The organism is Paraburkholderia sp. SECH4 (assembly GCF_030511745.1).
Classification (GTDB): domain Bacteria; phylum Pseudomonadota; class Gammaproteobacteria; order Burkholderiales; family Burkholderiaceae; genus Paraburkholderia; species Paraburkholderia madseniana.
Genome location: NZ_JALOCP010000028.1, coordinates 1 through 115,343, shown reverse-complemented (window position 1 = coordinate 115,343; position 115,343 = coordinate 1). Strand labels below are relative to the sequence as shown.

The following is a 115,343-nucleotide window of genomic DNA, read 5'->3' as shown; positions in this document are numbered from 1 at the left end:
ATCGAGGTAATGCAAACGGATCTAATTGCCGCAAACGGTGGGCGGTATTTCCAAAAATCAAATTTGGCTTTGCAACAATCTGCCGACGGCGCACCTCCGATTGCGATAAAGAAAACTACTGACGATAGTATTAATATACAGGTGCAAGATCAAGTGATCCGGGAGATTGAGCGACATCTTTCGGAGCGATTGTCGCTCGTCTTCGATTACGATGTCCGTTTCCGCTGGCATGGGACTAACATTGATGCACCCGAAGAAAAAATTGGTTTTACGCCCACCCTTACCGTAAGCAGATAACCGGTCGGGTCGCATTTCGCTAGTTTAAGAAATGCAGTTTCAAACTGACTCATAGGGTGCGCACTTTGCCTGCAAGCGCTGTCCAGCATCTCGCGGCGTCGCTTAAATTCTGCGTACAGTGACGACGGCCAATCAGCGAAGTATTTACCCGCTGCCGCGCAATGCTTTTGCATCTCGCCGGCATTATCGTAAGGAAACTCTGACTGGGGTCTCAAAGCCCGTCGTTTAATGGTATGCGCTCCGAGGAGCATTACCAGACGACAGATCACACGGTTTTCGAGAGGTCCGTCAGCAAACAGAGTTTCCGCAGTCTGCCCCTGAAACGTCTGCCAGACTGCCACTGAAACGATATGTTCTTCAGTGGTTGACTCTACGCTTGGCCAATCTTCTATGGCCTCACCACATTCGCATTCGCTGAACTTGGGGCGCCCCCAGCGTAGCGGACTTCCGCAGCGCGGGCATACACTCAACAGGCGCACTTCGTGAAAAGGACAAACCGTGAGTACCGTCAACTCCCATTCACGCCTCCACGTATTGCTCAATCCCCAACAAAGCGAGCAGAAACGCGGGTGATAGTAATTCCACACGCGAGTGCGCTGGCGGGGGCGCATTACGTCTTTGGCGTTGGTCAAAGATCTTCGCCAGGATGCTGCTGCGATACCGTCGATTCCATTGAGTTCACATGCCCTGAAGAAGTAGCCGTCGTCACTCTCATTTTCTGTTCGGCGACATCGGATCGGCAATTGAACAAGGAGTTTTTTATCTATGTCCATACGACCTCCAATGCAAGCGACGCATCAATTTCGCTTCTTCCCTGTCCCGCCATGTCTTTACGTCAATTTAAAGTTGCGCACGAGAACGGTTCGCCATTGCCGTCAAGACGCCTGAATTTAAATTTCCTGTCGAACGGATTTTTGTCTCCCACGCCCCCCGCCCAGATCTCTTCACGGAAAGCAGCCGCCAAGTGGGAAAGCCCAATCGTGCCAATATCTTCGCTGCTGGCTTGTCGGAGCGCGCCAATCAGCAACTCTTTGAGGTAGCCACCGTCTGCCAGATCTCATCGGCACCAGCATCCAGTGGTTGGCCGCTAAAAGACTGAGCTAGCAGCACGTCGTCGCGAACATCCCCCTCTCCAGCGCCTTGGCGCATCGTAACGGTCAGTTCCGCGAAGCATCCGGCAACGCGGGTTCGCAGGCTCTCGATATTGGCCGGCTTCAAGAAATTGACGATATCGACGTAGGGCCGGCCTGCGCCAATCGGCGGTAGCTGCTTGGGGTCACCCACCAGAACCAGCCTGTCTATACTTTCCACCGCATCCAAAAGTGCCGCGAGCTGCTCCTCAGTGAGCATGGAGCATTCATCGATGATGATTGTGGCATGCACGGCCGAGCGGTCGGCGTCCTCATTTACGAAGTACCGCCCGGTCTTACCGTTGTACCGGTTCAATCCATTCAAGAACTGGGCGACTGTCTTTCCCTGGCCGGCCATGCCGCTCGCTTGCTCCAGTCTCACGCGCGCTTTGCCGGTGGGCGCAAGCAATAGGATTCCCTTGTTCTTCACGCTCTCAATACTGCATAACGCCTTCAGCAAGGTGCTCTTTCCCGTGCCAGCGGCTCCCATGAGCACTGACACTCCAGACTTGTAGAGCACTTCCAAGGCTGCCGACTTTTCCTTGCGCGCGGCCAAGTCGCGCTTGCTCGGCTTCGACTTAGCGGCGCCTTTGTCCATCGTTGAATCGATTGCTGCATCCACGAGTGCAGCCCAGTTGTGTTCTCCGGCGTTGGCCTTGCGGGATCTGCGCTTGCTGATCTTGACCCTGATCAAGGTTGAGGTCTCGACATAGCGATCCAACTGAAACGCCTGATGGCCGTCCTTGACCTGGATGCTCTCAATCTTAGGCGCCAGACCGTCTTCCATAATCGAGAGCGTGTCCATGTCCAACGGACAGTCAGGCTGCAGCGCACGGTCGCGAATCCGCTGAACCATCCATGTGGCCATCAGATAGGTATGCCCCTCGGTTCGAGCTGCCTCTTCCAGCGTCAGAAGCATTGCCGCGCGTACCATCAAAGACAAACTCCATCGATCAATCTGGAAAAATCTCTTCGGTCAATTTCACCGGCTGGCCGTTGACGGAAAACTTATACTGAATGACGTTCTTATTCTGCACCGATTGAGTGGAAAAAGAGACTGCTCCATCGTTAGTGGAAAATTTCTTGTCGACTTCTTCGCCGGCGATTTTTCCCGAGGCGATAGCTGCGGAATACGGCGACAGAGCAGGAGGCATGCTCAAATCTTTTACCAGCTTGCGCATCCTCGGATTCTGCGCAGACTGATCGATGAGGTTCGCTTCGTAGATATATTTCCAACCGGTGATCTTCTTCAGGTGATCTGCGACGTCGTCATCCCATTGATATTTTTTCAGCAACTCAGCGAGCGTGATGGACGAGTTCTTGCTGACTTTCACGCAACAGAGAACGCCGTTCTTTGTTCCAGCATCCACAAGTCCGCTGAACACCGTATCGTCAGCAATTTTTTGATCGACGAAAACAATATTGTGGCGCGCCGCATTGGCTCCACCATTAGCATCGGCAACAGGAAGTTGCTCCCACACGCCAACGATCGGGGCTTGTTGGGCATTCGCAAAATTGCAAATCAAAGCGACAAAAACTGCTACTGCGATCCTTCGCATAATTTTCCCTATTAATGACCCGTGTCAGACCAATGCATGTTTTGGTGGGGATAATAAGTCACCCCATAGCCATCGCCAACTTGCTTCAGGTCGGCAAAAGACCTGACTTCGACGTCATGGCCCGCGGCATCCTTGACCCGCTTGCCCAGGTTCCGAGTGATATTCAGATGGACTGCCGCGCCATAGTTATGGGGAGGCGCTGCATTGGCGGACGGATACGGAGTTGTACTCGATTCACTATTCGCCGCGCGACCGGTGCTGGCCGTCGCCGCAACTTGCGGCGTTGACGCTGGAAGGTTATTTCCGGCAGCGCTGTTCACCGCCGTAGCCATGGCGTGCATGGCTGAGCCAGCAACGGATTTAGCGCCGGTGACCGGTACGCGTCGCTTCGCTGACGATATACGCCACGACTTCAAGCGTTGCCATCTCCGTAACGCCTTTGGTTTGCAAGCTCAAGGTGCACAGACCACTCACCGATAAATGGTCGGTAAAAACCGCGCCTCCGTTACCTTCGATTCCATTCCAGGCACCGAACGAGCGCACCCCCGGGTAGTCCTGCTTCTCGGCCTTGGCCATCGCAATTACGGCCGTGGTCGGCCCTGACGCATTGAAAGCACGATTACGGAGTGAAGCCTTTACGCTTGTCGCAGGCGGATACCAACCGTCGATCGGCAAATTCGCGCGTTGCAACACGCTTGCGAACTCCCACAGCCAGGCGCATTCGGTTTCGATGGCGGGCAACACCGGCTCCGACAGACGAAATGCCAATTCAAGGTTCAGACTGAATTTCACGGTATCGGCCAATTTCATCCGAGCTAAAGTTCGGTGAATAAGGGCAGCAAGTCTTGGTCGACCAATCGCTCTTCAATTGCGTTGGCGATCTTCACATGTTCCGGATTTGAAGCGGAGAAAGGCTCATCGACAACACTGACGATGAGGGTGCCTATCCGCTGCTTACCATCCATGACCGGAATCAGGTCGCGAGCCTCAGGCACTTGCTGCGTGGTGAAAACTCTCGGCAAATAAAGCATCCAACCGGCGCCGGGTCGTTTTTCGAAGACCTGCTGCTGCGAAAAATACTTGAATGGCCCGACCTGAACGCTCGACGCGGACCAGATGCGCGCCGCTTCCGAAACAACGTCCGCGACCAGTGTTGTCTGCTGAAATCCGACAATTCCTTTCATCTGGAAGGTCACCGAGCACACACTATCAATGCCCTGCGAGTCGGAAAAAGCAGCTCCACCGTCTCCCTCTAAGCCATTCCATACCCCGAGCGACCTGACTCTAGTGCCATTGGATAAAGCGGAATTCTTGGCCATGGCAATCGCCGCGCTGGTCGGTCCATTGGCATCGAAGGCAGCGTTTAGCAGCGACGCTTTTTCCGTATCCGCCGCTGGATACCATTTGTCCACGGGTAAGCCGGCTCGCGTCAGGACGTTCGCAAACTGCCAAAGTCGGTCGTACTCCGACTCGATGGTCGGCAATTGCGGGGCAGCTACGCGATAGGTGACATCAATGTTCAAATGAAAGGCCATGTTCGTCAACGTTCAGTGCTCGTACTCATTAAAGTGGCTTCAATTCTGTGTTGACCAGCGGCGCGGTGGTGCGAAAACTGCGCGTGAAGTACCGATAGCTCAGCGGCTGCATAAAATACCAATGCAACAGCGCCGGTGTATTGGCCGCCGCAACGAGGTTTTGTTCTCTCGCCTGGTTGCGCATTTTTTCAACACCAGAAATCAGGAAGAATCGCTTTGGATTGCCCGTCTCCGGATCAAAAAACTGATCATAATTCGCCTTTGCCTCTTCCAGCTGACAAAGCGACGCACGAAACCCATCGAAGTCGAGCCCGCTGAAACTCCATTCCGTATTCGGCGCGAAGCCTGTCACCTGCGCCTGATACGTGCGCGAGGTGTCTGACATATTCCAGTTACGCGTTACGAGGTTACCCGCATCCGGTGGACACTTCTTGCACGCTTCGTCTGTCTTCGGCATGGTTCGCGCGACCGGTTGGGTCTTGCTTTTGTCTTGCGCCTGATCGCCGGATAGCGACAGGATTCCCGCCGCAGCGGTCCCGCCTAGCAAAGCGGGGAATGCTTCGGCAAGCAATGCGCCCGCTCCTTCGACGAGCGGAATTGCCAATACAGCCATCACCGCTTCTCCCTTTCCCGATCAATCAACTTCCGCCGCGTCACCGCCAGCAGATCCTCGAACCGCTCCTCGACCGGTCGTCCCGGCTTCGCGAGCCAGGCCGCGATCCCCGGCTTGCGATAAAACTCTGGCACATCCGCTTCGATATAAAGAAACTCCACCAGCTCCTTGTCCTGCTGAAACCCCATGCGCTTAGCGTCCCCATACGCCCGCACCAGGCGGTCGAGTAAGGTCGGATCGTTGGCGTAACGCGGGGCGTCGCGCACGATATCGTCACGAATCGTCGCGACAAAATTGCGTTCGTCGCTCGCGCACAAAGCGGCCCATTGTTCTGCGGTCAGTTCAAGCATGGTGAGAGACGTGAAAGCGTTTGCCATCCGCGAGGCCGTGCCACTCGTCCACATCGCCGAAATAAGCGCGACGTCTTTCGGTGTCGAGCGCATTGAAGAGCGGCACGAAAACACGCGGATCCCAGAACCGGAGCAACGCAATCTTGCCATTCGGCAGTTTGCTGTTGAGTTTGCGTTGCAGTGTCCGCACGAGCGACTCGATATCCTGCGTGCTGAACAACCACATCACACCAGGCCGCGCTCTTTCCAGTTCATTGAGTGAAGCCACCACGTCGGCATCGGGTTGCGCGATGTCGACAAGCCATGGTCCAGCGGATGCCAATGGCTCATCTTCTGTCCCGGCGAAAAGCGTGTGCACAGTGCCCCAGCGGCGCCGCAAGCTGCGGCCGAAATGCTGTTCGTACTGCAGGCCATCGACCAGCGCATACGCACGCAGCCCCGGCGCATCCGCACGCAAACGCTCCAGCCGTTCAGCGAGAGTCGTTGGGATCATGAGCGCACGACAGTGGAAGCGCCCGTTTCTGCGGCATGAGCGAGGCACTCGCGACACAAGGTCGGCGCGACTGTGGACTCCGCCGCCGCGGCTGTCGTGCCCTCCATCGACGCAGGTACATTGCCGGTGGTCTCGGATTGCGCGGCGATCAACACCGCACCGCACGAGGTCTTGTCGCCATGAAAAGCGAGCGGCACACCTTCCACGGTCATCGCCGGATTCTGCGATGTCACAATCGGAAACGTGCCGTCGCATTTCGGACAATGGACGAGGTCACCGAGCCGGGCGGCGCGCCGTCCGCTGTCGCCGACGCCGATGGTCGCCGAAGCGGAAACGATCTTGCCGCCGTGCGACGTGCTATCGCCTTCACATGCGATCGAAGTCATAAGTCACCTGCCATCAATCTCGAATGTCGAATCACGTTCAAAGCTAGGTCCGTTTGCTGTGGCGCCCACCGCTGAAGTCGACGGTGCTGACAAAGAACATACCAACGGCGAAGAACGGCAAGCCGATGACAGAGAGGATGGCAGGCAGTCCCCAGTGCTCCCAGAAGCTGTCGATCATCGCGCGATCGGGCGTATTCGCATCGTAGAGAACACTGACCTCATCACCGCTGCCGAGATCGTTATGCGATGACGACGACCCCTGCGCAAAGGTGACTTCTTTCCCCGTCGTGGTTTTGAACGCGACAATCGCCGAGTACATGTGCGAGCGCGGCTGATAAGGCCGCTCGGCTTCCTGGATTTCGACGACTTTGCCAGTCGTGCGCGTATAGCTTCCAATGATCTGCCGTTCGCGCATCGCCGAAACGGCAGCGCCCAGCAGAAATCCCGCGCCGATGACAATCGGAATCAGGCAGATCAGTAGATTCTGCCGGCCGCGTTTGCGCCTCGCCTGCGAGTACGGCGAAGGCGCGACATGTTTAACCTTGCCGCGCTCGATTACGAACATCACCGCGCCAATCGCAGAAAACACCACGCTGAGCAACATCACTACGCCGACAGGAAACCAGCGCTGCCCAAAGTCGTCGATGATCGCCGAGCGTGCGGGGTTCGCAGGGTCGTAGAACACGCGCAACGTTTGGCCGATATCGTAGGCCGGCTGCGTCGACGACGTCTGGCCCGTGATCTGTTCGCGCTCGCCGCGTGCGGTCGTGAAGACGATCACGGGTTGATACGAACGCCAACTCCGGCCGCCCTGGTCGTAACTCACCACGGTTCCTTCGGCGACCGTCATGCGATGCGTGGCGATCAGCGAAGACACGAGCCAGCACAGCGAAAAAAGCAGCGCGCCGAGACTGAGCGTCAGGATGACGACCGTGCTTCGGCTGTGCGGAGACGGGGCGGCGGCTGAATTCATCGTGAGTGGACGGTTGGAGCGTGCGTGCGCATCTCACTGACCTGTTGGCGAAGACTGGTTGAGCACGCATCGAAACCCGAGATCGGCCTTCGCGGTATCGGGCGCGAAACCCGTGCGGTCGATGACGAGTCGCGTGCGGCTATCGGTTGCATACCGGACGCTGCGCAGGCTGCCTCGCTCCGGACCTCGCGGATCGTGCGGCGCCGTCTGGCTATAGTAGTTCTTGTCGAACCAGTCATAAGTCCATTCCTTGCCGCGACCGAACACGTCCGACATGCCCAGCCGATTGTCGCCATACGTGCCTACCGGCCGGCTAACCAGCGGCTCCGGGCTGGTGCCGTTCTCTTCCATTTTGTCGATGATGTTGTCGAGCTGTTCGAGGTTGTATTTGCCGTCGACAACCGGCACCGCGGCGCTGGGAATCACCCACAACTCGCCGCGCGAACGTGCTGCAAATTCCCACTGCGCCTCAGTCGGCAAATCGACCGGCAGACTCACGAGCTTACCGACCCATGCGCAGAAATCGCGCGACTGTTGCCACGTGATATGCGCCACGGGGTAGTCGGGAAAACGGAACTCCAGGTCTTCGTGTTTGCTGATCGCGATCGGCGGCAAGCCATTGGCGCGTGTATAAAGGTCATAGTCGGCGTAAGTCACGCGATGCTTGAAAATCGAGTAACTGTCGAGCGTCACGTTGTGTGCGGGCGCGGCGCCGTCGTTGGCGGAGTAGGGCAGTCTGTCCTGCGACTTTTCCGGACCGAAATCGCCCATCAGGAACTGGCCGCCTTTGACGAAGACCAGTTCGCGATGCACCTTGTCCTTGAATCTGGCGAGTTCGTCATTAGAAGGCGGCGGCAACGACTTGAAGTAATCCTGCAAGATGCGGATGGTGTCGTCGTACGGCTTACCGGTTCCCCAGTTCAGCACAGTGCTGAGATGTTCCCACGTGTCCTTCTTCGGTGACGGTGTCGTAATCTCGCGGATCAATCGATCTTTGTCAGCGGGTGCGTTCACGTCGACTTTCTGTGCAAAAACGCTGCCCGACAACAGCAACGATATTCCAGCAACCAATAGCGCCCGTGATTTCTCTTGAGCCAGACGAGACCGATAACCCATGCAGCACCACTCCTATATTTTCTATTGAACCGATGTCGCCGCTCAAGCCATCTGGGAGCCGTCGCCCGCAGTCGTTTTTGGATCCATCCAGGCGAGCGCGGTTCCTTGCTGCATCTGGTACGCGGCCGAATCGTTGAAGACAAAGCCGAAACCCGGCGCCGGGTCGACACGCATACGGCTTTCCACCATCGCCAGCTGGCTCGTGCCGACGAACTGTCCGATCTCATTGCGCGCAACTTGCGCATTGCCCTTAACCGCAATTTCCGACGAGGTGAACTGGTAGACGTTCTCCAGTTCGTTCCTTATCTGGGCGGCTGCAAGAATACGGCTGATCGCATCGGTCGCTTCCAGCCGCCATTCGTCGAATCGGTCGGCGATGGACTTTAACGCATAAACGATATAGCCCTTCACCTCCGCAAGACTGTTCAGCAGTGAGTCATGCGCGTTCCTGATTGCATTGAGAAATGCCCGAGGCTGGGTACGGATAAAGTCGGTCAGCTCGGTTCTCATTTCGTCGAATTGTTTGCCGACGTAGGCGCCGATCTCCTTACCCTTGGCAATCGCCAACGTGTACATCGCCACGAACGTCCTGAAGGCATCCTTGGCGAAGTACTGAAGGTTTTTGTCGCCAGCATAGGCAATCTGGGTTTTGGCCCACCAGGCGAACTCGGCCATGTTGACGACGTCGACCGCGGCTTCCACTTCGCCCTTCAAGCCAACACCGACGCATAAGCCCGCCCTCATCAGAATGCGAAACTTGTCGTCATAGGTAATGTGGAACGCGGCCTGCGCGCCGGCGCCGGCCTGGCCGCTCACACCCGGCTTGACGGACGCGAACGAGGTCCATTTGACCTTTTCCTGCGGGCGCCGCCATTCGAATGCTCCCTCCACGGAGGCCTCCGCCTCGACGCCGGCAAAGGCCTTCAGATCACCGCCCGCGTCAGCCTTGACTTCGACCTTTGTGACATCGAGTTTGGGCTGCTGCATTTGCGCCGCGTTGCGAGTAGCACGCGTACCTTTGACCTTCTGCGTCTTACCGTCGCGGCCGAGTTTGAATTCGACCCCGCCTTCCGCGAGGAGGCTCGCACCGCAAGAAGCTTCCGCCTTTGCCGCGAGCGAGATCCTGAAGAAGCCCAGCGTGGTGTCGGGCGTGCTCTTCCACGAGATCGCGCCGCTCTGGCTCTCGGTCGGTGCCGGAATCCATAGTTCAAGCCCGGATTTCCACGGCAGATAAAGCGTGGCTTTGATGTTTCCGTCAGCCAGCACTCCGCCGACTTCACCCTTCGCTTTCGCCGATGCAGCGACTTCGCCGCGCAGGTGCAACAGGTCGTCGAACGACTTGATGGTGCTTTCCGCTTTGGCGCTCGCGCCAGCGCCGGCGAACAGCCGCAGGATCTGAGTGCCACCGGAGAACTCGCACATTGCGTTGGGATCGTCCGGTGATTTGAATTTGGCGGCCTTGTTGAACGCCTCTGCAAACTCAGGTGCCCACTCGCGACCCCAAGGCGGTGTCTTCCATTCGTGGAGCTTCGCTTTCTTGAACGCTTCGTCGAGCTTCTCCTGGATCTTCTCGTGATCCAGCTTATAGTTGCCCGTCGTCGAGTCCTTGACGAGAAAGGATTTGAGTTGGGGCTTGTCGGAGTCCAGCTTGTAGCGTCGAAAATGGTTCTTCACTTTCGACGACCGCACGTATGTAAAGCGCTGACCGCTGTACTTATCTTTGCCGGCCGCCGTCTTGCGCAAGGGCAAAAGCTCCCACACACCATCCTTGTTGAAGGCGGGCGTCTCCTCGAGTTGCTCGTGAACTTCCGCGGTGGCGGCTTCTTCTTTCTTGATCGCTTCTTTCAGGTTCGCTTCGAGTTGCGGACGCAACGCCACATTTGCCTGTTGCTCCAGCCAAGCAGCGTGCGCGACGCCCAGTGCTTGCCGCGCCTCGATCAGGTTCTCGGATAGCCGACTCATCAGCGCAATCTCTTTCGCCACGGCATCGACGGATTCGACCGGGCATTCGAAAAGCTCGGCTGTATCCGGATAAAAAAAGAGGAGCGGCCGCTGCGTACCCTTGGCGTCGGCGGTGCTGCCTTCCTGCGCGTTCGATTGGCTTGTCCCAACTGCGTTCTGACTATTCATGATTTGATCTCGACTCACCCGTCATGTTGTTGTCGATCCTAGGCCTGATCGTCCTCATGGAACATCTTCAACTCCTGTTCCTGAGTACCGGTGAAGACCCGCACGGTTTTGCCCTCGGCGTCGGTAATGCCGCGAGCCAGCACCTGACCATCGCCGCTTTCGATGCGGTAAGGCGCGAGCGGCATCACGTTGCCGGTGGTCTCGTCCTTCAGGATGAATTGCTGGTCGTTGACCACACTCTTGGGCAATGCTGCGGGTTGCCCGTCGTAGCGCGTCGGGCCGGTGAACGAATGTTCGGAGCCTTTGATATCCACCTGGCTCGGCGCGTGAACCTGAATGTTTCCGCCGCTGATGCGGATATAGGCGCCGCCCGACGTGAGCAGAATTTCTTTTTCCGCGCTCAACTGGATGGCATCGGTGGAGGATGAAATCTTGATGCCTTTGCTCGCAAGCACGTCGATGCCGTCTGTCTGCGCCTGAATCTCGAGCTTGCCGCGCGCGGCGATCAGTTTCATGCCGAGCTTATATGCGAACAGGCTGATCTTACCGACCGCATTTGCGACGAGGCTCTTGCCGATCGCAACGTTGATATCGGTGTTCGCGGATATCGTCGCGTTCTCGCCCGCGTGAATATGGACGCTTTCCGGCGTGGTGATCCCTACGCCTTTGGGGGAAGCGAGCAACAGCACGGGATCGCTGAAGCCGTTGGCTTGGCCAGTGCCGCCCGACGTCTCCTGTCCCTGCGCGGAGGAAGCCGACAAGGCAGGCGAAGCGCTTCCGCCGTAGCTGGATTGGGTGGAATTTGTGAACGTCTTCAGCGAGTCGATCGCTTGCATATCGGCTGCACCGTGTTGTTGCGCAGTGTCCGCAGTTGCGCTCAACAACTGCTGACCTGCGGTCAACTGACCGCGCGCCTCGGTGGCGTCGAGTTGCTCACCGCTCGCAGCCGGACGGCCAAACGTGCTGATGTAGAGCCCTTTCTGGGAGCGGATCGCGCCGTAGGCGTCGGTGGCAAGTTCGAACCCCGTGCCGCGGAATGCGCCACGCGTGTTGTCGGTTTGCGAGACCAGATAGCCGAGATTCAACTGTGCTGCGGTTTGCGTGCTGTAAAGCTGCGCGCGATTCTGACCGGTGGAATCGTCGAGCACTAGCTGGTTATACCCCGAGCCTTTATGTTCCTTTGACTTATAGCCGGACAGCTGGCCCTGCGTGTGCCACTGCGGCGAGCTTGCAGAGTTATAGACGCGGCCTGTAATCAGCGGCCGGTCAGGATCACCGTCAATGTACGTGATGATGACTTCCTGACCGATGCGCGGCACGAAGACGCCGCCCCAGTTGCTGCCCGCATTCGGGTATGACACGCGCACCCAGCAGGATGCCTTTTCGTCGCCGCTATTGATCCGGTCCCAGTGCATGCGGACCTTCACGCGATTCAACGAGTCCGTAAAGACTTCTTCACCCGAGGGACCGACGACCGTTGCGGTCTGCGTCGGCATGACGGGTTTGTGATGGTCCAACGGACTGCGAAACGGAATGCTGCGCCGCTGAGCCTCAATGGTCGCCATGAAAAAGCCGGTGCTGCCGTCGCCGCTCGGAATCAGCGCGGACGGCTGCACTGGGCCGAAATTGGTGCGTGTCGTGTTGACCCTAGTCTGGAGGCTATGCGGAAAATCGGCACCGCTACGTGATACCGGCAGATTGTTCTCGATCACCCAATCCACTGCTAGCACGGCGAATTGCCGCTCTTGCTCGTTGCCGCCTGAATGATCCGGATGATCGACAAGTTCAAACCACTGCCCTGCATCGATCTGCCGCACTGCGCCTACGCCATAGAAACGCTTTGCGCGCGACTCCCACTCCTCCATGCGGATCTTCGAAAGAGCGTCGCCACGGTCCTGCTCGCGATACGTGTACGCACCGGAATATTCGTAGACTTCCGCTTGCGAAGGCAACGACCCCTGATTGCCGACCGTCGGGATATTGGTGCCTTTCGCATATTGCGGCGATTTATAGTCGAATGTACTCGTGACAAGCGACGTGCTTTGCAGCGTCCGGCTACCGGACCATTGAACGAGCGCGTCGGTTTCGCTGTTAGTGCCCGCCCGATAGAACGCCACGCTTTGCGGTGACGCGGATTTGAACGAATCCAGATTGTCCGTCACCACCAACTTGTGCGATTGTCCGTCGTCGGCCTGTTCAAAATAGCTGTACCAGCCTTCAGCTTCCATCAAACGATTGACGAAATTCCAGTCGTCTTCGTACTGAACGCAGAATGACCGCGGCTGAAGCGGCTTATTCAGCGCAAAGCGAAATGCGCCCTGGGCTTGAGGATGCTGATTGAATACGTCAGTAATGATTTCATCAACCGTGACGTCCTGCCAGATGCGCGCATCACGTCTGAAGCGCAGAAAATGCAACCAGCATGCAAATGCGACTTGATAGCTGGTCAGTCCGCCATCCGAGCCGAGTCGGCGAGCGGTGTGAACGAAGCCGTGCACTGGCCGATACGATTTGTCGGTTTGCTGCATCCATAGCGTAACGGGCTGTGCGATAAGCCGTTTAAGTTCGATGTTTTCGTCTGTAGACGCGACGTCGACGGTGAATGCGTAATCGCGGCCTATGCGGCTGTTTCCCACCACTCGCTGAACGAGCAATGCATTCGCACCGATTGGTGTATCCAGTTTGAGCAAACGCTCATTCTGGAATATTCCCGAACGAATTTGTTCGATTAGGTCAGCTGCGCCCATTTTTTGCACCCCGTCTTGTCACGTATTGGTTCTCGCCCGCAGATTCTAAGTCTGATGATAGCGGATGGTAAACATTCCCTTTGAATGTAGCTATCCGTTCCTGTTAAAGACGGCGGCGACCGGAAATACATTCCGATCAAATTGTTAAATTCTGGAAATCGGAAATATTTTCTTGAGTACGTGCGCGTTACTGTAAACGTCTCCCAATTAGCAAGATGAGATTCGTGACAATGAGTTTGCCCTCGTAAAACGAATCCCTTGCTGAAAAAGTAAACTCAAGCAAGGAGCAGGCGATGACCGGCAAGGCAAAGCGGACACAGTACACACTCGAATTCAAGCTAAAAGCGGTACGGCGGGTCAAAGAAAAGCATGGCGGCAGAGTGGTGAGGCATTTGTTGAAATAACTTCGGCAGGACTTATCGTCCATTTTGGAAGCGACCACGAATGACCGAAAGTGGCCGAACTCAGTCGCCCTCGGCTCGTGGCTCCACTGGTTCCCGTTCTTTTAGCGAAAGAAGGACAGATAGTTCGGCCGAGGAAAGACGCTACACTTTCTTTTCGAGTTTTCAACATCCGCATGGCGCTTGTGCCCATTAAGCCGATCCGGCGCTTAAGCATCTCGCCACCCGCCGATCGATCGAGCTAACCTGATGAGGCAAGATATTTAATCGCCGCAAAAGCATAAGCGATCGGCGGGAGGCGTCGCAGCAGCGCTCGTTACCATCCCGGATTCAGAAGCGGGAGTTTAAAACGGCCTTTTCAGTCAGACGCGAATGCAAAATATCCAGACACTTTTCTTGTTCGTGTCGACGCATTTCATAGAATGACAGTGCGGCTCGACGCGGACTGGTACGCGCTTCATTCGGGCGGTTATACCGGATCACCAGCAGAAAGCGCCCCCGGTTTACAAAAGCGATGTTCTCGTAAGAAATCGTGGTGCGACCCACCTTGCATCGATCGATATAGAAAACCGCGCGTGTCGTGAAATTCATGCTTACCAGAGCAGCCAGAGGTGCGAGGAAGACCATAAAAACATCGCCAAAACTCATGAATGGGTTCGATTGCGCAAAGATGATGTAAGACCCGGCAATAATGAGAAAAATGATACCGACAGCCGGCATTGCAAAGCGGCTGCCACGCACGATCAGTTCTGGCTCGATAGTCTGGGGTAGGCTGTTCATATAAGGAATAAGAAAGTTGAACTCGTGGAAGACACCAGGCCCGGCACTTCCCTGCACTTCCACGACCTGGATAATGCAGCGATATTTTTATTCGGACAAACACGAATAGGCTGGAAGAGTATTCTGCACGACAGTTCGGGCTTTGTCCGCAATAAAACTTGATATTGATTCATCGCGCATAAATTCAACAAACTCGACCCACTGCTGTCATTCGATGATTAGCTACGAACGTCTCTAATTCAGCCTAGAGTCGCCATTCGCGGGAGCGTGACTGAACCTTATCCTCAACGGCCGATGTAGAGCGTCGCTTGCCACCACTCTACCCACGCGCTCAGCCGAATGGGTTGGCTCAGTGTAGGCGACCACCGTACTTTTTCATGCAGGTTCGTCGACTACCACGTCCGGCGCGTCAATGCCTGCGGCCCGCGCGCCGCAGGCATCCGCTTGTCTGCGCGGATGGCTGTGTCAGTAATCGCAGGATGGCCGGATGGTGCGGATCGCTCCTGCCAGAATCAATCGTGTGCGAGTACGATGCAAAGCTTTCAATAGAGCGAACGTTCGTCGGAACTCCACTGTTATTTGTCCGACTGTTGCTTTAAAAATGACCTTAACTCAAAAACGAATAGTCACGACAGAAGAGGTAGTAACTTACGCCGGTTAAAACCTGAGAAGGCGTGGTATCGGCTTATGCCATCCCAAAAAGACAAGGAATAATATGAAAACGTTCCGCCTGGTACATTTTCTGGGGTGTTTTTCGTTATTGGTTAGCGTATCTGTTTTTGGTGAACCGATAGAGCTGAGAGCCAATCTTCTACCAGAATGCCCTTCTGTGGTACCTCCGCCAGAGCACCGGGATCTGGTTCCGATCATAGCGGCGGCGCTTATTGGACAGTTGGTTTCGATAGGTGTTTCTTACGTAAAAACGGTCGTGAATCCAAATGTTTCTTCTGATCAAGTTACCGTCAATTTGGACGGATGGTACGAATACAAGAAGCAGATGCCAAACGGGAAGCCGGGGCTACAAGTTTCTGATAAGAAAGGGTGCCTGGTGGTGATTAGAGGTGATTTTTCGAAGAATCCTGCTACTCCGGATATCCCAACGGGCGTGTTTCGAGGCAACTACTCGGAAGCTCAACTCAAGAGGGCTCAGGACGCTTTGGTCGCTGCAGATCTCAATTTCGACGGCGCTCCGTCGCTCTATTTTGAAGCGCGCCGCGTAATCTCATCAGACAAAACGGCTGTCACATGGAAGCCATTCGCATTCTATGTTGGTAGTTTTTTTAATAATAGTTTTTTTGCCGGCTCAAGCCGCGGGTTAGAAATTGACGTTAGTTTCTCAACTGCCGGCGCTTCTCAAGTTTTTGGAAAGCTTGAATATCCCTACGCATCAGTGAAAAAACCTTTTATTAGCTTGCCGCCTATCGACAAGACAACGCGTATTTCGACGCCCGATGGACAATGGATTGCGAGCCCAGCAACAGACAAAATCGTCCTCACCCCCCCTCTAGATGACAATACGCCAATATTGCCGGTAAACATGACGGTGCAAGTGACAGAAACACCGAAACCGTATAAATTGGCAACTGCATTTGCGGCAGCAATAAATGCCGCGTCCGGATCGATAACGACTGCCGCAACGCAGGACCTAGTACCGTCTGCACGCCAGGCTGCCAATCAGACGAATGAGGCTGCTACCGCGACAGCTTTATCTAGCTACGCAACGGCCTACGACGCCAAAACCAAGGATTGTGCCGCAAACGCGAGTTCCGTTGATTGCAGCATCGACAAGGACAAGCTGACCGTCGCCACAAATGCCGCTCGCTCCGCCTGCGCCATCGCCTTTTTGAGTACTTGCGACACGTTGAAATAGCTTCGACGATGGCCATCGGAATATCGACTGTCTCACTCAGTGCTAAAAATGGAAGTAGTTTGCCGACGAATCGTTGGTTGTCGTCGCTTCACTATAAATGTCGACCCGCCGCTCATTAAAAGACGTTCGCCAAACGACCGGGAAGAGCCGTTTATGGCCGAACACCGACCAAGCTTCTACAAGATCAGAAAGCGACCGCTACCCGAAGCGGTGCGACATGCGCGCCGGATGAGTGTGGGTTGTGTGTTTTAAGGGGTATTGGACCCGCCGCTGGCCGCTCTGATGTTTGCTGCGTGCGGTCAGGGCACTATGCCATCTGAATAGGACAGGACGCTTACCATGAAAGCTGGAATCCCCCGTTGCCTGGCAGGAGTTCTCGCGGCAACCGCTTTAGGCGGCTGCATGTGCGACCACGGACCACGACCGTGGTCACCCGAGGGTGAGCCAGCAGGAGCGTCAATCATTTACGACGGCCCTACACCAGCAAGCTATCGCGTCTGCTACTACTCCGCAGAGGACACGCCCCTGGTCCTGACGAACGAGAGCGCTACCCAATTCACCGTCAGGTCGGGAGCGAATTCCGAAGGTGGATGCATTGATCTTCGAGCGAGCAAGCTCGCAATCGCGAGCAGCGGGCACGGACGAATCACCTATCGGTTGCTCGACGGCGTTCATCAATGATAGGGGGCAAGAATGGCAGATCAGACAAGCACTCCTGGTGCGCCGCCGGCCGACAATCCGCGCCTCGATGCATCGCGGAAAATGTATTCTGCCAACAGGGAGAGGCTCAAGACGCTGATTCCGGCCGCCCAGAAAGTAGCGGCACCGCCCGTAGCGCCACCACCGCATGCCCGAGGCGAGTTTCGTATCCAGCTCGTGGAGCCGCTATTCAGGCAGGCGGTGGCCTACATCGGTTCGGTTCTCGATCTCGAGCCTCTCTACCGTCAGCTTCGGGCCACACAGACGAACATAGCGCTCGACATTGAGGAGCTTAAAAAACTGCAGGACATCAACGATGCCGAGGTCGACGCGGGGTTGTTCAATCTGTCAGCCTGGTCGGCGCAAGCTTCACTGGTGTCCGATCAGACAGCGCAGACCCAGCAGAACAACTTCTCACAATGGGTCCAAAGCCAAGCGCCGCAGCAGATCATGAATGCCGTACGGTCCGCAGAGAATAACCTGAAGCCTTTCTCTAAATGGACTGTTGCCAATGTGGCTGATCACACGCCCGCGTTCTATCCGGACGCCAAGTGGCAACTTAGCAGCGATGAGAGCAAGATCGCCGGAAAATCTGCGGAGACGTGGGCGTCCACGGTCGGCGGCGTACTGGGCTACCGCGCTGCTGGATATGGCTTTCAATATGCCAAGTGGCAGATGGATACCCAGATTGCTCCCATCGCTGCGCGTCTCGCCTATGTAACAAAGTTTGCTGGGTACATGTCCAACGATCCAAGTTTCAGAGAGCAACGGCGTAACGTCGCGCACAATAAATTGACCGAGCGTTTGGCCGCCATCGCTACGAAGGACGGTCCGCTTAACTATGGCGACCAGCTATCTGCGATCCTCGGGCGAGCGCAGAGTGCCCTAAACGAGGCGAACGCGCGACTTGCCGCCGTTGTTAAGGGGATGAGGTGGGTATATGGATACGACGCTGGCGCTATCCCGGCGCTGCCGGCCGGAATTACCGAAGCCTTGCCGTCGCGTTACCTTAGCCAACTGGCTGTTTGGACACAGAACCTCGGCGTGACGCTGCAGAAGCTAACCCAGGACGACCAGAGTCTCGTCGTACGAGTGTCGCTGAAAGCGCAACTTGGAGAAGACACATTTATCCGGCAGGCGAAGGCCGGGGAGTGGGACATCACGTTCGAAGCCAAAATGCTTTCGGGATTGAAGTTTGTGCGTCTGCGTGGCCTGGGAGCATGGCTCAAGTTTGAAGGGGATATCCCTCCTCAAATGATCGTCACGGCGCCTAGTGCCGTGACATTGCTATATGGACGGGGGGCGACGAACCAAGGCAACCAGTCGGTCAACGGATGTTGGCTGGGGCGCCCCGAAGTTTGGCCAGGGACCACTGGGCGACAACCAGAGATCGTCGGAACGTCTGTGTTATATAACGCCAGTCCCTTCGGGAGATGGTCCGTGAAGCAGGTGCCTCTGGGAGCCGGCGATGTGACCGACGTCATCGTTGAGTTTTACCTCGTAGTGCAGCAGGACCGATAGCGATGCGTCGGCGAACCCTTCTAAAAAGCATCGCAGGGTCATTTGTAATGTGGGTAGCGTTGCGGAGACCCGCATTTGCCGACGATTGCGACGAAGACCCTGAAGACTGCGGTTGGCCTACTCCACAGCCATCGCAACCCGCGCCGGCTCAGCCTTTGCCGCCCGAGCCTCCGGTGGAACCCCCAGATGAACCGGAACCCTCCCCCCCCGCTGTCATTGGCGGAGGCGACTATGACCCGGGCATCGGAGGAGATCCGTCCGATGTCGTTGGCTACGCAACCGGAGGAAATGGCCCTGCCGGGACGCTTGTTTACAACGCAACGGGGGGCGAGTTTGCCGGTACCGATGGCTTCACCTTTTCAGTATCGGCCTTCGGAGGCGACGGGCTCGCCGGTGCCGGCCTGTCGGACGATGCAGGGGGATTTTCCGCGGGCAACGATGCAGCCTACGGCGGTGGCTCTCGCGCGGTCACCAGCGGAAATGGGTCGCAGCAGCGCCCGCCGGGCAGTGGCAGCACTGGGGATAGTAGCGGTAGCGCCATCTTTGGAACCGGTCAGCCGCAGACGGTACCTCAGGAAGTCCGGGCGGGAGACTATCGTGACGATGCGATCCAATACGACCCTTCAGTGACAACTGCCGCGACCGTGGCTAGTTGGCTTGCGAAGCATGCCCTCAAATTCGCGGTTCCGGAGACAGTCAGCCAGGCTATTAATATCGCATATGGCACCGAGGTAAAGTCGACCACCTTGCCCGGGATTGCGGCAGAGAGCACGGCAAGAACCGCGGTGAGTATCGCAGGATTTGCCGCGGGGAAAGCGGCTCAAGTAGAGTTTGGCGTTCCGGTTGCGGCAGAACTGTTTATGACTGGCTTCATCATCGGAGGACCCGTCGGTGCCGCGGTTGCAGCCGCTGGAGTAGCCGTCTACTACGGGACCGAACCGGTCGCGGACTGGCTGGTCGATAAAGGCGGCGAGACCATCATCGATCTGACGATGGAATTGCCCGAGGCCACCGAGCGGCTTGGCCAAGCGATGGGTAACCTCGAGCAGAACCTCTATGATTTTTACAATCCCGTCTCTGGACCGGGCATGTTCTGAGTTGGAGAGCCGTTTCGCTCCCGGCTGTTGAGCAGGTTGACCTTTTTTGCCGTTGCGGGGGACGCGCGTCGGTGCCGGCGGCAAGCGCAGATTTGATCCGGAGGACAAGCAACGATTGATTGAGGCACGTCTGCAACCGGGCGCATCGCCGTCGGGCGTGGCCCTGACGACTGGGGTAAATGGCAACCAGTTGCACAAATCGGCTCGATTGCGTAAAAAATCAGATTCCCCGGTTTGGCAGTGCATAGCGGTCGGATCGTCAGCTTTCGTTCCGATGGTCGCGATCACCCACCCCGCAACAGTCATTGCGTAGATTCCGGAGTGTACGAGCGATTCGAATGATGGCTTTGTGGATGCAAGAATGGCAACAATTGGCCTCGTGCTGCCTGTCATCGATGCGGACTGCTCCCAAAACTAATGCGTTCCACTATCGGCGGACGGCCTAGCTCCAATGTAATGCCATGCATCGCTATGGCGATGCTAAGAGCAGCTAGGTGAGAACGCTGAATTGCTGCGGCTCAAGCGAGACTGTCTCGACAATCGTTTCGAACTCGGCCAGCAGGTCTGGCTGCCGCTGTCGTAGATATTGACCGACCAGTTCGTTCTCCAGGAGCCTGGCGAGATATCCCTTTGCGAGCACCAGGTTCAGCACATCCTGCCCATAGGTTTGCTCGACAAGTTTGTATTGACCCTGAAGATTACTCATCTCCCGTTCCATCTTCGCCATCTGCTCAGGCGTCACACCGGTCAGCTTTGGCGGCTTCTTTCCGTCCACCAGCCGCGCTGCGGGTGTCGCGACAAGTAACGCTTCGGCGTAGGGCACCGTCACATTGTTCGCCGCTATCATTAGTTCGACGCATTCAACCTGCCGCGTCGGTTTCATTTTTCGAATTGCGCGGGCAAGCTCTACGGAAAACTGACGATCCCCCAGAAGTTCGGCGGCTTCAGGGCATATGCCATCCAGCAGTGAAAGTTTTTTAAGAATCTGGGATACGTCCATGGCAAGAGCCTTTGCCAGCTTTTCCGGCGATACGCCCCGTTCGACGACGCGCCGGATCATATAGTGCTCCTGGATGGTGGACAGGCGATTGACGCGGTTGTTGTAGGTGTAGCTTTCATCGTCGGTCGCAACCAGGCACGATGCTTCGACAAATCCGAGCTGCTGCATCGCAATGAGGCGCAGGTGGCCATCAAGCAGCACATGTTGACCCGTACTCTGTTGTGCTGCTGTGACGGACAGCGGCTCAATCAGTCCGATCTCCTCAATCGATGTCTTGATCTGTTTGAACTTGCGGGAAGCGATGATTGTCGCGGGCGTCCTGCGCGACGGCAAGATGCACACTACGGGAACCGAGAGAGGCTCCGGAATGAAACCGAGCGTCACGCCTGTCATGCTGCGCTCCCGCCCGACCAGACACGCTCAGCAAGATATTTTGGCAATGTCGCAAGCCCTTCTGCACGCAACAGATTGACGAAGTTCTCATCGGCGAACATTTGTCGGAGCGCACCCACGACGAACATGAGGCGCTGCTGTGCAAACTCGGCTTTGCGCACCATCGATTTCTGACGTTCGACTTCGTGCTGGTAAGTCCGCACCAGGCTCGATGTCGTCACGTCCGCGAGCTTGCCCGACATGTTGCGGGCAGCGGAGCGCCCAAGCGTTTTACGTCGCTCGATAATCCGGCGGGCATCCATCAATTGCTTGCCACGTAACTTGCCGGATTCGTAAGCTTCCTGCAGAGCAGCCTGCATTGCCGTGTCGTCGTCACCGGCGCTGACAATAGACAATGCGGCGTTGAGTGGAATCCGTCCCTTCTCCACTGCTATGACCAGTCGTTCCTCACCATGATGCAGAAGCATCAGGATACCTTGGACATATGACTGCGTGAGCCCCGTTTTTTCCGCGATCACCTTCGAAGCGTATCCCTGCTCCTGCAATTGCCGGATGCCGGCGAGGAGTTCGAGCGGCCTGCACTGACGACGCGCAATGTTCTCCGCGAGACTCATGATGAATGCGTCTTCGTCGCTGACATTCACAACCATCGCCGGAATGGTCGTCTCGCCAAGTGAACGGAAAGCCTTCAGGCGACCCTCGCCGCACACAAGCAGATACTTCTCGACGCCATCCGCTGTAGCACGCGGCGTGACCTTGATCGGCTTTTTCAGGCCGATCGCCCTGATGTTGCCGACGATTTCGTTGAACACGCGGTTGTTACGCTCACGCGGATTGATGACCTCGATCTGGTCGACCGGAATCATCCGCACCTCGCCCGCCTGTTGCTGCTGGTTCATGCCACCCTCCGGAGACGGGCCCGCTCAGCCATGCCATAGAGATAGTCAAGCGTGTCAAAACGGTAGCTCTCGAACTCAATCCTGTTCTGGTCGGCGAGGCTGATACGCGGCTGGCCGAAGTCCAGGCGCGGCAAGAGGTAATAATCGAGCGCCGCTGAATTCGCGTGGTCGAGCCTAACGGCTACCGTAATGTCCGGCAGCAGGCTCGTGTCAAACCGGACCTTCCAGCGATGCCGCCCATTTTCGTGTGTCTGGCAACGCGCGAGAACGAGGCAGGCAGTGAATTCGTGGTTGACTGTGAGCATATCTGTGGCTGGATCGCGCCGCACCGTGCCACCGAGATCGGCGATCCTCTTCTCCGTCTGCGCGACGATTTCCGGGTGAAGCTGACGGAGGAACCGGTTGGTTTCGAGATAGCGGTAGTCGCGACCAGGAGTGAAACCCACGGTCTGGTATGCGCGGATCAGGCTGCCGAATCTGTACATATAAACGGAGCTTGATGGCATGCCATCAGTCTCGTCGATAACCAGGCCGGACAGGAAGCCACGATTGCGGTACAGGTTGCGCAGACGCTCGATGAGCTCCTCATTCGAATAGCGTCGGGCGCGCGCCCGCATGATGCCCTGTGCTGTGTAAAACGTCTCACTCGGTACGATAGACTGGAATGCACCTTCCTTCCGGATCCACATGTCCGGCGTATTGACGACGCGCATTTTCTTGAGTTTGAACGACACGCGGTTGTAGACGTTATTGCCGATGTATTTCTCGTTGGTCAGTACCTCCCGTATAGTCGCTCGCGTCCATTCCCGATCGAGGTGTGTGCGAACACGCATACCATTTAACCGGGCCGCAACCTCGTATTCATTTAACGACCCGTCGATAAACCAGTTGTAGATGAGATTGATAATCCGGATTTCGCTCTCGGGCCCTGGCATAAGGATCACCCGATCGGTCTGTAGGCTCTTGTGTTCGCCTCGCTGAAGTTCTCCTTTCATGATCCCGTGCTGATCGATGAGGACGCGGCGTAAGCCATACCCAGCCGGTCCGCCCTGCCGGAAGCCGAGTTCGATCAGCCGGCACTGGCCGGCAAACACCTTGGCCGACAATTCCCGGCTGTATTCACCGGCCATTGCCCGCTTGACTCCTTTCACGATGGTGGATACCGGCGAGCCGTCGTTTTCGAACTGTTCGGCGCAGTAGGCAACCTGGATGCCGACGCGCCGGCAGACATACTCGTAGTACGCACTTTCGTCCGCGTCCTGGAATCTCCCCCAGCGGCTCACGTCATAGACGAGGATCACCTGAAAATCCGCGCGACCGCTTTCAACGTCCTTGATCAGTTGCTGAAGCGCCTGCCGCCCGTCGATACGCAGACCGCTTTTACCCTCGTCAGCGTAGGTGCGAACGATCTCGAGGCCGCGCCGCACGGCATACTCCCGGATCCTGTCGCGCTGGTTCTCAGTCGAGTACTGCTGGTGCTCAGTCGACATCCGAACGTATTCGGCCGCCCGTACCGAGGGGGCCTCCGCGACGACGGTATCGCCTATGTGATCGAGTGACACGGTCCTGCTCCCGCTGCTTCGAATCCTCGCTCCCCTGAGCTTGCGTACCCGACATCGCGTCGGACATGCAGATCGTCACTTTCGAAACGCAACCGCGTCGCAACTGCGGTGGTGTCTGATTCAGAGCGGGTACAAGGCAAAGGTAGCAGGCGTGGCGCGGAAGTCGATCACGTCATCTCTTTGCAATCACGTATGGGTGGCCCGTTTGGTGCCGACAGCACGGCGATATGGACGGTGCACGCGTTCATCTTTGCAATGCCCGTTTCGACCGCACGGCGCAGTATGTAGAAGCCTGATGCGAGTGGGTGTAAAGGCGGTGACGCGTCCATGTTTGCAACCGGACTGGAACTTCGTCGCGCATTCCGCTCCCGTTGCATCGCGCAATTGCGCTCCCGGTAGGCCGGATGCGTCGCGCGGTATTGACGCCAGTAGTCCGGGTGACGAGCACGCCAGTTCGATTGCGCCCGGGTCTGGTTATCGCGGTAGTCGGCGTCGACGCGAAGTCGCCGCCGTTGCCAGCGGCGCCGGCGTTCCCGCTGACACGCCGCGGCCGAGCAGTACCGTTGATTGGGGACACGCAAAAGGGGATGAAACGGATTGCCGCAGGCGAGGCAAAGTCGACTCGATTTCATGATCGCGCTCCATGGACCTTCGGTCATTTTGCGCGGAGCGAGGACGCCGGCGACTCGTCAAGCTGGCTACAAATAGTTCGTTAAACGCTGACTACGCGAGGCCAAAAGGGCGCTGTCATTTATCTTGAGAATCAGATGGGAAATTGCCACTTTTTCTGAGAAGAGTATCCGAGTCATTCTGAGAAAAAATTTATAACCTCTTGATTTCTCTAGAGGCGGCTTGTCAGGAATTTTGAGAACCGACATTGATGCTGCTGTTCTCGTAGGGCGCCAAAGTAATTGCTGCTGGCACCACAGTTCTGCTACTGGGAGACAAAATTAGTGCTACTGCCCTACGAGGGGGTGTCTGGGGCGCAAAGAGACTGAGCGACAAAGTCGATGGAACCAGCCTCCCTGTTGAGGGTAACGTTCCACCGGTGGAGGAATCCAACCTTGGATGCGTGATGTCAAGGTCGGGAGTTCGATCCTCCGCCTCCCACCAAACGACTTTCAAATGTTGCCAACGTTTCACAGTAAAAACCCGCCAAGCATTGCTTCGCGGGTTTTTTGCTGGCAATACTCAACGTTGCGGGCACGCCGAAAAAAATTCCAAAAAAATTTAATATTGCCCGAGAGGGGTGCCGCGCCCTGGTCCAGATGAGCCCGTCCGACTTGATATTGGATGCGGTCGGGGTTATGGGTGATCGTGTGCGGCTATCTCACACACCTTAGGAAAGTCATTATGATCCGATACGCTGGTTCGTAGCAGGTGAGCACTTTCGGGTCCGGGTCGACTTCGCCGTGCAATAGGGCGTTACGCATTGCATATATGGTCTCTACGAGCCCAGAGAGTAAGTCTTGAGAGGAGCACTGGAATTCCATAGCGCCGATCTGCAAACGACCGTTTCCGAACCGAGGTGACTCCCCCCATCGAAAGCCGACGTCGCTGCTAGCGATACTGCCCGTAACTTGGCAAGCTTGACCAGCCGACCCGCGAACCGAAGATAAGCGACGCGCCCAAGTCTTGTCAACGCATTGGCAGTGCGAATTAATTTTGCGACAAGGTGCCGCCGAAGCGCCTGATCGAGAAATCAGTCACTCGCGAGGGACCCCACGGTCCGAGCGGAGAATAGCGCCACTATTCTCCGCATTTTCTGCGGAGAATAATTTGCGTCCGCAGGGAAAATAGCCCGGATCAACGTCGGATCCGGCGTGTTGAAAAAATCAGCAGCAGGTGGCCGCAGCACGTCCTACGAGTTAGCGGATTGAGCGCTCCATAAGTAGCCGCACTTATCCACAACCCCCTCTGGACAACTTTTGTACAAACCACCTGATACGTTGTGGGCGAAACTTTGATAAACCAGCAACCTCGCCAGGTCAGCCAAAAGTTTTCCCTGGCTCCTCCGTCCTGTCCGCCCACCCCCCGCAGGGTTATCGATTCCGTATCCCCTTGATCCGTAAGCGAAGATCCAAGTTATCCACAGAAACGCGAGGTGCTTGTTAACTATTACTACGTATACATATACAAAGACTATAAAAAACAGAGAAGCATCCCCGAACCCCGCTGCGTAAACATGCACAACGCACGCACAACAACCAAACCAGAACCAAACCCATCAAACCAACGGCAAACAAATCTCCGTCAGCAGCTCAGCAGGCGCAGTCTCCTTCGGACTATTCAAATACTCCTCAAACACCGGCGCATCCGCAGCCTCACGCCCCGACTGCACAAGCCACGTCCCATACAACCACTCATAAGCCGCCCGCATATCGCTATACGGCCCCTTATGCCGCAACACCGCGTACTCCCCACCTTTCACACGCGCCACCGAAACCGGCGGACTCACCGTCACCGAAGTCTGCACCGGATGCGGCAGCAACACCCCAGCCTTCGACCTCAACTCATCCTCCGCAACAACACCAGGATCGTCGTAGTAAATCCCGATCATGCGCATCTGTCCTGCCAGCAAATTGTGTTTCGCCAACCAGCCGAACAACCCATCGAACGCCTTGCCGATCTGCATATACGGCCCAACGTGATCCACCGACAAAACCTCCATCGGCTCCACGTTACGAATCACCACTTCACGCATCGTCATTTGATCGTCTCCTGAAAGTGCCGGACGAAACCGGCTATGCGTACCCTGCTTGCGGTACTGCGCCGGCGGAATGCCGAACACCGCGCGAAAGGTGCGAGAGAAAGACTGCAAACTGCTATAGCCCGAGCGTTCGGCAATCTCAGCGATCGGCATCGAACCATTCGCCAGATATCCCGCGGCGCGATGCAACCGCAAACGCCGCACAGTCGTCGCCACCGTCTCGCCATACATCGCCTGAAAGATGCGATGCCAGTGATACGGCGACATGCAGGCGATTTGCGCGAGACGATCGATATCCAGCGGTTCGTCGAGATGATCGTAAATATGGTCCAACACGCGGCCCAGCCGCGTTTCGTAGCGCGCCCGATTGTCCGATTGGTTCATAACTAAGTGACCAACAAAGAGAAGATTGCCGAAGGGATGCGAATCAAAGTACCACGTCCCCATTTACCAAATCCTGCGAACTTCGCCAAAGCACCCGTGAACAGAATTAAGCGTCCACTGACACAATCGCGCCCGAACTTTGCCGAATTTCGATAACACGTTGAATAATGGCTTACTACCATCGGCTGAAGCCTGTCCGCCCATGCACCGCAAAGCCTTGCGGCGTCGAGCAAGCGAAAACATCAGGAGCACCCGATGAAATCAGAGTCAAAAAGTCAGCACGTCGGTAAAGTCACGCATCACGAGTTGAAGCAGACGCTCGGCACGTGGCAACTGTGGGGGATCGCGGTCGGTCTGGTCATTTCCGGCGAGTATTTCGGCTGGAGCTATGGCTGGGCGAGCGCCGGCACGCTCGGCTTCGTCATCACGGCGGTTTTTATTGCCGCGATGTACACCACCTTCATTTTCAGTTTCACCGAACTCACCACGTCGATTCCGCATGCAGGCGGCCCGTTCGCCTACGCGCGCCACGCTTTTGGCCCGACCGGTGGTTATCTGGCGGGCGCGGCGACGTTAGTCGAATTCGTGTTCGCACCACCGGCGATTGCACTCGCGATCGGCGCTTATCTGCACGTGCAGTTTCCGGGGCTCGAACCGAAACACGCGGCAATGGGCGCGTATCTCGTCTTCATGGCGCTGAATATCGTCGGTGTGCAGATCGCCGCGGCTTTCGAGTTGTGTGTAACGCTGCTCGCGATCTTCGAATTGCTGGTGTTCATGGGCGTCGTGTCGCCGGGATTCCAGTGGTCGAATTTCACGAAGGGTGGTTGGTCCGGTGCGGACACCTTCAGCATGGGCTCGTTCCACGGCATGTTCGCGGCGATTCCCTTCGCGATCTGGTTTTTCCTCGCGATTGAAGGCGTGGCGATGGCTGCTGAAGAAGCCAAGAATCCCAAGCGTTCGATTCCGATTGCTTACGTCGCCGGTATTCTGACCTCGGTCGTGCTCGCCATCGGCGTGATGGTGTTCGCAGGCGCCGCCGGCGACTGGACCAAGCTGTCGAACATCAACGATCCGCTGCCGCAGGCCATGAAATTCATCGTCGGTGAACATAGCGGCTGGATGCATATGCTGGTGTGGCTTGGCCTGTTCGGGCTCGTCGCGTCGTTTCACGGCATCATCCTCGGATACTCGCGGCAGATCTTCGCGCTGGCTCGCGCCGGTTATCTGCCGGAGTGGCTCTCCAAGGTGCATCCGCGCTTCAAGACGCCGCATCGCGCGATCATCGCGGGTGGCGTGGTCGGTATCGCCGCGATCTATAGCGACGAGCTGATCCAGTTCGGCGGCCAGACGCTGACGGCGAACATCGTGACGATGTCCGTATTTGGCGCTATCGTGATGTATATCATCAGCATGTTGTCGCTGTTCAAGCTGCGCCGCTCGGAGCCGAACATGGAGCGCCCGTTCCGCGCGCCGCTGTTTCCGTTCTTTCCGGCGTTCGCGCTGGTGGCCGCGGTGATTTGTCTGGCTACAATGGTCTACTTCAATTTCCTGGTGGCCATCGTGTTCGCGATCTTCCTCGCGCTCGGCTACGTCTACTTCCTGTTGACGCGCCATCAACGCGAAGCAGCACCGTCGGACGCTTTGCTCGAAGAGTGACGGATCGAGCCGCTGCGCAAGCAGCGGCGATGGAGTCGTAAACATGAGCTACACCGAGACAATCGGCAGCCGCACGTATCGCTTTGCCGACCTGAAAACCTTGATGGCGAAAGCCAGTCCGCTGCGTTCCGGCGACCAGCTCGCGGGCGTCGCGGCGGCAAGCGAAGAAGAGCGCGTCGCGGCCAAGATGGCGCTCGCGCAGGTGCCGTTGCGCACGTTTCTCAACGAAGCGCTGATCCCGTACGAAAGCGACGAGGTCACGCGTCTCGTGATCGACGATCATTCGCCGCAAGCGTTCGCTGAGATATCGCATCTGACGGTCGGCGATTTCCGCAACTGGCTGTTGAGCAGCACGACCAATGGCGACGCGCTCACGCGCATCACCGCCGGACTCACGCCGGAGATGATTGCGGCTGTCTCGAAGCTGATGCGCAATCAGGATTTGATCGCGGCGGCGCGCAAGCGTCCGGTGATTACGCGCTTTCGCAATACGATCGGCTTGCCCGGTCACATGTCGGTGCGACTGCAACCGAATCATCCGACCGACGACGTCAAAGGCATCGCCGCGTCGATGCTCGATGGCCTGATGTACGGCTGCGGCGACGCGATGATCGGCATCAATCCCGCCAGCGACAATCTTGCCGCGATCACCAAGCTGCTGCTGATGATCGACGACTTCCGCCAACGCTATCAGGTACCCACGCAATCGTGCGTGCTGACCCACGTCACTAACACCATCGCTGCGATCGAAAAAGGCGCGCCGGTCGATCTCGTGTTTCAATCGATTGCCGGGACAGAGAAAGCGAACTCGGGTTTCGGTATTTCGCTTGCGCTGTTGCAGGAAGCATATGAAGCGGGGTTGTCGCTGAATCGCGGCACTGTCGGCAATAACCTGATGTATTTCGAAACCGGGCAGGGTAGCGCCTTGTCGGCCGATGCCCATTTCGGTGTCGATCAGCAGACATGCGAAGTGCGCGCCTATGCAGTCGCGCGCAAGTTCAATCCGTTTCTGGTGAACACGGTGGTTGGCTTCATCGGACCGGAGTATCTGTACGACGGCAAGCAGATCACGCGCGCGGGCCTTGAAGACCACTTCTGCGGCAAGCTGCTCGGCGTGCCGATGGGTTGCGACATCTGCTACACGAATCACGCCGAAGCCGATCAGGACGATATGGATAACCTGCTCACGCTACTCGGCGTGGCGGGTATCAATTTCATCATGGGCATTCCGGGTGCGGACGACGTGATGCTCAACTATCAAAGCACGTCCTTCCACGATGCCCTTTACGTGCGCGACGTACTTGGTCTGCGCCGCGCACCGGAATTCGAAGAATGGCTGGAGTCCATGCAGATCACTGACTCTCGCGGCGCTTTGCTGAGTGCATCGTCACAGCAACCTCTGCTGGCAGGCGCGAATGACTGGATGGGCATCGCATGAGCGACTTCCTCGAAAAGAATCCATGGAACGCATTGCGGCAGTTCACCAACGCACGCATCGCGTTGGGCCGCGCGGGCAACAGTTTGCCGACTGCACCGTTGCTGGCGTTCAACCTGTCGCATGCGCAGGCGCGCGACGCGGTGCATCATCCGCTCGATACGGACGTGCTGCACGAACAGTTGCGCGCGCAAAGTTTCAGCACACTGGATGTGCATAGTGCCGCGCCCGATCGCGAGCATTATTTGCGGCGTCCGGATCTCGGCAGGCGCTTGAGCGATGAGAGCCGCGCAGCGCTTGGACAACTCAAGGTGGATTCACCCGAAGTGGTCTTCGTCATCGCAGATGGTCTCTCCGCATTCGCTGCATCGAAGCAATCGATTCCGCTGCTGCAAGCCGTTTGCACGAAACTCACGGATTGGAAGATCGGCCCGGTAGTAGTCGCACGTCAGGCCCGCGTCGCGCTCGGTGACGAAATCGGAGAACTGCTCGATGCCAAACTGGTTGTGATGCTGATCGGCGAACGACCAGGTTTGAGTTCGCCCGATAGTCTCGGCATCTATTTGACTTACGCGCCGAAAGTGGGCTGCAGCGATGCGCAACGCAACTGCATTTCCAACGTGCGTCCCGAAGGTCTTAACTACGAATCAGCCGCGCACAAGTTGCACTATCTGCTGACGCACGCAAGACGTTTGGGCATCACGGGCGTTGGTTTGAAAGACGATAGCGATGCGCTGCTAGCGAGTACGCCGACAACACCCGCAGTCGGCGACGACTCAAACTAGACACGACATAGAGACACTAAGCATCCGCCCGTTCCACCGGATGCGTCTCCAACCACGCGTTCTCCTCGTCCTCGAAAAGTCGCGAGCGCGTCAAAAACCGCAACCCGCTCGGTCGCTCCAGAGAAAACATCCCGCCATTCCCCGGCACCACATCGATGATCAGTTGCGTGTGCTGCCAGTATTCGAACTGCGATTCGCTCATATAAAACGGCACGCCGGCAATCGTGCCGAGTTTCACGTCGGACGAGCCGACCATGAACTCATTCTGAGGGAACATCATCGGCGCGCTGCCGTCGCAGCATCCACCGGATTGATGAAACAACACGGCCCCGTGTTCGGCGCATAGCTTGTCGATCAAATCGACCGCAGCAGGCGTCGCGATCACACGGGCTACTTCCTTCTCATCAGCCATCACATGCCCTCGTTGAAAAAGAGCGAGCCGCGTAATGCGGCTCGCTCGTACAGGGTCGTTACACTCAGAAGAAACCGAGCGGCTTATCGCTATAGCTGACGAGCAGGTTCTTGGTCTGCTGATAGTGATCGAGCATCATCTTGTGATTTTCGCGGCCGATACCCGATTGCTTGTAGCCACCGAACGCAGCATGTGCCGGATACGCGTGATAGCAGTTGGTCCACACGCGGCCCGCCTGGATTTGCCGGCCGAAGCGATAGGCGCGCGTACCGTCGCGTGTCCATACACCGGCGCCCAGACCGTAGAGCGTATCGTTGGCGATTTCGAGCGCTTCGTCTTCGTTCTTGAAGGTCGTCACGGAAACGACCGGCCCGAAGATTTCTTCCTGGAAGATGCGCATCTTGTTGTGGCCGCGGAACACGGTCGGCTTCACATAGTAGCCCTTGCTCAGTTCGCCGCCGAGCGTATTGCGCTCACCGCCGATGAGACATTCCGCACCTTCCTGCTTGCCGAGATCGACATACGAGAGGATTTTTTCAAGCTGCTCCTGCGAGGCTTGTGCGCCGATCATCGTCTTCGTGTCGAGCGGATGGCCTTGCGTGATCGCCGCCACACGCTTCAACGCGCGCTCCATGAAGCGGTCGTAAATCTTTTCGTCGATCAGCACACGCGACGGACACGTGCACACTTCGCCCTGATTCAGCGCGAACATCGTGAAGCCTTCGAGCGCCTTGTCGAAGTAGCTGTCGTCCTCGTTCATCACGTCGGCGAAGAAAATGTTCGGACTCTTGCCGCCGAGTTCGAGCGTCACCGGAATGATGTTCTGGCTTGCGTACTGCATGATCAGGCGGCCGGTCGTCGTCTCGCCCGTGAAGGCGATCTTCGCGATGCGCTTGCTCGACGCGAGCGGCTTGCCGGCTTCGAGGCCGAACCCGTTCACCACGTTCAGCACGCCCGGCGGCAGCAGATCGTGGATCAGTTCGAGCAGCACGAGAATCGATGCAGGCGTTTGCTCGGCCGGCTTCAGCACGACGCAATTGCCGGCGGCCAACGCAGGCGCGAGCTTCCACACGGCCATCAGGATCGGGAAGTTCCACGGAATGATCTGGCCGACCACGCCGAGCGGCTCATGGAAGTGATACGCGACGGTGTCGTCGTCGATCTGGGAGAGCGAGCCTTCCTGCGCGCGCACGGCGCCGGCGAAATAGCGGAAATGATCGATGGCTAGCGGGATATCCGCAGCCATGGTTTCGCGTAGCGGCTTGCCGTTGTCGATCGTTTCAGCCACGGCAATGCGCTGCAGATTCGCTTCCATCCGGTCGGCGATACGGTTCAGGATGTTCGCGCGATCGGTGGTCGACGTCTTGCCCCATGCTGCCTTCGCACGATGCGCGGCGTCGAGGGCGAGTTCGATATCGGCTTCGCGTGAACGCGGGATCGACGTGAACGGCTCACCGGTGATCGGCGACACGTTGTCGAAGTACTCACCGCCTACCGGCTTCACCCATTCGCCACCGATAAAATTCCCATACTGCTTTTTGTACGGAAATTCGGTAGTCAGAAACTGCATCTCTGCGTGATTCATCTGTGTGCTCCTCACATGTTTGAATGGGCTATATTCGGCGCGATATTTCGCTGGCCGCGACAGACTAGAGCCAGAATTGTGCCAATGCACCGCGCTGGTGAGCTGTGCACGCGCAGCAGGCACGCCAGCAGGCTTGGGGCGCAGACCTGTTCACCTTGTCAAACGATGAGCGTCTCGTTTCTGATCAGTGTGCGCAGCCCTGTTCATGAATTGAACAGGGCGTGAGCATGTGCTGTCGCGATCAAAGCAAGGTAAGCGGAGAATCCGTTCGGCATGAGAATTGCGTTCCAGATCTCCTCAATACTTCGATTTCGTAGATCCGGTATGACGATTGAACCCCGAAGCGACAGCCTGACAGCACCGACGCACGCGCAGCAGCCGAGCTTTTGCGTGCAGACCTGTGTCGCCTACGACGCCGACGAGCAGGCGCGCAACCTCCACGGCTGGAGCCAGACCTACGACCAACTGACCGCGGGCCGCTTCGTCGGCGGTTTGACGGAGTTGTGCCTCGACCACATGCAGGTGTTCGTCGAAACCACCAGCCACACGCTGCGACAGACCTGCGAAGTGCAGGAGGACGCGTACTGGTTCGGCATTCCGACTTGCCCCGAGGGTTCCGGTCGTATCGATACACAGGTGATCGCGGGCGATGCGCTCGCATTTCGTCCGGGCGGGATCGAGTTCGAATTGCTGACTTCGGCGGGCTACGAGATTTTCGGTGTGGTGGTGAAGGGTGAAGTGCTGCGCCGCTATGCGGCCGAAGTGGAGCGGGTCGGTCTGGCCGACCATCTGCCGAACACGGAAGTCGTGTCGATCGGTACGGCTCGCAAGGAGCGCTTGTGCGGATCGCTGCGCCAGCTTCTCGACGACGGGGCGGCGAACGGCGCGCCGCTGTCCTCGTTCGCACGGAACAATTTGCAGGCGTCGGTGCTGGCGTCGCTATTCGATGTGGGCGCGTTGCCCGCCGCTGAGCAGGTTGCGATGCCTGCGCGTGGGCGGCGTCAGTCGATCGTGTCGGAAGCGCGCGAGTATGTTCTGGCCCATCGCGACCGAGCGATCAATGTGCCGGAGTTGTGCGAGCGCTTGCATGTGAGCCGACGCACGTTGCAATACTGCTTTCAGGACGTGTTGGGCATGGCGCCCGCCACGTATCTGCGCACGATCCGCCTGAATGGCGCGCGGCGCGATCTTTGCAACGCGTCGCGCGAATCGCGTTCAGTTCAGGATGTCGCCGCGGCCTGGGGCTTCTGGCATTTGAGCCAGTTTGCAACCGACTACCGGAAGCTGTTCGGCGTCCGTCCATCGGAGACACTGAAGGCCGCCAACGGACGCATCGACGGACGCGCGTATTTGTTCGCGCACTGAGCGTGCCGGCGTCGCGACGTTATTTGCGCAACAGCCTCAAGCCATTCGCCACTACCAGCAGGCTCGCGCCCACATCGGCGAATACGGCCATCCACATCGTGCCCAGACCCATCATCGTCAGCACGAGGAAGACGCTCTTGATGCCCAGCGCCAGCGTGATGTTCTGCACCAGCACCGAATGCGTCGCCTTCGACAGGCGGATGAACTGCGGAATTTTGCGCAGATCGTCGTCCATCAGGGCGACGTCGGCGGTTTCGATCGCGGTGTCGGTGCCCATCGCGCCCATCGCAAAGCCGATGTCGGCGCGCGCCAGGGCGGGGGCGTCGTTGATGCCGTCACCGACCATGCCCACCGTCGCGCCTTCCTGCGACCACTGCGTCACTGCGTTCAGCTTGTCTTCGGGCAACTGATTGCCGCGTGCTTCGTCGATACCGACTTGCTGCGCGATCGCGGCGGCCGTGTGCGGGTTGTCGCCGGTGAGCATGGCGGCCCGCACGCCAAGGCGCTGCAACTCGGCGATGGCGGCGCGGCTTGTGTCCTTCACCGTATCGGCGACGGCGAACAGCGCGAGCACGCGTTCGGCATCCAACAGCATCACGACGGTTTTGCCTTGTCCCTCGAGCGTATCCAGCCGCGCTTCGAGCGACGCCGAGCAGCGTCCGAGTTCTTCGACCAGCCGATGATTGCCGAGCCAATACGGCAAGCCGTCGATGTCACCGCGCACACCGCGACCCGCCAATGCCTCGAACGCCTCGACCGTGGCGCTAGCGCTAACGATGCCGTCGCTTTTCGCCGCTGCCGCGATCGCCATCGACACCGGATGATCCGAGCGGCCCGCAAGACTCGCCGCGAGCGTCCTGCAACGAACGACGTCGACGTCGGCCAAAACTTCGAACTCGGTTTGTACCGGCTTGCCGTGCGTGATCGTGCCGGTCTTGTCGAGCGCGAGCCGGCTCAGCTTGCGGCCCTGTTCGAGATAGGCGCCGCCTTTGATCAGGATACCTTTGCGCGCGGCAGCCGCGAGGCCGCTGACGATCGTCACCGGCGTCGAGATCACCAGTGCGCAGGGACACGCGATCACCAGCATCACCAGCGCCTTGTAGACCCATTCGTGCCACTGTCCGCCGAACTGCAGCGGCGGCAGCACCGCCACGGCGAGTGCGGCAGCGAACACGATCGGCGTGTAGACGCGCGCGAACTGATCGACGAAACGTTGCGTCGGTGCTTTGGTGCCTTGCGCTTCCTCGACCGCGTGGATGATGCGCGCGAGCGTCGTGTTGCTGGCCGCGGCCGTGACGCGATAGTCAAACGATCCGGCCTGATTGATCGTGCCGGCGAAGACCGCGTCGCCCATGGTCTTGTCGACGGGCAGGCTTTCGCCGGTGATCGGCGCCTGATCGACGCTCGAGCGGCCCGCGACGATTTCGCCATCGAGCGCGATCCGCTCGCCGGGCTTTACGCGTACCAACGCGCCGAGCGCGATTGTCTTGAGGTCCATGAGACGCCAACTGCCGTCCGCTTGCTGCACGCTCGCCTGTTCGGGCGTGAGCTGCATCAAGCCTTGGATAGCATTGCGGGCGCGGTCGAGCGACTTCGCTTCGATCAGTTCGGCAATCGTGAAGAGCACCATCACCATCGCCGCTTCCGGCCACTGCTGCAGGATCAGTGCGCCGGTTACGGCAATGCTCATCAGCGCGTTGATGTTGAGGTTGCCGTTGCGGATCGCGAGCCAGCCCTTCTTGTACGTCGTGAGGCCGCAGGAGGCGATCGCGAGGAGCGCCAGACCCGCTGCCAGCCAGCCGGGAGCGCCAAGCCAGCCGGCAGCCTCTGAGCCCACCGCAGCGATGCCTGCGAGCGCCAGCGGCCACCACGGCTTGGACGGCGCACGAGGAGCGGCAGTTGCCGTGTCCGGGTTCGCGTCTGCCAGTTCAGGCGTGAAGTCGAGCGAGCGGATCGCCGCGAGGATCGTTTCGAGGGCGTCCGGCGCGTGGACGACGGTTAGCACGCGCTGCATCAAGTTGAAGTCCATGCTGCGCACGGACGGCATGCGGCTGAATTTCTTGCGGATCAGCGCTTCTTCGGTCGGACAGTCCATCTGCATGATGCGAATTGCGGTGCGCAGGTCGCTGCCGACGGCTTCCGATTGCGGGAGCTTGACCGGCGCGGCTGCAGCGTGCGCCGTTCCGCAGCAGGCTGCCTCGGCGTGGCTGTGGGCGTGGTCGTGCCCGTCAGCGTGTTCGTGCGCGTGGTCAGAGCCATGCGCTTGATGGTCATGACCGCAGCTTTCACCGTGCTCGTGGGCATCTTCACGAGCACCCGCTTCGTGGCCGTGACCCTCCGCATTTTCATCCGGATGGCCATGGACATGCCCTTCATGCCCATGGGCACAGGCTCTGGCCCGTTCCGGACGGTCGGCTTCGGCAAGGTTGGCGTGAGGCATGGGTGGCTTCCTGGTTCGATTTGTGGTCTAGTAAACACCTTGAAGCCACTACAAGGTCAAGGCCGTATTCCGGAGGGACCATGAAAATTGGCGAACTGGCGAAAATCGCCCATTGCACGACCGAAACCATCCGTTTCTACGAAAAAGAGGGCCTGTTGCCCGAAGCGGAGCGCACCGAAGCCAATTACCGCAGCTATCCGGCCCGACACGTCGAGCGGCTGCGCTTCATCCGCAACTGCCGCGCGCTCGACATGACCCACGACGAAATCCGTGCGTTGCTGCGTCTAACAGACGCACCGGCAGATGGCTGCGGCGGCATCAATACCCTGATCGACGAGCACATTGCGCACGTCGACACGCGTATCGACGAATTGAAGCAACTGAAAGCGCAACTGACCACGTTGCGCGAGCAATGCCACGGCGAGCAGGCCGTTGAAGACTGCGGCATCGTCCAGGGCCTCACCGAAATGGACGTGAGCGCAACGCGCGCGCGGCATACGCATCTGGGTTGAAGCGCTCTGCCCATGCTGCCGGCGCCGCCGGCCATGGCAGTGACAGCATTCCCGGCTGGGCCATTTATCCGGCCCACCCAATAAACAATCGAATCCAGTTGGAGAATCAACGTGTTTACCTGTAGAAACCAGCCCTGCGGCGAGCAGTGGGAAATGTCGGACGTCGTCATCAAGAATGAAGGGCAGGGACTCCTGTTCCGTTGCCCGATGTGCGGCGCGCGTAATTACGTCGAACGTTTCGACGGGGAAGATGGCTCGGTGCTGTACGAGCAGATCGAAGGCCGTCCCGCCACCGGCCCCATGGCCGAATAGTCCCTGGCCTTCAGTCTGTTCAGCCTCTTCCGTCGATAGCGAGCCCTCACCCTATGAACACTCCCACTCAAGCCGGCGCGCCGTTTAGCCAGCTACCGCTTCCGCCCGCCACGCTCGCCAATCTGACGCAGCTCGGCTATGTCGAGATGACGCCGATTCAGGCCGCGAGCCTGCCGATCGCGCTGGCCGGCAACGATCTGATCGCCCAGGCGAAAACCGGCAGCGGCAAGACCGCGGCGTTTTCGCTGGCGCTGCTCAACCGCCTCGACGTGCGCAACTTCGCTGTGCAGGCGATGGTGCTGTGCCCGACGCGCGAACTCGCCGACCAGGTCACGCAGGAAATCCGCCGTCTCGCGCGTGCCGAAGAAAACATCAAGGTGCTGACGCTGTGCGGCGGCACGCCGATGCGTCCGCAAACGGCCAGCCTCGAACACGGTGCGCACATCGTCGTCGGTACGCCGGGCCGGATCATGGATCACCTCGAGCGCGGCAGCCTGCCGTTGCAGTCGCTCAACACGCTGGTGCTCGACGAAGCCGACCGCATGCTCGACATGGGTTTCTTCGACGATATCGCGACCGTCGTGAAGCAATGCCCGAAAGAGCGGCAAACGCTGCTGTTTTCCGCGACGTACCCCGAAGGCATCGTCAAACTCAGCCAGCAATTCCTGCGTAATCCGAAGGAAGTGAAGCTCGCCGAGCGGCACGACAACACCAAGATTCGTCAGCGCTTCTATGAAGTGACCGAAGACCAGCGTCTGCATGCCGTCGGTCTGCTGCTGAACCACTATCGTCCGGTGAGCACGCTGGCGTTCTGCAATACCAAGCAGCAGTGCCGTGATCTGCTCGACGTGCTGCGCGCGCAAGGTTTTCATGCGCTCGCGCTGCACGGCGAACTCGATCAGCGTGAACGCGATCAGGTGCTGATCCAGTTCGCAAACCGCAGTTGCTCGGTGCTGGTTGCCACCGACGTTGCCTCGCGCGGTCTCGACATCGCAGAGCTAGAAGCGGTGATCAACGTCGACGTGACGCCGGACCCGGAAGTGCACGTGCACCGCATCGGCCGCACGGGTCGTGCCGATCAGGAAGGCTGGGCGCTGAGTCTCGCCAGCATGAACGAGATGGGCCGTGTGGGCAGTCTCGAACAGGCGCAAAAGCGTGAGGTCGAGTGGCACAAGCTGGCCGATCTCAAGCCGGCGAGCAACGAGCGGCTGCTGCCGCCGATGGAAACGCTGCAGATTCTCGGCGGCCGCAAGGAAAAGATCCGTCCGGGCGATGTGCTCGGCGCGCTGACCGGTGAAGCAGGTTTCGCTGGTTCGCAGATCGGCAAGATTAATGTGACCGAAATGTCGACTTATGTGGCCGTGGAGCGCCGCGTCGCGCGCGAGGCACTGCGCAAGCTCAGCGGGGGCAAGGTGAAGGGCAAGAAGGTCAAAGTCCGCATGATGGACGACGCCTGATCGTCGATTAGTTTGCTTTAGACGGCTGCGACCGCCCGGTCGCAGCCGGGTTGTTCTGCAGCACTACTGCGCGCCGTCGTAGCAAATCGCAGCAAATCGCAACTTCACATCACCGTCCCGCATCACATTACGTCATACCTCTGCTGTTTTCCGTGCGCCTCGCGCGGCTGCATTTCTCCTGCTAAACCCCCGATTTCATTGCCTTAGCCTGCCCCAGCACGGCATTGCGCGAGCCATGACGTAAACGCATGCCGCGCATGACAAAGTTTCGATTGTGACGGTTCTTTGGCTGATGCCTAATCATCGAACCGGATGGGACCGCCGCGCTGTGGGCAGTCCGCGAATCCGCTGCCGGATGAAGAAAGGGAGAAAGCCTTATGCAGAGCGCCATGCAAGCCCGCTCGAAACTGCCTGACGTAGGCACGACGATTTTTACCGTGATCGGCCAACTGGCCGCACAACACGATGCGCTGAACCTGTCGCAAGGTGCGCCGAATTTCGCACCCGACGCGAAGCTGATCGACGGTGTCGCGCAAGCCATGCGCGCCGGTCATAACCAGTACGCGCCGATGGCCGGCATCGCCACCCTGCGCGAAGCGCTCGCTGACAAGGTCGAGACGCTGTACGGCGTGCGCTACGACCCGTCGAGCGAAGTCACGGTGATCGCCAGCGCCAGCGAAGGCCTGTATTCGACGATCAGCGCCCTGGTGCATCCGGGTGACGAAGTGATTTACTTCGAGCCGTCGTTCGATAGCTACGGCCCAATCGTTCGCCTGCAAGGCGCAACGCCGATCCCGATTAAACTGTCGCTCACCGATTTCCGCGTGGACTGGGACGAGGTCGCCGCCGCGATCACGCCGAAGACGCGCATGATCATCATCAACACGCCGCACAACCCGACCGCGACCGTGTTTAGCGAGGCGGACATTGCGCGTCTGAAGGCCGTGACGCGTAACACCGACATCGTGATTCTCGCCGACGAAGTCTACGAACACGTGGTGTTCGACGGTGCCAAACATCAAAGCATGGCCTGCGATTCTGAACTCGCTGAACGCAGCGTGATCGTGTCGTCGTTCGGCAAGTCGTATCACGTGACCGGTTGGCGCGTCGGCTATTGCCTCGCGCCCGCGGCGCTCATGGACGAGATTCGCAAAGTCCATCAGTTCATGGTGTTTTCTGCCGATACACCGATGCAATACGCGTTTGTCGATGCGCTGGCCAATCGCGAGAGCTATCTCGGCCTGTCCGCGTTCTATCAGAAGAAGCGCGATCTGCTCGCCCATGCGCTGCGCGAGTCGCGCTTCGAATTGCTGCCGAGCGAAGGCAGCTTCTTCATGCTCGCGCGTTTCCGTGGTTTCTCCGAGGAAAGCGATAGTGACTTCGTGCTGCGCCTGATTCGCGATGCACGTGTTGCGACGATTCCACTGTCGGCGTTTTATACCGACGGCACGGATTCCGGCTTGATCCGCCTGAGCTTCTCGAAGGACGACGCGACCTTGATCGAAGGCGCGCGGCGTTTGTGCGAAATCTGATTCACCGCTTGTGCGAGGTTGTCACGGCGAGCGCATGAAGACCTGATCTGATCGCAGAAGAACGCGATGAGATCAACGGCGCGTGAACCGGCAGCATTTTTGACAGCAGTATGATCGTCGCGCGATCACGTCGTTACGCGTCGGCGCGCAGCATGCTGCGTTACAACAATATCGAAGGAAAAGGGACCCGTTATGAAATTGCTCAAGCCTCTATTGGCGCTGGCCTGCGCATTCGCGTCGATTGCTGCATCGTCAGGCGCGATCGCCGCCGATACCTCGACGCTGCGTTTCGGACTCGAGGCGCAGTATCCGCCGTTCGAATCGAAAGGGCCGAACGGTGAGTTGCAAGGTCTGGACATCGACGTCGGCAATGCCGTGTGCGTCGCTGCGCACATGACATGCAAATGGGTCGAAACCTCGTTCGACGGCTTGATTCCCGCGCTGCAAGGCCGCAAGTTCGACGCGATCAATTCGGCGATGAACGCCACCGAGCAGCGCCGTCAGGCGATCGACTTCACGACGGTCGTGTACCGCGTGCCGACGCAATTGATCGCGAAGCGCGACAGCGGTTTGCTGCCGACGCCGGAATCGTTGAAGGGCAAACGTGTCGGCGTGTTGCAGGCGTCGATTCAGGAAACCTTCGCGAAGGCGCATTGGGAACCGGCGGGTGTCACCGTCGTGCCGTATCAGGATCAGAACCAGGTCTATACGGATCTGCTGGCGGGCCGACTCGATGCGACGCTTGTTCTCGCGCCGGCCGGCCAGACAGGATTTCTGTCGAAGCCTACCGGCAAGGACTACGCGTTCGTCGGGCAGCCGGTGCGCGATGACAAGATTCTCGGCAGCGGCATCGCCTACGGGATTCGCAAGGGCGACACCGCGTTGCGTGATCAGTTGAACGCAGCGATCGCGAAGGTTCAGGCCGATGGCACCGTGAAGACGCTGGCGGCGAAGTATCTCGGCAATATCGACATCACGCCGAAGTAACTTATTGACCGTATTGTTGACCGTGCGCGGCGGGTGCCGCGTGACGATCGGCGCCGCGAAATTCGTTTTCGGCGTCGATCATGCGGCGCTTGAGCATTGGCACGTTGTTCACTACGCGCAAGCTCGTGCGCATGGCGCTCAACGCCATTCTTCCGACCACCGGCCGATGCAACGCGCCGCGCGCGTCGAACTGCTTGCGCGATTCCGCGACCGCGTGAAAACCGTAGCGGCGCATCTCCTCTTCGTAACCCGCTACGGCGTCGTGGCCCGACAGCTTGCCCTGTTGTGCGTCGGCGAGACGCGCAGCGAGTAGTGCGGCATCACGCAGCGCGGTATTCGCACCGACGCCGCGGCCCGGCGTCATCAGATGCACAGCGTCACCCAGGACCGTGACGTTGGTGGTCGGCCATGCATCGACAGGAACCGACGTGCGCACGTCGACGCTGAAGGTGGTGGAAGGATCCGATGCGCGAATCAGGGCGCGCAGATTAGGATGCCAGCCATCGGTGATCTGCGTCGCGAGCGCGAGTAACGCGGCCGGTCCGAGCGATTTGGGATCGGCCGGCAAGTTGTGCAGTGCGCCCCAGACACCCCACATCAGATAGTCGCGCGTGTTGTCGTAGAGCAATCCGGGCCAGCCCGAGAGCAACTCGGCGTCGTTGCTGCCGATGCCTTCCTTCATTCCGCCGCCGTCCGCGCGCCACGGAAATTCCATCACATGGATGATGCCGCCATAGCCCTTCGGCGCGTTGATCAGCGTAGTGCCGTCGAGCACCTTGGGCGGCAGCAGCGCGCGTGATGTTTCGTCCATCGGCACCTTCGCGCCGATGCTGACGATGCCGGTGTTTTCAAGCTTCGCGTGCGGCAGGAGTTGGCGGCGCACCTTCGAACGCGCGCCGTCCGCACCGATCAGCAGATCGGCGCTCACGTGCGTGCCGTCCGCGAAATGCGCGGTGACGCTGCCGTCGTCGTTCTGCTCGTACGACGTGAATGTCTTGTCGAAGTGCACTTGCGCTTCGAGACCTGTCAGCAGGACTTGCCTGAGCGTCATCCGGCTGACCGATTTGCCGCCGCTCATCGATTCGTCTTCAAGCGGCACGGTGAGCAATTCGGTCATGCGCTCGGTCAGGATGTTGAAGCGGCCAGGTGTACGCGCGCAGGTCGCGAGAAAGGTCGCATAGAGCTCGGGCGGAAGACACGCTTCCAGCGATGCGAGCCCGTGCGGATTGATGCCGACGCGATAGCCCTGCAAACCGTCCGCACGTGTGCGGTCGCGTTCGTAGACATTTACGTTGATGCCGGCGCGCTTCAACCCGTGCGCCAGACAGAGGCCGCCTGTGCCGGCCCCGATCACGATCACCTCCATGGGTTCACGACTCATGACTTCGCCTCCTTCTTTGCGGCAGGTTGGGCAAGCCGGTACTTGTATTCACCGGCTGGCAGCGTGAAACGTTGAGCAATTTCTTCGATCCATTCCTGGCTCCAGGTCAGCGTGCCAGCTTTCAGATCGGTCACCACGCTGCGAACCCACTCCAGCTCAACAACCAGTTGCGCGCGCACCAGTTCGCCTTCGAGCAGGAACAGCCTCGGCACTTCCATCTGGGTGGCTTGTGCGGTGGCTTCATCGAGCCGGGCCAATTCCCGCTCGAGCGCGCCGATGCGGGTATCGAGCTGACGGCACACGTCTTCGGGCGAGAGCAGCGGCAGGAGCGAGAGCGCGGCCGGAAAGGCCGGGAAATCGCGGGTGCGCTGCGCAAGCTGTTCGCGCAGCCACAGGCGGCCGGTGTCGCGGCCGGCTTCGGTGATTTCGTAGACCGTGCGTTCGGGGAACGCGCCGTCGCGCTCCGTCTCGCGGATGGCGATCAGGTCGCCGCGCACCAGGCGGTCGATGGTTTGATACAGGCTGTTGCGCTGACCGACGTTGATGACCTCGTCTTTGCCGCGTGCCTTGATGAGTTGCTGCATCCGGTACGGATGCATCGGGTTTTCAGTCAGCATGGCGAGGACAGCGAGGGCGAGCGGAGAGTGGCGGACCATAGTTAAAGTGGCTGCAGGCTAGTCTTTGTTGGTCTAGTCATAATATAACTATGTGTTTTGAGATTGGCAAGCGTGAAATGTCGGGGGTTCCTGCGGGTGCGATGCTTTCGACGCTGGTCCGTGGCGGTTTGGACCGTTACGATGTGGTTCGCGCCGACGTGCACAGGCGACGAAGTTGCGATGGAATAAAGCGCCTGACCGAGGAGCACACGATGAGCGGGACGAATGACCGGGATGATTCAGCGGTGATGGCTGCGGCGCCGAAATTCTGGCGCGATGACGCGTTGCCGTTCATCGAGGCGCGTTCCATCGAAGACGGCCGTGAGGTCTGCTATGCCAAACACTCGCACGAGACGTTCTCGATCGGCGCCGTCACCGGCGGGCGTAGCGTGTACGTGAATCGTCACGCGAGTGAATGGATCGGCGCCGGTGCGGTCGTGATGATGAATCCGGACGACGTGCACGCGTGCAACCCGGTTGCCGACGAGCGCTGGTCGTATCGGATGCTGCATGTTGACGTTGATTGGCTCACAGGTCTGCAACACGACCTGGGTTTCAGCGACAACCACGCGTTTAGCGCTTTCTCGCAGACCATGACGACCGACCCGGCGTTGTTCGGCGGTTTGAACCGTCTCTACGCGATTCTCGTCGACGACGACAGCGCGCTCATGCGCAAGGAAAGCGCTGCGCTCACGTTCTTCTCGGAAGTCCAGCAGAAGTTGAATCCGGCGCCCTTGCCGGATCACGATGCGAGCGGGCAACTCGCGCGAGCCGCGGAATTCATCGCCGAAAATTGCACCCGTGCGCTGAAGCTGGAGGATGTCTGCGAGGCGGCTGAGCTTTCCGCTTCGCATTTGATCCGCGCATTCAAACAGCGTTACGGCATGACGCCGCACGCGTATCTGATCAACCGACGCATTCAGTACAGCCGCGCGCAACTCCGGCGCGGCTGTGCGATAGCGGACGTCGCGCTCGATGCGGGCTTTGCCGATCAGGCGCATTTGCAGCGGACTTTCAAGCGGCTGGTCGCCGCAACGCCGGGGCAGTATCGCAGTTGAATTGCGGACGCGTGTTTCGCGTCACACTATCAGCAGATACAACGCGCTAGCCGCGAGCAAAACCGCCATCACACGATTGAAAAACCTCACGCGCTTCGGCTCCTGCAAGTATCGACGCAGGAACGTGCCGGCATACGCCCAACTGGCAATCGACAGATAGCAAAGCACGAAGTACACGACGGTGAATTGCCAGACGAGCCGGCCATCGCCATCGGCCGCGTAGGCGCCCATGCCGGCTAGCGACGCGAGCCACGCCTTCGGATTGAGCCATTGCATCGCCGCGCCGTAGGCGAAGGATGGTCCGCGGGTGGGCTTGTCCGCGCCGAGCTTGCCGTCATCGACGGCGAGTTTGTAGGCCATGTAAAGCAGGAACCCGACGCCGGCCCATTTGACGATGTCGATCAGATTGGGGAAATGCGCGAGTAGCTCGTGCAGCCCCAGACCGATGAGCAACAACAGCAGCGTGAACCCGACAGTCGCACCGGTCACATGCCGCATGCTCGCGGCGAACCCATGCTGTGCGCCGGCGCTCAGCGCGACGACATTGACCGGCCCAGGAGAAATCGACGAGGCCAGCGCAAAGGCGGCCATGGAGAGTAAGACGGTCATCTGATGCCTCGATACGTGAGCGCGCAGGATTTGCGACGCTCAACGGTATCGGGCAGCGGGGTGGGGTGTATTGAAGGAAATTGCTTTCAGTGCAGCGTAGCCGCAGCGCCGCAGCATTTCTTGAATTTCTTGCCGCTGCCGCAAGGACACGGGTCGTTGCGGCCCACCTTGGGTTCGGTGCGCTGCATCGTGGCGGCGAGCTTTCGCTCGTGCACAGCCTGGCGGTGCGGAAGCCAGAAACGATAGATCGCGGCGACGCTGGCGGGAATCTGTTTGGTGAGGGCTTCACGCTGTTCTGGCGTGTCGATCAACTGCTGCTCTTCCGGCGTAAGCTCCTCTGAGCCCATCAGGTGTAGCGGATTCAGCCATTCCCGAGCCTGCTCGCTATCGAACAGCGCTTGCCAGTCCGCCCGAACAACGGACAGGCCCTGCATGAAGCCGAAAGCCCACGCTTCGCCGTCGATGTATTCGCGTTCACTGTCGTCAACGCGGCTGAAGCCGAACACCGGTTCGAACTCATCGGGGTCATCTTCCAGGCTGATGATGATGCCGTTCATGTTCCGCAAGATCAGCCCAAGAATGTGTTGCGCCTGATCCATTGTTTCGAATGCGGGAGCGTCATTCTCGCTCGGCCCCCAGACACCCGGCAGCCAGTAACTGGGCGGTACGTTAGTCGGTCCGATGGCCATCGCAGTCAGATACCCGTCGAGCCCCTCGATCGTCAGCGTCTCTTCCGACGTTACGTCGGAAACCAGAAACTCATCGAGTTCGTCGAACTCTTCTTCGGAGAGCGGCGTAGCCAGATCGGCAGGGTTGAGTTTTGATTTGGACATAGCGAGGCTCCGGCGCTTCGAATCTTGGGTCACGATGGCAGGTCGGGCAATGCGGAGTCGGCTTGCTCGCACGGCACCCGTACCGCAGACCGCAAAGCAAAAAGCCCAGTCGCAAGGACCGGGCTTTTTGTTGAATGCTTTGGTGGGGCGTGAGTGACTCGAACACTCGACCTACGGATTAAGAGTCCGCTGCTCTACCAACTGAGCTAACGCCCCCAACAGAAGCGAAATTATGCCGAAACTTTCCGAGATTGCCAAGCCCCTTTAGCAGATTTCTTAAAAAATCTGGAAGGGCGGCGACCCGGCACCTGCGCTGCCGGCCGTTACGCACCGGGAAGGCGCGCGGCTCACCGTCCCGGTATCATGTCGCGGACACCTGCCGCTCGAAGCCTCGCGCGGCTTTCGACCGGGGACCACCATGGATGACAAAGAGATTATCGAGCTGCTCGACCGCATCCTCGCGCCCTGGGTCCGCGCGCTCACGCTGACCCCGGTCAAGGTCGACGAAGAAAGTGCGACGTTGCGCCTGCCGTTTTCCGGCGGACTGCGCCATTCCGGCGGCGTGATCTGCGGCCAGGTCTTCATGGCGGCGGCCGACACGGCAATGATCGTCGCGATTTCGGCCGCGCTCGGCGGCTTCAAGCCGATGAGCACCGTCTCGCTCAACATCAGTTTCATGCGCGCGGTCCGCAACGGCGACGTGCTGATCACCGCGCGCGTGCTGCGCATGGGCCGCAATCTCGTGTTCGGCGAAGTCGAGTTATTCGACGAAGCCGGCAACATGGCCGTCCACGCTACCACCACCTACGCGCTGCTCGACTGACACCTGAAACGGGCCAGCAAGCTGTATTAGAGGAAAAAGCCAAGATGTTCGATCAGGTCGTATTCGCTGGCGGCGGCAATCGCTGCTGGTGGCAGGCGGGATTCTGGGACGTGGTGCAGCCGGAGCTGGATATCCGTCCGCGTGTCATCGCTGGCATTTCGGCCGGCGCCGCCACTGCGTGCATGCTCTACACGCGCGATTCCGACTGGGTCATGCGCTATTACGAAGACGCGCTGCGCCACAACACCCGCAATGCCTACTGGGGCAATCTGCTGCGTGGCGAATCGGTGTTTCCGCATTACCGGATCTACCGGCAGGCGTTGCTCGATATCTACCGCGACAAATTTTCCACGCTCGCCGACGCGCCTGAAATCCGCATCGGCGTGTCGCACCTGCCGCGCTGGCTTGGCGCGCGCAGTGCAGTTGCCGCAGGCCTGATCGCGTACAACATCGAAAAGTACGTGCGCAAAACGCTGCATCCGACACTAGGTCAGACGCTCGGCTTTCATCCGGAATTCGTGCGAGCGCAGGATTGCGCGAGCGTCGAGGATCTCGCCGATCTGATCCTGCAATCGTCGAGTACGCCGCCGTTCACGCCGGTTTTACGGCGCAATGGCCGGCCGGTGCTCGACGGCGGGATGGTCGACAACGTGCCGGTCGGCGCGCTCGACGCCGATGCGCCCGGCAACGTGCTGGTGATGGTCACTCGCCTTTATCCACGGCCGCAGATGTTCGTCGTGCCACACGGCGTGCAGCAACGGCTCTACGTGCAACCGTCGCGCAAGGTGCCGATTTCGAGTTGGGACTACACGAGCCCCTCGCAGATGGTGCACGCGTACAACCTCGGTCGCACCGACGGCGAGGCCTTTCTGGAACGCATGCCCGATCTGCTGGAGGCCGGCGCGCACGAAGCGCGCTGAGGTGAGCAACGGCGCCGCCGATCCTCAAGGCGTTGCGTGGCTCGCGGCCTCGCGCCAGAGGAATTGGCGCGCAGATCGAACCCTGACGCAATCGCGAGCGGTTAGCGCGGGTGCTTCATCGAAAATTGCAGCCGGAGTCTAGCGCAGACGCTTAATGCCGACGCCCGCCCTGCAACGCTTCCGGATTCGCCACGCTGGCCGTGTCGCCGGCGTCGAAAGCCAGAATGTTCTGGAATGCCGCGGTGAAATACAACTCATAGCTCTCGCGCTCCACGTAGCCGATGTGCGGCGTGCAGATCACGTTCTCCATGCGCAGCAAGCTGTAGCCCTGCAGAATCGGCTCGCTTTCGTAGACGTCGATCGCGACCATCCCCGGACGATTGTGCGACAACGCACCGACGAGTGCGTTGTCGTCGAGCAGTTCGGCCCGGCTCGTGTTCACGAGCAACGCGGTCGGCTTCATCCGCATCAGGTCTTCCTGCTTGACGATACCGCGCGTGTCGTCATGCAGTCGCAGGTGCAACGACAGCACATCGCTTTGCTCGAACAACGCCTCGCGGCTCTCGGCCACGCCATAGCCGTCCGCGCGCGCCGCTTCGCGCGAATGCTCGCGACCCCAGATCAGCACGTTCATGCCGAACGCCTTGCCGTATCCGGCAACCAGCCGGCCGACCTTGCCGTAACCCCAAATCCCCAGCGTCTGACCGCGTAACACCTGGCCCAAACCGAAATTCGGCGGCAGCACCGATGTCTTCAGGCCGGACTGCTGCCAGGCCCCTTGCTTAAGGTTTGCTACGTATTGCGGAATCCGCCGTTGAGCGGCCATGATGAGGGCCCACGTCAGTTCGGCCGGCGCGATCGGTGAGCCGCTGCCTTCCAGCACGGCAATGCCGCGCTCGGTACAGGCTGCCAGATCGATATGGCTGGAGACTTTGCCGGTTTGGCTGATCATGCGCAAACGCGGCAACTTGTCGAGTAGTTGCGAGCTGATGCGGGTGCGTTCGCGGATCAGGACGAGTGCGTCGACTTCGGAAAGACGGCTCGCCAGTTGGCCGAGACCGCGGACTGTGTTGTTGAAAACCTTGACCTCATGGTCGGCCAGCAGTTGAAAGCAGTCGAGCTTGCGGACGGCGTCCTGGTAATCGTCGAGGATGGCAATCTTCATGGTATGTGTCTTGCGGCGCACCATAGCGGTGCGGAACGGAGTGTTATGCTGACTGTCCCACCATGTGACCCAGGTCACATGCCGGTCTGGCTGGATGCCTTACCGTAGAAGTTGCCGCGTAGAACGGCAGCGCCACGGCAAGGCCGATTGACATCGTTTTTAACAGTTTGTTGCGTGTTGAGGCAAGTCGCTTTACAGACGGTTGCAGAAGGCCGTCGGCGGGAACCTCCGTGCAACAGGCTGTGTGGCCCATGATGACCTGCACAAATTGCGCGTCGGCTTGTAGAAATGTCGTCGCGATGAATTGAACGCCTCTCGCATGCAGCGTCACTGGGCTTGTACCGTTTTTCTATTGCTTTCAAAACGGAGACAGGTCGATGAATCATCCCTCATTCGAAGGACAGCCCACTATCGAGGCGTCCGCAGGGGCGCCCGAATGGGTCAAGCACCGAAAACTGATCGACTGGGTCCAGCGCGTTGCCGCCAGGACCCAGCCCGATCGAATCGTCTGGTGCGACGGTTCACAGGAAGAGTACGACCGCCTGTGTGCCCAGATGGTCGAAGCCGGCACCCTCAAGAAACTCAATCCCGCCAAACGTCCCAATTCCTATCTCGCGTGGTCCGATCCGTCGGACGTGGCGCGTGTCGAAGACCGTACCTTCATCTGCTCGCAGCGTCGTGAAGATGCCGGGCCAACCAACAACTGGATCGAACCGGCTGAGATGCGCTCGACGCTCAACGGCCTCTTCGACGGCGCCATGCGCGGCCGCACCATGTATGTGGTGCCGTTCTCGATGGGGCCTCTCGGTTCGCCGATCGCGCACGTCGGCGTCGAGTTGAGCGACAGCCCGTACGTGGTGACCAACATGCGCATCATGACGCGCATGGGTCGCAAGGTGTACGAGGTGCTGGGCGAAGACGGCGAGTTCGTGCCGTGCGTGCACTCGGTCGGCGCGCCGCTTGCGGCGGGCGCAAAAGACGTGCCGTGGCCGTGCAACGAGACCAAATACATCGTCCATTTCCCCGAATCGCGCGAGATCTGGAGCTACGGCTCGGGCTACGGCGGCAATGCGCTGCTCGGCAAGAAGTGCTTCGCGCTGCGCATCGCCTCCACGATGGGCCGCGACGAAGGCTGGCTCGCCGAACACATGCTGATTCTCGGCGTGACGTCGCCGCAAGGACATAAGCATCATGTCGCGGCGGCGTTTCCGTCGGCTTGCGGCAAGACCAACTTCGCGATGCTGATTCCGCCGGAAGGTCTGAATGGCTGGAAAATCTCCACGATCGGCGACGATATTGCGTGGATCAAGCCGGGTAAGGACGGCCGTCTGTACGCGATCAACCCGGAGGCGGGGTATTTCGGCGTCGCGCCGGGCACGAGCGAAAAGACCAACTTCAACGCAATGGCCACGTTGAAGGAAAACGTCATCTTCACGAACGTCGCGCTGACCGACGACGGCGACGTCTGGTGGGAGGGCATGACCGACGAGCCGCCCGCGCACCTGATCGACTGGCAGGGCAAGGACTGGACGCCGGCGAGCGCGAAGGAGAGCGGGCGCAAGGCCGCGCACCCGAACGCACGGTTCACGGCGCCGGCTTCGCAATGTCCGTCGATCGATGCCGACTGGGAGAACCCGGCAGGTGTTGCGATTGACGCGTTCATTTTCGGCGGCCGCCGTTCGACCACCGTGCCACTCGTCACGGAAGCGCGCAACTGGGTCGAGGGCGTCTACATGGCGGCCACCATGGGCTCGGAAACGACCGCGGCGGCGGCGGGGCAGCAGGGCGTGGTGCGCCGCGACCCGTTCGCAATGCTGCCGTTCTGCGGCTACAACATGAGCGACTACTTCGGGCACTGGCTGAAAACCGGCGAGCGTCTCGAGAAACTGAACGCAAAGCTGCCGAAGATCTTCTGCGTCAACTGGTTCCGCAAGGGCGCGGACGGCAAGTTCGTCTGGCCGGGCTTCGGCGAGAACATGCGCGTGTTGAGCTGGATGGTCGGGCGCATCGAAGGCAAGGCGCAAGGTGAAGAGCACGCGTTCGGCGTGTCGCCGCACTATGAAGACATCGACTGGCGCGGCCTGGATTTCAGCCGCGAGCAATTCCAGCAGGTGATCTCGGTCGACGACGCAGCTTGGCGCGCCGAACTCGCGCTCCATACCGAGCTATTTGACACGTTGCAGCAAGGCCTGCCGCCGGCTTTGACGCAGACCAAGCTCACACTCGAAGGAAAGCTCGCTGCCTGACTAGGTGAGCGGTCACTTCGCGCAGAAGCCGCCTTCGGGCGGTTTTTCTTTGCCGGTCCGACGCCGCGTCGGGATTTTTTCTGATTTCACAATGCCGAGACGACCGTTGCATCTGTTCGAACAAAAAAGACAGTGCAAGCTGCGGTGCAGCAGATTGTTGCTCCCATCGGAACAATCGAGATGCGTGCCCTACATTGAGGGACACAGTCGCACAAATATCGACAATATTTCGGCTTTCGCGGGCAACTTCTGCACGATTTCGCGAGTCGTAGGAGAATTCCAAGTTCGCTTCACTGGTTTTCACTAATTGTCAGGAAGCAGTAACACGGCAGGAGTTGTCTTATGGATCATTTGCAGTCGATGCGAGTTTTCGTCAAAGTGGCGGATCTCGGCAGTTTTGCCCGCGCTGCGAGCGCGATGGATATTTCCAACGCAGTTGCCACCCGTCACGTTGCCGATCTCGAAGGCCGTCTTGGTACGCGGCTGCTCAATCGCACAACCCGCAGCTTGTCTCTGACCGAATCCGGCCAGGTTTATCTCGAGCGCGCGCGCCAGATTCTCGACGAACTGGAAGACGTCGAGCAGATGGTGGTCGCGCGCAATCACGAACCCGTCGGCACGCTGCGCATAGTCGCACCGGTCGTGTTTGGGTTGCATAACCTTGCGCCCGTGCTGCAAACCTACGCGGAGCGCTATCCGAAAGTCATTCCCGATGTCACGCTGGTCGACCGTCAGGTTGATCTGGTCGAAGAAGGTTTCGACGTCGGTGTGGTGGTCACGCGGCAGATGCGCAGCGCGAGCATTGTCACGCGGCGCTTGACCACCGGTTGCATGACGGTATGCGCGACGCCCGCGTATCTGGAAAAGCACGGCACGCCCACGCGTCCCGAGCATCTGCTCGAGCACCCGTGCCTGAGCTTGCCGTCCGAGTATTGGGGCGACGAGCGGGTGTTCACGGGTTCGGAGGGCGAAGTGCGCGTGCGGCCGGTCAACGTCATCGTGGCGAACAACACGGAGATGCTGCGGCAGTTCGCGCTGCTCGGCATGGGCATCGCGATTCTGCCGAGCTACCTGATCGGGCGTGACATGACGCGCGGCAGGCTCGTGCGTTTGCTCGGCGATTTCCGTTTGCCGCAGGTCGAGATCAACATCGCGTATCCGAGCCGCCGTCACTTGCCGGCGAAGGTGCGAACGTTTATCGATCATCTGGTCGAGCATTTCAGCCAGACGCCGAATAGTCTGCTCGGTGAGCAGTGGATCAAGGACGGGCTTGGCAGGCCCGCCACGTCCGCCGCGCTCGATTCAGCGGATCCCATGCCGCCGGAAGCGTTCGATGGCGCTGAGCCGCTGTCACGGCTGCTGGATAGCGAGTTGTCGCCGCTGCCGAAGACTTTGGCAAAGACGACGAATCGTCCGCGGCCTACCGCTCTGTCGCCGCTGTAACTAGTCGGGCGATGGCGCCGGCAGCGCTTGAGGCAAGCGCTGCCGGGCCGACAAATAAAAAAGGCGCAGTCACGTAAGTGACTGCGCCTTTTTTATCGGCAAGTTCGAAGCTGGCTGGAAGCAGAATACCCTCCAGCCTCCGCCCGAATTACGAGCCCGTCTTGCGTGCTACTGCTTTCTTAGCCGGCGCCTTCTTGGCAGCGGCGGTCTTTTTCGCAGCCGCCGTCTTCGTAGCGGGCACTTTCTTCGCTGCGGCCTTTTTGGCGGGCACTGCCTTCACTGCGACCGGTGCGTCTTCGTCATCAGACTCCGGCGCTGCCTTCGCTGCAGTCTTGGCCGCCGCGGTTTTCGCTGCGGTCTTGGCCGACGGCTCTTTCTTCTCGAATTCGAAGCCGATCTTGCCGTCGTTCTGCTTGACGAGGAACGCCTTGAAGTTGCGGCCGGTGCGCGACGACTTGAAGTTCGTCAGCAGATCGGTGCGTCCTTCCTCGAGCAACTTCGCCATCTGCTCACGCGCGATTTCCTGCTGCAGAATCACCTTGCCCGAGCGGAAATCACAAGTCTTCGGATTCGCGACCGAGTTCTCGCAGACATAGCTCATACCGTGTTCGAACACGCGGCCCTTGCACTTCGGGCACGCGCCGACCGCCTCTTGATCGGAGAAGTCAGGCGGTTCGCCGTCTTCGCCGCCCGAATCCTGACCGAAGTCGAATTCGAGCTTGTAGTTCTTGATCTCGTCATCGAGCGAAAGCTTGAGGATCGCGGAGAACGGACGGCCCATCTTGCTGCGGAAACCCGACAGCGGTCCGATCGTCTTGTTCTGCAGCAGCTCTTCAACTTCCGGGATTTCGAACTGACGGCCGCCCGGAATCTTCGAGATCGAAAACTCGCACTTCGAGCATGCAAAGCGCCGATAGTTTTCCTTCACCTGACCGCCGCAATTCGGACACGGCGTCTGCAACGTCGCGTAATCGCCGGGGATCGTGTCGGAATCGTATTCCTTCGCGCGCTTGACGATGGTTTGCGTCATGCGGGCGATTTCCTGCATGAACGCGTCGCGCGGCAGGTTGCCACGCTCCATCTGCGAGAGCTTGTATTCCCACTCGCCGGTCAATTCCGGCGCGGTCAGTTCCTTCACGCCGAGACCGCGCAGCAGCGTCATCAACTGGAATGCTTTGGCAGTCGGAATCAGATCGCGGCCTTCGCGGATCAGATACTTTTCGCCAAGCAGCCCTTCGATGATGGCGGCGCGCGTGGCCGGCGTGCCGAGCCCCTTGGCCGCCATGGCTTCGCGCAATTCGTCGTCTTCGACCAGCTTGCCCGCGCCTTCCATGGCCGACAGCAAGGTCGCTTCGTTGTAGCGTGCGGGCGGTTTCGTCACCAGTTGCTGGGCGGCGATCTTGTCCGTCTTGACCTTCTCGTCCTTCTGCACCGGCACGAGGTTCGCGTCTTCGCCGCTGATTTCGCGGCCATAGACCTGCAACCAGCCCGGTTCGACCAGCACCTTGCCTTCAGTCTTGAAGTGATGGCCGACCACTTCCGTGATCCGCGTCGTTACTCGATATTCCGCGGCCGGGAAGAACACCGACAGGAAGCGCTTCACGACCAGGTCGTAGAGCTTCTGTTCCGGCTCGGACAGATTCTTCGGCGCCTGCGCCGTCGGGATGATTGCGAAGTGGTCGCTGATCTTCGAATTATCGAAGATGCGCTTGTTCGGCTTCACCCAACCCTTGTCGAGCACCTGCTTGGCGTACGGGAGATAGTTGTTGCTCTCCTTGAGCATGCCAAGCGTTTCCTTGACCGTATCCATATAGTCTTCCGGCAACGCGCGCGCGTCGGTCCGGGGATAGGTCAGCACCTTGTGCTTTTCGTACAACGCCTGAGCGAGACCCAGCGTGTTCTTCGCCGAGAAGCCGAAGCGGCCGTTGGCCTCGCGCTGCAAGCTGGTCAGGTCGAACAGTGCCGGCGACAGTTGCGTGGACGGCTTCGATTCTTCGGTTACCTTGCCGATCTGGCCGCGGCAGGCGGCGACGATCGTCTCAGCCGCGGGCAGTGCCCACAGGCGCGAATCGCGTTTTTCCGGATCGAACTCGTCGCGCTTGAATTGCGGATCGAACCAGCGGCCTTCGTAGAAACCGGCCGCGCAGACAAACTCCGCCTTCACTTCCCAGTAATCACGCGGCACGAAGCGGCGAATCTTTTCTTCGCGCTCGACGACGATCGACAGCGTCGGCGTCTGCACCCGCCCAACCGTGGTCAGGAAGAAGCCGCCGCCCTTGCTGTTGAACGCGGTCATGGCGCGCGTGCCGTTGATGCCGACCAGCCAGTCCGCTTCCGAACGGCAGCGTGCGGCATCCGCGAGCGGCTGCATTTCTTCGTCGCTACGCAGACGGGCAAAGCCGTCGCGAATCGAGCCGGCGGTCATCGACTGAAGCCACAGACGCTGTACCGGTTGCTTGGCTTTCGCGTGCTGCGCGATCAGGCGGAAAATCAGCTCGCCCTCGCGCCCCGCGTCACATGCGTTGATCAGGCGATCGACGTCTTTACGCTTGAGCAGCTTGGTCAGCACCTTCAGGCGCGACTCGCTCTTGGCGATCGGATTCAGATCGAAATGCGGCGGAATGACGGGCAGGTTGGCGAAACTCCACTTGCCGCGTTTGACTTCATAGTCTTCGGGCGCGGCGATTTCCAGCAAGTGGCCGACTGCCGAGGAAAGGACGTAGTCGTCGCTTTCGTAGTATTCGTCATGCTTGGTAAAGCCGCCCAAAGCGCGCGCGATGTCGTTCGCGACGGAAGGCTTTTCGGCGATGATCAGTGCTTTGGACATGACTCGATGTGAGGTTGGTAGATCCGGGTTGATGGCCTTGAGTGCGCATTTATTAGCGCGACCCTCGTTTGCGACCTTTGCGACCCAATAACGACCGCTTTATAGCACACGGCGCCAGCGCGGCGTGTCAAGTGCCATAAAAAGCGCGCCATGATAATTGCGCGCTCAGTAACTGGGCAAGCTGCGGAAAACGCGCTGTGTGTCGCTCGCAACGCCCGTGCCGCAAGGTTCAGCGGCTGGCGCCCACATTCACGCGACGGCGAGCGCGGGCCGCAGTTTGGGCGCGCCGCTGACGCCCGGCACGGCCGTTAGATCGGACAACATCCGCTCCACAATCGCCGCCTGCGGCAAAACCGTGCCAAAAAAACGTGTCGTTACTGAGTCTTCGATCAGGATGGTCGGGAAATTTTCGACATCCAGATCGTCGAAGCGGTCCGCATGGGTTTCGATGTCGATCCATGCGAAACAGATCTCCGGATGCTTATCGGCCAGCCGGTCGAAGGCGTCCCGATACTCACGACAGGTTCCGCACCACTCCGCGCACAGGCAGGCCACGAACAGCGTGTCGGGTTCGTTGACGCGCTCGGCGATCCGGTCTTGGTCGGTGTCGAGATTCAGCGCGGGCATGGTGGTTCCTTGCGTACTTTTGTCAGGTGCTTTGGCGCGAATGTAGCATGGCCGATCCCGAATGGTGGTCAACCCTGGTCGATGCGGGGTCAGCCGTGGGTGGCTCGCGTGAAGCGGCCGCCGGGCAGCGCGGTCACCTGGCCGGCGAGTTCGAGCTGCAGCAGCGTGTTTTGCAATGCCGCGTCCCCCATCTCGGTGCGGGTGGCAAGAATTTCAAGCGTGGCGGGGGCGTGACCGAGTGCGTCGAGGAGTTGCAACGCCTCTGCGCTCATGGCCGGCGGGGCCTCGGATGCTGCCGGCGCAGCCGTCAATTCCGGCTGAGTCGCGGCTGAGGCTGGCGCGGCTGCCGAATCCGGTTGATCTGCCACCGACGCCAGCCCCGTTGAGGAATTTCGCCAGCCCGCCTCGCCGTCCCAAAGAACGGCTTGCCCGCTGGCGGCCTTCGTTGCCACGGGCCTCGAGACGCCCAGTTCCTCCAACACCTCATCGGGCGTTTCCACCAGCTTGGCGCCCTGCTTGATGATCCGATGACAACCGCGCGACAACGGCGCATGGATCGAGCCGGGCAACGCGAAGATATCGCGCCCCATTTCATTGGCGAGCCGCGCCGTGATCAGCGAGCCCGAGCGCATGGCGGCCTCGACGATCACAACCCCGCTGACGAGGCCGGCGATCAAGCGGTTACGCTGTGGAAAATTGGCGGCGCGCGCCGGTGTGCCGAGCGGCCATTCCGACAGGATCGCGCCTTGCATTGCAATCTGCCGCGCCAGTGCATGATGCGCGGCCGGATACACGAGGTCCGCGCCGGTGCCGATTACGGCCACCGTGCTACCGACGCCTTCCAGGCCGCCCCGATGCGCGGCACCGTCGATGCCCAGCGCGAGCCCCGATACGATCGTGACACCGGCCTGCGAAAGCTCGCGCGCGAAACGCTCCGCATCCTCAGCGCCTTGCGGTGTCGCGCTGCGGCTGCCAACCAGCGCGACCGCCCTCGTATGCAACAGATCCAGCCGGCCCTTTATATATAGTAGTGGCGGCGGATCGGGCATGGTCAGCAGCGCGGGCGGGTAGGCGGGATCGTCGAGTGTCACCACGTGGTTGCCGGGCAGCTCGCGCCATGCGATTACCGCGTCGAGTTGCGCATCGAAATCTGGGCTGGACGGCGCCAGCACGGCGCGCGCCGCGGCCTCGCCCGCGATCCCGGCAAGTGCCTCGGGCGATTGATTGAAGATCGCTTCCGGCAGTCCGAAAGCGCCCAGAAGTAGGCGCAGGGCAGCGGGCTTCAGCCCCGGCGCGAGCGAAAGCCGCAGCCAGGCGGCGAGTTCAATATCGGTTGCGGGCAAGGTATGCATTGACGGTCGATCCTCTTACGGAGCCAGCGGGCAGGCGGGCGCCATGCTAAAATTTTCATCATCCGAAATAACTGCAGCGCCGCGCCCACCCGCGCGGGCTCGTCGTTTGGCGCACGTGGCGCGTTGAATCGAACCGGTTCGACAGCCTCTATCCTCTGCGTAACGCGATGTGCCCACAACCTGGCCGAATGGCCAACGCTAGCCTTCCACCGGCAGCGGCGCCGAAAAAACACACTCAAGATCATGGCTTTACTGAACATTCTCAATTACCCGGACAAGCGGTTGCACAAGATTGCGAAGCCGGTCGAAGCGGTCAACGACCGCATCCGCCGGCTCGTCGCCGACATGGCCGAAACGATGTATGGCGCGCCCGGCGTCGGCCTCGCGGCGACCCAGGTGGACGTGCATGAACGCGTGATCGTGATCGACGTGTCGGAAACGCACGACGAGCTGCTCGCCTTCATCAATCCGGAAATCATCTGGTCGAGCGACGAGAAGAAGTTGTCGGAAGAGGGCTGCCTCTCGGTACCAGGCATTTACGATAACGTCGAGCGCGCCGAGAAAGTGCGCGTGCGGGCGCTGAACGAGAAGGGCGAGACCTTCGAGCTGGATTGCGAAGGCTTGCTGGCCGTTTGCATTCAACACGAAATGGATCACCTGATGGGCCGCGTGTTCGTCGAGTACCTGTCGTCGCTCAAGCAGACGCGCATCAAGAGCAAGATGAAGAAGCTCGCCCACGCGATGTAACGCGCGTCCACCTCGCCTACTGCCCCCTTCATGAGTCATTCGTTGCGCGTCATCTTTGCCGGTACGCCGGAGTTCGCCGCGGCCGCGCTTGCCGCGATTCACAGCGCCGGTTTTCCGGTGCCGCTCGTGCTGACTCAGCCCGACCGGCCCGCGGGACGCGGGATGAAATTGAAGGCGAGTCCGGTCAAACGCTACGCGCAGGAACACGGGCTTGCTGTGGCGCAGCCGCCTTCGCTGCGCCGCGCCGGCAAATATCCGGCCGAGGCCACCGCCGCGATCGATCAACTGCGCGCCACGCCGCACGACGTGATGGTGGTGGCCGCATATGGTCTGATCCTGCCTCAGGAAGTGCTCGATATTCCGCCGCTGGGTTGCATCAACATTCACGGGTCGCTGTTGCCGCGCTGGCGCGGCGCCGCGCCGATCCACCGTGCGATCGAGGCGGGCGACACGGAAACCGGTATCACGCTGATGCAGATGGACGTCGGCCTCGATACCGGCGCGATGATTTCCGAAGTGCGCACACCGATTTCCGCCGACGACACGACGGCCACGCTCCACGACCGCCTCGCACAGGACGGCGCGAAGCTGATCGTCGAAGCACTGATCGAACTCGAGCGTAGCGGCAAGCTGGCGGCAACGCCGCAACCCGCGGACGGCGTGACTTACGCGGAAAAGATCGGCAAGCACGAGGCTGCACTCGACTGGAGTAAGCCAGCCACGGTCCTTGCGCGTCAGGTGCGCGCGTTCGACCCGTTCCCCGGCGGCGTGGGCACGCTGGAAGACGGTACGTCGATCAAGATCTGGGCGGCGGTCCCGGTCGAGGCGCAAGGCAACACAGCGCCCGGCACGATCGCCGACGTTTCTCCGGAAGGCGTCGTGGTTGCCTGTGGCGAAGGCGCCCTGCGTCTCACGCAATTGCAAAAACCCGGCGGCAAGCGCTTGCCGGTGCGCGAATTCCTGGCCGGCGCCACGCTGGCCGCGGGTCAGCGTTTCCAGCTTCCCGAAACAAAATAACCGCCTTGCGCATAGCTTGAACATCGTCCATTCGGCCGATGTTCAAGAGCCCCGCTGCAAGTCTGCAGCGCGTTAGAATCCTCTATGCAACAGCCCGCGTTTAGAGGATCTCCATGTTTGGCATCACCCATTTCGAGTTTTTCGTCGTCGCGGTCTTTCTGCTGAATGTGACGCCCGGTCCCGATACGGCTTACATCGTCGGGCGCAGCGTCGCACAGGGTCGTGGCGCAGGGCTGATGTCCGCGCTCGGCATCTCCGCCGGTTGCTGCGTTCATTCGCTTGCCTGCGCGTTCGGCCTGACGGCGCTGCTGGCCGCTTCGGCCACCGCATTCACCGTTATCAAGTTCGTCGGTGCTATTTATCTGATGTATCTCGGCCTGCGCCTGATTTTCGCGAAGCCGGCGGCAGACCAGGCGGTGGGTGAAGCGCGCGCGGCCGGCGCGCCGAAATCATTGCGTCAGTTGTTCCTGCAAGGCTTCTGGACCAATGTGCTGAATCCCAAGGTCGTGCTGTTCTTCGTGTCGTTCTTTCCGCAATTCGTCACAACGGGCAGCGACCATAAAGCGCTGGCGTTCCTCACGCTCGGCGGAGTGTTCGTCGTTATGAGCATGATCTGGAACAGTTTTGTCGCGTGGGTTGCCGGCAGCGTGACCCAGCGCTTCTCCGGCCAGCCCTTGATGAAGCGGTGGCTGGATCGCGGCGTCGGCAGCGCATTCGTCGGCTTGGGCATCAAGCTCGCCACCGCATCAAGATGATTGAATTTTCCTCACGCGCCCATATCTAACATTTCGCTTACAATCAGCCGCCGCGATCACGCGGCGCAGATATGAACCCGCGTTAGGGCAAGGAGTAGCAGACATGTTCAATTGGGTCAAAACCGCGATGTTGATGGCCGCGATCACGGCCCTTTTCATCGTGATCGGCGGGATGATCGGCGGGTCGCGCGGCATGACGATCGCGCTCGTGATCGCCCTTGGGATGAATTTCTTTTCGTACTGGTTCTCGGACAAGATGGTCCTGCGCATGTACAACGCGCAGGAAGTCGACGAAAACAGTGCGCCGCAGTTCTATCGCATGGTGCGCGAGCTTTCCACGCGTGCCGGCCTGCCAATGCCGCGCGTCTACCTGATCAACGAAGACGCGCCGAACGCGTTTGCTACCGGCCGCAATCCGGAGCATGCGGCTGTCGCCGCCACCACGGGCATCCTGCGCGTGTTGTCTGAGCGCGAAATGCGCGGCGTGATGGCGCACGAACTGGCGCACGTGAAGCACCGCGACATTCTGATCTCCACGGTTTCGGCGACCATGGCCGGCGCCATTTCCGCACTGGCGAACTTCGCGATGTTCTTCGGCAGCCGTGACGAAAACGGCCGTCCGACGAACCCGATCGCGGGCATCGCTGTCGCGTTGCTCGCGCCGATCGCCGGCGCGCTGATTCAGATGGCGATTTCGCGTGCGCGTGAATTCGAAGCGGACCGCGGCGGCGCGCAGATTTCCGGCGATCCGCAGGCGCTCGCCTCGGCGCTCGACAAGATCCATCGCTACGCGAGCGGCATTCCGTTCCCCACGGCCGAGCAGCATCCGGCCACCGCGCAGATGATGATCATGAATCCGCTGTCGGGCGGCGGCATCGCGAATCTGTTCTCGACGCACCCGGCCACCGAGGAACGCGTCGCGCGTTTGATGGAAATGGCGCGCACGCGGCGCTTCGAGTAACGGTGCACTGATCCCGGCGATCCGGCGATCCGGCGATCCGGCGATCCGTCGATCCGGCATGACGAAAGGCGAGTCTGCTGGCTCGCCTTTTTGCTTAAGCGGCCGGACCGCGGATTAGTAGCGGCACGACCGGATGCGGCCAATGCGGAGCACTTTCGCTCCGGGCGCAGCGTCGCTTGCCCTCCGCTGCGAGGCCTTGCCCTATTGCTCGCGCCTCGGCTGGCGCGGCTACGCGCCACCCTCGGCGGCCTTCGCCCCGCGCCACGCTACAATGTGTGCTGTTTGCGCCGCGCGTACCGCACGGCCTGCCTTTGCCTTTTTCATGACTCCAAAGCCTTCTTCGCGTTCTGCTTCCCCATCGACGCGTCCGCGCGAATCCCGTTTGACGATGCTGCATCTCGCGCCCGAATCGCTCGGTTTCGTGCTCGACTGCGCGGGCCAGGCCGTCGGCGCCGTGCGCCTCGGCGCGGCGTTGCCGGCCGCGTTGCAATCCGTATTCGTCTCCGCGCCTGAAGGCAGCGCCGCCGCTGCGCGCGGCGCGGTGCAGGACATCGCGTACCGCACCATGCGGCGTCTGGCGACCGCCGAGTGGCTGATCGCGAAGCTGGTGAAGAAGGCGCCGCCGCCGCACGTCGGTCATGTGCTCGCCTGCGCGCTCGCTTTGCTCGTCGACGATGAAGAGAACGCCGCCTATGCGCCGTTCACGGTTGTCGATCAGGCGGTGAGCGCCATCGCCGCGCGTCGTGAATTCGCGTTCGCAAAGGGTCTCGTCAACGCCGTGCTGCGTAATTTCCTGCGCGAGCGTGAGGCGCTGCTGAGCGCAGCGCAAGCTGACGAAGTTGCGCGCTGGAACTACCCGGCGTGGTGGATCGATGCGGTGAAGCGCGCGTGGCCCGACGCATGGCAAGCCGTGCTCGCCTCCGGCAACACGCAAGGTCCGCTGACATTGCGCGTCAACGCGCGCCGCTCGACAGTCGACGCCTATTTGCAGGTATTGCAGGACCATCACATTCCCGCGAGCAGGGCCGGCGAATACGCCGTCAAGCTCACCACGCCGATGTCCGTCGACCGGATCCCCGGCTTCAACGACGGAGTGGTGTCGGTGCAAGACGCCGGCGCGCAACTCGCTGCGCAACTGCTCGGCGTGCGTGACGGCATGCGAGTGCTCGACGCGTGCGCGGCGCCTGGCGGCAAAACCGGCCATCTGCTCGAACTTGCCAACTTGCAGCTCGTGGCGCTCGAAAGCGACGCATCGCGCGCGCGTCGCATCGGTGAAAACTTGCAGCGGCTCAAGCTCGAAGCGGAAGTGCGTATCGGCGACGCGGGTGCGCCCGCAAAATGGCACGACGACATCGACCAGCCGTTCGACCGCATTCTGGCCGACGTGCCGTGTTCGGCCTCGGGCATCGTGCGGCGTCACCCGGATATTCGCTGGCTGCGTCGCGCGTCGGATATTCCCGCGCTGGTCGCCGAGCAGCGCCGTATTCTCGAGGCGCTATGGCCACTCGTGAAGCCAGGCGGCGAGTTGCTCTACGTTACGTGTTCGATCTTTCCTGAAGAAGGCGAGTTGCAGGCGCAGTGGTTTGGAAACAAGTACCAGGATGCGGTACGATTGGACGCGCCGGGGCAACTTTTACCCTCAGTTGCCCGCGCGCCCGCCGGCACATCGGCCGGGTCCCATGCCGGACATGTCGCTGAAGATAGCGCCGGCTCGAACTCAGACCACGACGGATTTTTCTACGCGCGCTTTCAGAAACGGTGACCATCAAACGCTTCTTCCCGCTTCGGCTCGCTGCCGTGCTCTGGATCGTGCTGGCCGTGTGGCTCGCCGTACCGGGCGCGGCGTACGCCGATTCGATCGCGGTGCAGCGCGCGTCGCTGCAATCGGACAACACCGGCTGGAGCATCGACGCGCGTTTCGACTTCGACCTGAACAGCAATCTCGAAGACGCCGTCAACAAAGGCATTCCGCTGTACTTCACGACAGACTTCGAGCTGAGCCGGCCGCGCTGGTACTGGTTCGACGAACAGCCGGTGAGCGTATCGCAGAGCATTCGCCTGTCGTTCCAGCCGCTCACGCGTGAGTATCGTGTGTCGAGCGTGTCGTCGGGTGGCTTGCAGCTCGGCTTCACGACGCTGAAAGATGCGCTCGCGGTGATCAAGCACATCACGTCGTGGCACGTGATCGACCGCAATCAGGTGCATGTCGGGGAGACGTACAACGCGTCGGTGCGCATGCAACTCGACATCGCGCTAATGCCCAAGCCGTTCCAGATCGACGCGGTGAACAACCGCGACTGGAGCCTCTCGTCGGAGTGGAAACGCTTTACCTTCACGGTGACCGAACGTGCTAAATAGAGTGCGCCAAGCCACCAGCGTCAGCAGCATCGTCGTGCGCGTGCTGGTGTCCACGGTCGCCGTGACGGCCGTGCTGCTGCTCGTGCTGCTTGCAGCGGCGAGCGCGAATACCGAATTTTTCGACCGCTATTACCAGTGGCTGTACGCGGCCAATCTCGTGGTCGCGATGATCTTTTTGCTGGTGGTGGCGACGCTCGTCATCATCATCATTGCGCGGCTTAGAAAAGGTAAGTTCGGCACCCGGCTGTTAGCGAAACTCGCGTTCTTCATGGCGCTGGTCGGCGTGGTGCCGGGCGGCATCATTTACGTGGTCTCGTATCAGTTCGTATCGCGCAGTATCGAGTCGTGGTTCGACGTGAACGTCGAAACCGCGTTGACCTCGGGCCTGAATCTCGGCCGCGGCATGCTCGACGCGTCGCTATCCGATCTGCAGACCAAGGGCCGCCTGATGTCCGAGCAGCTGGCGAGCGCGGACGCCGCCGGCACCACGCTCACGCTGCTGCGCTTGCGCGATCAGTTCGGCGTGCAGGACGCGACGATCGTCGAACCCACGCGCAGCATGTCGGGCGCGACGCCGGACATGCACGTGGTCGCGCAGGCGTCCGGCAATTACGCGACACTCGTGTCGAACGACTTACCCACGCCATTGATGATCGATCAGGCGCGTGGCCGCGGCTATGCGGCGATCGAAGGGGAAGTCGACGGCGATCCGCGCGCGCACGGCAGCAAGGGCGCGTTGCGGCTGCGCGTCGTGCAGCGCATTCCCGATTCGAACGCGTCGCTGCTGCAGCCCACCGAGCGCTTCCTGCAGCTCACGCAGCCGGTGTCGCCGTCGCTCGCGCGTAACGCCGACGCAGTGCAGCGGGCTTATCGCGAATATCAGGAGAAGGCGCTGGGCCGTACCGGCTTGCGCAAGATGTACATCGGCACGCTGACGCTCGCGCTGTTCCTTGCCACCTTCATCGCGATGATGCTGGCGCTTGCGCTCGGCAATCAGCTTGCGCGACCGTTGTTCCTGCTCGCGCAGGGCACCAAGGAAGTGACCGAGGGCGACTACACGCCAAAGCGCGAAATCAAATCGCGTGACGAACTGGGCTTCCTCACGCAGTCGTTCAACGCGATGACGCGGCAGCTCTCCGAAGCGCGCGCGGCGGTCGAGAACAACCGGATCGCGCTCGAGCATTCGAAAGCCTATCTGGAAAGCATTCTCGCGAACCTGACCGCGGGTGTGTTCGTGTTCGACCGGCAGTTCCGTCTCACCACCGCAAACCGCGGCGCCGAGCGGATTTTCCGTCAGCAGTTCCAGGAGGTGCTGGGTTCGGCGCTCGAGCAGATTGGCGTGTTGAGCGAATTCGGCGGCATGGTGCGCAAGGCCTTCGCCGATCGCGAGGCCGCAAGCGGCGACGGTCACGACGACCGCGGCCACTGGCAGCAGCAGTTCTCGGTGCAGGTGCCGGGCGAAACCGAGCCGCTCACCTTGCTCGTGCGCGGCGCGCGTCTTGTGTCCGCCACCGATCGCGATGCGGAAGACATGCAGACCTCCGGCTACGTCGTCGTGTTCGACGATATTTCGGATGTGATCTCCGCGCAGCGTTCGATCGCCTGGGGCGAAGTCGCGCGGCGTCTCGCGCACGAGATCAAGAACCCGCTCACGCCGATCCAGTTGTCCGCCGAGCGTTTGCAGATGAAACTCGCCGACAAGCTGTCGCCCTCGGATGCCGATGTGCTGAAGCGCGGCGCGACCACTATCGTCAATCAGGTCGCGGCGATGAAGCAGATGGTCGACAATTTCCGCGACTATGCACGCACGCCCCCTGCAGTGCTGGCGCATCTGCAACTGAACGAACTGGTCAGCGAGGTGCTCACGCTGTACGGTATCGAAGAAGGCAAGGGCGCAATTCAGGTAGAGCTCGCGGATTTGCCGGCGATTCGCGGCGACGCGACACAATTGCGACAGGTAATTCACAACCTGCTGCAGAATGCACAGGATGCCGTGGCCGACGTCGAACAACCGCGTGTGTTGCTCGAGACGAGGACAGTAGAATACGGAGACCCCGACGCGGAAGGCAAAGTACACGTCGCGGTGCGTCTGACAGTGTCGGATAACGGACCGGGCTTCCCCGCGCGTATCCTGACACGTGCATTCGAACCTTACGTGACGACCAAGGCCAAAGGTACGGGCCTCGGTCTTGCGATGGTCAAGAAGATCGTCGACGAACACGGCGCGCGCATCGACATTCGCAACCGCATGAAAGCGGGCGATGTGATTGAAGGCGCGCAGATATCGATCCTCTTCCTTCAACTGGCAGACGATGCCGCGGCGCCTGGAGCAGGGTCGCGGCCGGCGCATGGCAATGCGTCGCAGGGAACGACAAAAGCAACAGTGCAGACAAGGGCAGCGTAAATGGCAACCATCCTGGTGGTAGATGATGAAATGGGCATCCGGGAATTGCTCTCGGAGATCCTGAGCGACGAGGGGCATGTCGTGGAGGCCGCGGAAAACGCGCAGGAAGCGCGCGAATTCCGCTTGCGCCAGGCGCCGGACCTGGTGCTGCTCGACATCTGGATGCCCGATACGGACGGCGTCACCTTGCTCAAAGAATGGGCCGCGCAGGGGCAGCTGACCATGCCGGTGATCATGATGTCCGGTCACGCAACCATCGATACGGCGGTTGAAGCAACCAAGATCGGCGCACTCAATTTCCTCGAGAAGCCGATTGCGTTGCAGAAGCTGCTGAAGGCAGTCGAGCAGGGCCTCGCCCGCGGCAATGCGGTCGGTGCACCGGGCGGCGCGGTCGCCAAGCCGGCGTTGCCGGTCAGCGCTTCGGCCGTGGCTTCGGCGGCTGCGTTGCCGATGCTGTCGTCGGATGGCATGGGCAGCGGCGCGTTGGCTGCGCAAACGGCGTCGATCTCGTTCGACATCCCGTTGCGCGATGCGCGCGATGCGTTCGAGCGTGCTTACTTCGAATATCACCTCGCGCGCGAGAATGGCAGCATGACGCGCGTCGCGGAAAAGACGGGTCTCGAGCGCACGCACTTGTATCGCAAGCTCAAGCAGCTCGGTGTCGATCTCGGTAAGAACAAAGGGGAGTGAAGGGCCTGCGCAATGCGTGCAGGTTCGGGCGCGGCAGATTTTTTCGAGAAGGGGCTTGTCGTGCTGCTGACCCTTTGATATCATTTCGTTCTTCGTTGGCCCGGTAGCTCAGTTGGTAGAGCAGCGGATTGAAAATCCGCGTGTCGATGGTTCGATTCCGTCCCAGGCCACCAGGATTCAGCCCCAGGAAATCGCAAGATTCCTGGGGCTTTTCCTTTTTTGTCCCGTTTCTGATGGGCATGTGTGGTGACGTAGGCAGCTTGCCCCACGGCGGGTGCGCTCGGCGGCATTGGGCGTCGCGTGATAAAATTGCGCCAGTTCAAGGACTTGCATGCGAGGGTGCTGTAGGCGTTCCACTGGCGCGCCACCGCACCAAACGCGTCTTTTCGTATCCTGAAGCGGCGCCTTTTGCGCACTCTGCCGCAACACGGCAAGGCCGCAACAGGTGCCGAACCCTTCGCCCGACGATTAACGGTATAAGCGCCCAGCGACTCTGCATGGGGAAGGCGCGGCCTATACTGCTTTGGGCCGGCAGCAGTGCCGGCACGCGTCGCGCCGCGTTGCTTGCATGGCGCACCTCGCGCAGCGCGACGTGGCACTCATCATTCACGGAGTTTCACGGTGATCCGCAAAGACGCTAAACGTAGCGCTCTGGTGCTGTTTTCCGGCGGCCAGGATTCCGCCACGTGCCTCGCCTGGGCCCTCGAACGTTATGAAACAGTCGAGACGCTGGGCTTCGATTATGGCCAGCGGCACCGAGTCGAACTCGAATGCCGCGAAGGGTTTCGTAACGCGGTGACGCGGACATTTCCGGCGTGGGCCGACCGCCTCGGCGAAGATCACATGATCGATCTGTCGGTGCTCGGCTCGATCAGCGATACCGCGATGACGCGCGAAATCGAGATTCACGCCACGGCGAACGGTTTGCCGAATACGTTCGTGCCGGGCCGCAATCTGATGTTCATGACGATCGCCGCGGCCATCGCCTATCGGCGTGGTTTGCAGGTGCTGGTTGGCGGCATGTGCGAGACGGACTTCTCGGGTTACCCCGATTGCCGCGACGACACGATGAAGGCATTGCAGGTCGCGCTGAACCTCGGCATGGATACGCGCTTCCTGCTCGAAACGCCGCTGATGTGGCTCGATAAGGCCGACACGTGGCGTCTCGCGCACGAGTTGGGCGGCGACGAACTGGTCGAACTGGTGCGCGTCGAAACGCACACCTGCTATGTCGGCGAGCGCGCCGAGTTGCATGCATGGGGCTTCGGCTGCGGCGAATGCCCGGCGTGCCGCTTGCGCAAGCGCGGTTTCGAAGCGTATCTGGCCGGTGAGAAGGTGACCGAGCCGGTCTGACGCTCACCGAAGTTTTACGCTGGCGCACCGTGCGAACGGGCGCCGCGCAGGCAATTATTTTCAGGAACACAAGGCAGAAAGCAGCATGACTTACGCGGTCAAGGAAATCTTCTACACATTGCAGGGCGAGGGCGCGAATGCCGGGCGTCCGGCCGTGTTCTGCCGGTTCGCCGGCTGCAATCTGTGGTCGGGCCGCGAAGAAGATCGTGCGGATGCGGTCTGCCGTTTCTGCGATACGGACTTCGTCGGGACCGATGGTGAGAACGGCGGCAAGTACCGTACGCCGGAAGATCTGGTGCAGATGATCGCGTCGCAATGGCCGGAAGGCGAGGGCGAACGCTTCGTGGTCTGCACGGGCGGTGAGCCGATGTTGCAGATCGATCAGCCGTTCGTCGATGCGCTGCATGCCGCCGGCTTCGAAATCGCCATCGAAACCAACGGCTCGCTGCCGGTGCTCGAGACGATCGACTGGATCTGCGTGAGCCCGAAAGCCGACGCACCGCTCGTCGTCACCAAGGGCAACGAACTGAAGGTCGTGATTCCGCAGGACAACCAGCGTTTGTCCGAGTATGCGAAGCTCGACTTCGAGTATTTCCTCGTCCAGCCGATGGACGGCCCGTCGCGCGACCTCAACACCAAGCTCGCGATCGACTGGTGCAAACGCCATCCGCAATGGCGCCTGTCGATGCAGACCCACAAGTATCTGAACATTCCCTGATTTGCCGTGCTGACGATTACACGAAAACTCGAATTCGACGCGGGTCACCGCATCCCCGATCACCGCAGCCAGTGCCGTAATCTGCACGGCCATCGCTATGTGCTCGAAATCACGCTGCAAGGCGACCTGGTCGATACCGAAGGCGCGCCGGATCGCGGCATGGTGATGGACTTCGCCGACGTGAAGTCGCTCGCGGTCGAGCATCTGGTCGACAAGTGGGATCATGCGTTCCTCGTCTACGAAGGCGATACGCAGGTGCGCGGTTTTCTGGAAACCATGGCGGGGCACAAGACAGTCGTGCTCGATCGCATCCCGACCGTTGAAAATCTCGCTGCCGTCGCGTTCGATATCCTCGCGAACGTCTACGACGCGCATTACGGTGTGAATCTGCGTTTGCATAAGGTGCGTCTGTTCGAGACGCCGAACTGCTGGGCCGACGTGGTCCGCGATTAAGTTCAGGGCCGCGCGACTCAAGCCCGCGGGCCAACCCCCACGTTATTGTCACGGTATGATCGCTCCGATAACCACATGGAGCGAGACATGCCGGTCACCGCATTGCGTCGCAGCAGGCATTCAGGCCGTCACGGCCCGGGCGTTGGCCTGTTCGGCTGCGCCATCCTCACCCGCGTTTCAGGCGATGTGTCCCATCGCCAGGGAGCGCGGCAATGAGCACCTTCACGAATCCCCTCAAGCAACGTCTGAAAGAAGCCGATACGCAGTTCGGGCTATGGCTTTCGCTCGGTAGCGATTCTGCCGCCGAGGCGCTCGCGCACGCCGGTTTCGACTGGTTGCTGATCGACATGGAGCATGCACCGAACGATAGCGGTGACGTTACGTCGCAATTGCGCGCGATCGCCGCGGCGCATCTGCCGAGCGAGCCCGTTGTACGCGTGCCTGCCAGCGAGGCGTGGCTCGTCAAGCGCGTGCTCGACGCCGGCGCCCGCACGCTGATGTTCCCGAATATCGAAACCGCGGAAGAGGCGGCACAGGCCGTGCGTCTGACGCAGTATCCGACCGCCGATGCACTCGACGGTCAGCGCGGTGTGGCCGGCGCGGTGCGGGCGGCTGCGTACGGCATGCGGCGCGACTACGTGCAATCCGCCAACGCGCAGATCGCGACCATCGTGCAGATCGAGTCGGCGCGCGGCCTGCAGGAGGTGGAGAAGATCGCGGCTACGCCGGGCGTCGATTGCCTGTTCGTCGGACCGGCCGATCTCGCCGCGAGCCTCGGCCACCTCGGCGATTCGAAGCATGCCGACGTGCAGGCGGCGATGGCGCGCATTGTCAGCGCCGCCGATAAGGCCGGCATCGCCGCAGGAATTTTTGCTATGGATGTCGCGAGTGCAAAGCAGCACCGCGATGCGGGTTTTCGTTTTATCGCTCTGGCCGCCGACGTCATGTGGATGTTGCGCGCGACCCGCCAGGCGTTGCAGGAGGTGAGGACATGAAGGGGATGGTGCAGTGCGTCGTGGTGCGTCTGGCGGTTACCGCGGCGTTGATGGCGAATGTGACGGCGTTTGCGCAGGACAATCGCGTCGCGAAGTCGAGCGATCCGGAGACGCAAACCGCGGTCGCCGATTACAACGCCGGCAATATGGGCGCGGCGCTTGCTGAGTTCCGTAAAGCGGCGGAGCATGGCAGCCGGCTGGCCGAGTTCAACTACGCGATGATGTTGCTCAACGGTGAAGGCACCACGGCCAATGTCGACGAAGGCAAGAAGTGGCTGCGCAAAGCCGCCGACGCCAACATGTCGCACGCGCAGTACGTGTACGGCAAGATGTACGACGACGGCGAGTTCGTCGGGCGTGATCCGGTCGAAGCGCACCGGTGGTTCCTGAAGGCCGCGCAGCAGGGGCACGTGCAGGCGGAACTCGCGTTGGCCAACCAGTTTCTCGATGGCCGTGGCACGACTCGCGATAACCAGCAGGCGTTTGTCTGGTACAAGAAGGCCGCGCAAGGCGGCGACATGACCGCGCAGTACGTGACCGGCTCGTTCTACGAACGTGGCGGCGACGGCGTGGACAAGAACCTGAACGTGGCGCGTGCGTACTACGCGGCAGCGGCGGCACAGGGCGATCCGGCGGCCAAGCTCAAGTATCAGCAACTGAGCGCGCAATTGCGGGATCAGAAAGAAGTGAAACCGCAGTAGATGAGACCGCATTGAATGAAAAAGGGGCGCTCCTGACGGTGCGCCCCTTTTCTTTATCGGGCCTGTTGTGGTCTGCTTCGACTTTGCCTCATTTGGCTCGGCATCCCTCGGTTTTGCTGCCTTCGGCTGCGCAGTCTGCACCTTGGGACCTTTGGGACCTACGCCCAGCCCCGCTCTAACTCTGCATCAACCGCTTCTGCCGCGCGACGCTCATGATGAGCCCGATCGCGACCCCCAGCGTAGTCAGCGCAGTGCCGCCGTAACTCATGAACGGCAAGGGCACGCCCACCACCGGCAAGATCCCGCTCACCATACCGATGTTGACGAACGCATAGGTGAAGAACGCCATCGTCAGCGATCCGGCCAGCAGCCGCCCAAACAGCGTCGCCCCATTGGCGGCGATATACAAACCGCGCGCGATCAGCAGCATATAAAGCGTGAGCAGCACGATCCCGCCCGCCAGCCCGAACTCCTCGGAAAACACCGCGAAGATGAAGTCAGTGTGCTTCTCGGGGATGAACTCCAAGTGCGCCTGGGTACCCTTCAGCCAGCCCTTGCCGAGCGGGCCGCCCGAGCCGATTGCAATCACCGCCTGGATCGTGTGGAAACCCTTGCCAAGCGGATCGGACGTCGGATCCAGCAGCGTACAGATACGGTGCTTCTGATAATCGTGCATCAGCGGCCACTGCACTTCCGGCTGACAGATCTTGTCCTGGAACGCCGCGATCGAGCCGACCGCGATCACGCCGGCAATCAGCACCGGCACGATCAGCTTGAAACTCAGCCCCGCGAAGTAAATCACGAAGAGGCCGGCCGCGAACACCAGCACGGCGGTGCCCAGGTCAGGCTGCTTGGCGATCAAACCGACCGGCACGATCAGGATCAGGAAGCCGACCAGAAAGTCGTACCAGCGCATCACGCCTTCGCGGCGCTGGTAGTACCAGGCGAGCATCAGCGGCGTGGCGATCTTCAGAATTTCCGATGGCTGGATCACCACGCCGACGTTGATCCAGCGCTTCGCGCCCTTGCGCGTGAGGCCGAACAGCGCCACGGCCACCAGTAACGCGATCCCGAACGTATAAAGCGGAACCGCGAAGCGCATCAGTGTGGTGGGCGGCACATTGGCCAGCGCCCACATCAGCACGAACGTCAGCATGATGTTGCGCAGTTGGTCTTCCACGCGGCCGGGCATGTCCAGCGTCGCGCTGTAAAGCGTGATGATGCCGACGCACAGCAGCAGAAACACGATCAGGGCGAGCGGACGGTCGAAGCCCACGAACATCCGCTTGATGCGGTCGAGCCAGGCGCGCTTGTCGAATTGCATGCCTTTCTCCTTACTCGTCGATGCCGCCGGAAACCGGCTGGCGTGGCGACGTAGGCTGAATGCTGTCATCCCGCGACGGGGCGGCGGCAGTCGGTACCGACTCGCTGCTCGGGCGGGGTTTGTGCGGGACGCCGGATTTACGCGGCGCCGGAATCTTTGCAGCGGCGGACGCGGATGCAGCGACGGCCGCCGACGCGCTGGTTGCACCGGATGCGGAAGCAGTCGCCTTAGCCGGCGATGTCGCAGCCGAAGGCGCCGATGCCGATGCAGCAGCCGAAGCCGATGCAGCAGCCGAAGCCGAAGCCGAAGCCGCCGCCGCTGCAGAAGCTGCCGCCGCGGCCGAAGCGGCACCCGGCATCGGCAATGCCGTGAAGCCCGCCGCGATCTTGACCGGCTGCGCCGCGTCCTGCGGCGTCGGTGCGTCACCCACTTCTGGTGCGGACGCATCCTCCGTCGCCGAGGCCGCTGCTGCGACAGCCGCCGCTTCAGCGCCTGGCTTGTTCTTGCCGACCAGGTAGTAATCGAGCACACGACGTGCGATCGGACCGGCCGCTTCCGCGCCCCAGCCGCCGTTTTCGACGATCAGCGCGAGTGCGATCTTCGGTTGCTCGGCCGGCGCGAACGCGATGAAGAGCGCGTGGTCGCGCAGATGCTCGGCGATTGCGTGGCCCTTGTAGTTCGCGCCTTGCAGCGAGTAGACCTGCGCCGTACCGGTCTTGCCGGCGGCCAGATAGGGTGCGCCGATGAACAGCTTCGACGCCGTACCGTTGGTCACGACGCCTTCCATCGCGCGCTTGATGATGTCGATGTCCGATTGCTTCACCGCGATCTTGTCGCTCGGATCGCGCACGACCGGGCGCGTATCTTTGGTGATCGGATTTTCGATGTCGCGCACGAGGTGCGGCTTCATCACGACGCCGTTGTTCGCGAGCGTGGCCGTGGCGTGGGCGAGTTGGAGAATGGTGAACGAGTTATAGCCTTGGCCGATGCCCAGACTGATCGTTTCGCCTTCATACCAGCGCTGCTGCTCGGGCTTGCGGTACGCCTTGCGCTTCCAGTCCGTCGACGGCAGGATGCCGCGCGCTTCGCCTGAAATGTCGATGCCGGTGATCTGGCCGAAGCCCCACGGCTTCATGAAGCCGGCGATCGCGTTGACGCCGAGATCGTGTGCGAGCATGTAGAAATACGTGTCGTTCGACACCACGATCGCGCGGTTCATGTCGACCCAGCCCTGGCCCGAGCGCACGTCGTTGCGGAAGGTATGGCCGCCGAATGTGTACGAGCCCGGATCCTGGAAGCCCCAGCCCGGCGTGCGCTTATGCAGCGTCAGCGCGGCGAGCGCCATGAACGGCTTGTAGGTCGAGCCCGGCGGGTAGGTGCCGTGCAGCGGACGGTTCAGCAGCGGATGGTCCGGCGAGTTGTTGAGCTCGTCCCAGGTCTGCTGATCGATGCCGTCGACAAACGAATTCGGATCGAAGCTCGGCGCCGAGACGAACGCGAGCACATCGCCGGTTGCCGGTTCGATCGCGACCAGTGCCCCGCGGCGGCCCGCGAAGGCTTGCTCGGCGACCTGCTGCAGGCCGATGTCGATCGACAGTTCGAGGTTGTTGCCCGGCGTTGCCTGGGTGCGCGACAGCGTGCGTACAGGCCGGCCACCGGCGGTGACTTCGACTTCCTCAAAACCGGTCTGGCCGTGCAGTTCCGTCTCGTAGCTCTGCTCGACGCCGATCTTGCCGATGTAGTCGGTGCCCTTGTAGTTGTTCGCGTCGAGGCGCGGATCGTAGTGATCCGGATCGCTGTCGTTCTGATCGCTGGCGTCGTCGATGCGGTCCTGATCGCGCTGCGAAATTCGCCCGATATAGCCGATCACGTGTGCCGCGGTGGGCCCGAGCGGATATTGGCGGAACAGGCGCGCGCGCACTTCCACACCCGGAAAGCGGAAGCGTTGCGCGGTGAAGCGCGCGACTTCGTCGTCGGTGAGGCGGGTGCGGATCGGCAGGCTCTCAAAGTTCTTCGAGTCTTCCTGCAGCTTCTTGAAGCGGCGCCGGTCGCGTGCGTCGATCGAGACCACGGTGGCCAGGTTGTCGATTACGTTTTCGAGCGTGTCGTTCAGCTTCGACGGGGTGATTTCGAGCGTGTAAGCCGAGTAGTTCTTGGCCAGCACCACGCCGTTACGGTCGGTGATGATGCCCCGGTTCGGCACGATCGGTGCGACCGAGATGCGGTTCTCGTCGGCTTGCAGCGAGTACTTGCTGTAGTGCCAGACCTGCAGGACCAGGAAACGGAAACCGATCAGCCCGAAGCAAACGAACACGAACACGCCCGCCGCCGCGACGCGCAGGCGGAACTTCGAGAGCTGTTGCTGAGTGTCCTTGAATTCGGTCATGCGATTCTGCAAAAGGCCGCGTGGCGGCCATCATGAGTGTGCGCCCAAACCGGCCGGAACCGGGAGGCATGAACAGCGATGCGCGTCGAGCGGGCCGGGAGCGTGGATTTCATCGGAACGGCCGGCGGGCTCGATGCGTGATTAAATCGGCCGCGTATCGTCCGGATCGGCCGGGCGACGCTGCGGCATCAGCAGCAGCATGCTGGCGACCGGCCACAGCGCAGCTTCGACGAAACCGTCGATCAGGTAACTCCAGCCCGGAAACGCAGCGCCGGTCAGCAGACGGATCACGAACGGCACCAGTTGCGCGACGACCAGCAGCGGCATCACCGCGAAAGTCTGCACGCCGAGCGACATCCACAGCACCCGGCGATGGATCGTAATCGCGCCATACGACAACAACGTATACGCCAGCGCGTGCTCACCGAGCAGGCTGGCGTTGTGTACGTCCATCAACAAGCCGAGAAAGAACGCGATGCCCATACCGACTTTGCGCGGCTGGTGCACGTTCCAGAACAGCAGCACGAGCGCTACGAAGTCCGGCACACCGGCGAGGCGCCCCCACGGCATCAGGTTCAGCAGGAACGCCGCGGCGAGGCTGAACGAGATGAAGTACGGATTGACCGGCTGCAGGATGTATTGCGGACGGTTCATGGCTGGGCCCCCGGCGTGGCTTGCGGCTTCGCGCTCTTGTCAGCGGCCGGTTTCTTTTCGGTGGCGGTTTTCTTCTCAGCGGCCGTGGCTTTGGCCGACGGCTTTTCAGCGGGCTTGGCAGCGGCGACGGCGGGCTTTTCGGCAGGCTTGGCAGCGGATTTATCCGTTGCGGCCTTGTTGTCCGCTGGCTTGCCGCCCTTCTTCGCTTTCGCGTCCTTGGCGGTCGCGGCCGCATCGGGCTCTTCCGCCGGACGCGGCGGCACGTTGTTCAGATAGTGCAGCACGAGCAACTGACGTGCGCCGCGCACAGGCGCCACCGGCAAGCAGATCACGCGCGCGAACGCCGTATCGGCCTGTTTGTCGACCCGCACGACTTTCGCGACCGGCAGCCCCGGCGGATAAACGCCGTCGAGCCCGCTGGTCACGAGTTCGTCGCCGGTTTGCACATCGGCGCTGATCGGCACGAAGCGCAGATCTAGCGTATCGCCCTTCGGCGTGCCGTAAATCACGCTGCGCAAGCCGGTGCGCACGATCTGCACGGGCACGGCCTGATCCTTGTCGGTGAGCAGCGTCACTTCGGCTTGCAGCGGGAACACGCGTGTCACCTGACCTATCACGCCGTCTTCGTTGACGACCGGCGAACCGTTCTGGACGCCTTGCTGGGCGCCGCGGCCAATCACGACCTTCTGCGTGAACGGGTCGCGCGTGTCGTACTGGATTTCAGCCGGCAGCGATTGCGTGGTCGAGCGCTGCGAGAGTTGCAGCAGCGCGCGCAAATGCGTGTTTTCGGCGGCCAGTTCGGCGGCCGTATTGGCTTGTTGCGAGAGCTGAAGATCTTTGGTGCGCAGTTTGTCGTTCTCGCTGCGCAACGTGGCGCTGGTCACGGCCAGGTCGGCTGCGCCCATGAACACGTCGCGCGGCACGAGGGCTGCGCGTTGCAACGGATAAAGACCCGCGCCGAGCACGCCGCGAACGATTTCGAGCGTTCTGAAGCGTGCATCGGAGATCAGCAGGGCGAGCGCCAGCACGACGAAAAACACCAGCCGTGCGAGGGCGGACGGGCCTTGCTTGAACAGGGGCGGCGGACTGTATTCCATGGTCGGCGCCGGGGGCGTGAGCGGTTGGGTGAGACGGCGGCGCGCGAGGGACGCGCGTTCAGCGCGCGGAGGCTGGCAGGCCCAGCCAACGGCAAACCGGCCCGCAAGGGGCCGTTTGCCAGATCCGCGCTACTGACATGGAGACGGGCTCGCTTACTCGTACGAGAAGATGCTGCCGAGCTTGTCCATGCGTTCGAGCGCCATGCCCGAGCCGCGCACAACACAGGTCAGCGGGTCTTCGGCAACGAGCACCGGCAGGCCGGTTTCTTCGGCGAGCAGGCGGTCCAGATCGCGCAGCAGTGCGCCACCGCCGGTGAGCATCATGCCGCGCTCGGCGATGTCGGCGCCCAGTTCCGGCGGCGTTTGTTCGAGCGCGATCTTCACCGACGACACGATCTGGTTCAGCGGATCGGTGAGGGCTTCGAGGATTTCGTTGCTGGAGATCGTGAAGCTGCGCGGAATGCCTTCCGACAGATTGCGGCCCTTCACTTCCATTTCCTTGACTTCGGAACCCGGGAACGCGGAGCCGATTTCTTTCTTGATGGCTTCGGCGGTTTGTTCGCCGATCAGCATGCCGTAGTTGCGACGGATGTAGTTGACGATGGCTTCGTCGAATTTGTCGCCGCCTACGCGGACCGAACCCTTGTACACGATGCCGCCGAGCGAGATCACGCCGACTTCGGTCGTGCCGCCGCCGATATCGACGACCATCGAGCCGGTTGCTTCCGACACCGGCAGGCCCGCGCCGATTGCCGCTGCCATGGGTTCTTCAATGAGGTAAACCTGCGAAGCGCCCGCACCGTGAGCGGCTTCTTTAATGGCGCGACGCTCGACCTGGGTCGAACCGCACGGCACGCAGATGATGATGCGCGGCGACGGCGAGAACATGCGCGATTCGTGAGCAGTTTTGATGAACTGCTTGATCATCTGTTCGGTGACGGTGAAGTCGGCGATCACGCCGTCTTTCATCGGGCGGATCGCCTCGATGTTGCCCGGCACCTTGCCAAGCATCTGCTTGGCTTCCTTGCCGACTGCCTGAATGGTTTTCTTACCGTTGGGACCGCCTTCCTGGCGGATCGAGACCACCGACGGTTCATCAAGAACGATACCCTTGCCACGCATGTAAATGAGCGTGTTGGCAGTGCCAAGGTCAATCGCCAGGTCGTTGGAGAAGTAGCTGCGCAGAAAACCGAACATTCAAAATCCTGTCTCGCTTGGGGCCAACCCTCGCGACGGTTGCGCAGGGCGGCAGCGGAAAAAATAACAGCTTCAACCGGGCGGAAGCGGCGCCACAGGAACTTGAAGCTGCGAGGGAGTCTACCGGAGGCCGGTGCAAGGCCCAGTCAGAAAAATCCGAACTATCTTTGGGAATTGTTCAGAAAGGCCTTGGTAAGTCGGTCCGGGTTTGGGTCGAACGCGTAATGATACCTTATAATTTTGGATGTTTTGAAGGAAACGGACGGCACTTTTTGCCGCCGCTGGCCCCTTTTTCGAGGTCTTCCTCCAGTGTCGTAACCCGCTGTCGCAGCATCGTTTTTCCCGCGCTGCGGCGGTCCACCACATTTTCCGGTGACTGCATGGCTCTGACCCTGACCGATGTTAAACGCATCGCGCACCTCGCGCGGCTCGAACTGGCTGATGCCGACGCTGAGCACACGCTTGCCCAGCTCAATGATTTCTTTGGCCTCGTCGAGCAAATGCAGGCGGTCGATACCACCGGCATCGCCCCGCTTGCCCATCCGATCGAGCAGATCGAAGACGTCGCGCTGCGTCTGCGTAACGACGCGGTGACCGAAACGGTCGACCGTGAAGCCTTCCAGCGCCCGGCGCCGGCCGTTCAGGACGGCCTGTACCTCGTGCCGAAGGTGATCGAGTAAGTGATCGACCAAGACTCGCGAATCAAGCCCAGGATAAAACGCAATGCATGAAAAAAGCTTGACCGAACTGCGCGCCGCACTGGCAGCCAAGGAATGCTCCGCAGTCGAACTGGCGCAGCTCTATCTGAAGCGGATCGACGCGGCCAACAGCCTGAACGCCTTCATTCAGGTCGACGCCGACCTGACGCTCGCGCAGGCGAAAGCGGCCGACGCGCTGCTTCACACCGGCCACGCCGGCCCGCTGGTCGGCCTGCCGATCGCCCACAAGGACGTGTTCGTCACCAAGGGCTGGCGCTCCACGGCCGGTTCGAAGATGCTGTCGAACTACGAAAGCCCGTTCGACGCGACGGTGGTCGCGCGTCTGCAGAACGCCGGCATGGTGTGCGTGGGCAAAACCAACATGGACGAGTTCGCGATGGGCTCGTCCAACGAGAATTCGTATTTTGGCCCCGTGAAGAATCCGTGGGATCGTCTGGCTGTGCCGGGCGGTTCGTCGGGCGGTTCGGCTGCTGCTGTGGCGGCGCGCCTCGCGCCCGCTGCCACCGGCACGGATACCGGCGGCTCGATTCGTCAGCCGGCGTCGTTCTCGGGCATCACCGGCATCAAGCCGACGTATGGCCGCGTATCGCGTTACGGGATGATCGCGTTCGCATCGTCGCTGGATCAGGGCGGTCCGATGGCCCAAACGGCCGCGGATTGCGCCACGCTGCTCAATGCCATGGCCGGTTTCGACGAGCGCGATTCGACCAGCCTCACGCGCGAAGACGAAGACTTCACGCGCTACATCGGCAAGACGTGGAAGGAAGACGGTGCGGACAAACCGCTTGCCGGCCTGCGCATCGGCCTGCCGAAAGAGTATTTCGGCGCTGGCCTTGCCGACGACGTGCGCGCATCGATCGACGCTGCATTGAAGCAATACGAAGCTTTGGGCGCCACGCTGGTGGAAGTCTCGCTGCCGAAAACTGAACTGTCGATCCCGGTGTACTACGTGATCGCGCCGGCGGAAGCTTCGTCGAACCTGTCGCGGTTCGACGGCGTGCGCTTTGGTCATCGCGCGGCGGAATACCGCGATCTGCTCGACATGTACAAGAAGTCGCGTGCGGAAGGCTTCGGTCCGGAAGTGAAGCGCCGCATTCTGGTGGGTGCGTACGTGCTGTCGCACGGCTATTACGACGCGTACTACCTGCAGGCGCAAAAGATCCGCCGCATCATCGCGCAGGACTTCCAGGAAGCGTTCAAGCAGTGCGACGTGATCATGGGCCCGGTGGCGCCGTCGGTAGCGTGGGACCTCGGCGCGAAGGGCGACGATCCGGTGCAGATGTATCTGGCCGACATCTACACGCTGTCGGTGAGCCTCGCCGGTCTGCCGGGCATGAGCGTGCCGTGTGGCTTCGGCGCGGGCGCGAATGCGCAGCGCCCGGTGGGTCTGCAGATCATCGGCAACTATTTCAATGAAGCCCGGATGCTGCAAGTGGCCGACGCGTTCCAGCGCGCGACCGACTGGCACCGTAAAGCACCGGCAGGAGTGTGAGCACCATGGCCAAGCAATGGGAAGTCGTGATCGGTCTGGAGACCCACGCGCAACTGTCGACCCAATCGAAGATTTTCTCGGGCACCGCCACGCAATTCGGCGCTGCGCCGAACACGCAGGCCAGCCCCGTTGATCTGGCATTGCCGGGCACGCTGCCGGTGATGAACCGCGGCGCCGTGGAGCGTGCGATTCAGTTCGGTCTCGCGATCGGCTCGGCGATCGCGCCGCGCAGCATTTTCGCGCGCAAGAATTACTTTTACCCCGATCTGCCGAAGGGCTATCAGATCAGCCAATACGAAATCCCCGTCGTGCAGGGCGGCCAGGTGACGATCCAGGTCCCGGCTAACGAAAAGGCGGGCAAGGAAGCGTACGAGAAGGTCGTCAACCTGACGCGCGCTCACCTCGAAGAAGACGCGGGCAAGTCGCTGCACGAAGACTTCGCGGGCATGACCGGCATCGACCTGAATCGCGCCGGCACGCCGCTGCTCGAAATCGTCACCGAGCCGGAAATGCGCAGCGCGGCTGAAGCGGTCGCGTATGCCAAGACGCTGCACACGCTGGTCACATGGCTCGGCATCTGCGACGGCAACATGCAGGAAGGCTCGTTCCGTTGCGACGCGAACGTGTCGGTGCGGCCGGTCGGTCAGGCGGAATTCGGCACGCGTGCCGAGATCAAGAACCTGAACTCGTTCCGCTTCCTCGAAGAAGCGATCCAGTACGAAGTGCGCCGTCAGATCGAATTGATCGAAGACGGCGGCACGGTGGTGCAGGAAACGCGTCTGTACGATCCGGACAAGCGCGAAACGCGGTCGATGCGCAGCAAGGAAGACGCGCACGACTACCGCTATTTCCCGGATCCCGATCTGATGCCGCTGGTGATCGACGCGGCGTGGGTCGACCGCGTGAAGGGCGAAATGCCGGAACTGCCGGTTGCGATTCAACAGCGCTTCGTCACGCAATACGGCCTGACGCCGTACGACGCTAACGTGCTGACGTCGAGCAAGGCCATGGCTGCCTACTACGAAGCGGTCGTCCTCAAGGTCGGTCCGTCGAACGCGAAGGTCGCGGCGAACTGGCTGATGGGCGAGGTGTCGTCGCAACTGAATCGCGAAGGCCTGGACATCGCTGACAGCCCGGTTTCGTTCGCGCAACTTTCGTTGTTGCTGCAACGTATCGCCGACGGCACGATCTCGAACAAGATCGCCAAGGAAATTTTCCTCGCGATCTGGGAAGAGAAGGCCACCGACGAAGCCGCTGCCGATCGCATCATCGAAGCGAAGGGTTTGAAGCAGATTTCGGATACCGGCGCGCTGGAAGCGATCATCGACGAAGTGCTCGCCGCGAACCAGAAGTCGGTTGAGGAATTCCGCGCCGGCAAGGAAAAAGCGTTCAACGCGCTGATCGGTCAGGCGATGAAAGCGACCAAGGGCAAGGCCAATCCGGCGCAGGTGAACGAACTGCTGAAGAAGAAGCTGTCCTGAGTTGAAGTCATGTGACCGGTGCGAGTGCGCCGGTCATCACGGGCTGTTGCCGGAAACGAAAGTGGGGCAACGGCCCGTTTCATTTTGCGGGCAATGTTTTAACGCAGATCACGGAGTGTGAATGGCGAAGCAACCCGAACTCGACGATTTCCGCGTACCGTATTTCGACGACGGCAAGAAGAGCAGCAAATTCTCACTCGACGCTTTCGACCCGGCCGCGAAGCCTTTTTCGAGCGGTTCGAAAGATGCCGACCGGGTGCGCTTGTCGGAGATCGGCGCGATCCTCGACACGCAGCAGGAGTGCCTGCACGCGCAGCAGAAACGCCGGGTATTGCTGGTGTTGCAAGGCATGGACACGAGCGGCAAGGACGGCACGATCCGCGCGGTGTTTCATGAGGTCGATCCGCTTGGTTTGCGCATCGTGCCGTTCAAGGCGCCTACGCCTGTGGAGCTGGCGCACGATTTTCTCTGGCGCGTGCATGCGCAGGCGCCCGCTGCCGGTGAGTTGACCATCTTCAACCGTAGCCACTACGAAGATCTGCTGGTGCCGACCGTGCTCGGCAATCTGGACGCCGAAGCATTTGAGCAGCGCTGTGGCCACATTCGCCAGTTCGAAAAGCTGCTGGCCGACAGCGGTACGGCCATCGTCAAGTGCATGCTGCATATTTCTAAAGATGAGCAGCGTGAGCGTTTGCAAGCGCGCATCGACGATCCGAGCAAGCACTGGAAATTCGACGTCTCCGATCTCGAAGCCCGCAAGCAGTGGGACAAATATCAGGCGGTGTACCACGATACGCTGGCCGTGACGTCGACCGAATACGCACCGTGGTACGTGGTCCCGGCAGACTCGAAGACCCATCGCAATGTGATGGTCGCCGAGTTGTTGCTACGCACGTTCGAAGCATTAAAGCTCGAATATCCGCCTGCCAAGGAATCGCTGAAGGGCATCAAGGTCGAATGACCCTGCGCCTTCGGTCATGTGCTCCAGAAACGAATTGAACATAAAGGAAACGACATGTTGCGTGTGATTACCGCCAACCTGAACGGCATCCGCTCAGCGGCGAAGAAGGGTTTTTTCGACTGGTTCGGCGAACAGAAAGCCGACGTGCTGTGCGTGCAGGAAATCAAATGTTCTCAAGACGACATGACGCCCGAATTCATGGCGCCGCACGATTACACCGGCTATTTCCAGCATGCGGTGAAGAAGGGTTATAGCGGCGCGGGCGTGTACACGCGCCATGAACCGGATGAAGTGGTGATCGGATTCGGCAGCGAAGAATTCGATCCGGAAGGGCGCTATGTCGAATTGCGCTTCGGCAAACTTTCGGTGATTTCTGTGTATGTACCGTCGGGATCGAGCGGTGAAGATCGCCAGCAGGCCAAGTTCCGCTTCATGGACGAGTTCATGCCGCACCTCGCGGAATTGGCCCAGGAACGGGAAGTGATCGTGTGCGGCGACGTGAACATCGTCCACAAAGAGATCGACATCAAGAACTGGAAGAGCAACCAGAAGAATTCAGGCTGCCTGCCGGAAGAGCGCGAGTGGCTCACCAAGCTGTTTGACGAAGTGGGTTACGTCGACGTATTTCGCACGCTCGATCAACGGCCCGAGCAATACACGTGGTGGAGCAATCGCGGTCAGGCGTATGCGAAGAACGTGGGGTGGCGGATCGATTACCAGATCGCGACGCAGGGCATCGCCGGCAAGGCGAAACGCACCGACGTGTTCCGCGATATCAAGTTCAGCGACCATGCGCCGCTGACGGTCGACTACGATCACAAGGTCAAGAAGTAAGCACGGCCGGCCCGAGCCGCAAGGGAACTGCGCAAGCCGCAAGCCAAGCGCTGCGGCTCGCGCAACTCACTCGCTGACCGGTTTGCGGCGCGGGCGGCCCATGCCGGCATAGTCCGGCAGCGCATCGACGGTCTTGCCGATTGCCTTCGCATAGAGCGGCAACATATCCGGCAAACGCTTAATGATGTCCTGACGCCGCGCCGGCGTGTACGGGTGCACGTAGATATAGCCCTGCTCGCGATTGCTGCGAGTCGCCGTGGCCAGCTTGTCCCACAGCGTGACCGCCGCGCGCGGATCGAAGCCGGCGCGCGAGGCGATATCGCTGCCGATCACATCGGCCTCGGTTTCGTCGGTGCCCTCGTACTTCATCTCCAGCAAGCGCGAACCGATGCCGAGCGGCGCGGCACCCAGATCGGCGAGCCCGAAGAGCTGCGGGATCGTGCCGGACGAGTCGAGCTGGCTCGACTGCAGTTCGCCGAGCCGCTCACGTGCATGTTCGCGCAGTGCGTGCGCGATCTCGTGACCGATCAGCATGCCGAGTTCGTTGTCGTTCAAACGCGTGCGGTCGAGTAGGCCGCTATACACCACGATCTTGCCGCCCGGCAGGCAGTACATGCGGATATCGGGCGAGCGCACCACCGCCACATCCCACTTCCAGCCCTTGGCCCGCTCGTTCCATTTCAACGAGTAGGGAATCATCTTGTCGACGATCGAACGCACGCGCGCGACGTGGGCGTCGGTATCGCCGTACAGGCGGTTTGCGTGCTCCGCGCCGTACGTGATCTGGCTGAACTCTTCGGCCGCTTGCGCCTCGAGCATCGGTGACGGGATCAGGTTGCGAAACACGAGGTAGCCGCCGTAGCGCAACTGCGTGTTCGGCGCACTGTAAGTCGGCGGCGTGGGGGTGTTGGCGGCTGCGGCGGGCGACGACGTTGCGGCAGGCGCTTTTGCGGCCGTAGCCGGCGTCGAGGTGGCGGCCGGCGTTTTAGCCGTTACTGGCGTCGGTGGCGCCTGTGTTGAAGCGGGCGGCGTGGCGGCTGCAGGTGCGCTGCCGGCGTTCGTGGCGCTGGTCGCGCCGGCCGCAGCCGGTGTCGCGTTTTCGGGATTTGAAGTGTTCGGTGCCGATTTCGCCGCCGGTGCCGGCGTCGGCGCCGCTGCCGGAGCCGGTGTGGTGGTGGCCGCCGCTGTTGCACTGGAGCCGACCGCAGGCATCGCTGTCGCGTAGGCGCTCAACGGCGCCGCCAACGTCATCAGGCTCGCACAACCGAGCGCCAGCACCGCACGCCGCCCCGCGCGTCCGGCCTTCAGCGAAGACATCCCGAAGGTGTCCGAAACCGGGCGCGCCCCGCGCTTTGACTGACGCACCGTCACGACCGGGTTCTCCAGGGCGCGATGCGCAGCAGAAGCAGCATGCCGGGCAGCCCCAGCGCGGTACACACAATGAAATAGTCGAACCAGCCGATCTTTGCGACCACATAGCCGCTTGCCGCCGATGCCAACGTGCGCGGCACGGAAGCCAAACTCGTGAAAAGTGCGAACTGCGTGGCCGTGTAGCGCGGATCAGTGGTGCTGGCGATATAGGCGACGAAGGCAGACATCGTCAGGCCGGTCGCAAAGGTTTCAAGGCCGTAGACGAGCGCGAGCGCCACCGAGCGCGGATCGAGTTGGACGGTCCAGTCGATGCCGAACACCGAAAGCAGTTTCGTCGTACCCTGGCTCAGCCCAACCGCGATGTCATAGACGACAGCCAATCCAGGCGAGGTTGGGCCAATATGCGCGAGCCACGCGAAGCCGAGCGTCGACACCATCTGCAGGACGCCAAAAATCCACAGTCCACGGCCGATGCCAATACGCATCAGCCAGATCCCGCCGACGATCCCACCCGCGAGACTCGCGCCGAACGCGGTAGTCTTGGCGATCACGCCGATTTGCGTGCGCGAGAAACCGATGTCGAGAAAGAATGACGTCGATAGCGTGGTGGCCATCGTGTCGCCGAGTTTGTACAGAAAGATGAACGCCAGTACAAAGAGCGCGCCGCGCCAACCGTCGCGCTGGATAAATTCGCGGAACGGCAGCACGATCGCATCACGCAGGTTTTTCGGCGGCGCGCCGTGTATCTCAGGCTCGCGCACCACCAGCGTCATGATCATGCCGGGCAGCATGAAGGCGGCGGTGACGATGAAAACGGTGGTCCACGGCAGATGGTCAGACAGAATCAGCGCCAGCGAACCCGGCACCAGTGCGGCAATCTTGTACGCGTTCACATGCACCGCATTGCCGAGACCCTGCTGCGTGTCGCTCAGCAACTCACGCCGGTAGGCGTCGATCACAATGTCCTGGCTCGCGCCGAACAACGCGACCAGCGCCGTCAAAGCCGCTACCGTCCAGATCGAATCCTTCGGCGACACGAAACCGAGCGTGGCAATCGCACCTGCCACCAGAATCTGCGTGACCAGCATCCAGCCGCGCCGTCTGCCCGGACGCCAGCCCGGAAAACGCGGCACGTAGCGGTCCATCAGGGGCGCCCAGATGAATTTCCAGGTGTACGGGAACTGGATCAGCGCAAAAAGGCCGATTTCCTTCAGATTGACGCCTTCGGAGCGTAGCCACGCCTGCACCAGATAGACGAGCGTGAACAGCGGCAGTCCCGACGTAAAGCCGAGAAAGACGCAGATCAGCATGCGCGTATTCAGGAACGCGCGCCAGCCGGGATGTTCTTCGTGAGCGGTAAGTGCAGGCGCCTCGTGCGGCGGGTTCGACATGTGGATAAGTGGCGTTAGCTTTTCTTGACGCGATAGACCGCAAGACTACCACGCCAGTTCACGCCCCATCGCACCACCTGGCCTTCGTGCAGCACCACGCGGTCGAGGATCTCGATGCCGACTTCCGGCGCCAGCGCCTCGAAATCCTTGATCGTCAGCACCCGCACGTTCGGCGTGTTGTGCCACTGGAAAGGCAGCGACTTCGACACCGGCATGCGGCCCTGCAGCACGGACAGCCGATGCGCCCAGTAGCCGAAATTCGGGAACGAGACGATGCATTCCTTGCCCACCCGCACCGTCTCGCGCAGGATCGCGGCCGTCTGATGAATGGTTTGCAGCGTCTGCGACAGAACCGCAAAATCGAAGCTGCCGTCCTCGAACAGGCGCAGGCCGTCTTCCAGATTCTGCTGGATCACGTTGACGCCGTTCTGCGTCGACGCCAGCACGCCGGCGTCGTTGATTTCGATGCCGTAGCCCTGCACGTCCAGTTCTTCGGTCAGGAGCGACAGCAGTGAGCCGTCGCCGCAACCCAGATCGAGCACGGTGGCGCGCGGTTCAACCCAACGGGCGATCGCGCGGAAGTCCGGGCGCAGCGCCAGATAATCGAGTGCTCGCTGGTTCATGCGTTCACCTCGTTCGCAATACGTTCGTAATAGGCGCGCATCAGGTTGTGATAGCGCGCGTCGTCGAGCAGGAAGGCGTCGTGGCCGTGCGGCGCGTCGATTTCCGCGTACGTCACCGTGCGCTTGTGGTCGAGCAGCGCCTTCACCAGTTCGCGCGAGCGGGCCGGCGCGAAACGCCAGTCGGTCGAGAAACTGGCGATCAGGTACTTCGCCGTGGTGTGCGCGACGGCGGCGGTCAGATCGCCGTCGAAGGCCTTGGCGGGATCGAAATAGTCGAGCGCGCGGGTGATCAGCAGGTACGTGTTCGCGTCGAAGTAGTCGGCGAACTTGTCGCCTTGGTAGCGCAGGTACGACTCCACTTCGAATTCCACGTCGAAGTTGAAGTTGTACGCGTCCACCGCGCCTTCCGCGCGGCGCAACGAGCGGCCGAATTTCTCGGCCATGTCGTCGTCCGACAGATACGTGATGTGGCCGATCATGCGCGCGACGCGCAAGCCCCGCTTCGGCTTCACGTTGTGCGCGTAGTAGTTGCCGCCGTGGAAGTCGGGGTCCGACAGGATCGCCGAGCGTGCTACCTCGTTGAATGCGATGTTCTGCGCGGAGAGCTTCGGTGTGGATGCGACCACGATGCAATGGCCCACGCGCTCCGGATACATCATGCTCCACGCGAGCGCCTGCATGCCGCCGAGGCTGCCGCCCATGACCGCCGCGAAACGCGTGATGCCGAACTCATCGGCGACGCGCGCCTGGGCGTTCACCCAGTCTTCAACCGTGACGACTGGAAAGGTCGCGCCGTACGGATTGCCGGTCGCCGGATCGAGGCTCATCGGCCCGGTCGAGCCGAAGCACGAACCCAGGTTGTTCACGCCGATCACGAAGAACCTGTTGGTGTCGAGCGGCTTGCCCGGGCCAACCATGTTGTCCCACCAGCCGATGTCCTTCAGATTGTCGGCGTACACGCCCGCCACGTGGTGCGACGCGTTGAGCGCGTGGCATACCAGCACGGCATTGCTACGCGCGGCGTTGAGCGTGCCGTAGGTCTCGACCATCAGGTCGTAACCGGCCAGCGAGCTGCCGTTCTGCAGCAGCAGCGGCTCGGTGAAATGCATTTTTTGGGGAGCGACGATACCGATCGATTCCATTCATTCCGCCATTTAACAAATACAGGGCGGCTAGATTGGCGTCGGCGAAGCACGGAGGAGAAACTGTGTGCGCGGCTGACGACCTCTTTAGCCGCATTTATAGTGAACCGCGGGATCGTATGTTCCCGCTGGCTCGCGCGCCCGCAATCGAGTCAGCAAATCGGCGCGTAATAGGTGTTCAGGGTGCTTCGGACAGCGGTCTCAGGTAGTTCGGCGAGCCGCAGTCAGGCGCAAAGTATAGCGGAAAATTTCACGCGGCAGCGTCGCGGGCGGCGCCTTGCCGCTGCGCCTGCCGCGCTGACTACTGAAGAATCAGCAGCAGTTGCGCGTCGGCGTGTTCGGCGGGCGGCCGCGCAAAGCCGCTGCGTACATACCGATGCCAGCGGCCGATGATGTAGCTCAGCAGCAGGCTCGCGCGGATCGCGGGATCGTAGCCGGCGGGCAGCGGGGCAGCGTGTGCATTGGCGCTCAAGCCGGCGTTTTCCGCCGTGCTTGCGTTTGCCTCCATCTGGGCCAGCCGCAAACACTGCTTCAACGACGCCTCGACTCGTTCCAGCATCTGATTGACCCGCTCGGTCAGCCGTTCGTGCTCGCCGACCAGCGCCTCGCAGGTCAGCACGCGCGTCATGCCGGGATTCTTCGCGGGGAAGTTGAGCAGCATCAGGGCGATCGCGCGGGCTTGCAGCACGCCGTTGCTTTCCTTGTCGGCGATCTGGTTGATCAGGCCGAAGATGGTCTGCTCGATGAACTCGATGAGTCCTTCGAACATTTGCGCCTTGCTGGCGAAATGGCGGTATAGCGCCGCTTCCGAGACGCCGAGCCGGGCGGCGAGCGCCGCCGTGGTGATCTTTTCGCTCTTCGGCGCCTCCAGCATCGCGGCAAGCGTCTGCAGGATATGCACGCGGCGCTCGCCCGGCTTCAGGCGCGGCGCACGCGGGGCGCCCGACGGCGCGGGTTCGTGTTCGGCTACGGCTTCGTCCGGCTTGTCGATCGGCTGCATGGCTGTCGCCCCGTCTGCTATCTCTTCAAACGAACCGAGCGGCTGCCCAGTCGTAGCGATTTTAACGAACGAATGCATCGATCGACATAGTGCGGCCGACCGGTGCCCGGCAGACGCGTCGGCACGCCGTCCGCGTGCGGCTTGCGCGGCAGATGGCCGGTGATCCACACGGTGCGGATGCCGAGCCGCCGGTAGTTCTTCAGATGCGAGCGCGTGTCTTCCACGAGGATCACGTCTTTGAGCGAGACGTGCGCGTCGTGCATCGCCTTTCGCAGCATCGAATGGTCGGGTTTGGCGCGCCAGTGGCGGCGATCGCGCATATGTTCGATCGCAATCACCTGTTCGAACAGACGCTCGATGCGCAGTTCCGAGAGTACCGCGCGCGCATAGGCCTCGGGGGCATTGGTCAGCACGATCTTGCGGCCGGGCAGCGATGCGACGAGGCGCGCGACGCCGCGTTCGTGACGGATCATCGAGCCGAGATCGGGAAACGTGTGGACGACTTTCAGGAAGTCGTTCGGGTCGAGCGGATGATGGCGTGCCAGACCGAGCAGCGCCGCGCCGTAGCGTTGCGTGTAACCGGTGCGCAGACGGTTGGCTTCGTCGATGTCGACTCCCAGCGAGTCGATGATGTACTGCGTCATGCCCTGATTGATCGCCGGAAAGATCGCGTGCGAGGCGTGATGCAGCGTGTTGTCGAGATCGAACAGCCAGACCGGACTGCCGCCTGCGATGTGCGGACGACGGCGTCGGGAAGTGGGGGTGCGCATGATGGAGGACGCCGTTCAGGCGCGGACAGTCGCTTCACGCAGCAAACGCGGACGACGCTTCGCGATGCGGAAGGCGATAAAAGAAGGGAGAGCGTTTTTGCGCCAGAGGGCGGCGCGTTGTGTATCGCTTGAAGCAGCGGCAGTGCAACTGCACGGCCCACATGGCACGCCTGATTGGCATACCGTGTGGGCCGGGTTTGAGGCAGGAATCAATGCGAGCGGATCATCGTGCCGAACGGCTGTTCGGTGAGAATTTCCAGCAGCACCGAGTGCTCGATGCGGCCGTCGATGATGTGTACCGAACGTACGCCGCTCTTCGCCGCATCCAGCGCCGACGAGATTTTCGGCAGCATGCCGCCGGAGATCGTGCCGTCTGCGAACAGGCCGTCGATTTCGCGCGCCGACAGATCGGTCAGCAGATTGCCTTCCTTATCCATCACGCCCGGGATGTTGGTCATGATGACCAGCTTTTCGGCGTTCAGCACAACCGCCAGTTTGCCCGCGACCAGATCCGCATTGATGTTGTACGACAGGCCGTCTTCACCGAAGCCGATCGGCGAGATCACCGGAATGAAGGCGTCGTCCTGCAGCGCTTTCACGACCGCGGGATTGATTGCCTCGACTTCGCCGACCTGGCCGATATCCACGTACTGGCCCGGATTGTCGCGATCCGGCATCTGCATCTTGCGCGCGTGGATCAGGCCGCCGTCTTTACCCGTCAGGCCGACCGCGTGGCCGCCGAAATGGTTGATCAGCGTGACGATGTCCTGCTGCACTTCGCCGCCGAGCACCCATTCGACGACTTCCATCGTCTCTTCGTCGGTGACGCGCATGCCCTGAATGAACGTGCCCTGCTTGCCGATTTTTTTCAGCGCCTGGTCGATTTGCGGACCGCCGCCGTGCACGATGACCGGATTGATACCGACCAGTTTCAGCAGAATGACGTCGCGCGCGAAGCCTTGCTTGAGTCGTTCCTCGGTCATGGCGTTGCCGCCGTATTTGATGACCACGGTCTTACCGTGATACTGGCGAATGTAAGGCAGCGCCTCGGCCAGGATTTCAGCCTTCAGGGTGGGCGCGATCTGCGAAAGGTCAGGGATCTCGGACATGGCGGCAGGCTCAGGCACGGAACAGTTAAAACACGGCGAATTGTACAGGACTGGCGCGCTGCAACAGGGTTTTCGATAGCGGCGCCGGTGACGGGCGGCGCCGGCTTTGCGCACTGCGCAATGAGCGGCCCGAAGCGGCGAGCGACAATCAAGCTTACCGCCGTTCAGAACTGCCTGTGAATTGGCCGAACGGCCGACTCACGGCGGCGCGCGAGTCGTGGCATCATTTCCTGATCCAGGCTGAAGCGAGATCATCCGGCCCCTCATGAAACCGTCAGCTTCCCGCTCCGCAAGCAGCGCGCTTTGCCCGCGCTGCGGTCATGCATTCGATTGCGCCATGCATGGGGTGCCATTCGACTGCTGGTGCCGTGAGATGCCGGCCCTGCCGGCAGACCGGCTAGATCCGTCCGGCCGCTGCCTGTGTCCTGAATGCCTTGCGGCGGAGATTGCGCGAGCCGTGCAGCCGAGGCCGGGAGCCGGTTCAGTTTGAACGCGGCGCGGCCCTGATGGCCGCTTTGCAGTCCATGGCGGCCTATGCCGCGTGGTGCCGGGCCGCAAGCGCGCTCAGATCACGTGCAACAGCTTCCAGCGCCGGATCCCATTGGCTGAACTGCGGCTGCCTGTAGAGCATCGCACTCGGATACCACGGGCTGTCGGGCCGGTCGAGCAGCCAGACCCAATGCGGATTGACGTCGAGCAGCACCCATGTGCGCCGGCCGAGCGCGCCGCTCAGATGCGCCACGGACGTGCAAACCGTGATGACGAGATCGAGCGCGCTGACAAATGCGGCTGTGTCGTCGAAGTTGGAGAATTCGGCGGTGTGGTCCGACATTGGCAGGCCCGCCGCCCGGGCGGCCGCGACATCCGCCCCGGCACCCGGCTGCAGCGAATAGAACGCCACGCCCTGCATGCCGCCGAAATGTTTTGCATAGCGCTCCCAACCTACCCGTCGGAATGGGTTGCGCTGATGGCCAAGGCTGCCGGTCCATGCCAGCCCGACTTTGAGCCTTGTTTCGCCGGCAAGTCTCTGTTGCCACGACGCACGCGCTGCAGCGTCCGCACGCAAATACGGAGTCGCAGCGGGGATCGTCTCCTCGCGCGTGTCGAATATCAAAGGCAGGCTGAGTAACGGGATTTCGTAGTCGAACGGCGGTAAAGATTCGACGCCACCGCCGGCCGAAAAATCGTCCACATGATCGCCGAGGCTGCGGGCGAGCAACGCACCCATCTGCGGAAATGAATTCCAGACGAGACGGCCACCCTCGCGATGAACGCGCTCGGCCAGCAGTGGGATATAGCGGCTGAACTGCAAGACGTCGCCCATGCCCTGTTCGCCCCACACCAGCAGCGTTCTCCCAGCGAGCGGTTCACCTCGCCAGGTCGGCGCCGGCATTGCCGGACGGTTGCCGCCCAATTCCAACGAGCCATCCCAACGCGCTTCGTGGGTTTGCCAGCCGTGCGCGTAATCGCCGCGCATGAGCTGCAGCATGCTGAGATTGGAGCGCATAGCGGCGTCGTTGGGCGCTAACGCGCAGGCGGTTCTTTCGGCGTGCTCCGCTTCGTCCCAGCGTTGCGCTTCACGCAGCGCCAGCGCATAGTTGTTGTGCGCCAGCGGGCTATGCGGCGCGCATTGCACGGCTTTTGCGCCGGATTCGAGCGCGCGCAGGAGATTCAAATTGGCGCGGCTCGCCTGAGTGAGATTGGTCCATGCGTCGCCGTTGCCGGGTTCGTCATGAACTGCACTTTCCAGTAGTGCGAGTTGCTCGTTGAGGTCGCCGCCAGTGAGCGCGAGGGCGCCAGCGAGATTGTTGCGCAGCCGCGGCAGTTTCGGATCGATGGCGAGTGCGCGACGATAGGGCGCGATTGCCTCGCTATGCCGGTTTGCCATTTGCAGCACGTAGCCGAAACGGAAGTGTGCAAGCGCGCGGTGGGGATCGAGTTGGGCAATAATGGCGGCGAGTTCGATCGCGTCGTCGTGACGATGTTCTGCGAGCAAAGTGATGACGAGCGAATCGATGGACTCGTCGTCGAGCGGGTGGCGTTGTGCAGCGGCATCGAGCCATCTGGCCTCTGCTTCTGCGGTGCCGTTTTGCCGGGCTGCGGCGGCATGTCGCAGGAAAGTCAGGAAAGCTGATGAGGCAGGGATCTCGCAATCAGAGATTGGCAGCATGGATGAGTTTGGGTGGCGCGAGAACGGATGATGAGCAACCGGCTCGCACAACGCTGTCGCAAAATTCCATGTTACCGACGCAAGGCCGTGAGGTAAGTCAGACTAGTCCGAACAGTTAAACTAAAGTCATGCATCGTATAACTAACACCGGCCGCGTCAACCTCGGTCATCTGTTCTGGCTGCGCAGCCTCGCCATCATTGGCCAACTGGTGACGATTGCGTTTGTGCAGACCTTCTTCGGCGTGCACTTGCCGTTGCCCGCGATGTTGCTCGTGATCGCTCTCGAAGTGATCTTCAATGGCCTCACATGGTGGCGTGTCTCGCAGCAGCGGCCCGAGTCCAATCTCGAACTGTTCGGCCAGATCTGGGTCGATCTCGGCGCGTTGTCGGCGCTGCTGTTTCTTTCCGGTGGCACTACCAATCCATTCGTTTCGCTGTACCTGCCATCGCTCGCCATTGCTGCCGCCGTGTTGCCATGGCATCTGATGGCGTGGCTCGCCGCGTTCGCCGTGGCCTGCTACGCCGTGCTTGGCTTCGATTCCGTACCGCTCAATCTCGACAACCCGGCGAACCTGTTCGACTACTTTCGCGCCGGCATGTGGGTGAACTTCATGGTCAGCGTTGGCCTGATTGCGTGGTTCGTCGCACGCATGTCGCGCGCTCTGCGACTACGTGACGCAGCGCTCGGAGATGCGCAGCAGCGTTTGCTTCACGATGAACGGGCCGTCGCGCTCGGTGTGCAGGCCGCCACTGTCGCGCACGAAATCGGCACGCCGCTGTCTACAATTGCGATGTTGTCCGAAGAATTGCGCGACGCCGCGCGAACCGACAAGGGGCTCGCGCCATACAGCGCCGACCTGGATCTGCTCGAGCAGCAAATGACGCTGTGTACTTCGGCGCTTGCACGGCTGCGCAGCCGTGCATCGACCGCGACCAACCGGCAAACGGTCAGCGAATGGCTCGAGTCGTTTGGCGAACAATGGCGCTTGCGTCATCCGCATGTGATGTTCGAACGGATCGGCGTGCCGCCTGAGGGTGTCAGTCTTGACGATACGGTTGCCGTCAGTCAGATTCTTACGATTCTGCTCGACAACGCCGCGCGTGCGAGCCGCGATCACGTCACGCTGTCGTGCACGCTCGCGGCGCGCGGCGACCAGATCGCATTCGAAGTATGCGACGCAGGCCCTGGTATTCCGGCCGCGTTGCGCGGGTCGCTCGGCACGATGCCGGTCGACAGCACACAGGGTGGACACGGCGTGGGCCTGTATCTGGCGTTTTCAGCGGCGGCACGTCTGAAGGGATCGATCGAGCTGGCCGATGTCAGTGAGATCAAGCCGCGTGGTACGCGCGCAGTGTTGAGACTGCCGCTTGCGGCGCGCAAATTATCAGGTGCGGGCCGTCAAGGCACTACGCCATCCAACACGGAGAAACAGGCATGAGCGATATGAATTTTCTGGTGATCGACGACGATGAGGTGTTCTCCGGCATCCTCGCGCGCGGTTTGACGCGGCGCGGTTATACGGTGGCCGAAGCGCACAACGCGGATGAGGCGATCAAGTTGGCGAACCAGCAGAAGTTCAGCCAGATCACGGTAGACCTGCATCTGGGTAATGATTCCGGTCTCACGCTCGTCGCTCCCTTGCGTGATTTGCAGCCTGACGCGCGCATGCTGGTGTTGACCGGTTATGCCAGCATCGCCACGGCGGTGCAGGCTGTGAAAGACGGCGCCGACAACTACCTGGCGAAGCCCGCCAATGTGGAGACGATCTTGTCGGCGCTGCAAAGCGAAGCGAGCGCGCTGCAAGCCGAAGAGGCGATTGAACATCCCACGCCGTTGTCGGTTGCGCGCCTGGAGTGGGAGCACATTCAACGTGTGCTCGCGGAGCACGGCGGCAATATTTCGGCTACTGCGCGCGCGTTGAACATGCATCGTCGAACGCTGCAGCGGAAATTGGCGAAGCGGCCGGTCAAGCAGTAAGTGCGGAGGCGTGCTCGCCTTTGCGGGCCGGAAAACAAAACGGGCTGTCTTTCACAAGACAGCCCGTTTTTTTACGCCTCACACATGATCGGCTGCGTGCGAGGCGAGCGGCTTTAACGCGGCGTTAGTATCGACATCGACGCCAGCATCGGCATCGACGTCTACATCAGCATCACAGCACGTAGCGCGACAGATCCTCATCTTCCGCCACTTCGTTCAGCGCGCGATCGACATACGCTGCGTCGATCTGCACCGTCTTGCCCGAATGATTGCCGGCTGCGAACGAGACATCTTCAAGCAGTTTTTCGATCACCGTATACAGACGGCGTGCGCCGATGTTTTCGGTCTTCTCGTTGACCGAGTACGCGATTTCGGCCATGCGGCGAATGCCGTCGTCGGCGAATTCGAGGTGCACGTCTTCGGTGGCCAGCAATGCCTGGTATTGCTTCACGAGGCTCGCGTCGGTCGACACCAGAATCGATTCGAAATCGCCCACCGACAGCGAATCCAGTTCGACCCGAATCGGGAAGCGGCCTTGCAGTTCCGGAATCAGATCGCTCGGCTTGGCCAGATGAAACGCGCCACTCGCGATGAACAGAATGTGGTCGGTCTTCACCATGCCGTACTTGGTGTTGATCGTGGTGCCTTCGACGAGCGGCAGCAGATCGCGCTGCACGCCCTGACGCGACACTTCGCCACCGCCTGCTTCATTGCGCGATGCGATCTTGTCGATTTCGTCGAGGAACACGATACCGTTCTGCTCGACGTTCTGCACCGCTTTGGCTTTCACCTCTTCGTCGTTGAGCATCTTGCCGGCTTCTTCGTCGGTGAGGACCTTCAGCGCTTCCTTCACCTTCAGCTTGCGGCGCGTTTTCTTGCCGCCGCCGATGTTCGCGAACATCGAACGGATCTGCTCGGTCATGTCTTCCATGCCCGGCGGCCCCATGATGTCCATGCCGACTTGCGGTTGTTCGACGTCGAGTTCGATTTCCTTATCGTCGAGCAGACCTTCGCGCAGGCGCTTGCGGAAGGTCTGGCGCGTGGTGCTGCCTTCGTCGGCGGTATCCGCCGCGCTCGAACTCGCACCGAAACCGACCGGGCGGGCGCTCGGCAACAGAATGTCCAGAATGCGATCTTCAGCCTGATCTTCAGCCTTGGTCCGCACTTTGCGCATTTCCGTTTCGCGCGTCTGCTTGATTGAGATCTCCATCAGATCGCGCACGATGCTGTCGACGTCGCGGCCTACGTAACCGACTTCGGTGAATTTGGTGGCTTCGATCTTGATGAACGGTGCGTCGGCCAGTTTCGCCAGACGTCGCGCGATTTCGGTTTTACCGACGCCAGTCGGTCCGATCATCAAAATGTTCTTCGGCGTGATTTCCTGACGCAGCGGGTCTTCAACCTGCTGACGGCGCCAGCGGTTGCGCAGCGCCACGGCAACCGCTTTCTTCGCGCGGCCTTGGCCGATGATGTGTTTGTCGAGTTCTGAGACGATCTCGGCAGGGGTCATAGTGCTCATCGTGGGTCCTTACTCGATCGTCTCGATGACGCGGTTATGGTTCGTATAGATGCACATGTCGCCGGCAATCTCCAGCGACTTCTCCACGATCTCGCGCGGCGACAGCTCGGTGTTGTCAACGAGCGCCTTGGCCGCGGCTTGCGCGTAAGCGCCGCCCGAACCGATCGCGCAGATGCCGCCTTCCGGATCGAGCACGTCGCCGTTACCGGTAATGACGAGGGTGGTGGTGGCGTCCGCCGCGATCAGCATCGCTTCAAGGCGGCGCAGCATGCGGTCGGTGCGCCAGTCTTTGGCGAGTTCGACGGCGGCGCGGGTCAGATTGCCCTGATGTTTTTCCAGCTTCGCTTCGAAGCGGTCGAGCAGCGAGAAGGCGTCGGCCGTGCCGCCGGCGAAGCCGACCATCACCTTGCCGTTATAGATGCGCCGGACTTTCTTCGCACCGCCTTTCATGACGATGTTGCCCAGTGTCACCTGGCCGTCGCCGCCAAGCGCGACCTTGTCGCCGCGGCGCACGGAAACGATCGTTGTGCCGTGAAATTGCTCCATATGCGTTCCTCTTTGCAAAACGGGTAGGACACGGCAGCACAAGGTAATGCACCACCGCATGAATCCTGGAAGCGGACGGCGCGCAACGCTGAAACGATCAACCGGCCGGCGCGCGCTCGTGCAACGCATGTTCAACTTATTTTAGGGCGTGCGCGGTCATATCAAGAGCCGGCAAACGGCATAAGACAAAAACACGGGGTTCAGAGCGGGGGATTGTGCGGAGGCGCACACAAAAGAAAAAAGGCGCACAGATCACCGTGCGCCTCTCGACGAAGCAGCTTAAAAGGGCGCGGAGCCGAAGCCGCGCCGTTGGCGTTCAGTCGCCGAACAGCTTCTGGCGCAGTTCGCGGCGTTCCTGCGCTTCGAGCGACAGGGTTGCCGTGGGCCGTGCGAGCAGACGCGGAACACCAATCGGCTCACCGGTTTCTTCGCACCAGCCGTAGTCACCCGAATCGATGCGCGCGATCGATTGCTGCACCTTCTTCAGCAGCTTGCGCTCGCGGTCGCGCGTGCGCAGTTCCAGCGCATGCTCTTCTTCGATCGTTGCACGGTCGGCCGGGTCCGGCACGATTACTGTTTCGCGCAGGTTCTCGGTCGTCTGGCCGGCATTGCGGAGAATGTCCGCCTGCAGCTGTTCGAGCTTGTTCTTGAAGAAAGCGAGCTGATCCTCATTCATGTAATCCTTGTCGCTCATCTTCAGGATTTCGGCTTCAGTCAAGAGTCGTTTCGTCGTCATCTGGCTTGCTTCTTCAATGTGAGGCAAAACTCTTACATAGTGCCCGCACTTTCGTATTGCCCGCAAAGGCGCCACGAGGACGCTGAGCGCTGGGCGGGCACGGACGATGGGCTGTCGGTGACGCCGAAGCGCCTTGCGCCCACGCGCCGGGCGTCGCTACGCCAATGCGGGGCCGAACTCCTCTGGAAACCGTTTCTCAAATGCTCCTGAGGCATTGCTTGCCGGCAGCGAGCATTGTCTGCTGTGCCAGCCGGCATTGTCGGCGTGAGTTCCGGATAAGATTTTCCGGCGCCGTTTCAGGCCCGGCGCGGAATACGCGCTGACCGGGCAATTCGTTGTCATTCTCCAGTGGGCACGTATTGTAACTGAATCACAATCCAGCACCGCAACTGGTGAAAATACCCCGGCGGCGCACTGATATCCCGAAAATATAACGCGCGCACGGTCAAAAAGCGATGGTCGTGCACGCTTTAATACAGCAGGGTTTTCACGTGCTTTTCACACAGCGGACATTTCAGCAGGCTTTCGGGGCGCTCCTCTCGGTATTCTGCAGACGATTACCGCGATGCCCGCCGGACACACGCTCATGATTAGCGCGCTCCAGCATGCCGCGTGCCGTGCCATTTGCCTGACCCAGTAAGGCGCGGCACACGTGACGCTTACGCCAGACAGGCGTCCAGGCCATCGGTGATCAGGTCTTGCGGCAGTTCGATGCCGATGAACACCATCTTGTTGGTCTTCTTCTCGATCGGCTGCCATTTCGCGGCCAGATCGCTGCCCATCATCTGGTGCACACCCTGGAACACCACCTTGCGGTCGACGCCCTTCATATACAGCACACCCTTGTAGCGCAGCAGGCGCTCGCCGTAGATCTGCAGGATGCCGCCGAGGAAGTCCTCGAGTTTGTTCGGATCGAACGGACGGTCGCTGCGGTAGACGAACGATTTGATCTTGTCGTCATGGTGCGCGTGATGGTGATGCGCGTGATCGTGGCCTTCGTGGTCGCACTTGCCGTGATCATGATCGCAGTTTTCGTGATCGTGATCGTCGTGATCGGCATGGGTGTGGCCGTGCTCGTCATGCGCGTGAGCGTGGCTGTGAGCATGTTCGTCTTCAGCGAGGAAGTCCGGGTCGATTTCGAGCTTCGAATTGAGGTTGAAGCCGCGCAGATCGAAGATTTCCTTGATGTCCGCTTCGCCGAAGTTGACGACCTTGATCGCCGCACGCGGGTTCATGTGCAGCAGGCGATGGCGCAGATCGTCCAGGTGCTTTTCGTCGACCAGATCCGACTTGGTGATGAACAGGCGATCGGCGAAGCCGACCTGGCGTTGCACCACTTCGTGCTCGTCCAGTTGATGGTTCGCGTGCTTCGCGTCGACCAGCGTGATGATCGCGTCGAGCAGGAATTCGTTGGCGATCTGGTCGTCCATGAAGAACGTCTGCGCGACCGGGCCCGGATTGGCGAGACCGGTGGTTTCGATCACGACACGGTCGAAATCCAGTTCGCCGGACTGCTTCTTCGCCGCCAGATCGCCGAGTACGCGCGACAGGTCGCCACGGATCGTGCAGCAGATGCAGCCGTTGCTCATCTGGATGATCTGCTCGCTCGTGTCTTGCACGAGAATTTCGTTATCGATGTTCTCTTCGCCGAACTCGTTTTCGATCACGGCGATCTTCATGCCGTGCTTTTCGTTCAGGATGCGCTTGAGCAGGGTGGTTTTGCCGCTGCCGAGAAAGCCGGTCAGGATGGTGACTGGGATCATATTGGTCGCCTTGTACGTGAGTCTGTGCGTAATCGAATTTACAGCGCGAATGTGCAACAGCCGCGCAAGCTGCGGCGAATGCGTCTGCGAATCCGGTTTGCCGGGCGCGGCAGCCTGACGGCGCGCGACCCGATCTAGCCGGATATTGAAACATATCTGTCAAGCCGGCGCTGGCAGCGGGGGCGAACCCCTTCGCGGCACGTGGGAAATAACCCTGAAGCTATGGGCGATCAGGCAATTTGCAACAGCAGGCCTTTCAGGTATTCGCCTTCGGGGAAGGCGGTGAGCAGCGGATGGTCGACCCCGGCGCCGAGGCGCTTGAGAATCCGCGCATCGACACGCGCATCGGCCGCCGCGCCTGACACGATCTTCTGGAACAATTCGGAGTCGATCGCGCCGGAGCAAGAGTAGGTGAACAGCAGGCCGCCCGGGCGCAGCAGCTTCAGGCCGGTCAGGTTGATGTCCTTATAGGCGCGCGAGGCGCGGTCCACGTGTTCACGCGACGGCGCGAATTTCGGCGGATCGAGCACGACCAGGTCGAAGCGTTCGCCTTCGTCGTACAGGCGGCGCAGGGTTTTGAACGCGTCGGCGTCGAGCCAGGTGGCGCGTTCGGCGTCGAAACCGTTGGCGGCCACGTTCTGCTGTGCGATCGCGAGCGCGTCGCCGGACGAATCGATCGACACCACGCGCTTTGCCCCGCCTTTCAAGGCCGCCAGCGAAAAGCCGCCGGTGTAGCAGAAGCAGTTCAGCACGTCGCGATCCTTCGCCAGCTCCTGCACCAGCAGGCGGTTGTCGCGCTGGTCGACGTAGAAGCCGGTTTTGTGGCCGTTGCGCACGTCGACGTGATAACGCACGCCGTTTTCGCTCGCGATCAGCGCTTCCGACGGGGCTTCTCCGGCCAGTACGCCGGTGATCTGCTCGAGCCCTTCTTTCTGGCGAATCGACACGTCCGAGCGCTCGTAGACGTTCGGGCAGCCGGTCGCGTCGGTCAGCGCCGCGACGATCGCTTCCTTCCATGCTTCGACGCCCGCCGCCATGAACTGGCACACCAGCTGGCTGCGCTGGCCTGCGTCCTCAGCGACGTAGTGATCGACGATCAGGCCAGGCAGGCCGTCCGCTTCGCCGAAAATCAGCCGCACCGCGCCGGTGTTGTGCACCATCGTTTGACGATGCGCGAGCGCGCGCTGCACGCGGCGCTTGAAGAACGCGTGATCGATCGGCTCCATTTCGTCGAAGCTCCACACGCGTGCGCGAATCTGCGAATGCGGGCTGTAGGCCGCGCGGGCGAGGAAGCGGCCGTCGTGCGCGCGCACCAGCACGGTCGCGCCGGGCGCGGGATTGCCGTCGACGCGATCGATCACGTTGGCGTAGACCCACGGATGGCGGCGCAGCAGCGATTTTTCTTTCGACGGTTTGAGCGTAACGGTATTCATCAGGGTGTCAGCAGGAGCAGTAAGCCGCGTGGACAAAGAGGCACACGGCAGGTGAAGCGAAGGCGGAGACCGCAAGCCGCAAAAAGCAAAGAGCGGAATCAGTCGCGTTTTTTGGCGCGCGGATGCGCCTGATCGTAGACGTGCGCGAGATGCTGGAAATCGAGCGCGGTGTAGACCTGCGTGGCGGTGATGCTGGCGTGCCCGAGCAGTTCCTGCACGGCCCGCAGATCGCCGCTCGATTGCAGCACGTGCGTGGCGAACGAATGCCGCAGCACGTGCGGGTGCACATTGGCGGGAATGCCGGCGACCAGCGCCGCGCGCTTCACGCGATCACGCACGACATTCGGCGACAGCCGATTACCGCGCGCCGAGAGAAACAGCGGATGCGGATCGTGTTTCACCATCTGATCGCGCACCGCGAGCCACGCGTTCAAGGCGTCGATCGCTTTGCGGCCGACCGGCACGATGCGGCGCCGGTTGCCTTTGCCCAGCACTTCGACTTCGGCGGAGTCGAGCTTGAGCCAGCCCGCGGAGCGGTAGCCGTCGGCGTCAGCAAAGCGGGCGTCGAGGCCGACCAGTTCGGACAAACGCAGGCCTGACGAGTAGAACAGTTCGAGCATCGCGTGGTCGCGCAAACCTTCGGGCGTCGCAGCGGGCGGGCTTTCCATCAGGCGTGTGGCGTCGTCGACGGAAAGCGCTTTCGGCAGTGCTTTGGCCTGCTTCGGCGCCCGCACGGTGGCGACCGGGTTAGCCGGCAGATCGACGCGACCCGCGAACCAGCGGTAAAACGCTCGCCAGCACGACAGCCGATGGCTGATCGAGCGCGCCGTCAGGCCGCCGGCATGCGCCCGTGAAACCGCGCCGCGAATATCGACAGCGGTGAGGCTTTCGAGCGGCCGGCCTTTGGCCAGCAGCTTGAGCTCTTCGAGTTCGTGCGTGTAGCCGCGCAGCGTATGCGCCGACAGTCGCCGCTCATGTTCGAGATTCGACAGATAGGCGGCGATCGGGTCGGCTTCGGTCACGATGGCCTTTGGCGGGATCGGCGGACCAGCGGCTTTAGCGCGGCAGCAGACGGCTCAGCGCCGCGCTTGCCAACGCGCCGATCTGCGTCAGGAAATCGGTCGCCATGCCGTCGTGGAAGCGGCGGGCGTCGGCCGAACCCATAACCAGCAGGCCGAAGGTGGACGCTTCTTCCTTGCCTTCGGGGTCGCGCAGTGCAAGCAGCGCAATCGACTCAGTGGCGTGCGCGGACTCGCCTGTACCGCCTGCGGACCCGTCGTCGCTCACCGCCGACACCGCCGGCACCAGCCACTGCGCCGCTTCGAAGCCGGTGTTCGCGCCACAGTACGGCGTGGTGAGGCTATTCGCGAAGATTCGCACTTCCTCGCCGACATGGCGCGCGAACTCAGCCTGTGCATACGGCTCGGAGACGTCCCACACGCGCAGTGCGGCTTGCGGCACGTCGAAAATATCGCGCAAGCCGTTGGAGATCGTGCGCGGCAACGCGTACGGATCGCGCTCGGCCATCACGCGGATGGTCCAGCGATTGAATTTCGAGGCGATGCTGTCGTTTTCGTGACCGTAGCGCAGCAGCTCGGCCAGACGCCGTTCGAGATGCTTGTTCTTGTCGCGCAGCATTTCCATCTGCCGCTCCTGCAGCGACACCGCGGCTTTGCCGTGCGGGTTCGCAAGCCGGATCGTCGCGAGCATTTCCGCGTGTTCGGCGAAGAATTCGGGGTTGGCGAGCAGATATTCGGCGACTTCGCGATCGTTCATGGTTTCGGCTAAAGGACTACGGGACGACGCCTTCGGGCGGCGCATCGGTCATGAGTTCGGTCGGCCGGTGAAAGCGTTGTTTCGTCCGGCCTTTCATCGGCTTCTTCATAGGCCTGTTCGAGGCCACGTGTCTGGTACTTCCTGGGCCGATCGCTCGGCCGCTGAATCGGGTAGTGCGCTGGCGCGGGTCAGTCGGCCAGTTCGATCTCGCCTTCAAAAACGGTTGCTGCGGGGCCGGCCATCAGCAGCGGCGCGCCGTCTTGCGTGCTGTCCCACGTGATGGTCAGCTTGCCGCCGTGCGTGTGCACCTGCACCGGCGCGTCCAGCAGCCCGCGGCGAATGCCGGCAGCGACTGCCGCGCACGCGCCCGTGCCGCACGCCAGCGTTTCGCCGGCGCCGCGTTCGTAGACCCGCAGCTTGATCTCGCTACGGCCGACGATCTGCATGAAACCCGCGTTCACTCGCTGCGGGAAACGTGCATGCCGTTCGATCACCGGACCCTCGACGAGGACCGGAAAATCTTCAACATCGTCGACCACTTGCACCGCGTGTGGATTGCCCATCGACACCACCGAAATCCAGCGCGTCACGCCGTTCACGTCGAGCGGCCAGAGCGTGTCCGCACCCTCGCGGCGGCCTTCGAGGCCTTTGGTGGCGAACGGTACGCGCTCCGGTTCGAACACGGGGGCACCCATGTCCACCAGCACCTCGCCGTTTTCCTGCATGGTCAGCAGGATGGTGCCGTTCTGCACTTGCACGCGCACGCTGCGCTTGTCGGTCAGGCCGTTGTCGCGCACGAACTTGACGAAGCAGCGCGCGCCATTGCCGCAATGCTCGACCTCGCCGCCGTCGCAATTGAAGATGCGATATCTGAAATCGACGCCGTCCACGGTGGGCTTCTCGACCAGCAGCAACTGGTCGGCGCCGACGCCGAAATGCCGGTCCGCGAGCGCGCGCACCTGCACCGGCGTCAAGTTGACCGGTTGGGTGTAGCCGTCGAGCACAACGAAGTCGTTACCCGCGCCGTGCATTTTGGTGAATTTCAGTTTCATCGCGCTATTGTAAGTGACGCGCCCGCAGGTGGGCCGAACGCCGTTTTATTTAAGCGTTCGGGCGCTTTTTTCGAAGGCCGCTCAGTAGACGCTCGGCTCGCCCGGCGGCCGGGTCTTGAAGCGCTTGTGCACCCAGTAGTACTGCTCGGGGATCAGCGGAATCTGCTCTTCGAGGAAGGCGTTCATGCGGCGCGCGTCGGCGTCGTCGTCGCCGGTGGGATAGTTGTCCCAAGGCTTGAAGACCTTCAGCCGGTAGCCCTTGTAGTTCGGCAGCACCTCGCCGATGAACGGTACGACTTGCGCATGGCCGACCCCGGCGAGCCGCCCGACGGCCGTCAGCGTGCAGGTCGGTACGCCAAAGAATGGCACGAACGTCGAATTGCGTGCGCCGTAGTCCATATCGGCGCCGAGCATGACCGGCTTGCGGTCGCGCAACCAGCGCAGAACGATGCGCGCACTGTCGGCGCGGCTTGCCATGTCTGCGCCGAAGCGGCCGCGCGCGGCGATCGCCACGTCGTCGAGCACCTTGTTGGACATCGGCTGGTAGAGCGCGCCACACTGCCGGCGCAGCGCGTGATTGATGAACACGGAGCCCGCCTCAATGCCGACGAAATGCGCGCCGAGCAACAGGGTGGGCGGCATGTCGGGGTCCAGCAGATCGATCTCGCTATCCACCTGCACGAGCTTCTCCAGCTTCTTTGCGGACCCGAACCACTGAACGCTGCGTTCGACATAGCTGCGGATCGCGTGGCGGAAGTGTTTCTGCGCGATCTCTTCGCGATGCTCGGCGCTCCACTCCGGGAAACACAAGCTCAGATTGATGTGGACGATGCGCTTACGGTTGCTGGGGATCTGATAGAGCAGCCAGCCCAGCCCGTCGCCCAGTCGCGCAACGAAACCGTACGGCAACAATGCCAAAAATTTCAGCAGTCCAATGGCCAGGTAGGCACCAACACGACTTAGCATGCCTCCCCTCCGTGTAGGGCGTCGAGCGACGCTTTGCTCAAGAAACCTGAAGACGGGTCGAAATACACCACGGGTGATCACTCTGTGACAATCGAAGGAAGTCGCTATAATAATGGCTTCGCCGAGTTAATAGACAACTTGCGGGGCGAAGCTGGCGGGTGCGATCCATGGGATAGGCCCCCTGCCGGTAAGGTAATCCGCTAAAGCGTCGCCGCTTCAAGGCTCCCGAAGCTGGCTACGTGAAACTCAACCGTAACCACACAACAGGAGTCTGCAACGTGGCAAACGACTATCTCTTCACTTCCGAATCCGTCTCCGAAGGCCATCCCGACAAAGTCGCGGACCAGATCTCGGACGCAATCCTCGACGCCATCCTGACCCAGGACAAGTACTCGCGTGTCGCAGCCGAAACGCTGTGCAACACGGGTCTCGTCGTGCTGGCCGGTGAAATCACCACCACCGCGAACGTCGATTACATCCAGGTCGCGCGCAACACGATCAAGCGCATCGGCTACGACAACACCGATTACGGTATCGACTACCGCGGCTGCGCGGTGCTGGTGGCTTACGACAAGCAATCGCCGGACATCGCCCAGGGCGTGGACCGCGCGCACGACAACAACCTCGATCAAGGCGCCGGCGACCAGGGCCTGATGTTCGGTTATGCGTGTGAAGAAACGCCGGAACTGATGCCGCTGCCGATCCACCTGTCGCACCGTCTGGTGGAGCGTCAGGCGAATTTGCGCCGCGACGGCCGTCTGCCCTGGCTGCGTCCGGATGCGAAGTCGCAGGTTACCGTGCGTTATGTCGACGGCAAGCCGCATGCGATCGACACGGTCGTGCTGTCCACGCAACACTCGCCGGACATCGATCTGGCCACGCTGCGCGAAGCCGTGATCGAAGAAGTCATCAAGCCGACGCTGCCGGCTGACCTGATCAAGGGCGACATCAAGTTCCTGGTGAACCCGACCGGCCGGTTCGTGATTGGCGGCCCGCAAGGCGATTGCGGTCTGACGGGCCGCAAGATCATCGTCGATACGTACGGCGGCGCGGCTCCGCACGGCGGCGGTGCGTTCTCGGGCAAGGATCCGTCGAAGGTCGACCGTTCGGCGGCTTATGCCGGCCGTTATGTCGCGAAGAACATCGTGGCGGCTGGTTTGGCGTCGCGCTGCCTGATTCAGGTGTCGTACGCGATCGGCGTTGCCCAGCCGACCTCGGTCATGGTCAACACGTTCGGCACGGGCCGCGTGTCGGATGCAACGATCACGCGTCTGGTGCAGGAGCATTTCGACCTGCGTCCGAAGGGCATCATCCAGATGCTCGACCTGCTGCGCCCGATCTACGAGAAGAGCGCGGCTTACGGTCACTTCGGCCGCGAAGAGCCGGAATTCACGTGGGAAGCCACGGATAAGGCTCTGGTGCTCGCCGAAGCAGCAGGCACCGAACCGGTTGTCGCGCTCGCCGAATAAGCGCACGCAGTCCGCTTCAGCAAAAAACCCCGCTGGCGCAAAGCCGGGCGGGGTTTTTTTATTGCCTTCGAATCCGCTGTACGGTGGGGTGATGACGGCGTCAACGCCGCAACGGGATGTGCTCGCTGTAGCTGGAATGCGGACGTGGGGCCGTTCGAGGCTAAATTGGCGCCTCGCTCAACGGCTCATTCATCTGCTGATTCAGCGGCTCGCAAACGCGAACGCAAACCAGCCGGTGCTGCCGCTCGTCGACATCCGGCGCGGGCGGCGGCTCGTACTTTGCGGGGCGACGACCGGCGCATTGCGCGTGGCGGTGAGACGCAGCGGCGTCGGTTTGCGCAGCAGCGTGCGCAGCGAAAAGCGGCGCGAACTGCCTTGCAGGCGCAGTGCGGAGAAGAAGGTGTGGAACCACGTGCGAATGCCGTCGACCGCTTTGGCTTCGCGCCATTGTTCGCCCAAGGCGCGAGTGCGGGTGGCATGGTGACGCAGTGCACGCACGACATGGCGGCGCGCCGGACGCGCCGCTTTCAATGCGGCGCGGGTAAGACGGGTGCTCAGAAGAGTATGCATGGCTTCACAAGTAGGCAACGTGTCGCGCGGCGGAGTGTGCGCCAGAAGGAGCACCAAATGTGCCAACGGCGGTGTCGCGATGGACGGCGCGAAAGCCCGGAATTCGACTGGAAAGGACACGGAGGACGGCGGAGTCGGCCTTGGCGGCCTGTGCGTGCCGTAAAAGTGCGGGAGGAACGATCAACATGTGTGCAGGCTACACGCGATTCATGACGTCAGAAAGTCGGTTTTTACCCTGCGAATACGGGTTTTTACGAGGTGAACGCGATGTGCGTGTTTACGGGGTCGCGCCCTTTGCGGTCGATTTTCGTGCGTGCGTGCCCTGACAGCGTGCCATGCAAACCGCGCATTCGCGTGAAAGTAGTGCGTAAGGTCCTGGCTTCCCGACAGGTGAAACAGCGCACGGTCCGATCGCGCCCGTTTTACAATCGAGCATCAGTCAGTCGAAAGTAACGGAACACCATGTCACTTCACTCGAAGAAAGAGCAGATTCAAACGTTGCGGGAGCAGGGATTTGTCGTCGTGCCGGGACTGGTTTCGCCCGAGCGTTGCGCTGAACTGAAGCAGATTGCGGAGCGCCAGTTGCAGGAAGCGGCGGCGCCGATCGAGTTTGAAGCGGATCTGCGGTATCCGGGCGCACCGGAATCCAAACACGCGCCGGGCGGGCATACGGTTCGCCGCCTGCTGGATGCGTACGGGCGCCACCCGCATTTTGCGCAATGGGCGACCGCGCCGGAAATTCGCGGCTGGATGGAGTTGTACTTCGGTGAGGAGCCGCGCCTATCGCGGGCGCATCACAATTGCATGATGACCAAGCACCCTGCCTATGGCAGCTTGACCGGCTGGCATCGTGACGTGAGGTATTGGTCGTTCGAGCGTGACGACCTGGTGTCGGTGTGGCTCGCGGTCGGGTCGGAAACGGTGGATAACGGCGCGTTGTGGTTGGTGCCGAAATCGCACAGCGCGGTCTTCACGTCCGACCGCTTCGACGAGGCGAAGTTTTTCCGCTCCGATCTGGAAGAGAATCAGGCCTTGATTCGCACCGCGGTTTCGCCCGAACTGAAGGCCGGCGACGTGGTGTTCTTTCATTGCAACACGCTGCATTCGGCTGGCAAGAATCTCAGCGATCAGGTGAAATTTTCTTTGGTGTTCACCTATCACGGGGCGAGCAATGTGCCCCTGCCGGGATCTCGCTCGGCGGCCAAGCCCGAAATTGCCTTTTAGGTTTTTTTGCCTTGCGCGGCGCGGATGTCCGTTGGTCCGGCGCCGCGCAGGCAATGAACGCTCTACCGCTTGCGTCCGGAAATAGCCACCCCGGTCAGGCCGGCAATCGTCGCGATAACGCCGCCCACAATCAGCACGATCGCCTTGTTGGTCGGAGATCCGGTGAACACGCGGGACACTTCGCTGCTGACCGAGTTGAACGCCTGACCGCCGAAATACAACAACACGATACCGCCGACAATCAGCGCGATTGAAATCGCCTTCGTCATGAACCCATCCCTCCGCTAAGCTTTGATCGGCCAAAGTGTAGGGGAGCCGCAAGCCGTCGTCCATCCCGCATAGTGGGCGCCTGCACGCATCACGGCGATTGGCTACCATAACGGTCTGGCCTCACCCATACCTGAATATAAAACCTGCACGCCTCCCGCAGCATGTGATTTCCTCACGCCCGTGATCGCCGGGCGACTTCAACATCAAGGACACTAGCAATGGCTTACGAAGCAGCTTCAGAACGCTATTCGGACATGCAATACCGCGTCTGCGGCAAGTCAGGTCTCAAACTGCCGGCACTGTCGCTGGGCCTGTGGCACAACTTCGGCGATACCACGCCGATCTCCACGCAGCGCGACATCCTGCGCACGGCCTTCGATCTGGGCATCACGCACTTCGACCTCGCCAACAACTACGGCCCTCCGTACGGCAGCGCCGAAACCAATTTCGGCCGGCTCTTCAAGGACGATTTCAAGCCGTATCGCGACGAACTGCTGATTTCGTCGAAGGCAGGTTGGGACATGTGGCCGGGTCCGTACGGGCAAGGCGGTGGCTCGCGTAAATACGTACTCGCGAGTCTCGATCAGAGCCTGCAGCGCATGGGCCTCGATTACGTCGATATTTTCTATTCGCATCGTTTCGATGCCGATACGCCGCTCGAAGAAACCGCCGGTGCATTGGCGAGCGCCGTGCAGCAGGGCAAGGCGCTGTACATCGGGATTTCGTCATACTCGGCCACCAAGACGCTCGAAATGGCGAAGCTGCTCGCTGAGTACAAGGTGCCGCTCCTGATTCATCAGCCGGCGTACAACATGCTCAACCGCTGGATCGAACAGGAATTGCTGGACACGCTCGAGAAAGTCGGCGCGGGCGCCATCGCGTTCACGCCGCTCGCGCAGGGCTTGCTCACCGGCAAATATCTGAACGGCGTGCCGGAAGACGCGCGCGTCAACAAGCCGGGCGGCGGTTCGTTGAAGCAGGAGCATTTGAGCCCACAAAACATCGAGCACGTGCGCAAGCTCAACGACATCGCGCAGCGTCGCGGACAAAGCCTCGCGCAGATGGCGCTCGCCTGGGCGCTGCGCGATCCGCGCGTCACGTCGGTGCTGATCGGTGCAAGCCGCGCGGAACAGGTGCGTGAGAACGTCGGCGCGCTGAAGAACCTCGCGTTCTCGAAGGAGGAGCTGGCGGAGATCGATCGCTACGCGACCGAAGGCGGCATTAACCTGTGGGAAAAACCGTCGACGGATCAGGCGATCTGATCCCGTGGCGTTTCAGGTTGTAGCGACACGCCTTAGAAACGAAGAAAGCCGCCCGTGAGGCGGCTTTTTTTCAACGCAGTTCAAGCGCACACGCTTCCCGCGCAATGGCCGAAGCGACTGCGTTCAGTCGACCGAACCATCGGCGAAGCGCACAGACCGCCTTCGCCGGACCCCGTTACACTAGCGCAGGCAAGCCTTCGACCAGCACGACCGCGAACACCACGCCGATTAGCGCGCCAAGCACGCGCAACGCGTTGTGCCGAAATTCCGTCTTGCAGGGGAGCGCGCCGACAAACAGGGCACCGGCCAGCGCCATCGGAATGACCAGGATTAAATCGCCAATCGTGAAGTAGGTCGTCATACCCGTCTCCTTATGTAATTCCAACGCGGGCAGCGGCTCGATTTCTGGAGTCATGCACTGCCAACGGTCGATTCGAGTATAGGCGACGGTTAGATCAACATAACAACGTCTTGCGGCGCTGCAGCGCGTCTTCGCAGACTGCTGAACCCAGTACCGCAAGGGCCGCCGCGATTGGCGCGTTGCAGCAAAAACCCCGTAAAAAATGAAGTGTTTGCTTACACGGGCCTTACTTTCCGAGCCTGTTTGATGCGCTGCGGATGGTTCTCGCCTTACCGGTGCACACCCCATGCAGGCCACGTTTCACGCTGCGTCCAGGCCATGTTTCCCCAAAGCCGATTAGCAGCGTTCCCTCATACCGTGATCCGTTCGCGTTGACGCAGGCGCGTGGCCGCAACGAGGCCTACGACAAGCAGCACGCCGACCAGTCCGGCGACACCGTTCCAGCCATCACTTGCCCATACGCGCCCGCCATAAGAACCGACCACGCTCGAACCGATGTAATACGCGAGCAGATACAGCGCGGCCGCCTGGCCTTTGGCTTCCTTGGCGAGGCGTCCGACCCAGCCGCTCGCCACCGAGTGTCCGGCGAAAAAGCCGAACGTCACGAAAGCAATGCCGGTCGCAATGGCTGCCAGCGGATGCAGCATCGTGAGCACGAGTCCACATGCCATCAGCAGCAAGCTGGCGGTCAGCACGCGCGCCCGGCCGAAGGTGTCGGCCATGCGGCCCGACCACGGCGAGGCAACCACGCCCGTCAGATAGACGACGAAAATCGCACCGATCTCCGTCTGACTCAGCAGATACGGCGGCGCGAGCAGCCGGTAACCGATGTAGTTGTAGAGCGTGACGAAGCTGCCCATCAGCACGAAGCCGAGCAGAAACAGCAACGGCAAGCCGGGTCGCGTGAATTGTTTGAGCAGGGCGGTGCGGTGATGGGAAAAGCCGAGCCCGCGACGCGGTACGAAATGGTGCGACGGCGGCAGCAAAGCGCGAAACGCGAGCATCGACAAAATGCCGAGTACGCCGATCGTACCGATTGCCACGCGCCACGAAAACAGATCCGCGACCACGCCGGTGATCACACGCCCAGCCATCCCGCCGATCGCTGTGCCACCGACATACAGCCCCATCGCCAGACCGAGTCCATCCGGGTGTACTTCTTCCGCGAGGTACGCCATCGCGACGGCGGGCACGCCACCGAGCGCGAGGCCCTCGAGCGTGCGCAACACGAGCAATTGATGCCAGTGCGGCGCGATCGACACGCCGATCGTCAGCAGCGCCGACAGCGTGAGCGATGCCGTCATCAGCTTGTGACGGCTCCAGCCTTCCGAGACGAAACCGGCGATAAATATGGCGAGCGCGAGCGCGGCTGTCGTCAGTGACAGCGACAAGCTGCTTTGTGCCGGCGTTACGTTGAACGCCGTAGATAATGCAGGCAGCAATGGCTGTACGCAATACAGCAGTGAGAAGGTGGCGTAACCCGCGAACAGTAGTGCGATGCTGGCGCGCCAATAGGCATGCGTGCCGCGTTCGAGATAGGGAATGTCAGGGACGGCAGGCACAGCAGCGGAAGTGAAAGAAGCAGACGAAACAGGAACAGCCGAAGCAGCAGTCCGGTGGGAATCCGGCGATGCGGTCACGAAAAAATCTCCTTGGGGTGCGCAAAGTACTCGAAGAGGCCAAGGATACGCTGGAGAGACTGAACGGGTGCGCGCGCCGCGAGGTCAGCGGACCTGAATACGCTCCTTTCGCGCTGACGGCATGATTTTGATATATCGCCCCGGCTGGGTTTATGATGGTCTCGTTACGACGCTTTACGCCCAGATCATCGGCCCGGCGCGCTGTAATGGGAATAGGGCGAAACGACGGGTGAAGAGCCCCGAGTTCGCGCTTTCCATGGCCCCACAAAACGGGAACAATGACTCGAACCTCTCACGCGTCTTACGCGCAGCAGATTGGGTGCGTACGCAACGTTATCGGCGAAGCGGCGCTTTTATCATCACCTTGACCGGCGCGGAAACCATAAAGCCGGCTATGGGAGAAACGGGGAAACATCATGCAAATCGGTTCCATTGTCCGATCGGTGCATATCGCGGTGCCGCAGGGCGCACGCGGGATTGTCATGCGCATTCTCGGCGACATGGCTATGGTGGCCTGGTATGCCGGCGAACCCGGCACATCGGAGCATCTCAATACTGAACCCTTTTTCCTTGAAGATCTGATCGATACGGGCGAGCAGGTTCGCCCGTCGAGCGCACAGGTGCATTGAAGCTGGTTTGAGTCCGATTCGTGGTGGTTGCAGGTGGCTGTTAGCCGCACGGTGAGCCGACGCCCTCGTCTTTGACGGCGGCGCGGCGCACAATGCGGACATGAACGACGACAATTTCGACCCACAGGACAGCGCCGATAGCGCCTTGCCTTTCGCCCGGCTCAAGCCGGAAATCGTGCTCGACGCGCTCGACAGCGTGCTCAGCAGCGTCGGTGTGTACACCGACGGCCGTATGCTGCCGCTCAACAGCTACGAGAACCGCGTGTACCAGGTGGGCGTGGAAGACGGCCCGCCGGTGGTCGCCAAGTTCTATCGTCCCGAGCGTTGGACCGACGCCGCCATTCTCGAAGAACACGCCTTTGTTGCCGATCTCGCCGCGCGTGAGATTCCGGCCGTGCCCGCGCGTGTTTTCGAAGGCCGCACGCTGCATACCTTCGACGGTTTCCGTTTCTCGATCTTCGAACGCCGCGGCGGCCGTGCGCCCGATCTGGACCGGCGCGATACGCTCGAATGGCTGGGGCGTTTCATCGGCCGCATCCATGCGGTTGGACAGACGCAGAACTACACCGAACGCCCTACGCTCGACATCAACACGTTCGGCTACGAGCCGCGCGACTTCCTGCTGTCGCACGACTTTGTGCCTGACGATGTACGCACCGCCTGGCAGACCGTGGTGAATCTCGCGCTTGAAGGCGTCGAGCGCGCCTTCGAGCGTGCCGGCGATATTCGCATGCTGCGAATGCACGGCGATTGTCATCCGAGCAATGTATTGTGGACCGACGCGGGTCCGCATTTCGTCGACTTCGACGATAGCCGCATGGGTCCTGCGGTGCAGGATTTGTGGCTGCTACTGCCGGGCGACCGCGTCGAGGCTTCGCGCGCGCTGGCGGATCTGCTCGCGGGTTACGAAGACTTCTGCGATTTCGAGCCGCGCGAACTGTATCTCGTCGAAGCGTTGCGCACGCTGCGGCTGATTCACTATCAGGCGTGGCTCGCGCGCCGTTGGGACGACCCGGCGTTTCCGGCGGCGTTTCCGTGGTTCAACACGCAGCGCTATTGGGAAGACCGGATCCTCGAACTGCGCGAGCAGCTCGGCGCGATGGAGGAAGGGCCACTCTGGCCGGTTTGAGCGGTAGCTGTTCTATGGCGCCTGCGACGCCACGCTCGACGATTCCACCAGCGTCGATTTGACAATTACTTCGGCGCGTACGTCGCGCCCGATCGCTTCGATCGCGGGGCGCATCTGCGCGAAGTCGTCGGGCGTGCAGACCTCGCTATCGAAATGGGTGGCGCCGTCGCGCGTCATCGTCACCACGTTGCTGAGCGGATCGAACGTGTACTGCGACTGGAAATCGACGAAGCGGTCCTGGGTTCGCTTCGCTTCCGGCATCTCGAGCACGTGGAAATTCGCGGGCAATGCAATGCGCGCGCGTTCATGCAGCGCCAGGTTGTGGCAGACGAATGGCTGCGTGCGCTGCCGTTCGCCGAGCCAGTAGCGGGTGCCCGCCTCGAAGCCGCCGGCCAGACTGGTCAGCGCCGGAATCGATGCCGCGGCGCCCGGCACCACCAGACTTTCGAGCGTGCCCTTCATCGTGATCGTCAGCGGGCCGTCGGCAACGCTGAGGTCGCTGGTGGTCAGCGTGGCGGTGCCGCGCAGGTTGGCGCTGCGCAGTTCCGCCTGGATCGAGTCCTCACGTTGCGCGGGCGTCTGCGTGCGCAACATCGCGCGCGCCTGTTCGGCTGTGGCACCTGATGCTTCCAGACGATACGTGAAGCTCGCTGAGCCATCCGGTTCGACCTTGATCGACAGGTCGGTGCTGCGCGTAATCAACTCGGTGGCCGGCGTTTGTGCGACCACCCCCTGATTGACGAGGACGGTAGGCCGGTTCATATCGGACGACGGCAAAAAACCGAATTCGACATTCGACGCGGTCGAGTCCGCGTATTGCTGCAAATCCGGCAGCCATGTGATTACGTGATTGATGACACCGTAGCCCGGCACGCTGGGCAGCGTATAGATCGAGCCGCTGCTGATCAAGGCCGGCTCGTTGCGAACGCCGACGGCGTCGAGCATCGCGCCGTACAGCGCCACGTGATCCTTGCAGTCGCCATAACGGTTCGCGAGGATCGCGCTTGCACTGTGCGGCACCACCGAGCCGCGTCCAACATAGATCGCCACATAGCGGACGTTGCGGCGCACCCAGTCGTACAGCGTTTTGGCTTTGTCGTGCGGGGTGTGGTCGCGCGCGGTGAGGTTTTGCGCAAGACGCGTGACGGCCGTGTCGCGCGTGCTCGGGTCGGCGGCGGAGGCCCTGTAGCTGGTGGCGAAAGCGGCGTAGTCCGGAAAGGTCGAGACCATTAGCCGGTCGCCATACGACACGTACGCGATCGAGCCGCGCTCCAGCCGGCTGAAATGCGCCTTGTCGTAACGGTATTCGTAGCGTGTGCGACCGTCGCGCGTAACCGGTTGAAGCGCGGTGAAGCCGCGTGCATCGGCATAGAGCGGCTTGCCGGCGGGCAGGTCGTAGATGAGGTGAAAGTTGTGGGTCGGCGCGAGATCGGGCGGCGTGAAGTCGCTGAATTCGCCCGGCTCGATCGGCTGCTTTTGCGTCTTGCGATAGGTGAGGTGCACGCGCGCGCCGGGTTCGACGGCGGGGAACACGATCACCTTTTCCTGGATGTCCTGAAACATCGGTGCGTCGAACGAGCGGGCTTCCTGCACGTCGCGGATCTGCTCGGGCTGCACGTCGTGACGCACGCCGTCGGCGGTGGTCGTGTAGGCCTCGATGATCAGCACGTCCGCCATATTGCGGTTGAACCAGACGTATTGCTGCGCCACTCGCGCGACGCCTGCTTCGTTGTTCACGCGCAGCGTCATCGAATCGAGCTTCGAGAAGGAGCCGTCGGCGTTGACGGTGAAGGTCTGCGTTTCACCTTCGTTGGTATAGGGATCGTCCAGTTTGGCCGCGATGCTCGCGCTATGAACGCCGGCAAGCCAGCCGAGAGAGGCAAGACAGACCAAAGAGGTGAGGCGCATGGCGGGCAGGTATCCGGAACGGCAACGTTGACGGGATAGCCAGCTAGAGTCGGTTTGCGCCGCCTGGATGTCAAGCGGATACCGAGCATTGCGATTGAGCAAATGCCTTAATTGTGTAATGATATACATTCTCAATTGAAAGGCACCGCCAGCTTTCTGTCACATTTCTCCTCCTCTGTGACTGCCAGCCAGCCTCTCAGCCGGACGGCCTCGACCGCAAGCCGGGTCTGTCCGGCTTTTCTTCTCGAACTTTCCTTTACCGCTGGTGAGAGCGAGCGCTTCGTCGCCGCCCGTCGGCGAGGGTTTAACTTGCTGCGCCTGGAGCATGGATGTGAACGCGCCTGATTCGATCAATATGAAACCTGCTGCTGGTGGTGGCACGCAATACACGGCACATAGGCCGGAGCGCGGCCATCCTCTGATGGACGACGCCGAGCAGGCGGCGTGGCGCCAGCGTTCGCGGCGGGCGAATTTCATCAAGTGGTTGCGCAAGGTGCACGGCTGGGTTGGCCTGTGGGGCGCGGTGTTGGGGTTGATGTTCGGCGCGACGGGGTTTTTGCTGAATCATCGGGGTGGACCGTTGAAGGTGTCGTCCGGTGAGCCGCAGGTCGAGGAGATGCAGATTCCCGTGCCGCAGAAGAAACTGGGTTCGCCGATGGAGATGGCGAAGTGGCTCAAGGGCGAGTTGAAGATCGACGGCAAGCCGGGGCGGGTGAAGCGCGAGCCGGCGCATCCGGTGGCGTGGGGCGATCGCAGCACGATGCAGCCGGAGTTCTGGCAAGTCGGGATTTTTGGGCCTGCTCAGAATGTGCAGGCTGAGTATTGGGTTGGGAATGGGTTTGTGGCGGTGAAACGCACGCAGAATTCGTTTCTTACTACGATGAATAATTTGCATCGTGGTGTGGGGTTAAGTGTTGGGTGGGTTTTGTTGATTGATACGATCGCCGGTGGGATGATTTTGCTTTCTCTGACCGGTGTCTTGCTGTGGACTGAGTTGAATAAGCGGCGCGTGGTGGGTGTTGTGTTGGTGGGCGGCTCAGTGGTTGCCGCTGTGGTTTGTGGGTTAATGTGAGTTGGGTTTTTTCTTTGCCTGCGCGGCGCTTTTGTCCGTGTTCTTGGGGCTTTGGCCTTTCCTTGAATTGTTAGTGGTCTATTAGCGTTGCCCCTGTGCGG

At 60.9% G+C, this 115,343-nt stretch carries 101 protein-coding genes and 2 tRNA genes (1 of these 103 running past the window's edge); 46 read left to right on the top strand and 57 right to left on the bottom strand.

Annotated elements, in window-relative coordinates:
- Window positions 1–297: the end of a hypothetical protein gene (locus M0D67_RS30145; protein WP_266240752.1), read on the top strand. 468 nt of this gene lie to the left of the window's left edge; 297 of the gene's 765 nt are visible here — the last part of the coding sequence; its start codon lies beyond the left edge, outside the window; its stop codon occupies window positions 295–297.
- A 1,020-nt stretch (window positions 298–1,317) separates the two neighbouring features.
- Here M0D67_RS30145 and M0D67_RS30140 read toward each other — a convergent pair.
- The 13 genes from M0D67_RS30140 to M0D67_RS30080 form a co-directional block, all read right to left on the bottom strand.
- Window positions 1,318–2,361: an AAA family ATPase gene (locus M0D67_RS30140; protein WP_266240758.1), complete on the bottom strand. Its 1,044-nt coding sequence runs from the start codon at window positions 2,359–2,361 to the stop codon at window positions 1,318–1,320.
- Window positions 2,362–2,380: 19 nt separating this feature from the next.
- The gene (locus M0D67_RS30135; RefSeq protein WP_266240751.1) at window positions 2,381–2,986 is read right to left on the bottom strand and encodes a hypothetical protein; all 606 of its coding nucleotides are present in this window, start codon (window positions 2,984–2,986) and stop codon (window positions 2,381–2,383) included.
- Window positions 2,987–3,346: 360 nt separating this feature from the next.
- On the bottom strand, window positions 3,347–3,796 hold the full coding sequence (locus M0D67_RS30130) for a hypothetical protein (protein WP_266240750.1): 450 nt from the start codon (window positions 3,794–3,796) through the stop codon (window positions 3,347–3,349).
- 5 nt (window positions 3,797–3,801) lie between these two features.
- Complete coding sequence (locus M0D67_RS30125; RefSeq protein ID WP_266240757.1) at window positions 3,802–4,521, bottom strand: immunity 52 family protein; 720 nt, start codon at window positions 4,519–4,521, stop codon at window positions 3,802–3,804.
- Between the two features lie 28 nt (window positions 4,522–4,549).
- Window positions 4,550–5,134, bottom strand: a complete 585-nt coding sequence (locus M0D67_RS30120) for a restriction endonuclease fold toxin 5 domain-containing protein (RefSeq protein ID WP_266240749.1) — start codon at window positions 5,132–5,134, stop codon at window positions 4,550–4,552.
- Entirely contained in the window at window positions 5,134–5,484 is a 351-nt protein-coding gene (locus M0D67_RS30115) for a hypothetical protein (RefSeq protein ID WP_064266928.1), read from the bottom strand. Before M0D67_RS30115 ends, M0D67_RS30120 begins: the two co-directional genes overlap by 1 nt.
- Complete coding sequence (locus tag M0D67_RS30110; RefSeq protein WP_266240748.1) at window positions 5,477–5,977, bottom strand: DUF4123 domain-containing protein; 501 nt, start codon at window positions 5,975–5,977, stop codon at window positions 5,477–5,479. Before M0D67_RS30110 ends, M0D67_RS30115 begins: the two co-directional genes overlap by 8 nt.
- The gene (locus tag M0D67_RS30105) at window positions 5,974–6,363 is read right to left on the bottom strand and encodes a PAAR domain-containing protein (protein ID WP_266240747.1); all 390 of its coding nucleotides are present in this window, start codon (window positions 6,361–6,363) and stop codon (window positions 5,974–5,976) included. The genes M0D67_RS30110 and M0D67_RS30105 overlap by 4 nt, the downstream gene beginning before the upstream one ends.
- Before the next feature lie 43 nt (window positions 6,364–6,406).
- A complete protein-coding gene (locus M0D67_RS30100; protein WP_266240746.1) occupies window positions 6,407–7,336 on the bottom strand; it encodes a DUF3592 domain-containing protein in 930 nt (309 codons plus the stop codon).
- A gap of 33 nt (window positions 7,337–7,369) precedes the next feature.
- Window positions 7,370–8,452 carry an SUMF1/EgtB/PvdO family nonheme iron enzyme gene (locus M0D67_RS30095; RefSeq protein ID WP_266240745.1) on the bottom strand — a complete coding sequence of 361 codons (1,083 nt, stop codon included), beginning with the start codon at window positions 8,450–8,452 and terminating at the stop codon, window positions 7,370–7,372.
- A 42-nt stretch (window positions 8,453–8,494) separates the two neighbouring features.
- Window positions 8,495–10,582 (bottom strand): hypothetical protein, encoded by a 2,088-nt coding sequence (locus tag M0D67_RS30090; RefSeq protein ID WP_266240744.1) that lies wholly within the window; start codon window positions 10,580–10,582, stop codon window positions 8,495–8,497.
- Window positions 10,583–10,620: 38 nt separating this feature from the next.
- Window positions 10,621–13,272, bottom strand: coding sequence for a type VI secretion system Vgr family protein (locus M0D67_RS30085; protein ID WP_266240743.1), 2,652 nt, complete (start codon window positions 13,270–13,272; stop codon window positions 10,621–10,623).
- 788 nt (window positions 13,273–14,060) lie between these two features.
- Window positions 14,061–14,573 carry a hypothetical protein gene (locus tag M0D67_RS30080; RefSeq protein WP_266240742.1) on the bottom strand — a complete coding sequence of 171 codons (513 nt, stop codon included), beginning with the start codon at window positions 14,571–14,573 and terminating at the stop codon, window positions 14,061–14,063.
- A 652-nt stretch (window positions 14,574–15,225) separates the two neighbouring features.
- Here M0D67_RS30080 and M0D67_RS30075 point away from each other — a divergent pair.
- From M0D67_RS30075 to M0D67_RS30065, 3 genes are all read left to right on the top strand, one after another.
- Entirely contained in the window at window positions 15,226–16,380 is a 1,155-nt protein-coding gene (locus M0D67_RS30075; RefSeq protein ID WP_266240741.1) for a hypothetical protein, read from the top strand.
- A gap of 693 nt (window positions 16,381–17,073) precedes the next feature.
- Window positions 17,074–18,600, top strand: coding sequence for a hypothetical protein (locus M0D67_RS30070; RefSeq protein ID WP_266240740.1), 1,527 nt, complete (start codon window positions 17,074–17,076; stop codon window positions 18,598–18,600).
- 173 nt (window positions 18,601–18,773) lie between these two features.
- Entirely contained in the window at window positions 18,774–19,697 is a 924-nt protein-coding gene (locus M0D67_RS30065; protein WP_266240739.1) for a hypothetical protein, read from the top strand.
- A gap of 490 nt (window positions 19,698–20,187) precedes the next feature.
- On the opposite strand, the gene M0D67_RS30060 is transcribed toward M0D67_RS30065, so the two are convergent.
- The 4 genes from M0D67_RS30060 to M0D67_RS30040 all read right to left on the bottom strand — a co-directional run bounded on the left by M0D67_RS30060 (window position 20,188) and on the right by M0D67_RS30040 (window position 26,645).
- Window positions 20,188–21,090: a plasmid partitioning protein RepB C-terminal domain-containing protein gene (locus M0D67_RS30060; protein ID WP_266240738.1), complete on the bottom strand. Its 903-nt coding sequence runs from the start codon at window positions 21,088–21,090 to the stop codon at window positions 20,188–20,190.
- Window positions 21,087–21,989, bottom strand: coding sequence for a ParB/RepB/Spo0J family partition protein (locus tag M0D67_RS30055; protein ID WP_266240737.1), 903 nt, complete (start codon window positions 21,987–21,989; stop codon window positions 21,087–21,089). Before M0D67_RS30055 ends, M0D67_RS30060 begins: the two co-directional genes overlap by 4 nt.
- On the bottom strand, window positions 21,986–23,551 hold the full coding sequence (locus tag M0D67_RS30050) for a recombinase family protein (RefSeq protein WP_266240736.1): 1,566 nt from the start codon (window positions 23,549–23,551) through the stop codon (window positions 21,986–21,988). The genes M0D67_RS30055 and M0D67_RS30050 overlap by 4 nt, the downstream gene beginning before the upstream one ends.
- A gap of 2,227 nt (window positions 23,552–25,778) precedes the next feature.
- The gene (locus M0D67_RS30040; RefSeq protein ID WP_266240734.1) at window positions 25,779–26,645 is read right to left on the bottom strand and encodes a GyrI-like domain-containing protein; all 867 of its coding nucleotides are present in this window, start codon (window positions 26,643–26,645) and stop codon (window positions 25,779–25,781) included.
- A gap of 255 nt (window positions 26,646–26,900) precedes the next feature.
- Here M0D67_RS30040 and eat point away from each other — a divergent pair, with 255 nt between their 5' ends.
- From eat to eutC, 3 genes are read left to right on the top strand one after another with little or no spacing between them, the layout of a single operon-like run.
- Window positions 26,901–28,304 (top strand): ethanolamine permease, encoded by a 1,404-nt coding sequence (gene eat / locus M0D67_RS30035; RefSeq protein WP_266240733.1) that lies wholly within the window; start codon window positions 26,901–26,903, stop codon window positions 28,302–28,304.
- 43 nt (window positions 28,305–28,347) lie between these two features.
- Window positions 28,348–29,742: an ethanolamine ammonia-lyase subunit EutB gene (locus tag M0D67_RS30030; protein WP_266240732.1), complete on the top strand. Its 1,395-nt coding sequence runs from the start codon at window positions 28,348–28,350 to the stop codon at window positions 29,740–29,742.
- Complete coding sequence (eutC, locus tag M0D67_RS30025; protein ID WP_266240731.1) at window positions 29,739–30,524, top strand: ethanolamine ammonia-lyase subunit EutC; 786 nt, start codon at window positions 29,739–29,741, stop codon at window positions 30,522–30,524. Before M0D67_RS30030 ends, eutC begins: the two co-directional genes overlap by 4 nt.
- Before the next feature lie 16 nt (window positions 30,525–30,540).
- Here eutC and M0D67_RS30020 read toward each other — a convergent pair whose 3' ends face one another.
- Window positions 30,541–30,936: a DUF779 domain-containing protein gene (locus tag M0D67_RS30020; RefSeq protein WP_266240730.1), complete on the bottom strand. Its 396-nt coding sequence runs from the start codon at window positions 30,934–30,936 to the stop codon at window positions 30,541–30,543.
- 64 nt (window positions 30,937–31,000) lie between these two features.
- Window positions 31,001–32,521, bottom strand: coding sequence for an aldehyde dehydrogenase (adh, locus tag M0D67_RS30015; protein WP_171925240.1), 1,521 nt, complete (start codon window positions 32,519–32,521; stop codon window positions 31,001–31,003).
- Window positions 32,522–32,845: 324 nt separating this feature from the next.
- Between adh and M0D67_RS30010 the strand changes: the two genes are divergently transcribed.
- Entirely contained in the window at window positions 32,846–33,886 is a 1,041-nt protein-coding gene (locus M0D67_RS30010; protein WP_266240729.1) for a helix-turn-helix domain-containing protein, read from the top strand.
- Between the two features lie 19 nt (window positions 33,887–33,905).
- Here the strand turns inward: M0D67_RS30010 and M0D67_RS30005 are convergent, their stop codons facing one another.
- Window positions 33,906–36,326 (bottom strand): heavy metal translocating P-type ATPase, encoded by a 2,421-nt coding sequence (locus tag M0D67_RS30005; RefSeq protein WP_266240728.1) that lies wholly within the window; start codon window positions 36,324–36,326, stop codon window positions 33,906–33,908.
- 80 nt (window positions 36,327–36,406) lie between these two features.
- Here M0D67_RS30005 and cadR point away from each other — a divergent pair, with 80 nt between their 5' ends.
- The 5 genes from cadR to M0D67_RS29980 all read left to right on the top strand — a co-directional run bounded on the left by cadR (window position 36,407) and on the right by M0D67_RS29980 (window position 41,126).
- Window positions 36,407–36,838 (top strand): Cd(II)/Pb(II)-responsive transcriptional regulator, encoded by a 432-nt coding sequence (cadR, locus tag M0D67_RS30000; RefSeq protein WP_266240727.1) that lies wholly within the window; start codon window positions 36,407–36,409, stop codon window positions 36,836–36,838.
- A 111-nt stretch (window positions 36,839–36,949) separates the two neighbouring features.
- Window positions 36,950–37,150 (top strand): hypothetical protein, encoded by a 201-nt coding sequence (locus tag M0D67_RS29995; protein WP_028197690.1) that lies wholly within the window; start codon window positions 36,950–36,952, stop codon window positions 37,148–37,150.
- Between the two features lie 53 nt (window positions 37,151–37,203).
- The gene (gene dbpA / locus M0D67_RS29990; RefSeq protein ID WP_266240726.1) at window positions 37,204–38,607 is read left to right on the top strand and encodes an ATP-dependent RNA helicase DbpA; all 1,404 of its coding nucleotides are present in this window, start codon (window positions 37,204–37,206) and stop codon (window positions 38,605–38,607) included.
- 377 nt (window positions 38,608–38,984) lie between these two features.
- On the top strand, window positions 38,985–40,139 hold the full coding sequence (locus tag M0D67_RS29985; protein ID WP_266240725.1) for a pyridoxal phosphate-dependent aminotransferase: 1,155 nt from the start codon (window positions 38,985–38,987) through the stop codon (window positions 40,137–40,139).
- A 192-nt stretch (window positions 40,140–40,331) separates the two neighbouring features.
- Entirely contained in the window at window positions 40,332–41,126 is a 795-nt protein-coding gene (locus tag M0D67_RS29980; protein WP_266240724.1) for an ABC transporter substrate-binding protein, read from the top strand.
- Between the two features lies 1 nt (window position 41,127).
- Here the strand turns inward: M0D67_RS29980 and M0D67_RS29975 are convergent, their stop codons facing one another.
- Both M0D67_RS29975 and M0D67_RS29970 read right to left on the bottom strand, forming a co-directional pair.
- A complete protein-coding gene (locus M0D67_RS29975) occupies window positions 41,128–42,507 on the bottom strand; it encodes an NAD(P)/FAD-dependent oxidoreductase (RefSeq protein ID WP_266240723.1) in 1,380 nt (459 codons plus the stop codon).
- On the bottom strand, window positions 42,504–43,163 hold the full coding sequence (locus M0D67_RS29970) for a PadR family transcriptional regulator (RefSeq protein ID WP_266240722.1): 660 nt from the start codon (window positions 43,161–43,163) through the stop codon (window positions 42,504–42,506). Before M0D67_RS29970 ends, M0D67_RS29975 begins: the two co-directional genes overlap by 4 nt.
- A 212-nt stretch (window positions 43,164–43,375) precedes the next feature.
- Here M0D67_RS29970 and M0D67_RS29965 point away from each other — a divergent pair, with 212 nt between their 5' ends.
- On the top strand, window positions 43,376–44,221 hold the full coding sequence (locus tag M0D67_RS29965; RefSeq protein WP_266240721.1) for an AraC family transcriptional regulator: 846 nt from the start codon (window positions 43,376–43,378) through the stop codon (window positions 44,219–44,221).
- 21 nt (window positions 44,222–44,242) lie between these two features.
- Here M0D67_RS29965 and M0D67_RS29960 read toward each other — a convergent pair whose 3' ends face one another.
- From M0D67_RS29960 to M0D67_RS29950, 3 genes are all read right to left on the bottom strand, one after another.
- The gene (locus M0D67_RS29960; RefSeq protein WP_266240720.1) at window positions 44,243–44,830 is read right to left on the bottom strand and encodes a LysE family translocator; all 588 of its coding nucleotides are present in this window, start codon (window positions 44,828–44,830) and stop codon (window positions 44,243–44,245) included.
- An 86-nt stretch (window positions 44,831–44,916) separates the two neighbouring features.
- On the bottom strand, window positions 44,917–45,663 hold the full coding sequence (locus tag M0D67_RS29955; protein WP_266240719.1) for a UPF0149 family protein: 747 nt from the start codon (window positions 45,661–45,663) through the stop codon (window positions 44,917–44,919).
- A 140-nt stretch (window positions 45,664–45,803) separates the two neighbouring features.
- Window positions 45,804–45,879: transfer RNA gene (locus M0D67_RS29950), tRNA-Lys, on the bottom strand.
- Window positions 45,880–46,081: 202 nt separating this feature from the next.
- Between M0D67_RS29950 and M0D67_RS29945 the strand changes: the two genes are divergently transcribed.
- Entirely contained in the window at window positions 46,082–46,486 is a 405-nt protein-coding gene (locus M0D67_RS29945; protein WP_097390878.1) for a PaaI family thioesterase, read from the top strand.
- A 44-nt stretch (window positions 46,487–46,530) separates the two neighbouring features.
- Entirely contained in the window at window positions 46,531–47,406 is an 876-nt protein-coding gene (locus M0D67_RS29940) for a patatin-like phospholipase family protein (protein WP_266240718.1), read from the top strand.
- Between the two features lie 151 nt (window positions 47,407–47,557).
- Here M0D67_RS29940 and M0D67_RS29935 read toward each other — a convergent pair whose 3' ends face one another.
- On the bottom strand, window positions 47,558–48,571 hold the full coding sequence (locus M0D67_RS29935; protein ID WP_266240717.1) for a D-2-hydroxyacid dehydrogenase family protein: 1,014 nt from the start codon (window positions 48,569–48,571) through the stop codon (window positions 47,558–47,560).
- Between the two features lie 377 nt (window positions 48,572–48,948).
- Between M0D67_RS29935 and M0D67_RS29930 the strand changes: the two genes are divergently transcribed.
- Window positions 48,949–50,817: a phosphoenolpyruvate carboxykinase (GTP) gene (locus M0D67_RS29930; RefSeq protein WP_171925231.1), complete on the top strand. Its 1,869-nt coding sequence runs from the start codon at window positions 48,949–48,951 to the stop codon at window positions 50,815–50,817.
- A gap of 342 nt (window positions 50,818–51,159) precedes the next feature.
- The gene (locus tag M0D67_RS29925; protein ID WP_097390881.1) at window positions 51,160–52,260 is read left to right on the top strand and encodes a LysR family transcriptional regulator; all 1,101 of its coding nucleotides are present in this window, start codon (window positions 51,160–51,162) and stop codon (window positions 52,258–52,260) included.
- 148 nt (window positions 52,261–52,408) lie between these two features.
- Here the strand turns inward: M0D67_RS29925 and M0D67_RS29920 are convergent, their stop codons facing one another.
- The 3 genes from M0D67_RS29920 to dprA form a co-directional block, all read right to left on the bottom strand.
- On the bottom strand, window positions 52,409–55,087 hold the full coding sequence (locus M0D67_RS29920) for a DNA topoisomerase III (RefSeq protein ID WP_171925230.1): 2,679 nt from the start codon (window positions 55,085–55,087) through the stop codon (window positions 52,409–52,411).
- A 249-nt stretch (window positions 55,088–55,336) separates the two neighbouring features.
- Window positions 55,337–55,714 carry a thioredoxin family protein gene (locus M0D67_RS29915; protein ID WP_097390883.1) on the bottom strand — a complete coding sequence of 126 codons (378 nt, stop codon included), beginning with the start codon at window positions 55,712–55,714 and terminating at the stop codon, window positions 55,337–55,339.
- A gap of 89 nt (window positions 55,715–55,803) precedes the next feature.
- On the bottom strand, window positions 55,804–57,066 hold the full coding sequence (dprA, locus tag M0D67_RS29910; protein WP_266240716.1) for a DNA-processing protein DprA: 1,263 nt from the start codon (window positions 57,064–57,066) through the stop codon (window positions 55,804–55,806).
- A 243-nt stretch (window positions 57,067–57,309) separates the two neighbouring features.
- Here dprA and def point away from each other — a divergent pair, with 243 nt between their 5' ends.
- The 14 genes from def to M0D67_RS29840 all read left to right on the top strand — a co-directional run bounded on the left by def (window position 57,310) and on the right by M0D67_RS29840 (window position 70,218).
- Window positions 57,310–57,813 (top strand): peptide deformylase, encoded by a 504-nt coding sequence (gene def, locus M0D67_RS29905; RefSeq protein WP_154559666.1) that lies wholly within the window; start codon window positions 57,310–57,312, stop codon window positions 57,811–57,813.
- Between the two features lie 30 nt (window positions 57,814–57,843).
- On the top strand, window positions 57,844–58,830 hold the full coding sequence (fmt, locus tag M0D67_RS29900) for a methionyl-tRNA formyltransferase (protein ID WP_266240715.1): 987 nt from the start codon (window positions 57,844–57,846) through the stop codon (window positions 58,828–58,830).
- Window positions 58,831–58,943: 113 nt separating this feature from the next.
- Window positions 58,944–59,585, top strand: coding sequence for a LysE family translocator (locus M0D67_RS29895; RefSeq protein ID WP_266240714.1), 642 nt, complete (start codon window positions 58,944–58,946; stop codon window positions 59,583–59,585).
- 103 nt (window positions 59,586–59,688) lie between these two features.
- A complete protein-coding gene (gene htpX / locus M0D67_RS29890) occupies window positions 59,689–60,546 on the top strand; it encodes a zinc metalloprotease HtpX (protein WP_266240713.1) in 858 nt (285 codons plus the stop codon).
- 322 nt (window positions 60,547–60,868) lie between these two features.
- Window positions 60,869–62,308, top strand: coding sequence for a 16S rRNA (cytosine(967)-C(5))-methyltransferase RsmB (gene rsmB / locus M0D67_RS29885; RefSeq protein WP_266240712.1), 1,440 nt, complete (start codon window positions 60,869–60,871; stop codon window positions 62,306–62,308).
- Complete coding sequence (locus tag M0D67_RS29880) at window positions 62,305–62,904, top strand: DUF4390 domain-containing protein (protein WP_054037187.1); 600 nt, start codon at window positions 62,305–62,307, stop codon at window positions 62,902–62,904. Before rsmB ends, M0D67_RS29880 begins: the two co-directional genes overlap by 4 nt.
- Window positions 62,894–65,308, top strand: coding sequence for a PAS domain-containing sensor histidine kinase (locus M0D67_RS29875; RefSeq protein WP_171925225.1), 2,415 nt, complete (start codon window positions 62,894–62,896; stop codon window positions 65,306–65,308). Before M0D67_RS29880 ends, M0D67_RS29875 begins: the two co-directional genes overlap by 11 nt.
- Window positions 65,309–65,998 carry a response regulator transcription factor EsaR gene (esaR, locus tag M0D67_RS29870; protein WP_054037109.1) on the top strand — a complete coding sequence of 230 codons (690 nt, stop codon included), beginning with the start codon at window positions 65,309–65,311 and terminating at the stop codon, window positions 65,996–65,998.
- A gap of 97 nt (window positions 65,999–66,095) precedes the next feature.
- Window positions 66,096–66,171, top strand: a tRNA-Phe gene (locus M0D67_RS29865).
- 448 nt (window positions 66,172–66,619) lie between these two features.
- The gene (gene queC, locus M0D67_RS29860) at window positions 66,620–67,351 is read left to right on the top strand and encodes a 7-cyano-7-deazaguanine synthase QueC (protein WP_168435636.1); all 732 of its coding nucleotides are present in this window, start codon (window positions 66,620–66,622) and stop codon (window positions 67,349–67,351) included.
- Window positions 67,352–67,436: 85 nt separating this feature from the next.
- On the top strand, window positions 67,437–68,069 hold the full coding sequence (queE, locus tag M0D67_RS29855) for a 7-carboxy-7-deazaguanine synthase (RefSeq protein WP_154559671.1): 633 nt from the start codon (window positions 67,437–67,439) through the stop codon (window positions 68,067–68,069).
- Between the two features lie 9 nt (window positions 68,070–68,078).
- Entirely contained in the window at window positions 68,079–68,522 is a 444-nt protein-coding gene (gene queD / locus M0D67_RS29850) for a 6-carboxytetrahydropterin synthase QueD (protein ID WP_093634683.1), read from the top strand.
- Window positions 68,523–68,734: 212 nt separating this feature from the next.
- Window positions 68,735–69,517 carry an HpcH/HpaI aldolase/citrate lyase family protein gene (locus M0D67_RS29845; RefSeq protein WP_171925224.1) on the top strand — a complete coding sequence of 261 codons (783 nt, stop codon included), beginning with the start codon at window positions 68,735–68,737 and terminating at the stop codon, window positions 69,515–69,517.
- 50 nt (window positions 69,518–69,567) lie between these two features.
- Window positions 69,568–70,218 (top strand): tetratricopeptide repeat protein, encoded by a 651-nt coding sequence (locus M0D67_RS29840; RefSeq protein WP_266240756.1) that lies wholly within the window; start codon window positions 69,568–69,570, stop codon window positions 70,216–70,218.
- Between the two features lie 175 nt (window positions 70,219–70,393).
- On the opposite strand, the gene rodA is transcribed toward M0D67_RS29840, so the two are convergent.
- From rodA to M0D67_RS29810, 6 genes are all read right to left on the bottom strand, one after another.
- Window positions 70,394–71,542 carry a rod shape-determining protein RodA gene (gene rodA, locus M0D67_RS29835; protein ID WP_054037121.1) on the bottom strand — a complete coding sequence of 383 codons (1,149 nt, stop codon included), beginning with the start codon at window positions 71,540–71,542 and terminating at the stop codon, window positions 70,394–70,396.
- Between the two features lie 10 nt (window positions 71,543–71,552).
- Window positions 71,553–73,928 carry a penicillin-binding protein 2 gene (mrdA, locus tag M0D67_RS29830; protein WP_266240711.1) on the bottom strand — a complete coding sequence of 792 codons (2,376 nt, stop codon included), beginning with the start codon at window positions 73,926–73,928 and terminating at the stop codon, window positions 71,553–71,555.
- A 141-nt stretch (window positions 73,929–74,069) separates the two neighbouring features.
- Entirely contained in the window at window positions 74,070–74,582 is a 513-nt protein-coding gene (gene mreD / locus M0D67_RS29825; RefSeq protein ID WP_054037125.1) for a rod shape-determining protein MreD, read from the bottom strand.
- Complete coding sequence (mreC, locus tag M0D67_RS29820) at window positions 74,579–75,679, bottom strand: rod shape-determining protein MreC (protein ID WP_171925221.1); 1,101 nt, start codon at window positions 75,677–75,679, stop codon at window positions 74,579–74,581. The genes mreD and mreC overlap by 4 nt, the downstream gene beginning before the upstream one ends.
- A 153-nt stretch (window positions 75,680–75,832) precedes the next feature.
- Entirely contained in the window at window positions 75,833–76,876 is a 1,044-nt protein-coding gene (locus M0D67_RS29815) for a rod shape-determining protein (protein WP_004189550.1), read from the bottom strand.
- A 232-nt stretch (window positions 76,877–77,108) separates the two neighbouring features.
- Window positions 77,109–77,258 carry a hypothetical protein gene (locus tag M0D67_RS29810; RefSeq protein ID WP_167378381.1) on the bottom strand — a complete coding sequence of 50 codons (150 nt, stop codon included), beginning with the start codon at window positions 77,256–77,258 and terminating at the stop codon, window positions 77,109–77,111.
- On the opposite strand from M0D67_RS29810, the gene gatC reads away from it, so the two are divergent.
- From gatC to M0D67_RS29785, 5 genes are all read left to right on the top strand, one after another.
- The gene (gatC, locus tag M0D67_RS29805) at window positions 77,257–77,556 is read left to right on the top strand and encodes an Asp-tRNA(Asn)/Glu-tRNA(Gln) amidotransferase subunit GatC (protein ID WP_171925220.1); all 300 of its coding nucleotides are present in this window, start codon (window positions 77,257–77,259) and stop codon (window positions 77,554–77,556) included. The two genes, M0D67_RS29810 and gatC, sit on opposite strands and share 2 nt — an antisense overlap.
- Before the next feature lie 43 nt (window positions 77,557–77,599).
- Window positions 77,600–79,087, top strand: coding sequence for an Asp-tRNA(Asn)/Glu-tRNA(Gln) amidotransferase subunit GatA (gene gatA / locus M0D67_RS29800; RefSeq protein ID WP_266240710.1), 1,488 nt, complete (start codon window positions 77,600–77,602; stop codon window positions 79,085–79,087).
- A gap of 5 nt (window positions 79,088–79,092) precedes the next feature.
- On the top strand, window positions 79,093–80,568 hold the full coding sequence (gene gatB, locus M0D67_RS29795; RefSeq protein WP_266240709.1) for an Asp-tRNA(Asn)/Glu-tRNA(Gln) amidotransferase subunit GatB: 1,476 nt from the start codon (window positions 79,093–79,095) through the stop codon (window positions 80,566–80,568).
- Window positions 80,569–80,689: 121 nt separating this feature from the next.
- Window positions 80,690–81,529: a PPK2 family polyphosphate kinase gene (locus M0D67_RS29790; RefSeq protein WP_171925217.1), complete on the top strand. Its 840-nt coding sequence runs from the start codon at window positions 80,690–80,692 to the stop codon at window positions 81,527–81,529.
- A gap of 54 nt (window positions 81,530–81,583) precedes the next feature.
- A complete protein-coding gene (locus M0D67_RS29785) occupies window positions 81,584–82,363 on the top strand; it encodes an exodeoxyribonuclease III (RefSeq protein WP_154559679.1) in 780 nt (259 codons plus the stop codon).
- A gap of 66 nt (window positions 82,364–82,429) precedes the next feature.
- On the opposite strand, the gene M0D67_RS29780 is transcribed toward M0D67_RS29785, so the two are convergent.
- The 7 genes from M0D67_RS29780 to argB form a co-directional block, all read right to left on the bottom strand.
- Window positions 82,430–83,680, bottom strand: coding sequence for a M48 family metallopeptidase (locus tag M0D67_RS29780; RefSeq protein WP_171925215.1), 1,251 nt, complete (start codon window positions 83,678–83,680; stop codon window positions 82,430–82,432).
- 50 nt (window positions 83,681–83,730) lie between these two features.
- On the bottom strand, window positions 83,731–85,125 hold the full coding sequence (locus M0D67_RS29775; protein WP_171925214.1) for an AmpG family muropeptide MFS transporter: 1,395 nt from the start codon (window positions 85,123–85,125) through the stop codon (window positions 83,731–83,733).
- A 14-nt stretch (window positions 85,126–85,139) separates the two neighbouring features.
- Window positions 85,140–85,748 carry a methionine biosynthesis protein MetW gene (gene metW, locus M0D67_RS29770; RefSeq protein ID WP_054037137.1) on the bottom strand — a complete coding sequence of 203 codons (609 nt, stop codon included), beginning with the start codon at window positions 85,746–85,748 and terminating at the stop codon, window positions 85,140–85,142.
- Window positions 85,745–86,890 (bottom strand): homoserine O-acetyltransferase, encoded by a 1,146-nt coding sequence (locus M0D67_RS29765; protein WP_171925213.1) that lies wholly within the window; start codon window positions 86,888–86,890, stop codon window positions 85,745–85,747. Before M0D67_RS29765 ends, metW begins: the two co-directional genes overlap by 4 nt.
- 301 nt (window positions 86,891–87,191) lie before the next feature.
- A complete protein-coding gene (gene slmA / locus M0D67_RS29760; protein ID WP_171925212.1) occupies window positions 87,192–87,890 on the bottom strand; it encodes a nucleoid occlusion factor SlmA in 699 nt (232 codons plus the stop codon).
- Window positions 87,891–87,907: 17 nt separating this feature from the next.
- On the bottom strand, window positions 87,908–88,660 hold the full coding sequence (locus tag M0D67_RS29755; protein WP_266240708.1) for a pyrimidine 5'-nucleotidase: 753 nt from the start codon (window positions 88,658–88,660) through the stop codon (window positions 87,908–87,910).
- A 209-nt stretch (window positions 88,661–88,869) separates the two neighbouring features.
- Entirely contained in the window at window positions 88,870–89,769 is a 900-nt protein-coding gene (argB, locus tag M0D67_RS29750; RefSeq protein ID WP_063494482.1) for an acetylglutamate kinase, read from the bottom strand.
- A 265-nt stretch (window positions 89,770–90,034) separates the two neighbouring features.
- Between argB and M0D67_RS29745 the strand changes: the two genes are divergently transcribed.
- Window positions 90,035–90,259: a cysteine-rich CWC family protein gene (locus M0D67_RS29745; RefSeq protein WP_266240707.1), complete on the top strand. Its 225-nt coding sequence runs from the start codon at window positions 90,035–90,037 to the stop codon at window positions 90,257–90,259.
- Window positions 90,260–90,301: 42 nt separating this feature from the next.
- Here M0D67_RS29745 and M0D67_RS29740 read toward each other — a convergent pair whose 3' ends face one another.
- Complete coding sequence (locus M0D67_RS29740) at window positions 90,302–91,939, bottom strand: hypothetical protein (protein WP_266240706.1); 1,638 nt, start codon at window positions 91,937–91,939, stop codon at window positions 90,302–90,304.
- Window positions 91,940–92,067: 128 nt separating this feature from the next.
- On the opposite strand from M0D67_RS29740, the gene M0D67_RS29735 reads away from it, so the two are divergent.
- Window positions 92,068–93,378: an ATP-binding protein gene (locus M0D67_RS29735; RefSeq protein ID WP_266240705.1), complete on the top strand. Its 1,311-nt coding sequence runs from the start codon at window positions 92,068–92,070 to the stop codon at window positions 93,376–93,378.
- On the top strand, window positions 93,375–93,917 hold the full coding sequence (locus M0D67_RS29730) for a response regulator transcription factor (RefSeq protein WP_028197735.1): 543 nt from the start codon (window positions 93,375–93,377) through the stop codon (window positions 93,915–93,917). The genes M0D67_RS29735 and M0D67_RS29730 overlap by 4 nt, the downstream gene beginning before the upstream one ends.
- A gap of 172 nt (window positions 93,918–94,089) precedes the next feature.
- Here M0D67_RS29730 and hslU read toward each other — a convergent pair whose 3' ends face one another.
- The 9 genes from hslU to M0D67_RS29685 form a co-directional block, all read right to left on the bottom strand.
- Complete coding sequence (gene hslU, locus M0D67_RS29725; RefSeq protein ID WP_154559686.1) at window positions 94,090–95,436, bottom strand: ATP-dependent protease ATPase subunit HslU; 1,347 nt, start codon at window positions 95,434–95,436, stop codon at window positions 94,090–94,092.
- Between the two features lie 9 nt (window positions 95,437–95,445).
- A complete protein-coding gene (gene hslV / locus M0D67_RS29720) occupies window positions 95,446–95,982 on the bottom strand; it encodes an ATP-dependent protease subunit HslV (protein WP_028197737.1) in 537 nt (178 codons plus the stop codon).
- Between the two features lie 316 nt (window positions 95,983–96,298).
- Complete coding sequence (gene dksA / locus M0D67_RS29715) at window positions 96,299–96,718, bottom strand: RNA polymerase-binding protein DksA (RefSeq protein WP_054037155.1); 420 nt, start codon at window positions 96,716–96,718, stop codon at window positions 96,299–96,301.
- 659 nt (window positions 96,719–97,377) lie between these two features.
- A complete protein-coding gene (locus M0D67_RS29710; protein WP_153134252.1) occupies window positions 97,378–98,481 on the bottom strand; it encodes a GTP-binding protein in 1,104 nt (367 codons plus the stop codon).
- A 230-nt stretch (window positions 98,482–98,711) separates the two neighbouring features.
- Window positions 98,712–99,914, bottom strand: a complete 1,203-nt coding sequence (locus tag M0D67_RS29705; protein WP_154559687.1) for a class I SAM-dependent rRNA methyltransferase — start codon at window positions 99,912–99,914, stop codon at window positions 98,712–98,714.
- Between the two features lie 98 nt (window positions 99,915–100,012).
- Entirely contained in the window at window positions 100,013–100,936 is a 924-nt protein-coding gene (gene xerC / locus M0D67_RS29700) for a tyrosine recombinase XerC (RefSeq protein WP_171925206.1), read from the bottom strand.
- A gap of 34 nt (window positions 100,937–100,970) precedes the next feature.
- Entirely contained in the window at window positions 100,971–101,690 is a 720-nt protein-coding gene (locus M0D67_RS29695) for a DUF484 family protein (protein WP_171925205.1), read from the bottom strand.
- A 188-nt stretch (window positions 101,691–101,878) separates the two neighbouring features.
- Window positions 101,879–102,742, bottom strand: a complete 864-nt coding sequence (dapF, locus tag M0D67_RS29690) for a diaminopimelate epimerase (protein ID WP_171925204.1) — start codon at window positions 102,740–102,742, stop codon at window positions 101,879–101,881.
- 81 nt (window positions 102,743–102,823) lie between these two features.
- Window positions 102,824–103,708: a lipid A biosynthesis lauroyl acyltransferase gene (locus tag M0D67_RS29685; RefSeq protein ID WP_171925203.1), complete on the bottom strand. Its 885-nt coding sequence runs from the start codon at window positions 103,706–103,708 to the stop codon at window positions 102,824–102,826.
- Between the two features lie 278 nt (window positions 103,709–103,986).
- Between M0D67_RS29685 and metK the strand changes: the two genes are divergently transcribed.
- Complete coding sequence (gene metK / locus M0D67_RS29680) at window positions 103,987–105,177, top strand: methionine adenosyltransferase (RefSeq protein WP_054037192.1); 1,191 nt, start codon at window positions 103,987–103,989, stop codon at window positions 105,175–105,177.
- A gap of 201 nt (window positions 105,178–105,378) precedes the next feature.
- On the opposite strand, the gene M0D67_RS29675 is transcribed toward metK, so the two are convergent.
- A complete protein-coding gene (locus M0D67_RS29675) occupies window positions 105,379–105,747 on the bottom strand; it encodes a hypothetical protein (protein WP_266240704.1) in 369 nt (122 codons plus the stop codon).
- A 462-nt stretch (window positions 105,748–106,209) separates the two neighbouring features.
- On the opposite strand from M0D67_RS29675, the gene M0D67_RS29670 reads away from it, so the two are divergent.
- Complete coding sequence (locus tag M0D67_RS29670; RefSeq protein WP_154559692.1) at window positions 106,210–106,971, top strand: phytanoyl-CoA dioxygenase family protein; 762 nt, start codon at window positions 106,210–106,212, stop codon at window positions 106,969–106,971.
- A 62-nt stretch (window positions 106,972–107,033) separates the two neighbouring features.
- Here the strand turns inward: M0D67_RS29670 and M0D67_RS29665 are convergent, their stop codons facing one another.
- Window positions 107,034–107,240, bottom strand: a complete 207-nt coding sequence (locus M0D67_RS29665; protein ID WP_266240703.1) for a DUF3185 family protein — start codon at window positions 107,238–107,240, stop codon at window positions 107,034–107,036.
- Window positions 107,241–107,459: 219 nt separating this feature from the next.
- Here M0D67_RS29665 and mgrA point away from each other — a divergent pair, with 219 nt between their 5' ends.
- Window positions 107,460–108,503 carry an L-glyceraldehyde 3-phosphate reductase gene (gene mgrA, locus M0D67_RS29660; protein ID WP_266240702.1) on the top strand — a complete coding sequence of 348 codons (1,044 nt, stop codon included), beginning with the start codon at window positions 107,460–107,462 and terminating at the stop codon, window positions 108,501–108,503.
- Window positions 108,504–108,678: 175 nt separating this feature from the next.
- Here the strand turns inward: mgrA and M0D67_RS29655 are convergent, their stop codons facing one another.
- Both M0D67_RS29655 and M0D67_RS29650 read right to left on the bottom strand, forming a co-directional pair.
- Window positions 108,679–108,864 carry a hypothetical protein gene (locus M0D67_RS29655; RefSeq protein WP_097390922.1) on the bottom strand — a complete coding sequence of 62 codons (186 nt, stop codon included), beginning with the start codon at window positions 108,862–108,864 and terminating at the stop codon, window positions 108,679–108,681.
- A gap of 350 nt (window positions 108,865–109,214) precedes the next feature.
- Window positions 109,215–110,426 (bottom strand): MFS transporter, encoded by a 1,212-nt coding sequence (locus M0D67_RS29650; protein ID WP_168435642.1) that lies wholly within the window; start codon window positions 110,424–110,426, stop codon window positions 109,215–109,217.
- 494 nt (window positions 110,427–110,920) lie between these two features.
- Between M0D67_RS29650 and M0D67_RS29645 the strand changes: the two genes are divergently transcribed.
- On the top strand, window positions 110,921–111,133 hold the full coding sequence (locus M0D67_RS29645; RefSeq protein WP_035554043.1) for a hypothetical protein: 213 nt from the start codon (window positions 110,921–110,923) through the stop codon (window positions 111,131–111,133).
- A gap of 100 nt (window positions 111,134–111,233) precedes the next feature.
- Entirely contained in the window at window positions 111,234–112,262 is a 1,029-nt protein-coding gene (locus M0D67_RS29640) for a serine/threonine protein kinase (RefSeq protein WP_266240701.1), read from the top strand.
- A gap of 12 nt (window positions 112,263–112,274) precedes the next feature.
- Here the strand turns inward: M0D67_RS29640 and M0D67_RS29635 are convergent, their stop codons facing one another.
- Window positions 112,275–114,170: a DUF3857 and transglutaminase domain-containing protein gene (locus M0D67_RS29635; RefSeq protein WP_266240700.1), complete on the bottom strand. Its 1,896-nt coding sequence runs from the start codon at window positions 114,168–114,170 to the stop codon at window positions 112,275–112,277.
- A gap of 331 nt (window positions 114,171–114,501) precedes the next feature.
- On the opposite strand from M0D67_RS29635, the gene M0D67_RS29630 reads away from it, so the two are divergent.
- A complete protein-coding gene (locus M0D67_RS29630) occupies window positions 114,502–115,242 on the top strand; it encodes a PepSY-associated TM helix domain-containing protein (protein ID WP_266240699.1) in 741 nt (246 codons plus the stop codon).
- The last annotated feature ends 101 nt before the right edge of the window (window positions 115,243–115,343 follow it).

Excerpts from the sequence above, each read along its gene's own strand:
- M0D67_RS30140 (WP_266240758.1), bottom strand. The coding sequence starts at position 2,361 with ATGGTACGCGCGGCAATGCTTCTGACGCTGGAAGAGGCAGCTCGAACC.
- M0D67_RS30135 (WP_266240751.1), bottom strand. The coding sequence starts at position 2,986 with ATGCGAAGGATCGCAGTAGCAGTTTTTGTCGCTTTGATTTGCAATTTT.
- M0D67_RS30130 (WP_266240750.1), bottom strand. The coding sequence starts at position 3,796 with ATGAAATTGGCCGATACCGTGAAATTCAGTCTGAACCTTGAATTGGCA.
- M0D67_RS30125 (WP_266240757.1), bottom strand. The coding sequence starts at position 4,521 with ATGGCCTTTCATTTGAACATTGATGTCACCTATCGCGTAGCTGCCCCG.
- M0D67_RS30120 (WP_266240749.1), bottom strand. The coding sequence starts at position 5,134 with ATGGCTGTATTGGCAATTCCGCTCGTCGAAGGAGCGGGCGCATTGCTT.
- M0D67_RS30115 (WP_064266928.1), bottom strand. The coding sequence starts at position 5,484 with ATGCTTGAACTGACCGCAGAACAATGGGCCGCTTTGTGCGCGAGCGAC.
- M0D67_RS30110 (WP_266240748.1), bottom strand. The coding sequence starts at position 5,977 with ATGATCCCAACGACTCTCGCTGAACGGCTGGAGCGTTTGCGTGCGGAT.
- M0D67_RS30105 (WP_266240747.1), bottom strand. The coding sequence starts at position 6,363 with ATGACTTCGATCGCATGTGAAGGCGATAGCACGTCGCACGGCGGCAAG.
- M0D67_RS30100 (WP_266240746.1), bottom strand. The coding sequence starts at position 7,336 with ATGAATTCAGCCGCCGCCCCGTCTCCGCACAGCCGAAGCACGGTCGTC.
- M0D67_RS30095 (WP_266240745.1), bottom strand. The coding sequence starts at position 8,452 with ATGGGTTATCGGTCTCGTCTGGCTCAAGAGAAATCACGGGCGCTATTG.
- M0D67_RS30090 (WP_266240744.1), bottom strand. The coding sequence starts at position 10,582 with ATGAATAGTCAGAACGCAGTTGGGACAAGCCAATCGAACGCGCAGGAA.
- M0D67_RS30075 (WP_266240741.1), top strand. The coding sequence starts at position 15,226 with ATGAAAACGTTCCGCCTGGTACATTTTCTGGGGTGTTTTTCGTTATTG.
- M0D67_RS30070 (WP_266240740.1), top strand. The coding sequence starts at position 17,074 with ATGGCAGATCAGACAAGCACTCCTGGTGCGCCGCCGGCCGACAATCCG.
- M0D67_RS30060 (WP_266240738.1), bottom strand. The coding sequence starts at position 21,090 with ATGACAGGCGTGACGCTCGGTTTCATTCCGGAGCCTCTCTCGGTTCCC.
- M0D67_RS30055 (WP_266240737.1), bottom strand. The coding sequence starts at position 21,989 with ATGAACCAGCAGCAACAGGCGGGCGAGGTGCGGATGATTCCGGTCGAC.
- M0D67_RS30040 (WP_266240734.1), bottom strand. The coding sequence starts at position 26,645 with ATGAACCAATCGGACAATCGGGCGCGCTACGAAACGCGGCTGGGCCGC.
- eat (WP_266240733.1), top strand. The coding sequence starts at position 26,901 with ATGAAATCAGAGTCAAAAAGTCAGCACGTCGGTAAAGTCACGCATCAC.
- M0D67_RS30030 (WP_266240732.1), top strand. The coding sequence starts at position 28,348 with ATGAGCTACACCGAGACAATCGGCAGCCGCACGTATCGCTTTGCCGAC.
- eutC (WP_266240731.1), top strand. The coding sequence starts at position 29,739 with ATGAGCGACTTCCTCGAAAAGAATCCATGGAACGCATTGCGGCAGTTC.
- M0D67_RS30020 (WP_266240730.1), bottom strand. The coding sequence starts at position 30,936 with ATGGCTGATGAGAAGGAAGTAGCCCGTGTGATCGCGACGCCTGCTGCG.
- adh (WP_171925240.1), bottom strand. The coding sequence starts at position 32,521 with ATGAATCACGCAGAGATGCAGTTTCTGACTACCGAATTTCCGTACAAA.
- M0D67_RS30010 (WP_266240729.1), top strand. The coding sequence starts at position 32,846 with ATGACGATTGAACCCCGAAGCGACAGCCTGACAGCACCGACGCACGCG.
- M0D67_RS30005 (WP_266240728.1), bottom strand. The coding sequence starts at position 36,326 with ATGCCTCACGCCAACCTTGCCGAAGCCGACCGTCCGGAACGGGCCAGA.
- cadR (WP_266240727.1), top strand. The coding sequence starts at position 36,407 with ATGAAAATTGGCGAACTGGCGAAAATCGCCCATTGCACGACCGAAACC.
- dbpA (WP_266240726.1), top strand. The coding sequence starts at position 37,204 with ATGAACACTCCCACTCAAGCCGGCGCGCCGTTTAGCCAGCTACCGCTT.
- M0D67_RS29985 (WP_266240725.1), top strand. The coding sequence starts at position 38,985 with ATGCAGAGCGCCATGCAAGCCCGCTCGAAACTGCCTGACGTAGGCACG.
- M0D67_RS29980 (WP_266240724.1), top strand. The coding sequence starts at position 40,332 with ATGAAATTGCTCAAGCCTCTATTGGCGCTGGCCTGCGCATTCGCGTCG.
- M0D67_RS29975 (WP_266240723.1), bottom strand. The coding sequence starts at position 42,507 with ATGAGTCGTGAACCCATGGAGGTGATCGTGATCGGGGCCGGCACAGGC.
- M0D67_RS29970 (WP_266240722.1), bottom strand. The coding sequence starts at position 43,163 with ATGGTCCGCCACTCTCCGCTCGCCCTCGCTGTCCTCGCCATGCTGACT.
- M0D67_RS29965 (WP_266240721.1), top strand. The coding sequence starts at position 43,376 with ATGAGCGGGACGAATGACCGGGATGATTCAGCGGTGATGGCTGCGGCG.
- M0D67_RS29960 (WP_266240720.1), bottom strand. The coding sequence starts at position 44,830 with ATGACCGTCTTACTCTCCATGGCCGCCTTTGCGCTGGCCTCGTCGATT.
- M0D67_RS29955 (WP_266240719.1), bottom strand. The coding sequence starts at position 45,663 with ATGTCCAAATCAAAACTCAACCCTGCCGATCTGGCTACGCCGCTCTCC.
- M0D67_RS29945 (WP_097390878.1), top strand. The coding sequence starts at position 46,082 with ATGGATGACAAAGAGATTATCGAGCTGCTCGACCGCATCCTCGCGCCC.
- M0D67_RS29940 (WP_266240718.1), top strand. The coding sequence starts at position 46,531 with ATGTTCGATCAGGTCGTATTCGCTGGCGGCGGCAATCGCTGCTGGTGG.
- M0D67_RS29935 (WP_266240717.1), bottom strand. The coding sequence starts at position 48,571 with ATGAAGATTGCCATCCTCGACGATTACCAGGACGCCGTCCGCAAGCTC.
- M0D67_RS29930 (WP_171925231.1), top strand. The coding sequence starts at position 48,949 with ATGAATCATCCCTCATTCGAAGGACAGCCCACTATCGAGGCGTCCGCA.
- M0D67_RS29925 (WP_097390881.1), top strand. The coding sequence starts at position 51,160 with ATGGATCATTTGCAGTCGATGCGAGTTTTCGTCAAAGTGGCGGATCTC.
- M0D67_RS29920 (WP_171925230.1), bottom strand. The coding sequence starts at position 55,087 with ATGTCCAAAGCACTGATCATCGCCGAAAAGCCTTCCGTCGCGAACGAC.
- M0D67_RS29915 (WP_097390883.1), bottom strand. The coding sequence starts at position 55,714 with ATGCCCGCGCTGAATCTCGACACCGACCAAGACCGGATCGCCGAGCGC.
- dprA (WP_266240716.1), bottom strand. The coding sequence starts at position 57,066 with ATGCATACCTTGCCCGCAACCGATATTGAACTCGCCGCCTGGCTGCGG.
- def (WP_154559666.1), top strand. The coding sequence starts at position 57,310 with ATGGCTTTACTGAACATTCTCAATTACCCGGACAAGCGGTTGCACAAG.
- fmt (WP_266240715.1), top strand. The coding sequence starts at position 57,844 with ATGAGTCATTCGTTGCGCGTCATCTTTGCCGGTACGCCGGAGTTCGCC.
- M0D67_RS29895 (WP_266240714.1), top strand. The coding sequence starts at position 58,944 with ATGTTTGGCATCACCCATTTCGAGTTTTTCGTCGTCGCGGTCTTTCTG.
- htpX (WP_266240713.1), top strand. The coding sequence starts at position 59,689 with ATGTTCAATTGGGTCAAAACCGCGATGTTGATGGCCGCGATCACGGCC.
- rsmB (WP_266240712.1), top strand. The coding sequence starts at position 60,869 with ATGACTCCAAAGCCTTCTTCGCGTTCTGCTTCCCCATCGACGCGTCCG.
- esaR (WP_054037109.1), top strand. The coding sequence starts at position 65,309 with ATGGCAACCATCCTGGTGGTAGATGATGAAATGGGCATCCGGGAATTG.
- queE (WP_154559671.1), top strand. The coding sequence starts at position 67,437 with ATGACTTACGCGGTCAAGGAAATCTTCTACACATTGCAGGGCGAGGGC.
- M0D67_RS29845 (WP_171925224.1), top strand. The coding sequence starts at position 68,735 with ATGAGCACCTTCACGAATCCCCTCAAGCAACGTCTGAAAGAAGCCGAT.
- M0D67_RS29840 (WP_266240756.1), top strand. The coding sequence starts at position 69,568 with ATGGCGAATGTGACGGCGTTTGCGCAGGACAATCGCGTCGCGAAGTCG.
- rodA (WP_054037121.1), bottom strand. The coding sequence starts at position 71,542 with ATGCAATTCGACAAGCGCGCCTGGCTCGACCGCATCAAGCGGATGTTC.
- mrdA (WP_266240711.1), bottom strand. The coding sequence starts at position 73,928 with ATGACCGAATTCAAGGACACTCAGCAACAGCTCTCGAAGTTCCGCCTG.
- mreD (WP_054037125.1), bottom strand. The coding sequence starts at position 74,582 with ATGAACCGTCCGCAATACATCCTGCAGCCGGTCAATCCGTACTTCATC.
- mreC (WP_171925221.1), bottom strand. The coding sequence starts at position 75,679 with ATGGAATACAGTCCGCCGCCCCTGTTCAAGCAAGGCCCGTCCGCCCTC.
- M0D67_RS29815 (WP_004189550.1), bottom strand. The coding sequence starts at position 76,876 with ATGTTCGGTTTTCTGCGCAGCTACTTCTCCAACGACCTGGCGATTGAC.
- gatC (WP_171925220.1), top strand. The coding sequence starts at position 77,257 with ATGGCTCTGACCCTGACCGATGTTAAACGCATCGCGCACCTCGCGCGG.
- M0D67_RS29810 (WP_167378381.1), bottom strand. The coding sequence starts at position 77,258 with ATGCAGTCACCGGAAAATGTGGTGGACCGCCGCAGCGCGGGAAAAACG.
- gatA (WP_266240710.1), top strand. The coding sequence starts at position 77,600 with ATGCATGAAAAAAGCTTGACCGAACTGCGCGCCGCACTGGCAGCCAAG.
- gatB (WP_266240709.1), top strand. The coding sequence starts at position 79,093 with ATGGCCAAGCAATGGGAAGTCGTGATCGGTCTGGAGACCCACGCGCAA.
- M0D67_RS29790 (WP_171925217.1), top strand. The coding sequence starts at position 80,690 with ATGGCGAAGCAACCCGAACTCGACGATTTCCGCGTACCGTATTTCGAC.
- M0D67_RS29785 (WP_154559679.1), top strand. The coding sequence starts at position 81,584 with ATGTTGCGTGTGATTACCGCCAACCTGAACGGCATCCGCTCAGCGGCG.
- M0D67_RS29780 (WP_171925215.1), bottom strand. The coding sequence starts at position 83,680 with ATGTCTTCGCTGAAGGCCGGACGCGCGGGGCGGCGTGCGGTGCTGGCG.
- M0D67_RS29775 (WP_171925214.1), bottom strand. The coding sequence starts at position 85,125 with ATGTCGAACCCGCCGCACGAGGCGCCTGCACTTACCGCTCACGAAGAA.
- metW (WP_054037137.1), bottom strand. The coding sequence starts at position 85,748 with ATGAACCAGCGAGCACTCGATTATCTGGCGCTGCGCCCGGACTTCCGC.
- M0D67_RS29765 (WP_171925213.1), bottom strand. The coding sequence starts at position 86,890 with ATGGAATCGATCGGTATCGTCGCTCCCCAAAAAATGCATTTCACCGAG.
- slmA (WP_171925212.1), bottom strand. The coding sequence starts at position 87,890 with ATGCAGCCGATCGACAAGCCGGACGAAGCCGTAGCCGAACACGAACCC.
- M0D67_RS29755 (WP_266240708.1), bottom strand. The coding sequence starts at position 88,660 with ATGCGCACCCCCACTTCCCGACGCCGTCGTCCGCACATCGCAGGCGGC.
- argB (WP_063494482.1), bottom strand. The coding sequence starts at position 89,769 with ATGTCCGAGATCCCTGACCTTTCGCAGATCGCGCCCACCCTGAAGGCT.
- M0D67_RS29745 (WP_266240707.1), top strand. The coding sequence starts at position 90,035 with ATGAAACCGTCAGCTTCCCGCTCCGCAAGCAGCGCGCTTTGCCCGCGC.
- M0D67_RS29740 (WP_266240706.1), bottom strand. The coding sequence starts at position 91,939 with ATGCTGCCAATCTCTGATTGCGAGATCCCTGCCTCATCAGCTTTCCTG.
- M0D67_RS29735 (WP_266240705.1), top strand. The coding sequence starts at position 92,068 with ATGCATCGTATAACTAACACCGGCCGCGTCAACCTCGGTCATCTGTTC.
- M0D67_RS29730 (WP_028197735.1), top strand. The coding sequence starts at position 93,375 with ATGAGCGATATGAATTTTCTGGTGATCGACGACGATGAGGTGTTCTCC.
- hslU (WP_154559686.1), bottom strand. The coding sequence starts at position 95,436 with ATGAGCACTATGACCCCTGCCGAGATCGTCTCAGAACTCGACAAACAC.
- hslV (WP_028197737.1), bottom strand. The coding sequence starts at position 95,982 with ATGGAGCAATTTCACGGCACAACGATCGTTTCCGTGCGCCGCGGCGAC.
- dksA (WP_054037155.1), bottom strand. The coding sequence starts at position 96,718 with ATGACGACGAAACGACTCTTGACTGAAGCCGAAATCCTGAAGATGAGC.
- M0D67_RS29710 (WP_153134252.1), bottom strand. The coding sequence starts at position 98,481 with ATGATCCCAGTCACCATCCTGACCGGCTTTCTCGGCAGCGGCAAAACC.
- M0D67_RS29705 (WP_154559687.1), bottom strand. The coding sequence starts at position 99,914 with ATGAATACCGTTACGCTCAAACCGTCGAAAGAAAAATCGCTGCTGCGC.
- M0D67_RS29695 (WP_171925205.1), bottom strand. The coding sequence starts at position 101,690 with ATGAACGATCGCGAAGTCGCCGAATATCTGCTCGCCAACCCCGAATTC.
- dapF (WP_171925204.1), bottom strand. The coding sequence starts at position 102,742 with ATGAAACTGAAATTCACCAAAATGCACGGCGCGGGTAACGACTTCGTT.
- M0D67_RS29685 (WP_171925203.1), bottom strand. The coding sequence starts at position 103,708 with ATGCTAAGTCGTGTTGGTGCCTACCTGGCCATTGGACTGCTGAAATTT.
- M0D67_RS29675 (WP_266240704.1), bottom strand. The coding sequence starts at position 105,747 with ATGCATACTCTTCTGAGCACCCGTCTTACCCGCGCCGCATTGAAAGCG.
- M0D67_RS29670 (WP_154559692.1), top strand. The coding sequence starts at position 106,210 with ATGTCACTTCACTCGAAGAAAGAGCAGATTCAAACGTTGCGGGAGCAG.
- M0D67_RS29665 (WP_266240703.1), bottom strand. The coding sequence starts at position 107,240 with ATGACGAAGGCGATTTCAATCGCGCTGATTGTCGGCGGTATCGTGTTG.
- mgrA (WP_266240702.1), top strand. The coding sequence starts at position 107,460 with ATGGCTTACGAAGCAGCTTCAGAACGCTATTCGGACATGCAATACCGC.
- M0D67_RS29655 (WP_097390922.1), bottom strand. The coding sequence starts at position 108,864 with ATGACGACCTACTTCACGATTGGCGATTTAATCCTGGTCATTCCGATG.
- M0D67_RS29645 (WP_035554043.1), top strand. The coding sequence starts at position 110,921 with ATGCAAATCGGTTCCATTGTCCGATCGGTGCATATCGCGGTGCCGCAG.
- M0D67_RS29640 (WP_266240701.1), top strand. The coding sequence starts at position 111,234 with ATGAACGACGACAATTTCGACCCACAGGACAGCGCCGATAGCGCCTTG.
- M0D67_RS29635 (WP_266240700.1), bottom strand. The coding sequence starts at position 114,170 with ATGCGCCTCACCTCTTTGGTCTGTCTTGCCTCTCTCGGCTGGCTTGCC.